Below are 98,433 nucleotides of genomic sequence, written 5' to 3' on the forward strand. Positions count from 1 at the left end.
CCCCCTCAAGATGAGATTTCCCATAGCGCAAGCTAGTAAGAACCCTGAAAGATGATCAGGTTGATAGGTCAGAGGTGGAAGCATGGTAACATGTGGAGCTGACTGATACTAATCGTTCGAGGACTTAACCAATTTTAAGGTGAACTCTGAGTTTACAAACTTCTTCTGCATTATCTAGTTTTGAGGGAATGAAAAAAATTAATTTTCCTCTTGAAAAATATGAAAAAGACATTATAATAAAATAGTGTCGAATATATGGTCTGGCAATTATGGCGAGAAGGTCACACCCGTTCCCATACCGAACACGGAAGTTAAGCTTCTCAGCGCCGATGGTAGTTGGGACACGCGTCCCTGTGAGAGTAGGACGTTGCCAGGCTGTAATTATATTATTCCGCAGTAGCTCAGTGGTAGAGCTATCGGCTGTTAACCGATCGGTCGTAGGTTCGAGTCCTACCTGCGGAGCCATATATGGAGAGCTGTCCGAGTGGCCGAAGGAGCACGATTGGAAATCGTGTAGGCGGGTAACCCTGTCTCAAGGGTTCAAATCCCTTGCTCTCCGCCATAACTTTTTAAACGATATGGCCCCTTGGTCAAGCGGTTAAGACACCTCCCTTTCACGGAGGTAACACGGGTTCGAGTCCCGTAGGGGTCACCAAAGTTTTTTACGCTAGTGAAGATAATTTTCATTAATTTGGAGGATTAGCTCAGCTGGGAGAGCATCTGCCTTACAAGCAGAGGGTCGGCGGTTCGATCCCGTCATCCTCCACCATATTTACATTATAATTGTCGCGGGGTGGAGCAACGAGCGTTGCTTCAATGAATAAACTGCGAGTTGTATCAATCGAGCCGCTTCTTGCATATGCTTACTGAGATTGATACAGTTCATGCAACTAAGTGCATGAACAAAATAATTATATTTATATTGTCGCGGGGTGGAGCAGTCTGGTAGCTCGTCGGGCTCATAACCCGAAGGTCGCAGGTTCAAATCCTGTCCCCGCAATTGGTCTGGTAGTTCAGTTGGTTAGAATGCCTGCCTGTCACGCAGGAGGTCGCGGGTTCGAGTCCCGTCCAGACCGCCACTTGTGGCTCAGTAGCTCAGTCGGTAGAGCAAAGGACTGAAAATCCTTGTGTCGGCGGTTCGATTCCGTCCTGAGCCACCTTTAGTTTTTTTGCTTGCACTAGATGCGAGTGTTATGAATAGTATGTGGAGGGGTAGCGAAGTGGCTAAACGCGGCGGACTGTAAATCCGCTCCCTCCGGGTTCGGCGGTTCGAATCCGTCCCCCTCCACCATTTATAGGGGTATAGTTTAAAGGTAGAACGAAGGTCTCCAAAACCTTTGGTGTGGGTTCGATTCCTACTACCCCTGCCAATTATACTGTGGCGATTGTGGCGAAGTGGTTAACGCATCGGATTGTGGTTCCGACATTCGTGGGTTCGATTCCCATCAGTCGCCCCATTATATTAAAATTCAAAATTAGTAAACATTGGGCTATAGCCAAGCGGTAAGGCATCGCACTTTGACTGCGACATGCGTTGGTTCAAATCCAGCTAGCCCAGCCAATTTGCGGAAGTAGTTCAGTGGTAGAACACCACCTTGCCAAGGTGGGGGTCGCGGGTTCGAATCCCGTCTTCCGCTCCAATTTTTATGGCGGCATAGCCAAGTGGTAAGGCAGAGGTCTGCAAAACCTTTACCACCGGTTCGAATCCGGTTGCCGCCTCCATAATATTTGCCAAGTATATATAAGACTAGGTAATTAGATTTCGCCGGGGTGGCGGAACTGGCAGACGCACAGGACTTAAAATCCTGCGGTAGGTGACTACCGTACCGGTTCGATTCCGGTCCTCGGCATTGCTTTATCAAAACATTTTATTACGCGCCGGTGTGGCGGAATTGGCAGACGCGCACGACTCAAAATCGTGTTCCGTGAGGAGTATCGGTTCGACCCCGATCACCGGTATCAAATGGTTTTAAAAAAAGTTGCTCATATAATTATGGGCAACTTTTTTTGATTAAGGTTATAGACCCTAATCGTTCCCTTGATTAAAGAAAAATGCAGTCAACGGTAACGAATAGATATGTCCGTTCTTCGGCCATTGTGAGGGACGTGAATATCCGCACCCCCCTTTGTAATCTTTTTCGACAAAATCTGCATTTTCCCCTTGACTATAGTAAAAATAGTGTGTAATATAATAAGGGTCAGTTGCTGATATAAATGATTCATCAACTGTTAAAAATGCGGGTGTAGTTTACTGGTAAAACCTCAGCCTTCCAAGCTGATGTAGTGGGTTCGATTCCCATCACCCGCTCCATACATATTAACTAACGCAGTTTATCGTTACATAAGAGAACGATGAATTGCGTTTTTTTATATAAAGAAAAAAGATGTCCTATGGACACCTGACTAATTGGAAGGTTGCTTCTCCTCCATGTATTTGAGTAAACATGTTCATCAATGACTCTGTTAGTCTCCTCGAGTTTTCAACATTGGTTGACGGCTGCAAATAGATTATCTGCAGGGCATTTTTGGTCGCTAACGTTACTGGTGCTCTATCAGAATCGACGAAGGGACTTCCAAAGGGCCCCAGATTATCTGATGATACAATCAGGCGATGCAAAGAGTTTTTTCGTCCATTCAACCCAGTATACTCTTCTCCCTCCGTTCCCAATCGAATGTTCACGGGTCCATTTAAATTATCCTGATCGTATATTCCAATAGGTACTTGATATTGTAAGGAGAAAAAATTATTTATATCAATTGCACTTTGAATAGATGAAAGATAATTTTGTTTTTGAACTCTTCTGTATAACGCTTCGACTGAGGGACGATATCGATTCGGGTCTTTCCCATACTTTTTAAAAACCGAACGCCATTCCTGAATGCCAGAGAGTTCGCTAACATTTTTATTTTCTAAATCAAAAAAAATAGACTCTTGGAAGAGCTGAAGCCGTCCTCTAATCATTTGCGGCGACTCACCGACATTGATATTTTTATATTCAATTACCCCCACTTTAAAACTAGGTATTAGCTGGGTTACTTCCTCAGATAGATTAATTTCCAACCATTCCACCTCCAAAAATCAATGGAAATAGTTTATCATAAAATGATGTGCAACTAATAATTTAACTACCAATATTTTAATAAATCATTTCTAAGGAAGGAGGGGCCAAATGGAAGTCAAGGATTTAAAAGAAGAACTGATTGCCTATAGTAAAGAAATAGGAATCGATAAAATTGGTTTCACAACAGCGGACATGTTTTCTGAATTAAAAAATCGCCTAATAAGGCAGCAGTTACTTAACTACCAATCAGGATTTGAAGAACCAGATATTGAGAAGCGAGTGAATCCTTCACTATTACTAGAGGAACCACGTTCGATCATTTCTATTGCGATTGCTTATCCTTCCAAGATGAATCACCGTGTCGAAAGTAAGAAGGGTGAGCGGAGAGGGATTTTCAGCAGGGCCTCATGGGGGCTTGATTATCATCATGCGCTTAATGATCGTCTTAAAAAGTTAGAGGATTTTATCATCAAAAAGGTACCTGATGCGAGGTTAAAATCGATGGTCGATACTGGAGAGCTCTCAGATCGAGCTGTAGCTGAACGTGCTGGAATTGGTTGGAGTGGGAAAAACTGCGCCATTATTACACCGGAGTTTGGGTCGTATGTGTATTTAGGCGAAATGATCACAAGTATACCTTTTGAACCTGATACTCCAATAGAAGATCAATGCGGGTCCTGTACAAAGTGCTTGGACGCTTGTCCCACAGGGGCCCTGGTCCAAGGTGGACAGATTAATGCACAGCGCTGTATTTCTTTTTTAACTCAAACAAAAACGTTTATTCCAGATGAGTATAGAGATAAAATTGGTAATCGCATCTATGGTTGTGATTCATGCCAGACTGCATGTCCTGTTAACAAAGGGAAGAACTATCATTTTCATGAGGAACTAGAACCACTTCCTGAAATTGCGAAACCTTTATTAAAGCCGATCCTAAAATTAAGTAATCGAGAGTTTAAAGCTAAATTCGGAAATGTTTCTGGTGCTTGGAGAGGGAAAAAGCCAATTCAACGGAATGCCATTATTGCCCTGGCACATTTTAAAGATGAATCAGCTATTCCAGATTTAGTAGACATTCTAGAGAAAGAGGGTAATCCCGTTTCAAGAGGAACAGCTGCTTGGGCCCTTGGGAAAATTGGCGGTGAGACAGCATTATCTGCATTAAAAAAGGCACAAGAACAAGAAACAAATCTTGAAGTACAAACAGAAATTGAAAAAGGACTACATTTTTATAGGTAAAAATGAGCGAACTAAAATGGTTCGCTCATTTTTTTGATTAAATTCTGCTGACTATCATATGTATGAATGAAAGGGGTGAAGAATATGCTTCATTTGATACAAGAGTTATTTGAAAAAAGAGCAAATCAATTTGTTAGCGATAAAGGAACTACTCCTAAAGTATTTTTTCCAAAGGCTGATATGAAGCAAAGCACCTTTGCAAAAAGATCCGCTGAAATTGTAAAAGTAAAAACTTCCGGTAAAATAATTGAAATAGATAAAGAAGATGAATTTCAAACAGTAAAATATCAAGCCCATTATCAATATTTAATCAAGCAAAAGGAATTACTGTATATGGAAGAAGAAGTGGAAGAAAGATTAGCTAAGTTTTATAAAAATGCTTTAGTGATGGACGAGGAAATCAGCCCTTATGGAGCGCAAGAAACCTATCAGTTTCCAACAGAATTGGATGTAAAGGATCAGGATGAACGATTAAGCTATCAGTATAACAGATTAAAGGCTGTGCAATATGCAGAAAGGTGGTGGAATAGCTACAATCCTGCATATAAAAAGTTTGAGAATGATTGCACCAATTTTATATCACAATGCCTTCATAGTGGCGGTGCACCTATGAGAGGCTATCCTAATCGGGCAGCAGGCTGGTGGCTCCAAAAGAGCAATTATAGCTATAGTTGGGCAGTGGCACACTCTCTAAAGGGATACTTCGCTAATTCGAAAATAGGTTTACGGGCCAGGGAAGTGAACAGTCCGGATCAATTATTATTGGGCGATATAATTTGTTACGATTTTGAAGGGGATGGACGGTTTAATCATAATACGATTGTGACAGGTAAGGACGCAAATGGTATGCCGTTAGTTAATGCCCATACGTATAATAGTCGGATGAGGTATTGGGCATATGAAGATTCATCTGCCTATACCCCGAATATAAAGTACAGATTTTTTTCAATCATCGATTAAGGATGCTTAATTATTGAAAGGGTCTATGATAATGGTATAATTGCATGTAGAGTTTTTACATGAGGTGATTTCCATGTCAATTAATGTTGTTTTATTTCAACCGCAGATCCCTTCCAATACAGGAAATATTGCAAGAACTTGTGCAGGGACAGATACAAATTTACACCTAATCCGTCCGTTAGGCTTTTCTACGGATGACAAAATGTTAAAAAGAGCAGGACTCGATTATTGGGAACACGTTAATATCTTCTACTATGATTCTCTTGATGATTTTTATGAGAAGAATGCAGGCGGTGAATTTTTTTATATTACAAAATTTGGGCAGAAGGCTTTTAGCAGTTTTGATTACAGTCATTCAGGCAAAGATTATTATTTTATCTTTGGGCGTGAAACAACAGGACTACCGAAAGATGTCATTGAAAATAATAAAGAAGTCAGCTTGAGGATTCCTATGAATGAAAATATTCGTTCTCTAAACCTGTCCAATACAGCCGCCATTCTTATCTATGAAGCGCTAAGACAGCAAAACTATGCGCATCTACAATAATCCGAGGGGGCCTAAAGGGCCTCCTTTTGTGTAATGGAAAGGAAGATTGTTATGAATGAAGTAATCCAAACAATATTAAACCACCGCTCTATTCGCCAATTTGAGGACAAGCAACTAACAGACGAACAAATTAAAACAATTGTTACTTGTGCTCAATCTGCATCCACGTCCAGCTTTATTCAGGCTTACTCTATAATAGGTGTGAAAGACAAAGAAATAAAGAAAAAATTAGCAGAGATTGCAGGTAATCAGGAATATGTTGAAAAAAATGGCCACTTTTTTGTCTTTTGTGCGGATTTATACCGCCATACCATTATTGGAGAGAATGAACAGGTAAATGTAGCCCCTTCGCTTGAAAGCACGGAAAAGTTTATGGTAGCCCTCATCGATGCATCTTTAGCCGCACAAAATGCAGTGATTGCCGCAGAATCGATGGGGTTAGGAATTTGTTACATAGGTGGAATTCGAAATAATTTAGATGAGGTAGCAAAGATTTTAAAAACACCAGAGCGGGTTATTCCTTTGTTTGGCCTAGCAGTTGGTTTTCCGACTAAACTAAATGAAAAAAAACCGAGGTTGTCATTTGAACATGTTTATCATGAAGACGAATATGAACAAGATACAGAGGCATACATTAGCCAGCTGCAGAATTATGATAACTTAATTTCTAATTACTATGAAGAGCGGACAGGCGGGAAAAGAAAAGACCGTTGGACAGAACAAATGGCAAGGATGCTTGATAGGAAGAGTAGAATGTATATGAAGGAATTTATTCAAAAAAATAAACTGGATCTTCACTAAAAAAGCTGCCAATTGGCAGCTTTTATTTGGTTGAACCTGGTTTGTCATTATAACCTGATGTGAAGATTGCCGCTAAAAATGCGACCATTACTAAACAAACGATGAAAGTGTTCATAATTATGTAATCCTCCTTCGTCATACATTTTTCTATCTTGTCTCACATATAGTTTTATTATAGCCTATCTTATAAAAATGAAAAGAGGAAGATTCTTTTTATTGTTACAAAAAAGATAGACGCTAACCACAATGGTTACGCATGTTCAAAAGCTTATCAGCATAGAGTATATTAATCGTCTCTGATAAACCTACGGGGGAGGGCCTTATGGATATTCTAAAAAAAATCGAGATGTATCGTGAGGAAGAAGAAAAGTTACGTTGGGAAGGGTCATTCGCAGATTATTTGCAATTGTTGAGAGAGAAGCCATGGGTTGCACAGTCGGCACATTCACGAGTTTATAATATGCTTAAGGATGCAGGAATTACTGAAGAAAAAGGGACGAAGAAGTACGAATTCTTTAGTAATCAATTATTTGGGTTAGAGGAATCACTTGAGAGGCTTGTTGAAGAGTACTTCCATCCAGCAGCCAAAAGACTAGATGTAAGAAAACGTATTTTATTATTAATGGGTCCTGTAAGCGGCGGGAAATCCACGCTTGTTACCATGCTAAAACGTGGACTTGAAGCATACTCCCTCACGGATCGAGGCTCTGTTTTTGCGATTAAAGGATGCCCGATGCATGAGGACCCACTTCATTTAATTCCACATCATTTGCGGAAGGATTTTTTTGATGAGTATGGCATCCGCATTGAAGGTAACCTTTCACCTCTGAACATGATGCGTCTTGAACAGGAATATGGTGGAAGGATCGAAGATGTATTGGTTGAAAGAATCTTCTTCTCTGAAGATAAGCGAACAGGGATCGGTACATTCAGCCCATCCGATCCGAAATCACAGGATATTGCCGATTTAACAGGTAGTATTGATTTTTCAACGATTGCGGAGTATGGTTCTGAATCAGATCCTCGTGCCTATCGATTTGATGGTGAACTTAATAAGGCTAACCGAGGAATGATGGAGTTCCAGGAGATGTTAAAGTGTGATGAAAAATTCTTGTGGCACTTACTGTCGCTCACCCAGGAGGGGAATTTTAAAGCAGGCCGCTTTGCCCTCATTAGTGCTGATGAGTTGATCGTTGCTCATACGAATGAAACGGAATACCGATCCTTTATCTCCAATAAGAAGAATGAAGCATTACATTCAAGGATTATTGTTATGCCGATACCTTATAACTTAAAGGTGTCCCAAGAAGAAAGAATATATGAAAAAATGATCAATGAAAGTGATGTTTCTGATGTTCACATTGCACCACATACATTAAAAGTAGCTGCAATGTTTACTATTCTTACTCGTTTAAAGGAACCGAAAAAAGGCGATATTGATTTACTTAAGAAAATGCGCCTATACGATGGGGAAAGTGTAGAAGGCTTTAATACTGCCGATGTGGATGAATTGAAGAAGGAATATCCTGATGAAGGTATGAGTGGTATCGACCCTCGTTACGTAATTAACAGAATTTCATCGACAATCATTCGTAAAGAAATACCATCAATTAACGCACTTGATGTATTAAGATCATTGAAAGATGGACTCGACCAGCATCCGTCCATCACCGCAGAGTTACGGGAACGTTATATGAATTATATTTCATTAGCCCGGAAAGAGTATGATAATATTGCCAAGAAAGAAGTCCAAAAGGCATTTGTATATTCGTATGAAGAATCAGCAAAAACCTTAATGGACAATTATCTTGATAATGTGGAAGCCTATTGCAATAAATCGAAACTGCGTGATCCGCTCACTGGCGAGGAGATCAATCCAGATGAGAAGTTAATGCGCTCCATTGAAGAACAAATTGGGATTTCTGAAAATGCGAAAAAGGCCTTTAGGGAGGAAGTCCTCATTAGGATTTCAGCCTTTGCTAGAAAAGGGAAACGATTCGATTATAATTCCCATGATCGTCTCCGTGAAGCCATTCAAAAGAAATTATTTGCTGATCTAAAAGACGTTGTGAAAATTACCACTTCATCCAAAACACCTGATGAACAGCAGTTAAAGAAAATCAATAATGTAGTTGCAAGATTAGTGGATGAACATGGCTATAATTCACAATCAGCGAATGAATTACTTCGTTATGTAGGAAGTCTATTAAATAGATAATAGGGTGGGGTTAAAATAGTAGGGACTGGCAGAAGGAAATCTGTCAGTCTATTTTTTTCCTTATTCAAATTCACGATAAAATCTGTAATGCTCTCACTCTAACACTTTGTCCAAATTCATAGGCGAAAGCACAATTGTCAAAATAATTTGTAAATTATTCTTTATTTCTGCATAGGATAAAGTAATCCATATTTATCTTATTTTTTCACTCTCGTTATCATATGTATTGGATGAAAATGTGTGCATTTTGGAACCTATTAAATTAATAAGGAGGGGTTTACATTGTCAACAAACAACCATCAATTTGTCATTTCAAGAGAAGATTGGTCCCTCCACCGTAAAGGCCACGATGACCAGCAAAGGCATCAGGAAAAAGTGCAGGAGGCAATTCGAAACAATCTTCCTGACTTAATTACTGAAGAAAGCATAATCATGTCTAACGGTCGAGATGTCGTAAAAATTCCAATTCGTTCATTGGACGAATATAAAATCCGTTATAATTATGACAAAAACAAACACGTGGGCCAAGGTGATGGTGACAGTCAAGTAGGTGATGTAGTAGCACGTGATGGTTCTAGCGGCCAGAAGGGACCTGGAAAAGGCCAAGGAGCTGGGGACCAAGCAGGTGAAGATTACTTTGAAGCGGAAGTATCATTAATGGAGCTGGAGGAAGCATTATTTAAACAATTGGAGCTTCCAAATTTGAAAAGAAAAGAAGAGCAAGAACATCTAGTTGAAAACATTGAATTCAATGATATTCGCAAAACAGGGCTGATGGGGAATATTGATAAGAAACGGACGATGATGTCAGCTTTTAAAAGAAATGCGATGACAGGAAAGCCAGCGTTCCACCCGATTTACAAGGACGATCTAAAATTTAAGACCTGGAATGAAGTAATTAAACCAGATTCTAAAGCAGTTGTGATTGCCATGATGGATACAAGTGGTTCGATGGGGATCTGGGAAAAGTATATGGCGCGCAGCTTTTTCTTCTGGATGACTCGATTTTTAAGAACTAAATATGAAACGGTGGAAATTGAATTTATTGCCCACCATACGGAGGCTAAAGTTGTTTCAGAGGAAGACTTCTTTTCAAAAGGGGAAAGTGGTGGAACGATTTGTTCGTCCGCATACCGGAAAGCACTTGAAATCATTGATGCCAAATATAATCCACGTAAGTTCAACATCTATCCATTCCATTTTTCAGACGGTGATAATCTTACTTCGGACAATGCTCGTTGCGTAAAGCTAGTTGAAGAATTAATGAAAGTGTCTAATATGTTTGGCTATGGTGAAGTAAATCAATATAACCGCCACTCAACATTAATGTCCGCCTATAAGAACATTAAAGATGATCAATTCCGCTACTATATTCTTAAGCAAAAAGCAGATGTCTTTCATGCGATGAAGAGTTTTTTCCAAGCAGAGGAATCGAAATTATTTGCCTAACAAAAACGACTGGTGTCAGGCACCAGTCGTTTTTATTGTTATTCAATTGATAGGATTCCGTCTTGACCTTGGGATGAGTGACCCTGTTTTATTACATTTAGTTTTGTTAAGTTAGTAAAGATAATAGGAGTAATTGTTGATGGTGCTGACTTTTTAATGAAATCTAAATCAAATTTTAGAATTTCCTGTCCTTTTGTAATCTTTTCTCCCTCTTTAATAAGCACTGTAAAACCTTCGCCCTTTAAATTCACAGTGTCCATGCCGACATGGATGAGAATTTCATATCCTTGCTTTGATTTGATACCAATCGCATGTTTCGTAGGAAATACGTTCATGACTTCACCGTCAACAGGGGAAACTACTGATCCCTTAGATGGTACGATTGCAAACCCATCGCCCATCATTTTTTGTGAGAAGACTTGATCAGGCACTTCGGTAATCGGGATAATATCCCCTTCGATTGGCATAACAAAATCTCTTTCTGATAGTGGAGTGAGTTCATTAGATTCCACTGCAGTATAAGCATTATTTTTGGTTGTATCAATTTTTTTCATTGCATTTGGATTATTACGAAGTTTTAAAATTTCATCTGCTACGAATTGTACATTCGTTCCAACAATTACTTGAATGCTTTGCTTTCCAACGATATTAATTCCTGGTACACCAGTCGATTTAATTTTTTGTTGGTCAACTGCATTCATGTCTTTTACTTCCATTCTTAGACGAGTTACACAATTGTCAACAGAGGTAACATTGGCATCTCCACCTAATCCTTCATAAATCTGTGCGGCCATAACAGTAAATTTACTTTCACCTGTTGAAATATTGATTTCAGAAGATTCTTCATCATCCTCTTCACGTCCAGGAGTCATCAAGTTGAATTTCGTGATGATGAATCTGAATAAGAAATAATAGATTACTGCAAACACTAAGCCTTGAACCATTAACATGTAAGGATGGTTTGCTAAAGGTAATCTAGAACTTAGAATAAAGTCAACTAGACCAGCACTAAAACCAAATCCAGCCGTCCAATGGAATGCAGCTGCAATGGCTAAGGAAATACCTGTTAATATTGCATGGACGAAATATAGCATTGGAGCAACAAACATAAAGGCAAACTCAATTGGTTCTGTTACACCTGTAAAGAATGCAGCGAAACCTGCTGCCAACATTAAAGAAGCCACTGCCTTTTTCTTCTTGTCCTTCGCAGTATGGTACATTGCTAAAGCTGCTGCTGGTAAACCAAACATCATGACAGGGAAGAATCCGGCTTGATACATACCAGTAACGCCTTTAGTTCCCTTCCCAGCCCAGAAATTACCGATATCATTAATTCCGGCTACGTCAAACCAGAATACAGAGTTTAAGGCATGGTGCAGACCAGTTGGGATCAATAAACGGTTAAAGAATCCATATAAACCTGCGCCAAAAGCTCCTAAATGAGCAATGCCTTTACCAAATGATACAAGTCCTGTAAAGATAACAGGCCATAAGAAGAATAGTACTGCAGAAACAGCAAGCATAGAAACAGCAGTCATGATTGGAACAAGGCGCTTACCAGAGAAAAATGCTAAAGCATCCGGTAATTTAACATGGCTAAATCGATTGTACATCGAAGAAGCAACAATACCTGAAAGAATACCAACAAAAGCATTTCCAATCTTTACAAATGCAGGATCTACCTCTTCTGGTTTAATCCCTTCGAGCAATGCCACTGAGCCTGGTGAAAGCAGGGTTGTCACAACTAAGTAGGCAACCAAACCACTTAACGCTGACGAACCATCTTTCTCTTTCGCCATCCCAAGTGCTACCCCAACAGCAAATAGGATGGGGATATTATCAATGATTGATGAACCAGCTTTAATTAGGAAGGCCGCTAGAGGACTATCCGCCCCCCAACCCGTAGGGTCGATCCAATAACCAATTCCCATCAAAATGGCTGCAGCCGGTAAAACAGCTACAGGTAACATCAATGAACGACCAATTCTTTGTAAATATTTCTTCATCACATTACCTCCTAATAGAATCTAAAAAAATAACTATAAAATAATTCATAAAAATAATATTGCGGGTGTAAGCGCTTTTCCGTTTCTAATATAACACTAAACGTTTATAGATGTCTATACCAATTCGCTAAATTTTATTAACAAACATATTCCTATGGGTTAGAACAATATTAGGTTGAAATGGTATTATATTCATATTTTTATTATAAAGTAAATTGGTATAGACAACTATATAATGGTGATGCTAAGATTTAGATATAACCTGAAAGGAAGTATCAAAGATGATTCCAAAAGATAATCATATTTTGCTAAAGGGTATACGGGTTTATTCACCAGAACAAATAATAGAAGATGGATATATTAAAATAAAGAATCAAAAAATCATTGAAATTGGTTCATCATCTGAGTTGTTGTCTAAGGAAAACTATAAGGTGATTGAACTTCCTGCCCAGTTTAGTGCAGTTCCTGGCTTTATCGACGTTCATATCCATGGTGCAGCCGGTGCCGACACAATGGATGCAACCAAGGAAGCACTGGATATAATGGCAGCAGCATTGCCTAAAGAAGGTACAACTAGCTTTTTAGCTACTACGATGACCCAGGAAGGGAAACAAATTGAGAATGCCTTAATAAATGCCGGGAATTACATTAAAGAGCAGCACGATCCAGGTAAATCTGAAATACTCGGTATTCATCTAGAAGGACCGTTTGTGAATAGTAAAATGGCTGGGGCACAGCCAATTCAACATATAATTGATCCTGATCTTGCTTTACTTGAAGAATGGCAAAAACTCTCTAATGAGACGATTAAACTTGTCACTTTAGCTCCAGAAAGACCGCATGGTTTAGAGATGATCCGATATTTAAAGAAGAAGGGGATTATTGCATCGATTGGTCATACAGATGCTACTTATGACGAGGTGAACGAAGCTATTGAAGCCGGAGCAAATCATGTCACTCATCTTTATAATCAAATGAGAGGGCTGCATCATCGTGAACCTGGAGTTGTGGGAGCGGCCTTTTTAAGAGAAGAATTAAAAGCTGAGATTATTGTCGATGGGGTGCATAGCCGTCCAGAAATGGTTAAACTTGCCTTTAAGCAAAAACGAAGTGATGGATTGATTTTAATCACTGATTCAATGCGGGCAAAATGTTTGAAAAATGGGAAGTATGATCTTGGCGGACAAGAGGTTTTTGTAAAGGATGGAAAAGCAGAACTTGAGGATGGAACTCTTGCAGGAAGTATTTTGAAATTGGGGCAGGCGGTAAAAAATATCATTTCATATGCGGACTGTTCACTTAAGGAAGCAATTGAAATGGCATCAGTAAACCCAGCTAAACAATTGAACCTTTATGATCGAAAAGGCAGTATTGCAGTTGGAAAAGATGCGGACATTGTTATTTTAGATGAGAATATGGAAGTTTATATGACATTATGCAGGGGAGCTCTTGCTTACAATAGGGAGGAAAATTCTAAATGAAGATTATTGAGGTTAAAGATTATCAACAAATGAGTAATAAAGCAGCTGAATATATAATAAAAAAGGTTATTCAGAATCCAAGTATTAAACTTGGTTTGGCTACAGGCGGTACTCCAGTTGGGACATATAAATGCTTAATCGACGACCATCAAAAAAAGGGGACTTCTTATCAAAAGGTAACCACTTTTAATTTAGATGAATACGTGGGGCTCCCGGGTGAAAATAAAAATAGCTACCGGTATTTTATGAACAACCAGCTTTTTGATTATATTGATATCAATAAAGCTAAGACAAATGTTCCAAGCGGTATTGCTGCAGATTTTCAAGAGGAGTGCCATCGATATGAGGATTTAATTAATCAGCATGGCGGTATTGATTTGCAAATCCTTGGGATTGGCAGTAATGGACATATTGGCTTTAATGAACCAGGAACTTCTTTTGCTTCCAAAACGCATATTGTAGAGTTAGCTTCTTCAACTATTCAAGCAAACGCAAGATTTTTTAATAAAATCGAAGAAGTTCCAACTAAAGCCATTACAATGGGAATTTCCACCATTATGAAAAGCAAAGAAATTCTGCTTCTCGTGTCAGGTGAGAAGAAAAGTGAAGCACTTTTTAGATTATTGAATGAGGAGATAAGTGAAAACTTTCCAGCATCTGTGTTGAAAAATCATCCATGTGTTACAATTATTGCAGATAAAGCGGCAATAGCAGATTTAAAGGTTACAACGTGACAGTTATAAGGAAAGGATGCAGCTGGAGGAAATGATTAATAAGAATTCTCCGATTCCAATTTATTACCAAATTGAAGAATATATTAAAGAACTAATTGAAAATGGTGAGTTGCGGCCTGGTGATGCACTCCCGCCAGAAAGAGAATATGCGGAAAAATATCAGATTAGCCGGATGACAGTAAGACAGGCATTTACACAGTTAGTGAATGAAGGATTGTTATATCGATTGCAAGGTAAAGGTACTTTTGTTGCAGAAAGAAAAATTGAACAGCCCCTTCAAGGATTAACCAGCTTCACAGAAGATATGAAGGCCAGAGGATTCGTGCCTGGAAACCAATTACTTCACTTTGAAATTATTCCTGCAACTAGACAAGTAGCAGGGCAGCTTTTAATTTCTGAACATGGTCCTGTATATGAAATCAAAAGAATTCGTCTGGCCGATAATGTCCCAATGGCTTTAGAAACAAACTATATTTCAGCAAACCTTATTAAAGGACTTACAGAAGGAATTGTAAATGATTCCCTGTATAAATACATTGAAGAGCAATTAGACTTAAAAATTGATAGTGCTTCACAGATCATCGAATCATCTGTTGCCAGTCAAAACGAAGCTGATTTACTAAAGATTAGCAAGGGTGCACCAGTTATGTTAATCCAAAGAAACACTTTTCTAAAGGACAATACCCCTGTTGAATTTGTTAAATCGGTATATCGTGCAGATCGCTATAAATTTATGATCCAAATGAAACGCTGAAGACATAGTAATGGAGGTTATTTAACGTGTTCAATCATTATTTTCAAAAGCTTCACGAATTATTAAGCTTAGTTGAAAAGGATGAAACTGATGGCCTCAAAACAGCTGCTAAAAAGATCGCAGAATGTATCCAAAACGATGGAATTGTTCATGTCTTTGGGTGCGGACATTCACATATCCTTGGAGAAGAACTTTTTTACCGTGCAGGTGGACTAGTGCCAATTAACCCTATTTTAATTGAGGACTTAATGCTTCATAAGGGGGCTGTTCGTTCATCTCAATTAGAAAAGGAAAATGACTTAGCAAAACAATTTCTAACTAGAGTGAAAATTCAACCTCAGGATGTGGTTATTGTTGCATCAACCTCTGGAAGGAACCCTGTGCCCATAGATGTAGCGGAGTTTGCTAAAAATAATGGTGCGTTTGTTATTGCAATCACATCATACAGTTATATAAAGGCAGTAACATCAAGACATAAAGATGGTAAATATTTGTATCATTCCGCTAACCTTGCTATTGATAATCATATTAAGGTGGGTGATGCACTAATGGAGCACGAGTCTATTGCTGTTAGCTTTGGTTCAGGGTCAACAGTCATTGGGACAGCAATCGTTAACGGAATCATGGTGGAAGCGATCAGCATAATGATCAGTAATAATTTTGAACCGCCAATTTTTAAAAGCGGCAATGCTGACGGTGCAGAAGAACATAATCGTGCGTTGATTAACAAGTATAAAGAACGAATTCCAATGTTGGAAAATTGAATGCAAAAAACGAAACCGACAGTTATACTGGTTGGTTTTTTTGTGGGAAATTAAAAATGCGTTTATTTTCCACCAATACTTTCTTTGAAAAACAAGAAAAATAAAGGGGTAACATGATTTTTTCAAAGGAGGTATTTCGATTGATAAAAAAATCTTTTGGGATAGTCTTAACAGCGGTTTTAACAATGGGACTTGCTGCTTGTAATAACAATGATAATAATGACTTAAATGATCAGAATACACATGTTGGGATGAACAATGATATAAGAAATAACACCCCATATAGGGATGTCCGTAATGGCAGAGATGATGGGATTGACCACAATGGTCCATTAACTGAGGATTACACCAACACTAATAACAGTCAATCGGATCTTGATGTAAATCTTTTCAATACTAAACGGAAAAACAAGAAAAATTATTACAAAAATGATGATGATATGATTTCTTCGTATCAGACATCCTTAAACAGTAACCAATATCCGCATACTAGAGCGGTATTAATCCGTGATGCAAAATATCAGTATATTACGATCGACCCTAAAAATTGGGGAATGATGCAAATCCAACCATATATCCAGCAGCAAACACCGACTGGACAGGCACCGTCAGTGACGCAAGCGCCTATTCACCAGCCAAAGCAAACAACACCAACACCGAAGCAAAACGCGCCAGCACCGGCGCCAAAACAGCCAGCTACTACACAAAAAAATAATGCACCAGCGCCAACCACTGGAAATGTTAGTCAATACGTTCAACAAGTAATTGACTTGACGAATGCACAACGCAGTAAGAATGGTCTTCCAGCATTAAAAGCTGACTCACAGCTTAATGGAGTGGCACAGAAAAAATCGCTGGATATGCAGCAGAAGAATTATTTCTCACATACAAGCCCAACATATGGATCTCCCTTTGACATGATGAGAGACTTTGGTGTGACCTATAAATCTGCGGGTGAAAATATTGCCCAAGGGCAACGTACACCACAGGAAGTAGTTACTGCCTGGATGAATAGTGAAGGCCATCGTAAGAATATCCTTAGTGCTAATTTTACTCATATTGGGGTAGGATATGAAGCGACTGGCAAACATTGGACGCAAATGTTTATCGGAAAATAAAAGAGTAAGTCAAGTAAACCGACAGTTATTTTCCTGTCGGTTTACTTTTAATTGGATTCGCTTTTTAAAATCGAGGAAATGGTTGGAAATTTAAAATGAAAAGTGGTCCCTGCTCCGACTTCACTCTCTGCCCAGACTGTTCCATCCATAGCACGGGCAATGCTGTAAACTACCATCATTCCTAAACCTGTTCCATTTTTTCCTTTTGTTGAATAAAACGGTTCTCCTAAACGCTCAAGTTGCTCATTCGTCATTCCTATTCCAGTATCTTTTACACTTATGGTTACATTATTTTTACTAAATTTCGTGGTAATGGTTAAATATCCACCATTTGGCATTGCTTCAATCGCATTTTTGATAACATTCACAAAACATTGACGAAACTTCTGTCCGTCGCCCTCAATAAAACCAATAACTGAGAAATCAGTAATAATTTCTACTGAATTTTGATTGGCCAAAGGCTGAAGAATATTAATTATTTGCCTCAATTCACTTTTTACATTTAGCTCCTCAAGCACTTCCAAGGAGGGCTTTGCAAAAGTTAAGTAATCTTGAATAACACGTTCTGCAGAAATTAATTCCTCTTTAACAATCGAGAGGTATTCTTTCCTTTTATGCCTTGAAAGATAATCATCTTGAAGGAGTTGGACAAACCCACTGGCAGCCGTTAGTGGATTCCGGATTTCGTGAGAGATAGCAGCTCCCATCTGTTCCACCGCTTTTAATTTTTCTGCTTTAATGAGCTCCTGCTGCATTTCGTTATTTCGTCTGACAAATTCAATCCCATATGAGATAATGCCAATTCCAAGAGAGGGAATAATTAGGAATGCAAACCAAGCATCCAGCCAATAGGTATGGGTATTTTCGAAACTCATCCCAATAACCGTTATCACACCAAGAACCACACCTAAACATACCGTAACGAAAATACGCCGTCCTGGAACTTGTCTTAAAAACCACGGATATAATCGCCAGAAAAATACTCCCAAGGGTGCATATAGTGCGGCCGTTTGAATTAGGCCCAAATCAAGCCCATAGAAGCCCCTTATAACTATAGTGGCAACTATAAGAATTGGTCCGATTCCGATATAAAGGGCCCCCAACACTAACGGAATAATTCTTAAATCATATCGGGCAGACGGAACAGGAGTGTAAGAGAATTGAATACACAGCCAAAGCATGGCAATACAAATGATAATTAGTGAGGATTTAGAAAGGGTAAATTTTTTTTTATTATCGAAAAAAATTAAACAGAGAAATAATAATATGATAAAAATTGAGAGGTTTAAAAAAAGATGTTTCGTTATGTCCATTAACGTCACCATCCAAAATAAGGCTGTTAGGGAAATTTTACATGTATTTTCCACATTATACAACAATATTTGCATAATTTAGAAAAAATAAAATAGTGTTTCTAAGGTGAAAATGGAAGGCTTGTTTGTTACAATCCTTCCAAACTTAATTGAGCAGACATAATAATAGAGGCCTCCCTTTAAAGGGAAGCCAAAGTTATCTTGTATCTCAAACGGTAACAAGTTTAGTTGCGAAATCTTTAGCTGCAAGTCTGGCGTTTTCTTGTCCTTGTTCAAGAATCTCGGGTACCTTTAGTGGATTAATATCAAAACCTTCTGTAATAACTGAATCAGCAACCTCAATCCCTAAGAATCGCAGTGCGATTTTTAAATACCGATCACCGGACTCCAATGCTTCCAATGGAGTCCCCGTGTACTGGCCGCCTCTTGTTTGGAGATGAATCGCTTTTTTATTCATTAAGAGCCCTTTTGGTCCGTTAACTGTATGGGCAAACGTTTTTCCTGCAATAAATAGATTATCGATATATGCTTTTAATATGGCGGGTGAGCTTAAATTCCACATAGGGGAGACAAAAACAAAGTAATCAAAACTAATAAATTCATTAGCGAGATTATGCATTAGTAGTATTTTTTCTCTTTCTATGTCTGATAGTTGTTCTAAGGAATACCCGTAACCAGCTAGTTTTCCTCTTGCAGATACCAAATCTGCATCCATTTGCGGGAAATCTAATGAAAATAGATCAACTCTCTTGATTTCTACCTCTGGCCGAACTTGGTGAAAGGACTCAAGAAAAGCCTCCCCAATTTTTAGCCCTTTTGATTTCTCTAGTCCCTTCGGATTCGCAGCGATATAAAGTAATTTTTCCATATTATACACAACCTAACTAACATATTTTTCACTAAATTTATTATAAAAAAAAAATCATTGTTCAATATTGAACATTAGGTGACGTTAATGAACATTACGTGTCAAGCTATTAATTATTCGGGTTTGTAGGAGGTAATTCTAATTATGAGGAGTCTAATAATTTGAAAAATTATTTATTTAAACGCTTACAAAATCTATTGACTGATTTTATCCTCGATGATAATATACATCTATACTAATTAATTAGTTCACTAAACTAATTAATAGAAAATATTAACAGCGCTATTTTTTATTTTTTAAAGGATTTTGAAAAGGGTTTCAAGATATTGAAGACTCAAGAGATTTAAACGGTTTTAAGGTTTGGGGTAAATTACAAAAAATAAAGGAAGTAAATGGAGGGGTAGAAATGAGTCAAGTAGCTAAAAAATCCGCTGTAGAAACAGTATCTGAAAATGGAATCAGAAAGTTTGGAATGAAAGACAAAATTGGATATATGTTTGGTGACTGGGGGAATGATTTCTTCTTTATTCTAGTTGCAGCATTCTTAATGGTTTTCTATACAGATGTCTTTCATATTAATCCTGCTGCAGTCGGTGGATTATTCTTTCTTGCCCGTTTGTGGGATGCAGTAGCCGACGTTTCATGGGGCCGTTTTATAGATACAAGAAAAGCAGGGAAAAACGGCAAATTCAAGCCTTGGATTTTTAGAATGTCTTTCCCGCTTGTTATTTCTGGTGTTTTGATGTTTGTACATATTCCAGGAATGTCAGATGGATTTTATCTTGCTTATGCTTACGTAACATATATTATTTGGGGAACACTATATAGTACAGTTAATATCCCTTACGGATCGATGGCGTCAGTTATCACAGGCGATCCTGTTGAACGTACTGCACTATCTAGCTGGAGAACATTAGGTGGAAATTTGGCTGGTTTAATTATTAACGTGGTTGGACCAATGATTTTATTTGTTAACAACCGACCAGATGCTAATCGCTTCTTATTAGCTGCATTACTTTTTGGTGGACTTGCACTAGCTTGTTACATGGCTTGTTATAAATTATCTGTTGAACGAATTGTAATGGATGAAACAAATAAACCACAGATGAACTTTGGACAAACAATGAAAGGTCTTGTTAAAAACAGACCATTAATTTGGTTCCTTATTGCTTCATTATTGTTCCTGGTTATCTTTATGTTAATTGGTGCAGTAAACGTGTATTTATTTAAGGACTACTTTGGAAATGCAAAAGCATTAAGTATGGTTGGTCTTTTTCAATCTATTGCAGTATTTGTAGGTATGCCCTTTGTTAAACCATTAGTTGCGAAATTTGGCAAAAAAGAAGTGGCTTCTGGTGGTTTATTACTTGCTGCTCTTGTATATGTTGCTCTATATTTCCTTCCTAACTTAACAGCAACACAATTTATTGGAATTTTAACGGTTGGAATGTTAGGTTATGGCCTTTTCAACCTTGTCATTTGGGCTTTCGTTACTGACGTTATTGATTATCATGAGTATTTAACTGGCCTACGTGAAGATGGAACCGTTTACTCGATCTATTCTATGGCACGTAAAGTTGGTCAAGCAGTTGCTGGCGGTGTTGGTGGGGCAGCAATCGCAGCAGTCGGTTATAATTCAAATCTTAAAGCACAAACAGCTGATACGCTTCAAGGAATTCATACAATTGGAACTCTAGTACCAGCAATTGGAATTGGTCTTGTGTTCCTAATCATAGTATTCTGTTATCCATTAAACAAAAAGCGTACGGCACAACTTGCGGCGGATTTAGCTGAAAAAAGAAAAGGAAAACATTGATTCCTATTGCATACGAGAGAAGATAGCTAAGATCTGCTTAGCTATCTTCTTTTTTTTTGTAATGATAAGAATGTATAAGTTTTTGAACATAGATTACTGTCTAGCTCCAGCGCATTAGTGCCTTTCATGATATATCCGCTTACAAATTAGTATTGACGGAATTTGTCGATGGTGTTATTCTAACGGTGCAGACAATTAATTAGTTTATTAAACAAATTAAATTAAATTAACACGCTTTGAAACCTCAAAATATCATCTATACATTCTTGGTAGTTTTGAAAAGGGTTCCAAGTAAACGCTTTTAAGTAAATAGGAAGGGAAGAGTGAAAGCAATGGAGAATAGTGTCTCAAAGAAACTTACCTTAAAAGAAAAATTTTCATATGGTTTAGGTGATGTTGGTAATGGATTTATGTTTGATATGGGGCAAATTTATTTGCTAAAATTTTATACCGATGTTTTAGGAATTTCTGCTTATTGGGGCGGGCTAGTATTTTTAATATCGAAGATTTTTGATGCATTTGCGGATTCTGCCGTTGGTGCATTCGTAGATAAGCGAAAAGTAGGTAAGAGAGGTAAGTTCCGTCCCTTCATCTTATTTGGATCGATTCCGCTTGCCATTATGACTGTTATTTCTTTTATGGCACCCGAGTTTTCAGACACTGGAAAAATAGCCTTTGCTTTTATTACTTATATGGCCTTTGGGTTGTCCTATTCTATTGTCAATATCCCTTACGGATCACTTGCAGCATCCATGACCCAAGATTCTGTGGATCGTGCCTCACTTGGCTCCTTTCGAGCAATTGGCAGCCAATTTGCACTGCTTATTTCGGGTATGGTCGTAATCCCAATTGTTCTATATTTTCCAAATGAAAGATTAGGATATATGGTAGGAATCGCTTCGATGGCGTTAGTAGGGGTAATCTTCCATTATATTTGCTACCGAAACACAACTGAAAATATTATTAGAGAGCCTCAAAAAGAAAAAGAAAAGGTTCCGATGTCAAAACTATTCAAACTATTACTTAGTAACAGACCGTTAATTGCCCTTTGTTTCGTTTGCTTGTTTATGGTTGCCGGAAGTAACCTGCGCACGGCAGTTCAGTTATATTACTTACAGTATAATTTAAATAATCCCGGTCTTATGTCTTTGCTTTCTTTTACTAGTATTGGAATCGCTGTCATTGGCTCATTTTTTATTCCAGCACTTGTTAAAAGATTAGGAAAAAAGAAAACATTCATAATCGGTCTTTTAATTGGAATTGCTGCGGATGTTGCAAACTTTCTGTTACCGGCAAACATACCGACTTTCCTAATATTGCTTACAATTGGAAGTTTGGGTCTTAGCTTTGCACTTGGTTTACCATGGGTAATGGTTGCAGATGCAGTGGACTATCACGAATGGAAAACAGGACAAAGGACAGAAGGGATTGTATATTCCAGTTACAGTTTCTTCCGTAAACTAGCGCAGGCACTTGCTGGATTTATTCCTGGTGTAGCACTTGGGTTAATTGGTTACGTTCCAAATGCAGAGCAAACTGCAAGCACACTCATTGGTATAAAAGGGTTAATGTTTCTTGTTCCAGCTGGACTAAACTTAATTGCAGCGATTATCTTAATTGTTCTGTATAATTTAACAGAAGACTTATATAAAAAGATTGTTAATGAACTTAAAAATAAACAAAAAGCTAATAATGGTTTAAAAAGCGCGTAATAATTACAAATAAAAATCCCCTTTTAGCAATTGCTAGAAGGGGATTTTTCACTGTAAAGTTAAATTGAGAGCGCGTTTTCAATTTCATTGTCTTTTAGATCATAGGGCAAATTTAGCATTGGGACATCTAGAAATTGTTTGATAGCAAGTGCACATGCTCCAAGAACACAAGATTTTTTTCCGATAGTAGAAATCATTAATTCACGATAATGACTAATTGAGGAATTTAGATTTTTGCTAATTTTATGGAGCGAGTCGGGATAAATTCGCAACAATTCACTATCAAGTACGAGCACGTCTGGGTTATACATGTTAATCATATTATTCAATCCAATAGACAGATAAAAAAGGAAATCTTCCATCAATTGGTGTACTTCTTCGTCGCCTTCATTAAGCCATTTTTGAATATGTTCGTAAGTCAGATCTTTAATCTGTCGTTTTTCAGATAAATACTCAAAAATACTCGATTCAGAAGCATATTTTTCCCAACAGCCCTTATTTCCACAATTGCAAGGTTTCCCCTCTGGTACTACAATCATATGACCTATTTCACCAGCAAATCCATCATGGCCACGGAAAAAGTCATTTTTCATCATCATGCCTAGGCCGATCCCCGAATAGAGGGTGGCACATAACAGGTTGTCTGTTTCATGGTGCACATAGACCCTTTCGGCGAAAGAACTTAGATTTGCATTATTTTCAATGTAAATTGCAATATTAATTTCTCTCTCTAAATCACTCTTAAGATTAACTTCATGCAAATCAAAACGTGGAACATAGTGGATTTCTTCGTCTTTTGTAACCAGACCATGTATGGCGACAACAATTCCGACAATACCATAGCGGCTGGAAGTGTAATTTGATTTGATCCTTTTGATTTGTTGAATTAGAATGGGGAGAATCTCCTCATATTTTGTAGTATTTAATTGGATAATACTTGAAGAAACGGGACAACCCAGAAGGTCTGATATTGTAAATGATATTTGACCATAATCAAGGTCAATACCAAGTGCATAGCCGGCATCTCCATTTAATGAGAGCATAATTGGTTTTCTTCCAACCGAATAATGCTCTAGGTGTGTTTCTATAATTAGCCCTTCTTCTAATAAGTCAGCAACTTGCGCTGAGATCGTTGCTCTTGTCAAATTAGTGGCTTTGGATAGATCTGCTCTTGAAATCATGCCTTCTTTCACAATTTCTCTAATGATTAAAGAGCGATTAATTTTCTTTATATATGCCGCATCACCGGTAACCATTAATATCCTCCATTTCGAGCATTACTTTGTGTATATTCTTATTATATCAGTTCTTTAATTAATTGGACGTTTATATTCTATTTATTCCTAAATAGTTAATTGACTAAACATATTAAACATGATAAATTATGTATGTAATTAATTTGTTTAATAAACAAATTAAAATAGAATTATCTGTTAGTTAATATTTATAGATTACTGTAAGGGGTTACAGCAAGCGTTTCTACGTATGAATTGTATTATAAGGAGATGGATTAGATGAAAAAATTTATGGATCAACACTTTTTGCTAAATTCCGAAGCTGCAGTAAAGTTGTATGAAAATGCCGCAGCAACTTCACCAATTTTTGATTTCCATTGTCACCTGGATCCGAAAGAAGTTTGGGAAAACAAGTCATATGAAAATATTACCCAAATTTGGCTTGGTGGAGACCATTACAAGTGGAGAACGATGCGCATGAATGGTGTTGGTGAACGCTATATTACAGGTGAAGCTAGTGATTGGGAAAAATTTGAAAAGTGGGCAGAGACTGTTCCTCATTTACTTGGAAATCCTGTTTATCATTGGACACACTTGGAATTAAAAATGTTTTTCGGAATTAATAAAGTATTAAGCCCAGAAACAGCTCGTGAAATTTGGGATGAATGTAATGAAAAATTACAGTCATCAGAATTCAGTGCGAGGGCTTTAATTGAGAGGTCAAATGTAAAGTTTATCGGAACGACCGATGATCCAATCTCCACACTAGAATACCATCAATTATTAAAAAATGATGACACCTTTGAAACGACGATTGCACCAACATTTCGACCAGATGGTGCGATGTTTATTGAACGCCCAACTTTTGCAAGCTGGATTCAAAAATTGGCGGATGTTTCCGGCATAAAAATAGATTCCTTAGATGGCCTTTTATCAGCTTTAAAACAGAGAGTCGAGTATTTTCATGAAAATGGAGGCCGTGCGTCTGATCATGACATCCAAAAGATGGAATATGTAGATGCAAGCAAACAAAAAGTAGAAGCGATCTTCAATAAACGTATAAGCGGTGAACAGCTTACAGATGAGGAATTGATCGCCTATCGGATTTTCCTATTAAAAGAACTTGGAAAAATGTATGCTGAAAAGCAGTGGGTTATGCAGCTTCACATGGGAGCGCTGCGAAACAATAACACCAGAATGAAAGAATTGCTTGGGACTGATGTGGGATTTGATTCAGTTGGAGAAGCTAATATGACTGAAGGCTTGTCGAGATTCCTTGATTCCTTAGATCAAGAAAACGCACTGCCAAGAACAGTATTATTTAACTTGAACCAAAAAGATAACGTAACATTAGCTGGCATGATGGGAAACTTCTATGAAGAAGGTGTTCCTGGTAAGGTTCAATTAGGTTCAGGATGGTGGTTTGTTGATCATATCGATGGTATGGAGAGACAAATGAAGGATTATGCAAATGTTGGATTACTCAGCCATTTTATCGGTATGCTAACAGACTCGCGCAGCTTCTTATCTTATGCTCGTCATGATTACTTTCGCCGAATTCTGTGTAATATCCTTGGCGATTGGGTGGAAAAAGGGTCGGTACCAAATGACATGAAGCATATGGAGCAAATGGTAAAGAATATCTGCTTTAATAATGCTGAAAGATATTTTTTAGAACGCTAAATAAGGCTTCACATTGACCACATTTATTTAACATGGTTGGAAAAACTATTGATGTGTATTATAAAGAATATTTAGTCAAAAAGCACTTTTTGTTTGTATTATTATCAGAAATATGTTTATCTAAATAGGATTATTAAATAAGAAAGAGGGATTGTATGTCTAAACAACAAATTGGTGTAATTGGTTTAGCCGTTATGGGTAAAAACCTTGCCCTAAATATCGAAAGCCGCGGTAATTCTGTCGCTGTTTTTAATCGTTCTTATGAAAAAACAGAAGAATTCTTAAAGAATGAGGCAGAAGGAAAAAACTTTGTAGGTGCTCGTACCGTTGAAGAATTCGTTAATTCTTTAGAAAAGCCTCGCAAAATTTTATTAATGGTTAAAGCAGGTACTGCAACAGATGCGACAATTGACTCCTTGAAGCCATATCTTGAAGAAGGCGATATCCTAATTGATGGTGGGAATACATTCTTCCAAGATACGATCAGACGTAATAAGGAACTAGAGACAGCAGGATTCCATTTCATCGGAACTGGCGTTTCAGGTGGAGAAGAAGGCGCATTAAAAGGTCCTTCTATCATGCCAGGCGGTAAAGAAGAAGCTTATAACCTTGTTAAACCTATCTTAGAAGCCATTTCTGCAAAAGTAGAGGGCGATCCTTGCTGTACGTATATTGGTCCGAATGGTGCGGGTCACTATGTGAAAATGGTTCATAACGGAATTGAGTATGGAGATATGCAGTTAATCTGTGAAGCTTATTTTATTTTGAAAAATGTCCTTGGTTTAGATGCAAAAGAGCTTCATGAGGTCTTTGCTGAATGGAATAAAGGCGAATTAGACAGCTACTTGATTGAAATTACGGCTGATATCTTTACAAAAGTGGATGAAGAAACTGGTAAACCAATGGTAGATTTAATCCTCGATACAGCTGGTCAAAAGGGCACTGGTAAATGGACAAGCCAAAATGCTTTAGACTTAGGTGTTCCACTTCCAATTATCACTGAATCTGTATTTGCCCGCTTTATTTCTGCAATGAAGGATGAGCGTGTTAAGGCAAGTCAGGTTCTTAATGGACCAGAAGTTAAGGCTTTTGAAGGCAATAAAGAAGAATTAATCGAAGCAGTTCGTAAGGCGTTATATATGAGTAAAATTGTTTCTTATGCACAAGGTTTTGCACAAATGCGTGCTGCATCAGAAGAATACGATTGGAATCTTCGTTACGGAGATATCGCAATGATTTTCCGCGGCGGCTGTATCATTCGTGCGCAATTCTTACAAAAAATCAAAGATGCCTATGATCGTGATCCTGAATTAAGAAACCTATTACTAGATCCTTATTTTAAAGAAATCGTTGAGAACTATCAGCAGCCATTACGTCAAGTTCTTGCTGTGGCGATCGAACGTGGAATCCCTGTCCCATCCTTTGCAAGTGCAATTGCTTATTATGACAGCTATCGTACAGAAACACTTCCAGCAAATCTATTACAAGCACAACGTGACTATTTTGGTGCACATACGTACCAACGTATTGATAAAGAAGGTATTTTCCATACAAACTGGATGGAATAATAACAACTAGTTACCGAAATGAATATATGGCCAAAAGGGCTGTCTCAAAAGTGATAAATCACTCTTGGGGCAGCCCTTTTTTTTTACATAGCACTTCCACTTTTCTTAGTGCCTGACACCATTCAATCCTTTTCGGAATTCAGAAGGAGTGATTCCATTGATCTTTTTAAATACCTTTGTAAAGTAGTTGACGTCGTTAAAGCCTACTAATAAAGCAATGTCTGTGATGGACAGACTTTCATTCTCCATAATTTTTATGGCTTCATTAATCCTGAGTTTATTGATGTACTCTGTTATCGATTTACCCGTCTCTTTTTTAAACTGTCTAGAGAGTTCGAAACTATTAGATTGAATGGCATCGGATATGGTATCCAGTCTTAAATCTTGATCTAAATTTAAACGAATATACTCAATTGCTTTTCGAATTAAACGATTGAAATTTTTTAAGGAGAGCTTTTTTACAGCATCACAATATTCATAGTACATTTGCATTTGAAGGTCCGAGAGCTGCTGAATGGAAGACGTCTTTTCAATTTGGATAGCAAATTTTTCTGAAATGCTGTCGATATATACAGGATGAAGACCGCCTCTTTCAGCTGAGATTCTTAACACTGTATTGTTTACGAAAGCTAAATTCTTTCTGGATCGTAAAGGGTCATTCGGAATGCGATCTGGGATTTTCTCAAAGAGAAACATACCTTCGTTTAATACTTTATCTAACTTTGCTCGATTTCCACTTTCTACAGCTGACATGAGATCATTTTGAGTACGATATCTTTCTTCGATAGTAGCAATAGATGGCCTAGCGTTTATTTTTACGGCATCGGAAATCATAGGGTATTCAGAGTGCAGCGAATAATTAATTTTACCGATCGTTATCCTTCGGGTGGTAGAATCATTCCGGTTAAAATTTGAGGAAAGATAAGCAAGAAATTCGGCGATGGTTTGTGCTTTGTATGTACTAATTAACGGAAGAGATAAATAAAATTGTTCCATTATATGGCTAAGTGAAATAGAGAATTTGTTAGTAAAGAGTATGTCATGAATCATTAGAGAAGTAGGTTCCTCAAACAAAAAAGGTCCCACCACAATACTCCCTATGTAAACCTCCTGTCTATACAGTTTTGCAGAGATAAAATTAATCTTGTATGAACTAGAATGGAATAGAACATCTGGTTCAGACGCTAAATCGTGTAGATTCAATAAACTATGAAAATTTCCAAAGTACTCTTTTAAAGGTTCAGGTACTTGATTGTGGCCGAATTCACTTATTATCTGTGATTTGAGATCGATAAAAATGGTATCAATATGGGAAAAACTGAACGCAAATTTGCATAATCTTTCATGTTCTCGATAGGACATGCTAACACTTCCTGATTGTCTTTAATTTTCTTATTTATTATAAACATTTTACTATTATTCGCAAAATTTTACGAGAATAGAAAAACGTTTTCATTTATGATTAGAGCATAAATCATCAAATCCTGATTTGTAGATGATAGCAAAAGGTCTGTTAACAACCTATAGAAATAAGGAGGAACAGTCTGACGTGAATAATGATTTATTGATTTCAGGTTTTTCGGATGAAATTTCGTCTGATTTTGATATTCAAATAGAAGTTGTAGCGAAGTTAGGTATGCGTTACATTTCATTGCGTGGTATTGATGGAAAAAATATAGGTGACTTTACTGTCGATGAAGTTAAAGAAAATGTTCAACCAAGGCTTCAAAAAGCTGGAATCGGTGTTTCTTCTATCGGCTCACCAATTGGTAAAGTCTTCATCAATGATGAAGAAGGATTTGCAAAGCAAAAGCTAATGTTGGACACGCTTTGCCAAATTGCTATTTTATTAGATTGTAAATACATTCGTATATTCAGTTTTTATATTCCAAAAGGTGAAGTCCCCGACCAATATAAAGAAGAAGTGATTAGGAAACTAAAAGAGTTTTCGGCGATTGCGGAAAAGCACAATGTTATTTTATTACATGAAAATGAAAAGGACATCTATGGAGATATTGCGAAAAGATGTTGTGAGATTTTAAAAGAAGTTGGTTCAGCACACTTTAAGGGGATTTTTGACTTTGCTAACTTTGTTCAGTGTGGTGAGGACACACAGGAGTGTTTCAATTTATTAAAGGATGAAATAGTTTATATCCATATTAAAGATGCAGTTACAACCGATCATGAAAACGTAGTATGTGGCACGGGTGAAGGTAAGATTCCTGAGATTCTATCCCAAGTAATAAACAATGGTTACAAAGGCTTTCTAACACTAGAACCACATCTAGTTCTCTTTGACTCCTTAAAAGATCTAGAGCTTGAGGATGCGGCGGAGGTTATTAAGGACAACAAAGGGCTGGATGGTGCAGGCGGCTACAAGCTTCAATATGAAGCACTTCTAGACATTCTTAAAAAAATCGAAAGCGAGGGAATTTAATTATGGCAGATGTAAGATTAGGGATTATTGGATTAGGTGCAGAAGGTGGTATGTACGCAAATTTCATTTCTGAAGGAAAAGTTAAAAACATGGTGATTGGTGCGATTTGTGATAATGATCCTGCTAAAAAACAAGTAGCGGAAGAGAGGTATCCTGGTGTTCCTTTCTACGATAATTATATCGATATGCTTGAAAGTGGTGATGTTGATGCAGTCGTTACAACTGTTCCACATTATCTACATCCTGAAATGGGAATTGAATCACTAAAAAGAAACATTCATGCATTAGTGGAAAAACCAGCTGGTGTTTATACAAAACAAGTGAAAGAGTTAAACGAATTTGCAGCCTCCAAGCCTGAACTTAAGTTTGCCATCTTCTTTAACCAGCGTACAAATCCACTTTATAAAAAAGTAAAAGAACTTATTGATAATGGTGAGATTGGCAGCATCCGCAATACCAACTGGATTATTACTACCTGGTGGAGACCTCAAGGGTACTACAATCAAAGTGAATGGAGAGCAACTTGGGGTGGAGAAGGCGGTGGTGTCCTTGTAAACCAAGCACCACACCAAATTGACTTGCTACAATGGATTTGCGGCATGCCGAAAAAGGTTTATGCAAAAGTAAATTATGGCTATCAAAGAGATATTGTGGTTGAGGACGATGTGACTGCAGTATTTGATTATGGTAATGGTGCTACTGGTGTATTCGTAACTCGTACACACGATGTAATGGGAACTGACCGTTTAGAAATCCTAGGAGATAAAGGAAAAATCGTGGTAGACGATAGTAAGAAAGTAACCATTAAGCGCCTGAAACAATCTGAGAATGAAATGAGCAATTCCATGGATATGTCAGATGTTATGAAGCTGTTTATGGGCGGCGGTGCAGGTGACATTTTCACTGAGGAAGTACTTGATTTTGGTAATGTTTGGGGCGAACAGCACATTGCTGTCTTAGAAGACTTTGCTTCTGCAATTGTAGAAGGTACCCCATTATTAGCTCCTGGCAGCGATGGAATTAATGGTGTTAGACTTGCAAATGCGATGCACCTGTCAAGCTGGTTAGGCAAGGAAATAGAAGTACCATTTGATGAAGATTTATTCCTAGAAGAATTAAATAAACGGATTGCTGAAGAAGGTAAATACCCGGTTAGAAAGTAATCGAACATTTGAAACGAACTCGTGTGCAAAATACGCTCCCGAGTTCGTTTCAATAAAGGGGAGGAGCAAATGCTAAAAGTAGCGGTAATTGGACTTGGAGATATTTCTAAAATTCATATTCCAGCTATACAAGCTAACCCAAATGCCGAGTTGGTGGCAGTTTGTGATATTAATGAATCATTAAAAGATACCGTACCAGGGGTAAATTTTTATACCGATTATAACGAGATGCTTGAAATAGAAAACCTTGATGTTGTCCATAATTGTCTTCCTCACTATCTACATTATCCTGTAACAAGAGATTGTGTAGATGCGGGAGTTCATGTTTTTCAAGAAAAGCCGTTGGGCTTGAACACTGAGGAAGGAAGGGCACTGGTAAAACTAGAGGAAGTCCATAGTGAAGTTAAAATCGGAGTCTGTTTACAAAACCGTTATAATGAGTCGTTTGAAATGCTTATGGAGATTGTCAAAGGCGGCAAATATGGCAAAGTCACAGGAGTTAAAGGGCTGGTAGCTTGGTATAGACCAAAAGCTTATTATGATGTGAAACCATGGCGTGGAAAAATGGCGTATGCCGGGGGCGGTTCCATGATCAATCAATCCCTTCATACACTGGATTTAATCCAGCTAGTCGGCGGAAAAATAGAATCAATAAGAGGTTCTGTGGACCAATTATTGGATTATGGGATTGAAGTGGAAGATACAGCTTCTGCACATATACTCTTCGAAAACGGTGCAAGAGGATTATTTTTTTCAACCAATGCCAATCCAGAGAACTCCAGTGTAGAGCTAGAAGTATATCTTGAAAAGGGTAAATTCATCATTAAAGACAGCATTCTCACAAGGATAAATGAAGAGGGAAATAAGGAAGAATTGATAGAAGATGCTAAGCTGCCTGGCTCGAAATTCTATTATGGTGCCAGCCATGCGAAAACAATCAATCAATTCTATAACTGTATTTTGCTGGGCACTCATGATTAGTTCATGCAAAGGATGCGCTTGTATCTATTCAAATGATTGATGCCATTCGACTATCTTCAGAGACAAAACAAAGTATTAAGATGGAGGGGTAACCATGAAAAAGGGTAAAATCGGCGTGCAAATGATGATGCTTAAAGGCAAAGTCGAAGAACTTGGTGCCTATGAAACAATGAAAAAAGTAAGTGAACTTGGCTATCACGCTGTAGAGGTATCACAGATCCCGATGACAGCTGAGAATGTCGCGGAATTAAGGAGAGCTAGTATCGACTTTGATATCAAAATAGCAGCTCTTTCAGCTGCACTAGAGCCCATGCTTCCTGGAGCGCCTGGTGAGACATTAACTAGTGATTTTGAAAAAATCGTAAATGATTGTAAGACGCTCGATTGTAATTTTTTACGAATCGGAATGCTGCCGTTAACTTGTATGGGTCACAAAGATAGAATCATGGATTTTATTGAAAAAGCAGAAGCGATGGCCCATAGATTAGCTGAACATGGAATTGAATTGTATTATCATACACATCATCTTGAATTCCAAAAATATGATGGTGAATATTTATTGGATATCATTAAAAACAACACAACTAAACTAGGTTTTGAGTTAGATGTTCACTGGATTCAAAGAGCAGGCGTAAACCCTGTTGAGTTTGTTAAACAATACGCTGGCCGCATTTCTTTAATTCACCTCAAAGATTACCGAATCGGACAAATGGATTTAAGTGAAGTAGACTTTAAAGATATGGCGAAATTCATGCATATCTTTACGAATACGATTGAATTTGCGGAACTTGGGGAAGGTAACCTTGATATCAAGGCAATTACTGAAGCAGGTCTAGAGAGTGGCGCACAATATTTCTTGGTGGAACAAGATGATACATATGGCCGCGATCCATTCGACTGTTTAGAAATTTCAGCAAAACATTTGAGAAAATTAGGATTTACTGAATGGTTTTAAATAAAATGGGTGTCAGGCACTAGAATGGTGTCAGGCACCTTTCTTTTATTTAACAAAAAAAACCAATTCACATTTTATTTTCGTGAATTGGTTCTGATTGGTTCAGATTATGGTTACTTTTTGCTTCTTCTATTTATGGGGAAAGCTTTCTTCGCTCAAAGTTAAACATAGCTCTGAAACTCCTAAAAAGTTTTGAAGGGCTAAAGCACAGGCTCCCATAATACATGCCTTTTTGCCAAATTCAGAGATATACAATTCAGAAAAATGGCTAATTGAGGAAGAAAGATGGGTTTTGAGTTTATTGGCGGTATCTGGAAATAAACGAAGTGCTTCACTATTGACCACTAGGATTTCAGGATTATAAAGGTTAATTAAATTATTTAACCCAATCGAAAGAAAATAAAGAAATTGATCTAACTCTTCATTGAAAGCAGAATCATGTTCTTTAATCCGATGCTGGATATCCTCAAAGTTGAAAGCCAAATCTTTTTGTTTCTCAGCCAATTTGATAAATAGGCTCATTTCAGAGGCGTATTGCTCCCAGCATCCTAAATTTCCGCAACTGCAGGGCAGGCCATTTGGAACGACAATCATGTGGCCAATCTCACCTGCATAGCCGTGGTATCCTTTGAATAATACACCATTGATAATGAATCCAATTCCAATTCCAGAATACAAACTAACCGATAATAAGTTGCTACTTTGATGGTGTTTGTACACTTTTTCCGCAATCGAGCATAAGTTGGCATTATTTTCGATGTAAACTTTGACTCCAATTTCATTCTCTAAGTCTTTTTTTAAGTTTTTGTTTTGCCAGCCATGTTGAGGGACATAATCAACCATTTCATTTTTATTTACAATTCCATGGATTCCAATCGCAATTCCAACAACACCGTAATAAGTAGGAGTGAACCTTTGTTTATAACTTTTAATTTGTTCAATTAATAAATCCAGAATGACATCATAAGCTGATACTTCTAGTTCAATTATTTCGGTCTGAACGGAAGTACCGATTAAATCTGATATGGTAAATGTAATTGAATTTTTATCCAAATCGATTCCGAGGACAAAACCTGCATCACGGTTAACAGAGAGCATGACTGGCCTTCTCCCTAAACTTTTGTGTTCCTGTTGTGTTTCAATAATTAATTTCTTTTCTAACAAATCTGATACCTGTACTGAGATTGTAGCTTTATTTAATCCCGTCATTTTTGCTAACTCTGCTCTAGATATCATTTTATGCTCAACAATTTTACTTAAGATTAACGATCTGTTCATATTTTTTATAAATGCTGCATCTCCTGTGAGCATAAAGAACCTCCTTAGTTTTTTAAAAGGAAAAACTCTCATATTTATTGACGTAAATTGTTCATAATGTTATTATACAGATAATTAGTTTGTTTGGTAAACAAATTAAATAAAAAATACCTTTTTTTATTTAATTTGTAAGGGATTACAAAGGGATTATCATTTATAAAATTTCATAAGTACATGGAATAGGATCGAAAGAGGAAAACTTAATAGGTATAAAAAAGGAGTGAAGCAACTATGGGTATCCTGCAAGAATTATTAAAAGATATTCCAGTTCCTAAAATGGCAAAGGTCAAAGTGAACTTTGATAACAAAAAAATTGATGACCTTGGTTCAACCCTGATGGCACAATTACAACGAGTAGAAATTCAGGAAAAGGTTAAGCCTGGGATGGAAATTGCCATTGCTGTTGGCAGCCGGGGGCTCGATCGCCTCGTTGAAATGACCGAAGTAACAGTAAGATTTTTAAAAGATTTGGGGGCCAAACCTTTCATAGTGCCAAGTATGGGGAGCCACGGGGGCGCGACAGCGGAGGGACAGCGCGAAGTTTTAGCACATCTTGGGGTAACCGAAGAAAGTGTCGGCTGTGAGATTCGCTCTTCAATGGAAGTAGTAAAAATTAGTGAGCTGCCGAATGGATTGCCTATTTATGTGGATAAATTTGCTTCAGAAGCAGATGGAATTGTGGTCATTAACCGTATCAAACCACACACAGCTTTTCGTGGTCCTGTTGAAAGTGGAATGATGAAGATGATCAGTATTGGGTTAGGAAAGCAAAAAGGGGCAGAAGCTTGCCATCAAATGGGATTTAAGTATATGGCAGAAAATGTTCCTGCCATGGCGAAGATCATCATGGAAAAGACCCCCTTCCTGTTTGGGGTTGCATCCGTTGAAAATGCATTTGATAAAGTAGCTATTATTCAAGTACTTACGCCAGAAGAGATTATAAATAAAGAACCTGAACTTCAAAAGCAAGCAAAAGAGTTATTGCCAAAGCTTTTCTTTGATCAATTGGATGTCCTTGTCATTGATGAAATTGGCAAAAACATTAGTGGAGATGGAATGGATCCTAATATTACCGGACGTTATCCAACTCCATATGCTTCTGGTGGACCGGATGTTAACAAAATGGTGGTCCTCGATGTAACCCATCAATCCGAGGGAAATGCAAATGGGGTAGGAACGGCAGACTTTACGACGCAACGGCTTGTAGATAAGATGGATAAAGAAGGAACCTATGCGAATGGTTTAACTTCAACCGTTGTTGCACCAACTAAAATTGCTACGACCTTACCAAATGATAAACAAGCATTCCAAGCAGCAATTAAAACATGTAACATTCTAGATTTTACGAACGTTAAATTAGTACGCATAAAAAATACATTAGTATTAAGTGAAATTGAAGTATCGGAGCCTTTACTAGATTACGTGAGGCAGCATCCTAATATGGAACAATGTTCTGATCTTTATGACATTCCTTTCAATGAAAGTGGAAATTTATTTTAATAGAAAAAGGGAGAGAGTAATCATGGCACAATTATTTGATTTAAGTGGCAAAGTTGCAGTTGCAATTGGTGGAAATGGTGTTTTGGGGTCAGCAATGGCAAAAGGCTTGGCTTCCCACGGCGCCAAAGTTGCAATTGTTGGACGTAATCTTGAAAAAGCAGAAGAAGTTGCCAAGGAAATTAATGAGAGTGGCGGGGAAGCCAAGGCATTTTCTGCAGATGTTAGTTCAAAAGATTCCTTAGAAAACGTTGCGAATGAAATTGAACAATGGTCCGGCGGATGGGACATTCTATTAAACGCCCCGGGTACAAATAGTGCTACACCCTTCTTTGAACTTGGTATGGACGAATGGGACAAAATTATGGATATAAATTTAAAAGGTATTGTGTTAACCTGTCAGATTTTTGCAAAGAAAATGATTGAGCAGGAAAGAAAAGGAAGTATTATTAATATCTCTTCTGTTTCTTCAACAACCCCATTATCAAGAGTTTTCACGTATTCCGTATCAAAAGCTGGCCTTAACAGCGTTACACAATTTTTAGCACGTGAATTTGCACCAAATGGGATTCGTGTCAATGCAATTATTCCAGGATTTTTCCCTGCGGAACAAAACCGAAAAATTTTAGATAAAGAGCGGATTGAATCAATCATGAGACATACTCCAATGAATCGTTTTGGTGAAGCGGAAGAGTTACAAGGTGCTGCGGTTTGGCTTGCTTCTGAAAAAGCGTCGAGTTTTGTAACAGGAACGCTTATACGAGTAGATGGCGGCTTTGGCAGCATGACAATATAAATCCAAGGTGAACATAATTCTAAAGTCCATTAAATAAATTAACAATGGCTGACTTAAATTAGATATGGGATTGGGGGAGAAACAGACCATGCTAACAGAGAAATACAAAAAATTAAAGTCTATTCTCCGAGATATGGAATCAGTGGTAGTTGCATTTTCAGGAGGAGTAGACAGTACTTTTTTATTAAAGGCTGCTGTGGATGCCTTAGGGGCTGAGCATGTACTCGCAGTAACTGCAGACTCTGAAAGCTACCCCTCTAGTGAACTAGAAGAGGCAAGAGTTCTTGCAAATCAAATTGGTGTCAGGCACCAAGTGATTGAAACCTCAGAACTTGCTATTCCAGGATATGCGGAAAACAATAGAAATCGATGCTATTTTTGTAAAAGCAGTTTATTTGATCATTTGATTCCAGTCATGGAAGAAAAGGGCTTTCAAAATGTGGTTTATGGTGTCATAGCAGATGATATGAATGAATTTCGACCAGGTATGCAGGCCGCTAAAGAGAAGGGGATACGCGGTCCACTCCTAGAAGCTAATCTGTTTAAACAAGAAATCAGAGAACTCTCGAGAGAATTTGATTTGCCAACTTGGGATAAACCATCATTAGCGTGTCTTTCATCAAGAATTGCCTATGGGGAATATATTACAAAAGAAAAGCTGACGAAGGTAGAAAAAGCCGAAGCTTATTTAAAGTCACTAGCTATCCATCAGGTACGGGTGCGAACACATCAGGAGATTGCAAGGATCGAAGTAGAACCTAATAATATGAAGAAGATTCTTGAAAATCATGACGCAATCGTGAAAGCACTACAAGGATATGGGTACAAATATATCACGTTAGATTTAATTGGATATCAGAGTGGAAGCATGAATAAGGTGCTGTCATAGAGCTTTCTTCTTTGCAAATGTGCTTTAGGAAAGTACTTTTAATAAAAAGGCTTTGGAATAATCCAGAGCCTTTTAATATAACGATTATAAAAATAGCAATAAATAATAATATTACTTATTGTTATATGAAAAGGAAGAGGAGAACATGTCAAGAGAAGTTGTAATGGGACTTGATATCGGAACAACAAGTGTTAAAGCATGCGTATTTGACCTCCAAGGTAAATTAGTCGCCGAAGCTGAGAGAATGAACACATTCCATTATCCAAAGCAAGGATGGGTCGAACAAAACCCTATTGAGATTGAGCAATCAGCTGTACAAGCAATACATGAGGCAATAGAGAAAGCCAAGATTGAGAAAAATGATTTGATTTCAATTGGATTTTCTTCCGCCATGCATTCCCTTATTTGTGTGGATGATAATGGCACTCCTATATCCCCAGCCTTAATTTGGGCGGATGGAAGAAGTTATCTACAAGCAGAATCAGTGATAGAAACAATGGGAAATGAGGTGTATTCAGACACAGGTACACCGGTTCATCCCATGACGCCATTTGTTAAGTTATTATGGATGAAAGAAACGAAATATGAACCTTACGTTCAAGCGAAATACTTTATGTCAATTAAGGAGTATTTACTTCATTGCTGGTATAATCAAAGGGTTATAGATTATTCAATGGCATCTGCGACAGGGTTATTTAATCCTGACACACATACGTGGAATCAAACATTATTATCTCTAACGGGTATTCATGAAAATCAGCTTTCTAGAATTGTCCCCCCAACCGAGATTTTAACAGGGATTAATCCTCTAAAAGCCGATGAAATGGGGATTGATTCTGACCTTCCTTTTGTCATCGGTGCTGCGGATGGCCAATTGGCTAACTTGGGAATTGGAGCGATTCTCCCTGGTGAAGTGGCGGTTTCAGTTGGGACTAGCGGGGCCATTCGGCAATTCACAAGTGGAGTTAAAATGAGCGAAAATCAAGAAACCTTTTGTTATTCTTTTACAAAGGATTTTTCTATCATTGGAGGTCCTACCAATAATGGCGGGAATGCACTACAATGGTTAAAAGACCTTTTGAATGATCCTAGAGACTTCGCTGATTTCCTTGCAGATGCAGAAAAGGTGCCGCTTGGTGCCGATGGAATCATCTTTCACCCCTATCTAAATGGCGAAAGAGCACCACTTTGGAATCAACGGGCAAAAGGGAATTTCTTTGGATTATCTGTTACGCATAAAAGAGAACATTTTATTCGAGCGGTTCTAGAGGGGATTACTTTTAACCTCTTTCAAATTGGCAAAACTTTAGAGAGTTTAGCAGGGAAACATCAAAAGATTTATGTTAATGGTGGTTTATCCAGATCTCCATTGTGGCTGCAAATGATGGCAGATGTATTCGAGGCGGAAATTTATGTGCCGGAGAGCCACCACAGCGCAGCATGGGGAGCAGCCTGGACAGCATTAGTGGCCATTGATAAAGTTCATTCCTTTGAAGAGATTAAAAGGAATATCCCAATGGGTAAGGCAATCGTTCCTAATAAAGAGAATAGTGAAAAATATAGACTTATTTATGAGAAATATGAAAAGCTGGCATGTGGAATGTCTAAACATTTTTGAGTTTATATAAATAGGTGGGGAAATGAATGCTTGAAGAAATTTTAGAGCAGGTTCAAAGAGGAACCCTAAGTGTCAAAGAAGCAAAAGAGCAACTAGCAACATTTGAGAATTTGGGTTTTGCTAAAGTTGACCATCATCGTAAGAAACGTCAAGGCTTCCCAGAGGTCGTATACGGTGAAGGGAAAACGACTGAACAAATTATTTCGATTATCCAAGTGTTAAGAGCTCGAAATAACCAAGTGCTCGTCACGCGTATTAACAAGGAAAAGGCAGAAATTGTCCAACGTTCTTGCCCTGAATTTATTTACAAAGAAGTAGCACAAATTCTTTTTTGGAAAGAGGACAAATTGTTTGAAGAAGAGTCACAAGGATATATTGCCGTAATTTGTGCAGGTACATCGGACTTACGTGTTGCCGAAGAAGCCGCGGTTACTGCCGAAGTATTAGGCAGCAAAGTACATCGTATCTATGATGTAGGTGTTGCTGGAATTCATCGCTTGCTAAGTCATGCTGAGGAAATTCAAAATGCCACAGTCTCTGTTGTTGTTGCGGGTATGGAAGGGGCACTTCCAAGTGTAGTTGGCGGACTCGTTTCACATCCGGTTATAGCTGTGCCAACGAGTGTGGGGTATGGAGCAAATTTTAATGGATTATCTGCCTTATTAACGATGTTGAATTCATGTGCATCAGGGATTAGTGTTGTGAATATTGATAATGGGTTTGGCGGGGGATATAACGCCGTATTAATTGATCAACTTGCACAAAAAGGGGCCGGGAAATAGTGAGAACACTTTATTTTGATTGTTTTTCAGGTATCAGCGGAGATATGGTCATTGGAGCTTTGATTGATGCGGGCGCAGATCCGAATCGTTTAGTAGAAGAATTAAAAAAACTTCATATTGATGATGAATATATGTTGAAATGGACAAAGTTAGTGAAAAATGGGATTACAAGTACTAAATTTGATGTGATGTTGAAGAATGTTCATTCTCATCACCATGCACATGATCACGATCACGAACTTGATCACGAACACATCCATGCCCATGATCACGAACACGAACATGATCACGAACACAGTCATGACCATGAACACGAACATGAACACAGTCACGTACATGACCATGAACACGAACATGGACACAGTCACGAACACATCCATGCACACGAGGATGAGCATCATCATGACCACCATAATCATAGCCATGGAAATGGCCAGCATTCTCATCATGATCATGAACACCGGGCTTATAAAGACATTGTTGCTTTAATTGAGGGGGCAGGTTTTGTTGAGCCTGTGAAAAATACAGCATTAAAAATCTTTAAAAGAATTGGTGAAGCGGAAGGACATATCCATGGAATTCCCTTGGAGAAGGTCCATTTTCACGAAGTTGGGGCAGTTGATTCGATTATTGACATTATCGGTGCAGCTATCTTAATTCATCAATTAGAAATAGATGTTATTAAATCCTCGCCCATTCCTGTGGGAACAGGTCGTATCCATATTGATCATGGTATTTATCCTGTACCTGCACCGGCCACTCTTGAAATTTTAAAAGGTGTACCAATTGAACAATCTGACATTCGCTTCGAGCTCACCACTCCAACGGGAGCAGCAATTGTGGCTGTCTTGGCAGAAGAATTTTGCCCGATACCATCCATGAAGGTTACATCCATTGGTTATGGTGCTGGAACGAAGACCTTTAAAAATCATCCCAATGTGCTTCGTGTCGTCATTGGAGAAGACTAAAAGGAAACTTTAAGCTAACGTCCTTTTTCTATATTTATTTTTCGTTACGAAAGGAAAGGAAATGATTTAATGGTCTCTCAACTTCCTCCCAGTAATGAGCATCTTGATAATCAAATGGTTAAAATGGAAGTCAATCTCGATGATATTCCTGGAGAATGGCTTGGCTATGTAATGGACATGCTGTTTGAGGCTGGCGCTAATGATGTTTTCTATACCCCGATATATATGAAAAAAAATAGACCAGGCGTATTACTTCAACTCCTTTGTTCAGAGAAACATATAAATACAATGAAAGAAATTCTTTTTAAGGAAACTACCACACTAGGAATACGCTACTATCCTTTAACCGTACACCGGTTAGAAAGAAAGTTTAGGAAAGTTACTACCATGTGGGGTCCTGTGACAGTAAAAGAAGGAATGTATAATGGACAAATTGTGCAATGTGCTCCGGAGTTTGAAGAATGTAAAAGCATTGCACGACTTCATGACATTCCCGTGAAAAAGGTTTACGAAATGGTTTGGAAGGCTTTGGGAAGAGAAGAATAAGCCCGAAGTCTCACCTCATATTAAGCAAGATTCGTAGCTAATAATAGATTTGGAGTATAAAAATGGCTGCCATTCAGAATAATGGCAGCCTCCTTTTTAAACCCATTTAATCTTTTCCACTATTTGTTGCTTAAACAACTGAATGATAAATTCATTATAAAAGTCTTTTCTAACGATTATTTGAAACCTATTATTCGGATGAATATAAAAATGGATATCAGTTAGGATGTTGTTTGTATCAAAATACTCACGAATTTCTTCGATTTTTTTCTTCCATTTGTTATCAACAAAAGTAAGGGTGAATTCAAAATCCTCGCCGTTAGGGGTTTCCTTTAGCTCGAGAAACTGTTCGTTATATTTATACTCTACTTTCATCATAACCCTCCTAAATGAGATATCTTAAATATATGTAAACCGTACAAATAATAATGGATAAAATCATTAATGGAAAAGCAATCAACATGAATTTTCCAAATGTAATCGGATAGCCTTCCTTTGCAGCAAGACCCGCCACAATCACATTGGCACTCGCACCAATTAATGTACCATTTCCACCTAGACATGCCCCTAAAGATAAACTCCACCAAAGAGGTTCTAAATTAGTAACGCCAAGTTCCCCCATATCTTTGATCATTGGAATCATGGTGGCAACAAACGGAATGTTATCAATAAAAGCTGAGGCAATCGCGCTAACCCAGAGAATTAATATTGATGTGGATGTAACATCCCCTCCAGTTAGGTGTACAGAGTAATCTGCTAATAACGAAATTACCCCTGTCTCTATCAATCCTGATACCAATACAAAAAGGCCGATAAAGAAGAATATAGTTGTCCATTCTACTTTTAAAAATGCTTTATCTAAATACTTTTCTCCAGTTAATAGAAGCAAGAGGAAAGCACCAGCTAACGCGACGGTAGCAGATTCAATATGAAAAAGTTGATGCAGGAAAAACCCCAAAATCGTTAGCGAGAGAGCAGTTAACGATTTAACTAGTAACTTGGTATCTGTTATTTCTTCCTTTTCATCTAGGTCCATTAAATTGGCCTTTAAGTCATCTGTTGTTCGAAGCTGTTTCCGATAAATAAATGCTAGGATCGCAATATTAACAAATAGAATAAAGAATGATATCGCTGTTAGATTATTAATAAAGGCCATAAAGGTAAGTTCTTTTACGGCGCTGCCGAGCATGATATTCGGAGGGTCGCCAATCAGTGTAGAGGTACCGCCTATATTCGAGGCAATTACTTCGGTTATTAAAAAGGGAATCGGATTAACCCGTAATTGTCTTGTGATACTGAAAGTAACCGGAACCATTAATAGTACCGTTGTAACATTATCTAAAAAGGCTGACCCCAAGGCAGTAATAGTCCCGAGCACCAACAATATTTTTAATGGATCACCTTTCACTTTTTTTGCTGACCAAATAGCAATGTATTTGAACAATCCAGTCTCAGAAGTGATCGCAACGATGATCATCATACCGGTCAATAATCCGAGTGTATTGAAGTCGATATGGTGAAGCGCCTTTTCCTGCCCGACAATTCCTAGTAATACCATCATAATTCCGCCGCACATGGCAATGATCGTGCGATGAATCTTTTCAGTGACGATAAAGGCATAGGTAATTAAAAATACACCAAGTGCGATTAATGCTTGAGTTGACATGTAAAAACCTCTTCTCCCAAGTTTTTAAATGGTCCATTTTAAAAAATGACAAAAAGGAGCCTGTGTGACAGACTCCCCCAAATAAAATCACCATTTATATTTTTAACTTTATTTTAATTAACTAAACTTTGAATGTAAAGAAAGTTTTAATTATTAAAGCCCTAATTTATTAATAAAATCAACAGTTTCCTGATGCTCGGGGTTAACTAACTGATAAAGACGTTTATCCCTCTTAACGAGTGATGTCCCAGCATCATTAACAATGGGTCTTGTGAAGGAAGTCCCTTTTAATACGCCCCATTGTCCATTTGTTTTTTTTAGTCTGAGATCAATAATTCCAAGACGATTTCCAAAAGCCCCTGCCATTACAACAGGTTTACCATTAATTTGCCCCGTTTCGATGTTAGTGTCAGGCGAATTTTTATACACAGAACTTGGAAAGACATTATGAGAATGCCCTGCCAAAATGGCATCGATTCCAGGGATTTTTGATAAATAATAAACAGCATTTTCCGACTCAGCGCTATATGTTCCGTAACTGATTCCTGTATGGGCAAGGGCGACAATGATATCTGCTCCTTTTGATTTCATGATTGGGATAAATTCTTTTGCCGTATCTACCATGGGTTTAGCCATAACTTTACCTTCAAGATTTGCCTTATCCCATTTCATGATTTGTGTCGGCATAAATGCTATTACCCCAATTTTTAAATGATGTTTTCTCCCAGTCTGATCAACCACTTTTCTTTTCAAAATAACATACGGAGTAAAGTATGGCTTTTTCTTTTTAACAGAGAAAACATTGGCATTAAGGACGGGCATCTTTGCGCCTTTCACGGCGGCATTTAAGAATTCTAACCCGTAATTAAATTCATGATTACCAATGGCAACGGCATCATAATGTAAATAATTAAAGGCACGATAAACCGGATGAAGTTTTCCCTTACGTATTCCTCGAATTCTCGCTAAATATTCTCCAAGAGGATTTCCCTTCAGATGATCTCCATCGTCAAATAATAAAGAATTTTGTCCTTCCTTCCTTGCCTTCTTGATCAGTGTCGCTGTTTTGACGAGGCCAATTCGGTTGTCTACTCTTGTTTGGTAATAGTCATAGTTGACTAAAGATGCGTGCAAATCAGTAGTTTCCAGGATACGTAAATCAACTACACCTGGCAGTGGATGTACAGTTGCAGCCTTAAACGATAAGGCAGGATGAGAGAACTCAAAAAGTGAGAGAATGATAAGGAAAATAAGCGTTTTTTTGTTCAATTAGAATACCTCCTTCATAATCTTGCATTAAAGGTTTTCTTAGTATTCGTTATCTAACTAGAATTATGATAAAGGGACCATAATATAAAATGGGATCAGGCTCACTTAATTGAAAATCATTTTCAATTATAATGGAAATAGAACATCTAAGAGGAACAATGTTAAGAGCTGCTAGTTAGAGTGTGAAATACAAAAAAGTCAGCCTGTATTCTAAATCAGGCTGGCTTTTTGTTAGTCATATGCCGTTTTTTATATTTGATGCCAAAAAACCACCAGTTCCAATCGCCAAGTAGTTTCATGAGAGCTGGAACTAGCACCATCCTCACTATGGTTGCATCTATAAAAATTGCTATAGCAATTCCTACACCTAGCTGCTTAACAGGCATGACGCCGGTAAAGGCAAATGCACCCGTGACGACAATCATAATGGCAGCCGCTGAAGTGATAATTTTACTAGTATAAGTCAAACCAGATATAGTCGCTTCACTATTATCTCCAGTTTTTAAGTAAAATTCTTGAATTCTTGAGATAAGGAACACTTCGTAATCCATCGATAGTCCAAAAACAAGAGTAAAAACAAATACAGGTAAAATTAATGCAATATCTACAGGTGTGACACCAAAATGCCCTTGCTGGAAAATCCAGACTAGGATCCCAAAGGTGCAGCTCAGGCTTAAGATATTCATTACAATTGCTTTCAATGGTATAAGAATGGAGCGGAATGCTGCCATTAAAATGACAAAAGTCGAAAGAACAATCAATAAAAGTCCGTCTGGTGCTTTTTGGTAGATTTCAGAAAAAATTTCTTGCTCGAATTTTATCGATCCGCCGAAGGAAGCGTTTAAACCTAGATCCTTATTTGACCAGTCACTTACCCATTGTCTTGCTTTAGCAGAATGTTCACCAGTTTTTAAATATACCTCTAAGAGCATTTTATTATCTCTTATAAAGTAGTCGATAATTGGAGATGCCATTGTTGTTTTCCCGGAGGTGAGTATTTGATAAAGCTGGTTTACATCCTTTATTCCAGTTGCTGAAAAGGGTGAATGAACGGTATTCACCAGTTCATCGTTTTCAATGTTTTTAATCACGTTATTCACTTTTTTTAGGTTATTCAAATCAAGAATGTTACCACTTGATTCAAGGATCACGATGACTTTTTTCTCATCTCGCTTTTCTTTAGCAACAAAATGGTCTTTATAGATCTCTAAGGCAGTTCTTGAAGGGTAATTTGGCGGCAGGGATTCTGTACCAGGGATCGCTAAAACCATTTGTTTAACAGGAATCAATCCTGCTAAAAGAATTGCAAGGGCTGCTACTGACATAAGAATAGGTCGTTTCATGACAAATTTAGCAAACTGGTGCCAAAAACTTTTCGTTTGCTTGTCCACAGCGGGTAAAATACTAAATTTATTAATTTTAGTTCCCAAAACACCTAGCAGCGCAGGAAGAAAGGTTAAGGCACATACCGCAGAAATGAACACAACAGTCATTCCACCAAGCGCAACATTCTGAAAAATATCGATTTTGATAAACCACAATGCAGATAGACCAATAAAAACACAAATTCCAGAAAAAATAATCGAACGACCGGCAGTAGAAACTGTTATCTCAAGAGCATCCTTTATAGACTTTGTTTTCACTTCTTCTTTATATCGATTAATAAATAACAAGGCAAAATCAATACTTAACGCTAACCCGATCATCGGAACAATATTTAAAATAAAGATTGTTAAATCAGCACGATAGCTAAAAAAGTAAACAGTTCCCATTGTACATAATATAGAAACTACGCCAATAACAATCGGGAGTGATGCCGCAATAAGACCTCCAAAAGCAAGAATAAGAACCACTAACGCAATTGGCAGACCGATCATTTCCGCTTTTGCTAAATCTTCTTGGCTTGCAGTATTAAGGTCTTGGACAATAATAGGTTCGCCAGTCATTGTGACCTTTTGGCCCTTTTTATTTACTAGTAGAGTCTTTAATTGGCTGATTTCTGCCCCAAGGTTTTCAGCTTTTTTGTTAAAAGTAAGAAGACCATAGGCATATTGTGTTTTCATCATTCCTTCTCGTTCCAAAGGGGAAATAATTTGCTGTGCAGCATCAAAGCCTGCTAAGTTTTCAAAATTGTTTAAAATAAATTGTCTGAAATCTTCATCACTAATGGCTTTGTCTTTTTCAAAAACAAGAATAATGGAGGATTTTGCATATCCAAAATCTTGCTCGAGAAGGTTGCGTGTTTTATTATATTCTCCGTTATATTCAAAACCATTTCCACTAAGAACGCTTGGCAGTTTTAATGCAAACAAACCTAATAGTAAAATAATGAGACTCCAACTTACCAGAACCCATTTTCGCTTTTCGTAAATAAGTTCACCTAATTTCTGCACAATATCGCCACCTCTCATCATAATTGTTCCCCATTAAAGACGCCGAAAATTCATGTTCCTCGCTTAGCCTCGTGTGAATAATTGAAATAATATTCATATTGTATTTTACAAATGTTAAATAAAAGTGATATTGTTTCATTTTTTTGTTACAATAAAAGTAAAATAATAAACGATAAGGTGATAATAGTGGATCGTGAAAAGTTAACTAAAGTTATTGAAGCAGCCAAGCTCTATTATCTGTTGGATTATAATCAAAACGAAATTGCCAAGAAACTAGGTGTTTCCCGTCCCACTGTGTCGCGTTTACTCCAACAGGCAAAAAGTGAGGGAATTGTCCAGATTAATATAATGGATCCGACGGAAGATGTTGAGAATCTTGCAGGACAACTTGAAAAAAAATTCAATCTGAAGAAGGCGGTTGTCACTTCAATTCCACAATATGAAGACCATATTATAAAAAATTATCTAGGTGAAAAAGCCGCCATTTATCTAGATCAAATTGTAAAGGATGATGACATAATTGGTGTAACATGGGGAACCACCCTCTACCATATTGCCATTGAATTAAAACAGAAATTTGTTAAAGGGGTAAAAGTTGTCCAACTAAAGGGTGGTGTCAGCCACGCTGAAACAAATACGTATGCATCAGAGATTTTATATCTTTTTGGAAAGGCATTTCATACTACACCACACAATCTTCCTCTTCCAGCGATAGTGGACCATGTCGTTGTAAAACAGGCAATGGAGGCTGATCGTCATATCCGAAAAATCCTTGACCTAGGTTGTCAGGCGAATATTGCTCTATTTACCATCGGAACAATTAAAACAGATTCCTTATTATTTCAATTAGGCTATTTTACAGAGAGTGACTTAGAGTCCCTATATGGAAAAGCTGTGGGTGATATTTGCTCCCGTTTCTTTGATGAAAACGGGGAAGTTTGTAACGAGAGTCTAAATGAAAGAACACTTGGAGTAAATTTAGATGATCTAAAGAAAAAGGATTATTCCATTCTTGTAGCAGGAGGACCCAATAAAATTGAGGGAATATTTGGGGCATTAAAAGGCGGGTATGCAAACGTGCTTGTTACGGACCAGTTTACAGCACAATTCTTGCTAGATAAAAACTAAATATAAACAGAAGGAAAAAAAAGTTTTTTACATTTGTTCATAAATGTATTTACAAATGTTCATATCGTTTGATATAGTTACATTGTGATAATTGACTTAAACATATATATATAATTTCATGATAAGGGAGACGAAGAATATGACACAGAATATAGTAGGAATGATTGACCATACATTATTAAAGGCTGATGCAACAAAAGAAGAAATTGTAAAGCTAGTGGAAGAAGCAAAGGAATATTTATTTGCGTCGGTGTGTGTGAACCCCACTTGGGTTCGAACAGCAGCTGATATGCTTGTTGACACTCCTGAAGTGAAAGTATGTACCGTCATTGGTTTTCCTCTTGGAGCAACTACTCCTGAAACTAAAGCATTTGAAACAAAAAATGCGATTGAAAATGGAGCAGATGAAATCGATATGGTAATTAATATTGGTGCTTTAAAAGATAAGCAAGATGACTTGGTGGAAAGAGATATCCTTGCTGTTGTCGAGGCTGCTAAAGGGAGAGCATTGGTGAAGGTTATCATCGAAACTTGCCTGTTAACAAAAGAAGAAAAAATTAGAGCATGCGAAATTTCTGTAAAAGCTGGGGCAGACTATGTAAAAACATCTACAGGTTTTTCAACAGGCGGAGCCACTGTCGAGGATATTCGCTTGATGCGTCAAACCGTGGGTCCAGAAATTGGTGTGAAAGCTTCAGGTGGGGTTCGCAGCCGTGAAGATGCACTCGCAATGGTTGAAGCAGGCGCGACTAGAATTGGTGCAAGTTCTGGCGTATCAATTAGTAAAGGTGAGCTATCCTTAAGCAATTACTAAATAATCAATTGTGAGGTTAATTCGATGAGAGACGTAATAATGGCTTTAATTGCCGGTTTAATAGTTGGTATGTTGTTTAAATTTTTAAAGCTTCCAATACCTGCTCCCCCAGTATTCTCAGCAGTTGTCGGTGTTTTCGGGGTGTACTTTGGCGGTGTGCTTCTTGAGTGGATTACTAAATTAGTTCAGCAATAAAATTCCTTGGCGGAGTGTGAACATGATGGAAAAGAAAGACTTAATTGCAGAAGCAAATAAAGCAAGAGAGCATGCTTATGTACCCTACTCTAATTTCAAAGTGGGTGCCGCTTTATTATCAAAGGATGGCCAAGTATTTCATGGCTGTAATATTGAAAATGCTGCTTATAGTATGACAAACTGTGCAGAGCGAACTGCTTTGTTTAAGGCCTATTCTGAAGGGATTACACAATTTGCTTCACTCGTTGTCGTGGCGGATACTGAAGGTCCGGTTTCTCCTTGTGGAGCTTGCCGTCAGGTTATTTCTGAACTTTGTGATGCAGAAATGGAAGTTGTGCTAACAAATTTAAAAGGTGAGGTTCAAAAAATCCTTGTAAAAGATCTACTCCCGGGAGCTTTTTCACCAAAGGATTTAAATAAATAAGTATTCGAGAAGTTTATCCAATGGAGATAAACTTCTTTTTTTAGTGCGAAAATTACCTTGAATTGGAAACATTAAAATAGACCATAATATACATAGCAAAAATAAAGGATGATTCCATGATTTATATCTATAATGACTATGGCGGAACTCATACAACTTCCTTAGCAGCGGCCTACCATTTAAAACAATTACCACAATCTGAACGAAAACTGACAAAAGAAGAGATTTTAAATGTGAAATATTTCAATAAATTAACAAAAGAAGATTTTGGAAAGATCATTTTTCATGGAATGGATGAAGATGGAAACTCTGTTTATACGATTGGACGAAAAAGAAACAAATATGTGGTCCCTGCATTAAAAGAGATGAGTTTATTGCTGCAAGAAAAATTTAAATTTGATGAAAAAATTGTCTTCTCCAATACTTCACCAACTGTTCCTTTTGCCATGACTATGGGCGGAATGTTCTCAAGGGGGTTAAAAATTGATTTTATTGGAGTACCCTTATTAGTTATAGGTGCTAAACAATGTTGTGATAATATATACAGGTTGGTGGAAAATACAAAAGAAATAGGGAAAACAACTTTTGCAGAAAACATCATTGTATTGGAGAATGAGATGTATAAATAGGTGAGGAGATTAAAGTGGAAAAGAAAATAGGTTTTATTGGGGCAGGAAAAATGGCGCAGGCCATGATCGAAGGAATGGTTAAATCTTTAACGATTCCAAAAGAGAATATTTTTGTTAGTGCTAACACAGAAGATACAACAAAAGTAATTAAACAAAAGTTTGATATATGCACAACATTAAATAATAGAGATGTTGCAAGGTTTGCTGACATCCTTATTATTGCGGTGAAACCAGGTCTATATGCAACTATCATCGAGGAAATCAAAAACGATATAAAACAAAATGTAATCATTGTAACGATTGCTGCTGGAATTACCTTAATGGATATTGAGAAGTCATTTGGTTTTCAGATAAAGACGATTAGAACAATGCCTAATACTCCATCTTTAGTTGGGGAGGGCATGAGTGTAATCTGTGCGAATGATTACCTTACTGAAAATGAAATTATTGAGGTAGAGCACTTGTTCCAGACCTTTGGAAAGACCGAAAGGCTAGAAGAGAAACTTATGGATGCCGTTCCAGCTATCAGCGGTTCCTCCCCGGCATATGTGTATATGCTTATTGAAGCTATGGCAGATGGTGGAGTAAGGCAAGGAATACCAAGGAATCAAGCATATCGACTAGCTGCTCAAGCTGTTCTTGGGGCTGCAAAAATGGTCCTTGAAACCGGAAAACATCCTGGTGAACTCAAAGATAATGTGTGTACACCAGGAGGGGCAACAATAGAAGCAGTTGTTACCTTAGAGGAAAAGCAATTTCGGGGATCAATTATGACTGCAATGGACAGTTGTACAAATAAAGTTAAAAACCTATTATAAATAATAAACTTAGGATCCATTTTTTGGGTCCTTTTTTGTGTTTAGATTTCAAGGAAATTCGACAAATTTTATTGTTTTTCGACTTTTTCTGTGTTTTTCGCGTGACACATGGAATTATTAATTATAAACTTTAAATACTTAAAATCTGTTGAAAATAAGGGAATAGTAATTGTATGAATCAAAAACAGGAAAGGTCTGTTTTCATACATACTTGAAGGCTCGTCAGTCAGGAAGTAGGTAGTTATGGATTTAAAAAATATAGATACAAAAGAAACCTTGTTCGTTTCGGTCATTGATGACGATGCGATTATTCGAACCATGTTAATAAGGATACTTAAGGGAATGGCTTTTTATCATTTTGAATTAGACATTGAAACATTTGAAGATGGACAACAATTCTTTGAATCAAAACGTTTAGAAGAAAAGGGCATACATTTTTTAATACTTGACGGTATTATGCCTGTTATGGATGGTATCGAAATCTTGCAGAAAGTAAAAAAAATAGAAGGTGGAAGAAATATCTATGTCCTTATGTTGACTGGGAGAAAAAGGGAAACGGACATTGAAAGGGCATTAATGCTAGGAGCGGATGATTATATCACGAAACCTTTTAGTATTAAAGAACTTCAAACTAGGATTGAAAGGTTAATCAAGAGGATGAAATTGCATGATGAAGAATGAGTTATTTTTCTTGACAATGCTAACGATAAACATTCTAGGGTTGTTATTGGTTTTATTAATATACTTAACGATAAGAAAAGCACTAGAAATTAAAAAACGGAAGGCAATTGAACAATATATAGAAAATAATCACACGAAACTTTTTACAATGCTTATGGAAGGCGGATACTCTAGGGGGCTGAGTCCGAAATCAGTTCTTGAACAGAAAGCCATCGAGGAACTTTTAAGCAGGTACAGCAAAATTTTAGAAGGTGAGGAGGAAAAGTCACGATTAACAGAACTTGCATCAATGTATCTATTAGAGAGGTATCGCAAGCAACTGAATAGTAAAAGGTGGAGTAAACGTATGAACACTCTCTATCATATTGAAGATTTCAAATTAACTCTCCTGAACGATGAAATCTACATGCTAACAAAGAAAAAAAAGATCTCCCACGCAGAACTTATTCATTCATTAAGAATCCTTGCATTATTTCAACATGTATTTTTATTTGACCTGTTAATAACCCGTTACCAGAATTTCTCTGAATTTGAATACCGTACGATATTAGTCCACCTCGAGCAGAAGCAATTTGAAAAGTTTATTCTTCATTTTCATAAGAGCAGTCAGCCGTTACAAAAAGCCATCTTAGAGGTAATTTCAATAAAAAAGGAAGTAAATTATCTTCCTTTCCTTGAGAATATCTTTTCAGTCTATAAAGGTGAAATCAGGCTCCGAGCCTTAAAGGCATTATCGAATGTGGGCAATGTGAAAAATACAGACCCCTACTTAGAACTACTCTATTCTAGTAAATGGGAAGAAAGAATGATTGCAGCCAAACTTATTGGTTCATTAAAAGAAGTAAGAGGGATATCAAGATTAATCGAGCTTTTGCATGATCAAATGTGGTGGGTTCGGTCCCAGGCCGGAGAGGCCATCTGCCAATTTCCAAATGGTCACCAGATCTTACAGGAAGTGTTAGAAACTTCGAAGGATGTATTTGCTAAGGATATGGCATGGGAATGGCTTCATAAAGGGGTATAGAAAATGGCAATTTTAGAGTGGGGAAATGTTGTAACGCTTTTTGCTTGGTTTATCGCTGTATATATGGTTATTGTCATTTCATTTTACTCTGTTATCTTGATGATCTCTTTTTTTCAGTTGCGGAAGGAATATCAACTTGACAGAGTTCAGGCATATGAGGATTATGCGGATGAATTTTATACCAAACCTGTTTCAATTATTGTTCCTGCTTACAATGAAGAAGCAGGTATTATTCAAAGTGTGCGTTCTTTATTAAGTGTAGATTATCCAACATATGAAGTGATTGTAGTGAACGATGGATCAACCGACCAAACACTTGCAAAAGTAATCGAGCACTATGATATGAAGGAAATAAAAAAAGTAGTAAGAAGGCAAGTGGATACAAAACCAATAGGCAGGATTTATCAATCAGCTATTTTATCGAATTTGTTTCTTATTGATAAGGAGAATGGGGGAAAGGCGGATGCCCTTAATGTGGGTCTTAACTTTTCCCATTACCCTTATTTTTGTTCGTTAGATGGCGATTCTGTTCTTGAACAGGATGCATTTTTAAAGGTGATGAAACCAATAATTGATTCAAATGAAGAAGTGATTGCCTCGGGTGGAAGTGTTCGAATTGCGAACGGATGCCAAATCAAAAATGGTCATATCCAAAAAATCGGTTTATCGAATAAACCTTTAGTTGTTATGCAAATCATCGAATATTTACGTGCCTTTTTAATGGGAAGAATTGGCTTGAGCCGGCACAATCTTCTATTAATTATCTCAGGAGCATTTGGAGTTTTTTCAAAGCAATGGGTGATTGCAGCGGGAGGTTATAAAACAGATACCGTCGGGGAAGATATGGAATTAGTTGTTAGAATCCATCGACTCTTAAGGGAAAAAAAAATAAAGAAAAAGATTGTCTATGTTCCAGATCCAGTATGTTGGACGGAGGTCCCTGAGGATGTGACCTTCCTTCGCAGGCAGAGGAGACGATGGCATAGGGGACTACTGGAAAGCTTATGGACACATAGGAAAATCACATTTAACCCTAAATACGGTTCAATTGGTTTGATTTCCTTCCCTTACTTTTGGATTGTCGAATTTTTCGGGCCAGTCATTGAGTGTTTAGGATACCTGTTTATGATCCTTTGTTTATTACTTGGGGGGATCTATATAGAATTTGCCATTTTGTTATTTCTTCTCTCCTGTATATATGGTTCTATTTTTTCAATGACATCGGTTCTATTGGAGGAATGGAGTCTAACAAAGTATCCAAAAGTATCAGATATCATGAAGTTATTTTTATATTCCTTAACAGAAACCATTTGGTATAGGCCGTTGACTGTGTTTTGGAGATGTGAGGGAATTTGGCAGATGATAATCGGTGATCGAAGTTGGGGAGAAATGAAAAGAAAAGGTGTTTCCGAATGAAAAAACCAATTAATTTAATCATGTATACCGTTCTTTTTTTAATTATTATCACCTGCCCCTTTTGGCTATGGCAAATTCAACCTGTGAAACAATTAAATGTGTTGATTGTTGATAAAACGGTACCGAATCCTTCGTATCGGGAACATAAAGGTTTGGTTTGGATATTAAATAATGCAAAATATTATAAGGATGGAAAAAAACCTTATTCATTTACGGAGGATTATAAAGGATTTGAACCAAAGGAAGGAAAGAAATATTCGATCACTTCATTACCCAAGGATTTAAAACCATACGATGTGATTTATTTAACGGATCAATATGGAGTATATAAAGAGGAGTTTTACGGACAAAATCCATCAGGAAGACACTCTACAAAAATTTACGGTGGACTTGAAACAGATGAAGTTAATCAAATAAAAAATGAACTTATTCAATCGAAAGGGAAAACATTAATAGCAGAATTTAATACGTTTGCAAGTCCTACATCAGAATCGTCGAAGGCTAAGATCTCGAATTTGCTTAATGTAGAATGGTCAGGCTGGATCGGTCGCTATTTTTCCAACCTTAATAGTACAGAGGTACCAGAATGGGTAAGAGACAATTATGAGAAGCAAAATAAAAAGTGGTCATTTACTGGAAAAGGATTTGTATTTGTCAGTAAAAACAATTATATCGTTGTAATTGGAGAAAAGGACGTTAAAAACAATGGTATTCTGTTTGAATTGACTAGAAACGGAAAAAAACATTTTACACAAAGGTTAGAAGGAAAGTACAGTTATTGGTTCGATATTATTGATGCCAGAGATGATAAGGAAATATTGGCAGACTATAAGCTGCCAATCACTAAGGAAGCAAAAGAAACATTGAAGGGATATGGGATTCCAACTTCTTTCCCAGCCGTGATTTATCATCAAAATGCTCGGTATTCTTCCTATTACTTTTCAGGGGATTTTGCAGATGAAGCTGATGTTCCAGGAATTTATCAAACCAAAGGTTTGGATGCTTGGAAGAAGAATGTTGGTTCTAATGGTTCTTTCTATTGGGGGACTTATGTGCCAATGATGAAGGATATTTTAAAGTATGGATTACACCAGGTAACTCAACAGGAAAAAGTAGACATTGTCGAACTGAATGGTATTAAATCAAACAGCAAAACTGGGAAATCTTATCTTCAGATTCAGAAGGATGGGAAATGGGAAGACCTTTTGATAAAGGGTGTAAACATGGGGATAGGAAAACCTGGTTATTTTCCTGGGGAGACGGCGATTACCAAAGATGAATACCTTCGATGGTTTAAAGAAATTGGTGAAATGAACGCAAATGCGATAAGAATTTACACACTCCACCCACCACAATTTTATGAAGCCTTTCATGAATATAACAAAATCGCAAAAAAGCCATTATTCTTATTCCATGGGACATGGGTTAATGAAGAGAATCTGATTCACACACAAGATGCCTTTGCCAAAGTAAATCTAGACGACGCGAAGCTGGAAATAAAAAATATGATAGATATAATCCATGGAAAAGCAAACATTCCAGACCGGCCAGGCCATGCGTCAGGTGAATATAAGTACGATATTTCGAAGTACATTCTGGGAATCATTGTTGGCACGGAATGGGATCCAGCCATGGTCACCAACACGAATGATAAGCATTCAAAAATTAGTCAATTTACAGGGAAATACTTTAAAACAGAAGGGGCTAATCCGTTTGAAATTTGGCTCGCTGGTTTAATGGATTATGCTGCTGATTATGAGGTGAAACACTACCAGTGGCAGCATTCAATGAGTTTTACGAACTGGGTTACAACAGATTTGTTGAAGCATCCCACTGAACCACTGGAGAATGAAGATATGGTTTCTGTGAATCCAAATCATATTAAGGCAACAAAACAGTTTTCTGCAGGAATATTTGCCTCCTATCATATCTATCCATATTATCCTGATTTTCTTAACAATGAAAAGTCATACCTTAATTATGTAGATGAAACGGGGAAGAAAAACAATTATGCTGGCTATTTAAATGAGCTGCGTGCTGTCCATCAAATGCCAGTGCTTGTTGCAGAATTTGGTGTTCCGTCTTCAAGAGGGTTAACACATAAAAATGCATATGGAATGAACCAAGGATTTCATTCAGAAGAAGAACAAGGAAATATAAATAAGCATTTATATGAATCAATTGTATCAGAAGGCTATATGGGGGGGCTTGTCTTCACTTGGCAGGATGAATGGTTTAAGCGAACATGGAATACCATGGATTTTGATAATCCCGACCGAAGGCCATTTTGGAATAACGTGCAAACAAATGAACAGCACTTTGGCTTATTAGAATTTGAACCTGGGAAAAAAGAAAAAGAAATCATTGTGGATGGAAATGCTAAGGATTGGGAATTATCGGGAGTCAAGAAGAGTTATCCTAGCAAAGATAAAAAGGACACTTTAAATGAAGTTCGGTTGACCTCTGACAATGGATATTTATATTTCCTGTTAAAATATAATCGACCAGTTGATTTTCGCAGACAAGGAACCTTCCTTCTGCTTGACTCTATTAAGCAACAGGGCCAAACCCAAATTCCATTAAACGATCATATATCAATCAAAACAGACTTTGGAGTTGATTTTTTAGTAAGTCTTACAGGACAAGAGACTTCAAGTATCATGGTCGATAGTTACTATGATACCTTTTATTATCAGTACGCCCATCTTCTGAAGATGATTGCTGAGGAACCGTATGCCAATCAAAAGAATAATGGTGTATTTCATCCCATCAGGCTTGCTCTTAATAAGGAATTAACAATTCCAACTACCAAAGAGGTAATTCCATTTTCGAGTTACGAGACAGGAAAACTAAAGTTTGGGAACGCCAATCCAAATAGTAAAGAATTCGACTCATTAACAGATGTTAGCATTAGTAATGATAGAAAAGTGATCGAAGGAAGGATTCCATGGCAGCTCTTGAATGTGAAAGACCCTAGTTTAAAGGAAGTAATGGGTGATGTCTGGGAAAGTGGTTTATCTGGCAGTGATGAAACAAGTGGAATTCGACTCGCATTAGTAACAACAGAACTAGGGAAGGTCACTCAAACATTACCTAAAACAACTAATAATCGGATTCACGAGTCAGATGCATATATATATAGCTGGAAGAAGTGGGAAGAACCATCATTTAATGAACGGTTGAAGAGATCCTATGGAATTATGAAAGAAACGTATCGAACAATGGACATATTGGGAAAGTAGTATTACGGAAAGGACAAGCTCTGTCCTTTCCTTTTGTTTTAATAATAAGGAAAATGTTGATTATTGTTACCTCTTACTGTTAACGCCGTCATCAAGCCGACGCATATGATCGTGAGTAGAGAATAAAAGAACTTCTCCAACCCGACAACCTGAATACCGCTTGTGATGACTAGACCATCTATTAAGAAGATGATGATCCCAATATTAACAGAAGTAAATTTAGTTAATAATTGGGCAAGCAAATCTGTCCCGCCTGTACTGGTTTCATAGCGAAGCATTAGACCTATTCCAATTCCGACAAGCAATCCGCCAATAATTGTACTTGGTAATATCCCTATTTCAATTTTACCATTAATAAAGGATAGAAAATCAATACAAAAGGAAGAGATGATAAGTCCATGGAGGCTGTAGTAGAAATAGCGCCTCTCAAAGAACCAGGCTAACACATATAAAGGCAGACTTAATACAATAATACTTAGTCCAGCCGGCCATCCGTAAAAATAATGAATGATTAGTCCTAATCCGATGACTCCTCCATCAAGTAAATGGTAGGGAACTAAAAATCCGTTTACTCCAAGGCTTAAGAGCAAACTCCCGAGCAGCATTGCTGCTAGTTTTTCTTTCATCAACCATCACCCCAAAACTTGTCCTCTATCATAAAAATATGAGCGTTGGGTACTTTTAGAAGTGATATCGCAAAAAAGAAACCAGAAAAATATTTCTGGTTTCTTTTTTAAAAGAAGATATTAAGGATGAAGTAGATAATACTTGCTAAAAGGATTGTGATTGGAAGTGTAATAACCCATGTTATTAACATGCGTTGGGCAGTACCCCATTTAACTCCTTTTAACCGATGAGAAGCACCTACACCTAAGATTCCTGATGAGATAACATGAGTTGTACTAACAGGTAAATGAATATAAGTAGCACCGAAGATAATTGCTGCCCCTGTTAAATCGGCTGCAACACCGTTGATAGGTCGAATCTTCATAATTTTACCACCAACAGTTTTGATAATCTTCCATCCGCCAATCGAGGTCCCTAGTCCCATTGCAATCGCACAAGAGAGTTGAACCCAAAAAGGAACTTCATCTGTATGAAGATAACCGTTAGCTAAAAGTGCCATGGTAATAATCCCCATTGATTTTTGTGCATCGTTTGTTCCGTGTGAATAGGATTGCAACGCGGCCGTTGCAATTTGAATTAAACGAAATGATCGATTCGTTTTAGTTAAATTAAAGTTCTTAAAAACGACTTTAAAAATACTGTAAACAATGTATCCAACGGTAAAAGCTAAAATAGGTGATAGAATTAACGCCTCAAGAATTTTAATAAAACCTTCAGCCTTTATTACATCAAACCCCTTCGCCGCAATGGCAGCTCCAGCAATGGATCCGATAATCGCATGTGAAGAACTGCTTGGAATTCCATAATACCAAGTAAGTAAATTCCAAATGATAGCAGAAAGTAGTGCTGCAAAAATAACAATCGATCCTGTATGACCACCTGTAAGTGAAAATGGGTCAACAATGTCCTTAGAGATAGTTTTGGCAACCCCAGTAAATGTCAATGCTCCAACAAAATTCATTATTGCTGCTAACATAATTGCTTGGCGTGGTTTAAGTGCTTTTGTGGATACAGATGTAGCGATTGCATTTGCAGTATCATGGAATCCATTAATAAAGTCAAATGCAAGGGCACCAATGACAATTAAAATTGTAAGAATTAATACAACGCTCATATGTTTGCTCCTTAGGCATTTTTCATGATAATGGTTTCAAGTGTATTGGCAACTGTTTGACAATAGTCGGCAATATCTTCAAGGTTTTCATAAATTTCTTTGTATTGGATAATTCGGATCGGGTCTTTTTCGACCGTAAATAAATTTTTAATCGACTGGCGTAAGATATTATCGCAGTTGGATTCAAAATCCTTTATCTTAATGGCATGTTCTCTTATTTGCTGTAACTTTTTATTGGAAAGTAGTTCAACGGCTTTGTCAATTTCATGGACACTACCTTGAATCGCATCCACAAATTTCTTCATGAATTCATCTGCATTTGTAATAGAGTACATTTCAAATAATGCTGCACAACCTTCAAGCCCATCAAGTACATCATCCATACTCATTGCTAGGTGAAGGATGTCTTCCCGTTCAATCGGAGTGATGAATGCATCATTCAATTCCTTAATTACTTCATGCACATATGTATCACCTTTTGTTTCAAGTTCCTTCATTTTCTCTGAGAAAATTTTTAAATCACTCACATTTTTCAATTTGTAATCAGTAAAGAAATTTGCACTTTCCTTTAAGTTTGCAGAAATATTACTAAGTAATGCTGAGAATTTATCTACTTTTTTAAATGCCATGTGATTACCCCCATTTTCAATTAAACAATCGTATACCGACCCAAGTAATTTTATCTGAAAAATGTCGAAAAATGAAACAAATTCTTTATAAATTTACAAAAACTTAACATTAGAATCTTTTGAATCGTTCAATTTATTGAAACAAATTTTATGTATGTTAACAAAATCTTTACATTATATGTTTTTAATTAGTTCTGAAATAAAGATATTTTTACTTTTGCCTAAATTTATGTATTTATGTACTTAGTTCCTGTGTTAAGAATTTATCTTTTTTTTCTTTTCTGAGTATATAAAAGAAAATAGGGTACTTTATTAATACAGGTAGCATGAAAATAAGTTACTTTTCCAACTGCCTGAGACAAATAATTGGTTACTAAAAAGGAGTGTACTGAATGAGTTTCATTTGGGCATTAATTATTGGTGGGATTATTGGATGGTTAGCCGGTCTTATCGTTGGAAGAGATATTCCGGGTGGCATTATTGGTAATATCATTGCAGGTTTTGTTGGGGCATGGCTTGGAACTGCGGTTTTAGGTGATTGGGGGCCGCATGTCGCTGATTTTGCAATAATTCCTGCAATTATTGGGTCAGCTGTTTTGGTCTTGCTAGTAAGTTTCATTCTGCGAGCCTTTAGAAGAACCGATAGATAATATTTCTTTACTTGAGAAGGCCTCCGAAATGCTCGGAGGCTTTTTTATGTTTTATAATGAAAAGATATCAATATTCTTAAAAATTAAAGGTAAATCCACAAATGGGGCATGACATACAATCTTTTCCTGAGTAAATGGATGAATGAATTCAATCTTTGCGGCATGCAGTGCTTGTCTATTCACAATTGGTTTTCCGCCATACAACGTATCTCCAACTAATGGATGCCCTAAATAACTTAAATGAACCCTGATTTGATGTGTTCTCCCAGTATCGAGCCAACATTTTATATATGAAAGTTGTTTCTCTTTGTCCACTTTTACTACCGTGTAATGGGTAAGGGCAGATTGACCCGTTGGAGAAATTCTCCTTTTAGTTGCATGATGGCGATCCCGTCCAATCGGTTCGTTAATAGAGCCTCTTTTTTGTTTAACTACCCCATGAACTAACGCAATGTAGGTTCTTTTAATATTTCTCTTAAAAAGCATCTGGTCCAGTATAGCCCCTGCTAGTGAATGTTTAGCAAGGAGAATGGCACCTGATGTATCTCGATCTAATCGGTGAACTTGACGGATGTTCCGATTTTCTCCTTTGGCTTGAAGATAAAATTGTACTGCATTAACCAGTGTATCTTGATCTGTTAGTGGGTTATTCGGATGGCTGTTCATGAATGGTGGTTTGTTAATAACCAAAACATGTTCGTCCTCAAAAATTATGTCTATATCTATAAATTTGGGCAAAATTTCTATACTTTCGTCCTCAAATAGTTTTAATTGCAATTTGGAACCCTTGATAAGAGGCGTAGTCCAGTTCGCGCGTTCTCCATTAATTTTCACCTTATCCTCCATTCTAAAGGTGTGGGTTAATTTTTTAGGGGCTTCCCAGACATTCCGAAAAATTTCCTCTATGGTTTTTCCATTCCATTCTAACGGGACCACTATTTGAAACCATTCTCCCATTCGCATTGTGTTTAGCATTTAATTCTCCTTAAGGTTATAATTACCACGGTCAATACTGACTTAGTTATGTTATTCTTATCATATACAATACGTCAGAAATAAGCGATGGCAAAGGTGGGTTTTAAGTGAAAATTGTATTTGCCTCGACGCCAAGTCAAGAAAAAGAAATTAACGGACTGGTGAGGTACATTTATTCGAATATATTTCCGCTCTACTTTACTGATGAGGAGATTTGTCGTTTTGAGCGATTAAAAGTTCTTCATACATCTGAAGAGTTTAATACATTAAAAGATGCCTTTCAGGTAATGACATGTATTCAAACATTAATCTCCATTCTAGAGTCCTCTCAACCTGATGAGCAGTATGCATCATTATTTAATAAGAATGTGGAGACATTAACGGAGTTTGGTTTACTGTTTCCATTCAAATATGAACATTTCGAAGAAGCAAAAAGTATAAGAATTCCCATGTTAAGTATCTATTCTAAAGCTGATAATGAGTTACTAATATAAGTTAAATAAAAGTCTGCACATGCAGGCTTTTATTTTTTTCTACTAAAAATTGTAGGATATGAGGTAATATAGAAAAAGAACTGAATAAATTTACTTCTGCGAAAATTGTCGTTTAATTTGATAAGATTTTTAAAGGAGTAACAGTGTTGAGATTAGAAACAATAACAGTAGACAAAATTTGGAGGGAATCGACATGAATTGGAAACAGACAGCAAAGAGTTGGATGGAATTTGACGGATTGGATACTGAATTGCAGAATCAATTAAATGAATTAATGAAGGATGAGAGGCAGTTAGAGGAAGCCTTTTATAAAAATTTAGAATTTGGTACTGGTGGTATGCGTGGAGAAATTGGGGTTGGTACCAACCGAATGAACCTTTATACTGTCCGCAAAGCATCAGCTGGCCTAGCAGCATACATAGAAAACCATGGAATGGAAGCAAAACAGCGCGGAGTAGTCATTGCTTATGATTCACGCCATAAATCTCCAGAATTTGCGCTGGAGGCTGCAAGAACTTTGGCCTCAAAGGGTATACAAACCTATGTCTTTGATGAATTAAGGCCTACTCCTGAATTATCATTTGCTCTAAGATATTTAAATGCTTATTCAGGCATTGTGGTTACTGCAAGCCATAACCCACCTGAATATAACGGCTATAAAGTGTATGGATCGGATGGAGGCCAACTGCCACTGGAAGCGGCAGATGAGGTAATCGCCAAGGTAAATGAGATTGAAAATGAATTACTCATTGAGGTTGAAAGTGAAGAAAAATTAAGAGCAGAAGGATTAATTAAAACGATTGGTTCGGAAATTGACCAAGCTTATACGGAGAAACTATTAACGATATCTGAGAATCCAACTCTTGCTCAGGAAACAGATATCAAAATCGTCTTTACGCCACTCCATGGAACCGCTAATAAGCCTGTCCGGGCTGCACTATCAGCATTGGGATATGAGAATGTAACGATCGTCAAAGAACAAGAACTTCCGGATCCAGAATTCTCAACGGTAAAAAGTCCTAATCCTGAAGAACATGCTGCCTTCGAATTAGCGATTCGTGATGGGAAAAGAATCGGTGCAGATCTTTTAATTGGAACAGACCCTGATGCAGATCGTTTAGGGATTGCTGTATTAAATCCTGAGGGAGAATATGTCGTTCTCACTGGTAACCAAACGGGTGCTTTGTTACTGGATTACATTATTACCCAGAAAAAGGAAAAAGGGACACTGCCAAAAAATGGAGTGGTTTTAAAAACAATTGTTACATCTGAAATTGGCCGGAAGATTGCTGAGGCTAATCAATTAGAAACAGTTGATGTGTTAACAGGTTTTAAATTTATCGCTGAAAAAATCAATCAATATGAGGCAGCTGGCGATCGTAAATTTTTATTTGGATATGAAGAGTCTTACGGATATTTAATTGGTGATTTTGCTCGTGATAAAGATGCGGTACAGGCTGCTCTCTTAGCAACGGAAGTTTGTGCTTTTTATAAGAAACAAGGCATGTCCCTCTATGAAGGATTGATGCAGGTATTTGAAAAGTATGGATATTACCAAGAAGGCTTACGCTCCCTAACCTTAAAAGGCAAGGAAGGCGCAGAGACAATTCAACAGTTATTGGCTTCTTTCCGTGCAGAGCCGATTACCAGCCTTGGAACATTAGCTGCAGCCACTGCGGAGGATTATTTAACAAGTACTCGTGTAACGAACAAAGGGAAAGAATCAATTGATTTACCAAAATCGAATGTTTTAAAGTATACATTTGAGGATGGTTCATGGGTTTGTTTACGTCCATCTGGTACAGAACCAAAGGTGAAGTTCTATTTTGGTGTCAATAGTAACAGCTTAGAAGAAAGCAAAGCAAAGCTAAAAACCATTGAAAATGATTTTATGGCGTTAGTTGACAATAAAATGAAAATGGTTCAGGAAATTTAATTAACAACAATATCCGATTGTGTAACTAAAATCATAAGACAGTTTTAAAACACGGCTTCCCACTTAGGGAAGCCGTGTTTTTTGGTGGTGGAATTCTTTAGTCCGGTTAGTAAAAAGTTTCTCAATTTCATTTGCATTCACTTGCTAAATTAGGAAAGACTATACATCGGTATCTCATTAGGGTCAGTTTCTACGGTTTCATTCGCATGGTCAATGTATCGCAGCAGGTTATACAGTTTTGTTTCAATTACCGTGTAATCACGTTCGAAATTGTAAGCATGCAGGAATTGTTCAATTCTTTTAGATAAAAATTGGTCTTTTGTTCGTACCATTAAAATCAGCAAATTATCCCACTCAGAACGATGGGTATAATACAACGCTCGATCATAATCCATTTTATTCATTTGTTTTTATCTCCTCCTTATTAGGAGTTGAGATTATTGTATGATATTTTGACGATAACTTTCACAGAAAATGTTGGACATTCACTATTTACGCCGTTTTCAACATTTACCTGCATAATTAAATCAGTGGAGGTCATATGGCTAAAATTATAATTTGTATCATCGTTTTTTTTACAATTCAGCAGGAAAATGTGACAAGCGCAAAAATTGTTAAAGGCAATAAACCTTATAGTTTTGAGATGTTAGAAGATGACCTTTCAAAACTAACCAAAAAATATAAAAAAAAGATAAAAGTCCAATCAATCGGTACATCCCACTTTGGCCGCGATATTTGGGCAATCAAGCTAGGTACGGGAAAGAAGAATGTGGTCTTAATTGGTTCGCATCATGGCAGAGAATGGATGACTAGCCTAATGCTAATGAAAATGCTTGAGTCTTATGCATCGACATATAATGAGAGAACCTTTTTTGGTTTCAAGTCCAATCAAATTTTGAATGATGTTTCCATCTGGTTTGTGCCTATGTTAAATCCTGATGGTGTTACCATCCAACAGAATGATATGAAAGGTTTTTCATCTAAACAACAGAAGCTTTTGGTCAAGATGAATGATGGCTCAAGAGATTTTCAGCGATGGAAGTCAAATGGCATGGGAATTGACCTGAACAGGCAATATCCGGCAGGATGGGAAAGTCTCAAACCAGAACCAGCATCGCCGTGGTATAAATTCTATAAAGGGAAAAAACCACTGGAATCAAAAGAAGTAAAATCCCTTACAAATTTTATTAAGGAAATCAACCCTACGATTGCCATTGCATATCACACGGCAGGAAGAGAAATTTATTGGAATTATAAAAATGGCGAAAATTTAAAACGGGATGAACGGATTGCCAAAAAAATATCGAAGGTAACCGGGTATAAATTAGCAGTCCCGGATCAAAACGCAACGGGTGGTGGGTTCACGGATTGGTTTATCACTACTTATCATAGGCCGGCGATGACAATCGAAATAAGTTACCTAGTTGGTGAAACCAATCCACCCCTATCAATTTTTCAAAAGGAATGGAAACGAAATCAATATGTAGGATTAAAAATTGCAAAAGAGGCTAAAAAAATATCAAATTAAAGCCATACTTGCCCATTGTTTTTTCTATCTTGTTTCATCATTCTCCTTTTTACTTCATACATTGTGGTAAGAGGAAAAGGGGGAATGGCTAATGAATGTGGAAGGACGTAATGCACTGGAATATGCGATCAGTGAAATTACTGAAATCGCAACCGGGTTTGGATTGGATTTTTATCCAATGCGCTATGAAATCTGCCCTGCTGAAATTATTTATACATTTGGGGCCTATGGTATGCCAACCCGATTTTCACATTGGAGCTTTGGAAAGCAATTTCACAAAATGAAACTTCATTATGATTTAGGCCTTAGTAAAATTTATGAATTGGTTATCAATTCCAATCCATGCTATGCTTTCTTACTTGACTCTAACACCCTTATACAAAATAAATTAATTGTTGCCCATGTTTTAGCACATTGTGACTTCTTTAAGAATAATGTTCGTTTTGAAAATACGAAGCGGGATATGGTCGAAAGTATGGCAGCTACGGCTGAAAGGATTCATCAATATGAAATTCAATACGGCAAAAAGGAGGTAGAAACTTTCCTTGACGCGGTATTGGCCATCGATGAACACATTGATCCATCATTGATGAGACCTAAATTATCCTGGTCAATTGGAGATGACGAATCAGACGATGAACATGAAATTCAAGCGGCAACGCCCTATGATGACCTATGGGGGTTAGATGAAAAGGATAACAAGGAAACAAATCAACCAAGAAAACGGAAATTTCCTCCGAAACCAGAGAAGGATTTATTATTATTTATTGAAACCTACAGTCGAGAATTAACAGATTGGCAGCGAGATATCTTGACAATGATGCGGGAGGAAATGCTTTACTTCTGGCCACAGCTTGAAACAAAAATCATGAACGAAGGATGGGCTTCTTTTTGGCATCAACGGATATTAAGAGAAATGGATCTAACAAGCGGTGAAGCCATCGAATTTGCTAAACTGAATGCTGGCGTGGTGCAGCCTTCCAAAACGGGAATCAATCCATATTACTTAGGAATCAAGATTTTTGAGGATATCGAAGAGCGGTACAATAATCCGACAGAAGAGATGATACGAAGGGGAGTAACGCCAGGGTCTGGAAGAGAAAAGATATTTGAAGTAAGAGAAGTGGAGTCTGATATTTCCTTCTTGCGAAATTACTTAAATAAGGACCTGGTCATGCGTGAAGATATGTATCTTTTCCAAAAACAAGGCAGGGACTACAAAATAGTTGATAAACAATGGGAACAGGTTCGCGATCAGCTTGTCAATATGCGAGTAAATGGCGGATTCCCGTATATTACGGTTAATGATGGAGACTATTTAAAGAATGGTGAACTTTATTTAAAGCATTGGTATGAAGGCGTAGAACTTGACGTTAAATATCTCGAAAAAGTACTTCCATACATCCAGCAGCTTTGGGGAAGACCTGTCCATATTGAATCGATGATCGAAGAAAGAAAAATGTTGTTCTCCTATGATGGTAAAGGGGTGCATCGCAAATATTTGTAATTTCTTGAGGCTATCTTGTACTATCAAGGTAGCCTATTTTTTATTTAGGATAATAGAAAACAGGAAGATCATTTCATGAATATATATTATTTATTTAAGTGAACACTATGTTAAAAAGGGGATAAAATTGATGAAACAAACGCTAAGCCCTAATGTGCTTTCTGTTTTAGAAGACAAAATTAAATTAATAAAATCACAAAAAGGAGCGATATACTTAGTCGGTCCGATTCGGCTTCCCGTTAATTTATATGGTGAAACGGTCGTTTTTAAGTGGTACTGCTGGCTGAATTGTGATGAAGTAACGGAGGATTTTGAAAGAATTATTGAAAAACTATCTTCGGCAAATTTAGCGGAGTTCCAACAATCTAGTGTTTTAGTATACGGAGATTTTGAATACGGAGACGATGCAATCATAAGATTCCATTCGATTTGCCATACAGGTGATATTTTCGGAAGCAAACGGTGTGATTGCGGTTTCCAATTAAAAAAGTCAATGAAGATGATCTCAGAACATGGTACAGGAGCGCTATTCTATTTAGCTAACCATGAAGGTAGAGGAATTGGTTTATTTAGCAAGGCAATGGCATATGTTCTTCAAGAAAATGGTTATGATACGGTTGAAGCGAATGAAGGTCTTGGTTTTGTAGATGATTCAAGAAATTATGGAGATGCGATTTTAGTTCTTAAAGCATTACGCTCAAAACCTGTAACCCTAATGACCAACAACCCGAAAAAATTAGAAGCCTTAAAAAGTTCTGGTTTAGAGGTCTCAGGCCGGCAGCCTTTGTGGGGAGATGTATCTGAGTATAACGAGAAGTACCTTCAGACAAAAATTAGACGTTCGGGTCATTTAAGAGATAAGGAGACTTGTCCAAATGACTAATCATGAGTTCTATATGGATTTGGCTATAAAAAATGCCAAAGCAATGAAAGGCCAAACCGACCCCAATCCACTTGTTGGAGCCGTTATAGTGAATGAAAACCGTGTAGTCGGTATCGGTGCTCATTTAAAAGCAGGAGAGCCACATGCAGAGATTCACGCACTACGTATGGCTGGTGAAGCGGCCAAGGGAGGTACCATTTATGTCACATTGGAACCGTGTTCCCATTATGGCAGGACAGGCCCTTGTGCTGTCGCAATCGTTGAAGCAGGATTAAAAAGAGTTGTGATCGCGACACTTGATCCTAATCCTGTTGTTGCAGGTAATGGTGTAAAAATACTTAAAGATGCTGGAATTGAAGTGATCATTGGAGTTCTACAAGAGGAATCCCATCGGATGAATGAAGTGTTCAATAAGTTTATTGTTGAGAAAAGGCCGTTTGTCACTTTGAAATCAGGGGTTACCTTAGATGGAAAAATTGCCACTTACGCATCAAACAGTAAATGGATTACTTCTGCAGAATCAAGAACCGATGTTCATCATCTTCGAAATGAAAATATGGCTATACTTGTAGGTGTAAATACGGTAATAGAAGATAACCCTGAATTAACAACGAGAATCCCAAATGGGAGAAATCCTATTCGAGTAATTCTGGATTCAACCTTAAAGATTCCTCTAGAGTCTAAAGTTGTCACCGATAACCTTGCAGAAACGTGGATTTTTACAAGCAAGAATTATGACAAGGCTAAGGAGGAAACATTAAAGTCTTTAGGGATAAAAGTTTTTGTCACTAATGGATTGGAAAAAGTTGATCCTAATGAAGTGGTCCAAATATTAGGTGAGAACTTGGTCTCCTCTGTATTAATTGAAGGAGGGGGTACCATAAATGCAGCTTTCCTAGAAAATAAATGTATTGATAAAGTAATCCTATACTTTGCACCTAAATTAATCGGTGGAAAGCAAGCACCTACTTTCCTTGAAGGAACTGGAATAGAGAAAATGGCTGATGCCATAGATTTAGTGGATACTTCAATCATTAAAATAGGAAAAGACTATAAATTTATTGGCTACCCAAGTTATTCAAAAGAGGGAATTATGTGATGAGATTTGGTTTTGATATTGACGATACATTAATCAATCTACGAGAACATGCTTTTAATATCTATAATAAAAGGTTGAATCAGAATGTTCCAATTGAAATTTTTCAAAACTTAAAAAGAGTTGAAATACATGAACCTTTTGGATTGACTGATCTACAAGGGAAAGAAATGTGGAATAATTCATTAGAAGAAATATATTATACATCATGCCCTGCCTTTCCTGATGCAGTTGAAACTTTACAACAACTGGAGAAGAACGGGCACGAAATATACTATATAACAGCAAGGCCTAAAGAACATGGTGAACGAACGAAGGAATGGATGAGAGAAAACGGCTTTCCTGTTAATGATGAAAGATTTTTTTACGGAATGCAGGATCATGAAAAGGTAGAAATCATTAAAAAGTTACATCTCGATTATTATTTTGATGATAAACCTGAAATATTAGATACCTTATTAAACGAATCCATAAAACTTTTTCTTCGCGATCAATCCTATAATCGTCATTTGAACTTACCACGAATTGTAAATTGGAGTGAACTTGAGGGAATCATTGCGGAAAAAGTAAAATAATTGAACTGAAAAATAATAAAGAAGGCAGCTGATTAAATAGCTGCCTTCTTTTACGAATATTAAATTGAAGCAAGTTCTTTTTCTAGGGCCTTCTCTACTGTTACATAATCATAGCCAAGATCTTTTGCCACTGCTTCATACGTAATTTCACCGTTAGCCACGTTAACCCCAAGATATAATGCAGCATTTTCAGAAATGGCTTTAAAAACACCTTTATTAGCGATCTGTAATGCATATGGTACCGTTACATTTGTAAGGGCCATTGTTGAAGTCCTAGGTACAGCCCCAGGCATATTTGCAACTGAATAGTGGACAACACCATGTTTGATAAATGTTGGATTATCATGTGTTGTTACATGATCGATTGTTTCAACGATACCACCTTGGTCAATGGCAACATCTACGATTACTGAACCAGGTTTCATTGATTTAACCATTTCTTCAGTAACCAGCTTAGGTGCCTTGGCACCAGGGATTAATACAGCACCGATAAGAAGATCAGCTTCAGCAACGGCTTCAGCAATATTGAAAGGATTAGACATTAATGTTTTGATTTGATTTCCAAAAATATCATCTAATTGACGAAGGCGATCTGCGCTTAAGTCAATGATTGTCACGTCTGCACCTAACCCGATAGCCATTTTTGCGGCATTGGTTCCTACAATTCCTCCGCCGACAATAGTAACTTTTCCGCGGTTAACACCTGGAACACCTGCAAGAAGAATGCCAAGGCCTCCATTATTCTTTTGTAAGAACTGCGCACCGATTTGAGCAGCCATACGACCAGCCACTTCACTCATTGGGGTAAGCAATGGAAGAGTACGGTTCATAGATACAGTTTCATAGGCAATCGCGATGACACCTTTATCTTTAAGAGCTTGAGCCAAATCTGGCTCTGCTGCTAAGTGTAAGTAAGTAAATAATATTAAACCTTGACGGAAGTACTTATATTCGCTTGAAAGAGGCTCTTTTACCTTCATAATCATATCAGATTTAGTCCATACTTGCTCAGCACTATCTATGATTTCAGCACCAGCTTTAGCGTAAGCTTCGTCAGTGAAACCGCTTCCAATTCCTGCGTCCTTTTCCACTAATACTTTATGGCCAGCATTTAAGAATGAAACAACACCCGCAGGAGTTAGTGCTACACGATTTTCATTATTTTTAATTTCTTTAGGTACCCCAATAAACATAATCTAATTTCCTCCCCTAGTTACATATAAGTGACTTGCTATGGCTAAAGTATAGAATGTTTCCTAGAGAATTTCTTTGTTTAGAAAAGAGAAAGATAATCATTCTTTTTGGGGATTTTCACAAACCGTTCAAATCCCCTGATATTTTTCCAGCTTTAAATCTATGAAGAGAATCATCTTTTGATTAGGATCTCTTAAATTTATATCCCCAATTTCCGTGATACGTTTAAGCCGATAGTTTAATGTATTAGCATGGACATTTAGTTCCTTAGCTGCATCATTTATGTTGTTATCTTTATTTAAGAAAACCTCCAATGTTTCGACCAAGTTGCTATTGTGTTTCTGATCGTATTCATGAAGCCTTTTTAAGGCATAATTTTCATAGGCATCAGTTTGTCTTTTTTCTAAAATAAGATCTACTATTTGATAGATGCCAAGCTTTTGATAGGTAAAAATATCCTTAGTCTCTAATGGGAACTTTTCTTTAATTGTTAAAACAGCTAATGTTTCTTTATAGGCCTTGCTTGTTTGTAGAAAATCCTCATAAATACTGCTATAGCTTGGTTTGATTTCTTTGATTCCATATCTCTCACTCATTTGAAGAACAAAGGATTTTGCAAATTGTTCCAGTTCATTGAAAGGGTTCTCAATAGTCGTGGTGGATACCATTAGAATGAGTTGATTGCAGTCTATTGTGTAAAGAATAATTTTTATTCTTTGATTGGTTTTTAACAGATATGATATCGATTGCTCTACTTTGTTCGTGATATTTTCCTGAAACTGAAAAACAAGAACCGCAAAAAAGGCGGGTGGTGTTAATTGTAGTGAGTGGAAATGATCGAAAATCTCCTCTTTTACTTTAAGATGACCTGTTAAAAGTTTCCAAAAGAACTCTTGTGAACGTTCTTCTTTTTTGTTCTTTCTCGTCTGAAGCTGTAATAGTTTATTTTTTGCGGAATCCGCGGCTTTCTTTAAAAGAATAAAATCCCCTTCTGTTAAAACCTTATCAATTTCAATTGCCCAAATAAATCCAATTACTTCGTCTTGTTTCCAAATCGAAATGGCGACTCTATTGTTAAGACCGATGTCACTTATATTTTTCACACGGATCGGTTCTTGGGTCTTTAGTAAAGCAGGAATTGTTCCTTCTTTCCATAATTGATTAATAACCTTTTCCGGCACCCTTCGTCCAATGATAGTAGAAATTCTCGCAGGATCCGTTCGTTCATCATGTGTACTATAGGCAAGTAGACGGTGATTTGCATCCTCAATTGTAATAGGGCACATTAGTACCTGACTAATGAGGTCAGCAAATTCATCTAAGCTTTCGAAGGCAGTCTTAAATGGATCAGGTAGTCTAGTATTCAGAACGATTACCCCCAGATTAATTATAAAAAATCCCTTTGTTTAATTTTACAAAAAAAATATGATAATTTCATGTATTTTTACAAAATAAATACTGTGCTATAATGTTAAAATGATTCCGAGTAATTCAAAAAGAGAAAATATTTTTATAATTATTCTTTTTGAAAGCGGTAACAATTAGGTAATAAGGAGGATTAAGTAATAAAAGACTTAAAAGTGAAGACTAAGATTGCTATAGTAAAAAAGCAAAGAAATTATTTCTATGGGATGAGAAAGTGCTAAAGTGTATTTATAAGGGGGATTTATATGAGTAAGAACACTCAGGGTAAAGAGCTTCATCGTGGTTTGGAAGAAAGGCATATCACCTTGATGTCTTTAGGGGCAGCCATCGGGGTGGGACTATTTCTTGGATCTGCAACCGCAATAAAAATGGCGGGGCCAGGTATTTTGGTTGGATACGCGGTTGCCGGACTAATTATGTTTTTTATCATGCGTGCATTGGGCGAAATGGCGATTCAAAAACCGGTTGCAGGTTCTTTTAGTAAATATGCTAGGGATTATTTAGGTCCACTTGCTGGGTATATCACAGGCTGGAATTATTGGTTTTTATGGGTTGTAACATGCATGGCTGAAATCACGGCAGTAGGAATTTACATGGAGTATTGGTACCCGGATGTTCCACGTTGGATCTGGGCGCTCTCAGCACTAGTGATCATGGCAGGGGTCAACTTTCTTGCTGTAAAAGCGTATGGTGAATTAGAATTTTGGTTTGCGCTTATTAAGATTGTTACGATTATTGCGATGATTGCCATTGGTCTTGGAATGATTTTCTTTGGAATTGGCAACGGGGGAATCGCTACCGGCATTAAGAATTTATGGGAACATGGCGGTCTTTTCCCGAACGGAATTAAGGGTGTTTTGCTATCATTACAAATGGTTATGTTTGCCTATTTAGGAATTGAAATGATTGGTGTTACAGCTGGGGAAGTTAAAAACCCTGAAAAGTCTCTTTCAAGAGCCATTGATTCGGTATTCTGGCGTATTCTTATTTTTTACGTAGGTGCATTATTCGTGATCATGTCCATCTATCCATGGGAGGAAATTGGTACAAAAGGCAGTCCGTTTGTACTTACTTTTGAACAAATTGGGATCCCGGGGGCAGCAGGTATTATAAACTTTGTCGTACTTACAGCAGCATTGTCATCGTGTAACAGTGGAATTTTTAGTACGGCACGGATGTTATTTAACCTAGCACAGCATGATGAGGCACCTAAGAATTTCGCGAAAGTAACTAAAAGTGGTGTTCCAGGTGTTGCAGTCATAGCTTCTGCAGGCGCATTACTAATTGGTGTTGTCTTAAATTATATTGTCCCAGCAAAAGTTTTTACTTGGGTAACGAGCATCGCAACCTTTGGAGCGATTTGGACTTGGGGAGTTATTCTTTTATCGCAAATTCGCTATCGTAAAACTTTAAAGCCGGCTGAGGAAAAGGTTTTAAAATATAAGATGCCATTGTTTCCGTTTACTTCTTATCTTTCATTAGCCTTCTTAGCTTTCGTCATTGGTCTCATGGCGTATAATCCAGATACTCGGATTGCACTAATTATTGGGCCTTTATTCTTAGTTTTCTTGGTCGCGGTTTACTATACAAAAGGATTCCATAAACGAAATTCAAACCAGGATAAGGTTGATGAACGAGTAAGCTAAAAATTATCATCGTTTACTATAAGAAAAAGCAGTGGGAGAGTTTGATCCCCACTGCTTTATTTATGGCAAATATTAATTCGTTGAATTTTCTTTTACAGCTGCCATGGCCCTTTTGGACGGCCAGAAGGCCCATTTTCCCATTAAAACGGTGATGGATGGAACAAGTAATGGTCGTACAATGAAGGTGTCCAATAAAACACCGATTGCAGTAATTGTTCCAAAGTGTACAAGGACTTGAATAGGTAAGGTTGTTAATATCGCAAATGTTCCAGCTAGAATTAAACCAGCAGAAGTGATAACTGAGCCAGATTCAGCGACACCTTCCTTAATGGCTTGAAGAAGTGGCAAATGCCTGCTTTTTTTCCATATACTCGAAATCATAAAGATATTATAATCTTCCCCTAATGCCACGATAAAAACAAAGGCATAAAGCGGAATAAATCCTTGGATCGCCTCAACTCCAAAAATATAATGAAGTAGTACCCAACCGAGTCCAAGTGCACTAAAGTATGATAATAGAACCGTTCCAATTAAATAAGCTGTGGATGTAATTGAACGAAGATAAACAAGCAATAATACAGCGATGATACTAATAACGATCGGAATAATGATGCTGCTATCATGATTGGTTGTCTGTTTGGTATCATACTGTTCAGCCGTTAGACCCCCAATCCAAACATGATCAGATGTTTTCACAATTCCAGCATTTTTTAAGCTGTTCTCTACTGTTTGGCGAAGGTCTGGAATATGACTCATTGCTTTATTTGAGTATGGGTTAACATTCATTTCAACATTATAGCTAATTATATTGCTATTTTTTACTCCCTGTTCCCCTTCAGAAACTATTTCAACGAAAGTTAGTTTCTCTAAATCTTCTTTTACAGCGTTTGGTTTCCCATCAGTTTGCACGATTACTTGAACAGGTGCTAGTTCACCTGGATTAAAGTGTTCTGAAATGATCTTGAACCCTTCTCTTGATGGCATATCCTTTGGAAAAGAAGATAAGGTATCGTAGGTATAGACAATTTTGGATGAAAAGAATGCAAAAATACCTAGAAATAATAACGTAATGACCATTAACTCAATTGGTTTTTTCACGATAAGTTTTCCTAGTCGTGCACCAAAACCCTCTTTATTATTTTGAGGCGGTAGTGTTTTTCCTTTCTTTTTGGCTCGTTCTTCTTGCATAGACCTAGTCAGCGGCATGAACGGATAAAAGGAGGCTCTGCCAATAATACTTAAGAGTGCCGGTATTAACGTTAGACTTGCGGCCATCATGATTAGTATAGATAAGCTAAATGGAATGGCGAAGCGGTGGATCGCACCGTATTCAGATAGTAATAACACTAGCAGTGAGAAAACAACCGTTAGCCCGCTCATTGCGATAGCACCAGATGCGCCTTTTAATGAGAGTTTCATAGCAGTTAGCTTATTGTTTTCTTCAAGTAAATTACTTCTAAATCTGGAAATGAGAAATAAACAATAATCAGTTCCTGCACCAAAAAGTAGTACCGTCATGATCGAAAGGGCCTGTGAGTCCATTTCAATCCATCCAGCCTTTGCAATTCCACCTAGAATGGGACTTATGACACCATAGGCAATCCCAACCCCTAATAATGGAATCAAAGCTAAAATTGGTGAACGATAAATTAATAGTAATAAGACGAGAACAATGGCGACTGTTCCAAATAGTAAGGAGAGGTCTCCTTGACTAAATAATGCTGTTGCATCTGTTGAAACGCCTGCAGGTCCAGTAATTCTTAATAGTAGTTGATCTTTATCCCCCATTTTTGCTTTATTTGGATTCTCCGGAAAAATAGAAACAGCTTTTTCTTTGAATGTTAATATGCCATCAGCAATTTGGTCCTTGTCTGCATCCTTTTTAAACGTAATAGGTAAAATTAAGGTAGTACCATCCTCTGAAAGCTGCTGTTTAAGTACAGGGAGTGGGAATTGATAAAAAGGTACAATAGAATCCTGTGAATCTACTGGATTTTTGTCTAATTCCTTGGAATACTTTTGAATACGTGAAAGATCACCTTCCGAAATTCCTGTTGATTTATACCAAGTTAACAGGGCCGGAGTACCTGAACTTGTCGGGAATTCTTTCTCTGCAACAATTTTCGCTTGTTGTGAAGGTGTGGTTGATTCTAGATTTTTTGCCATCTCATTCTTTTGAGAATTTGCTTGTGGCAAAGTGGTATTTAAAACGGCTGCCAGAATCAGCCATGTAATAAGAACGATCCATCTGCCTTTCTTTCCACTTACAGCATTACCATACTTCTTAAACCATTGTTTTTCCAAGTTGTTCACTCCTATCTTATTCCCTTATCATTTGATAAGTATTGGGCAAAAAAAATTAAATTACGCTCTAATTCCATTTATAAAAATTTCAACCATTAATTTGGTTTTTTCCTCGGCCTTTAGTTGCCGTTCCTCAGTAGAGAGTCTGGTAGTATTTTCTGGCTCTAAAATGGATTTAATAATATTTAATATCAAATAGGCTATTTCAGTGGTATTTGTATTCATCAATTCAGGTTTTTTAATCTCTCCCGTTGAAACCCCGTCATTTATCATTTTCTCAAAAGGCGATAAAAAGGCCTTGGCCCACGATTGAAAGAGGTGGCGTTGTTCGTTCGGATGCAGCTCATGTGAAATATCGTGAAACATTTGTCCCATATCCATTTCAAAATGCGCTGTCATATAGATTGCCATTTGAGTAAGTCTTTCTTGAAAGGTTGTAAACTGGGATAAGAGTGCATTTAAGTCAAGTTCAGTTTGATGAAGGGTTTGCTGCATCACAGCAACATACAGTGACTGCTTGTTCTTAAAATGATGATAAATAGCCGGCTGTGTCACACCGCAAATTTGAGCAATTTGTCTTGTAGATACGGCGCGATAACCTAGCTCCATGAATAAGCTCCGTGCAGTATGAATAATTAATTGGTACGTTTCCTTAGGATCTATTGCTTTCGCTTGTATGTTCATCTTGCTCATTTAAATTTGGTCCTTTCATAATGATTACCTTATCAGGTGATAAGTAAAATATATCGAAACTGGAGAAAGAAGTAAAGTGGCAAAAAAGAAGAATCCCGATGGATGATTGGAATTATTCTTATTTCACATACTAATATTGAAAATTAAATGAGGGATAGGTGTTGGTATTGAATAGAATTTTAAAAATTATCACTGCAACATTTTTTATTATTTCTTTAACCAATTTTCGCGCGCAAGCAGTAACAATGACTAGTTTGTCTGAACAAAATACGATGTCGGTGCTTTGGTTTCAAAAAGCTGGAGAGGCAAAAGGATTATATTATCAAGGCTATAACATTGGAAAAATGAGATTGGACGAAATCCTGAGGGAAAGAAGGGGCAGGAATACCTTGAAACCAGCAATTGTCCTTGATATCGATGAGACCATACTAGATAACAGTCCGCACCAAGCATGGTATGTGTTGGCCGGACGGAAAATACCTTTTAATTGGAATGAATGGTTTAAGCGGGCTGAAGCAAAACCACTGCCAGGTGCCATTGAATTTTTGCAGTATGCAAAATCGTTAGGAGTGGAGATTTTTTACATTTCCAACCGTTATGAATCACAAAAAGATGCTTCGATTAAGAATTTGCAAAGTGTGGGTGCGCCACAAGCGGATGTTGATCATGTATTATTAATTCAACCTGGTGAAGTTGGGAAAGAAACACGCCGCCATCAAGTGGCGAAAACACATGAAATTCTTTTATTATTTGGTGATAACCTCGGGGACTTTAGTGAATTTGATAAATTATCATTTACAAAAAGAAATGAGATGGTCGATAAGTATCGAGAAGAATTCGGGAAAAAGCTAATCCTCTTTCCCAACCCGATGTATGGAGATTGGGAAGGGGCTTTTTATAACTATAACTACAAGATATCGGATGAAGAAAAAAACAAACTTAGAAGAAAATTATTAGAAACTTACCGCTAGAAATGAAAAGACGCCAAAAAAAAATGGCGTCTTTTGTTGTACATTGTAAAATATCGAAAAGTACTAAAAGAGCAGCTAACTCCTTACATTTTTAAGAATGTTAATGGCAAAGACAATGATTCCTAATACCATCAATGTACCTCCAGTAGCCACTGCAGGCGCAGCACTTTCGGTCCCAGATACTAAAAATGAGAGTCCTATCATCATAATAGGCAAAGAAATATTATGAATCCAGAAGTGAACCTTTGCGAGTGTTGTTTCTGCAGCACTTGGAAAACCAACGTAGATGAGACCAGCAACAGCCATAGTCAGCCAACCTAATAGGTTAATATGGGCATGAACAGGGGTGAAGTCAAAACTTTCCTTCATAGACATATACATACCCATGCAAACCCCAATGACAAAATACACCACAGAAATTTTAATTAACCTTATTGCCATTTTTCAGCCTCCTTTTTACGTTAGAAGTATGACTACAGTAGTAAATATGTAGGATTTTTCTGAAAAAGAACTTTGATTTAAGAGGACAAAATAAGAATTTAATAAAAAAAAGCTGCACACTTTGCAGCTTTTTGGTAGAGAATTAAAAAATCGCTTTAATACCAACTAAGACAAGCCCTATTAAGAATCCACAGACCGCACCATTTACTCGGATCCATTGAAGGTCTTTTCCAACGTTTGTTTCAACCATTTTAATAAGTGTTTTATCATCCAGTTTTTCTAAATTTTCTTTGACAAGTATGCCAATTTTTGAATGATTTTTATCAACAAAACTAGAAATATGGTTCTTAATCCAGGCTTCAATCGCAAGAATTTTTTCTGGATCTGATTTGATCCCATCTAAGCCATTTTTAACAATTGGTAGGAGAAAGTCATCATAAAAGTTGGGTTTATCAATAAAATCATAAGCTCTTTGTTCTATCTGAGCTAATAAGCCAGTAATTTGTTCTTGGAGACTCCATTTATCAACCAGTTGTGTTTTAAGATTATTAAGTTCATCGTAGACCTTCTGATCATTTTTTAACGATTGCAGTTTATGGTCAATATGAATCATTAATGTTTGGCGATTTTGATTTAGCGGGTCTTTGAAGCTAGCTACCCCTTTTAAAATAAGGCTTTGGATTATACTCCCTAATTTCTCTTCGTTAACCAAATTACTAAACGATTTTAAGGCGAATTGCATAAATCCATCCGCTTTAATATTTTCGACAGCATCGACCGCAAGCCCGCCGAGTTTATACTTTGTACTATCCTTTCTTGCCCATTCATCAACTTCTTTAAGTAAGTAATCAAGAGCTTTTTCATCATAATTTCTGATCTTAACTTGGTCTATTAGCAAAGGAAGAAAATTCTTACTATCGATTTCGTGGATTCTATCTTTTATTTCTTCTTCTAGCAGTGGAGCAAATCTTGATATATCAAAAATTTTTAGCAAATGTTTAGCCATCGTGATGAAATTCTTTTGGACTGCTGGAGAAGGTAATTCATTATCAATGATGTCAAATATTTTATCAGTAAAATTAATGGTCTCAATTTTTCTACGGATGCTCTCTTTGGTGAGCCAATCATTTTCTAACATGGAAATGATTCCAGCGATAATTCTATTCCGATTTTTTGGCAGCAGGGCTGTATGTGGTATTGGAATACCTAGTGGATGCCTGAATAATGCTGTTACGGCAAACCAATCGGCAAGTCCACCTACTAGACCCGCTTCAAATCCCCCCTGCAGGATAATTCCCCAGATTGACTCTTTTATTGGAATTGTGGCTAGAAAGCCGATCCCCATCACAGCAAGGAAAATGGTTGCTAAATGCTGTGTTTTTTTATTCTTACTTTTTACCATCTTTGAAACCCCTCATTTTTGAGAAATATTATTGTCTATTGCTATTATCTCAATTTTACTAAAAAAAAAGCAAAAAAAATTACTTATTATTGGATTATTTGCTAAATCTTATGACGGAAACACTTAATGCTTTTTTAATATAATAAAATATTGTAAAATGAACAAGGTTTCAAAAATAGCAAATTAGGGAGTAATGGAAATGAAAAAGTTCTTGTTATTTGTGTCAGCGATTATGATGGCTATTGGCTTATCTGCCTGCTCAAGCAATGATGAAGCAAAAACAGACAAGAAGGAAACTACGGAAGAAACTGCATCTAAAGTAGATGTTAAAAAGGAATTAGTCAGATTTTATATGGATCTTGGTAATAAAATTAACGCAAAAGATGCTGATTTAAATGCTTATGTTGCAAAGGCAACTAAGGAAGATGCAACACCTGAGGAATTACCGAATGCTGAAGATCGAGCTAAAGCAAGTGAATCGGCAGCTTCGGTTGCAGCCGAATTAAATACTTATCAAATTCCTGCATCATTAAAAGATAAAAAAGCAGATCTTGATGCGGCGATTAAGGATTTTGCGGCTTCATATCAAGCTAAAGCAGATGAATTAAAAAAGAAAACCCCTAATTTTGATGCAGCTACTGCTACCTTCACACAGGGGGAGGAAAAACTTGGTAAAGTATTTGAAAGTGAAAAATTACTTCCGCCAGGCCTCGACAAACAAGTGAATTAATATCCAATCCAAACTCATAGATAAAAAACAAGCCACAAATGCTGGCTTGTTTTTTATTGTCTTAATATCGAATTAATTTACCGCTAAGCTTGGGAGTTCGTGGTATGTAACCATAATTTCATCTAGATAGTTATCCATAGTTAAGGATGTTTCAGTATCTTCAAAGAACCAAACATCATTGTCTTCAACAAAGAAGGTAATCCCATTAATTTCTTTAGAATATCCAACATGAACAGGGGATTCCGCTGAAAAAGCAAGGGTAAATCCTTTATGCTTTATTCCAAACCCAGCGTATTGTGGGAACATCCGAATACAAAATGGTTTGTTAAATTCGAATTCATTTGTAAACCATGTGGCAGCTCTTTCATCAATAGATATGAACATCTAAAAGCACCAACCTTTTCCTATTAAGTATTGATCCAATAAGGAAAGAAATGGATGTCTTGGTTTAAGCTGGTATCGTCTGTTTCCATTTCCCTATAATGAAAGATTATAACTTTTATATAGTTTTGCATGTGATTTTATTCACGGACGGGTCTTCGATATTAAGATTTTTTAAAATGTTCATTTATTTTTCTTAAAACGTTCACTTGTGTGCAAAGAATCACAACTTTTTTTTCAAAAAAGGTTTTAATAACTAATAAATAGTACTTTAATGGAGGAATATAGGGATAAAAGTGTGGATGCGGGGGATATGTATTAAGGGTTTGGAAAATTTAAATCATTGTTCACTTCAATCAAGTGTTGCTGATATTGTAACATATTTATAGTGAAAATAATGATAAGATAAGGGCAAGAACGAAGGGGGGACCTCAGATGGTACAAGAAATCGATAAGCTAACAGATAATGTTAATGACATAAAAAGTTTATTCCGTACCTTAAATGAAACATTAGAAAGTATTGAAAGACGGTTATCCCGGCTTGAAAAAATGGATAGCATTGAACACCGTGTAGAAGTAAATCAAATCGACCTTTCTGATATCAAAGAATCGCTTCAACGCATCGAAGAAACACATAGTAACGAAATTCAACATATCAACCGACGACTAGATTCTCATTTAGTTAAAATTGCTAAAATAGAAGAGGAAATGATTATATTTAAATCTAGATAATCATTGCAGGAAGCGGGTTAAAGGATCAGATTGATAAAAATCTGGTCCTCATTGTTTTTAGTTAGAAAACGTTTGCTAGGTCTAAGGTCCTGTGGAATCATATAAAAAACCAGACGGGTAAAAATCCGTCTGGTTAGAATGTTTTAAGAAAGCACTTCTGAATTGGATATTGAAACTTGTTGACTAACATTCTCGTCATTACTGGCGTTTTTCGTGACCTCAATATAACGAATATGATGCTCTTCCATGTCAAGAATTTTAAAGGAATAAGTGTCATGAAGGAGGACATCGCCCTCTTTGGCTTCGTAATTTTCGGTTAGAATCCAGCCGCCAATTGTATCCACATCTTCATCATCAATTTCTACTCCCAAAAGGTCATTAACCTCACTAACTAAAACTTTAGAGTCAATAATATAATGGTGCTCTTTAATTTTGCGTACCTCTGGAATTTCGTCCATATCGAATTCATCACGAATTTCCCCAACAATTTCTTCGAGGATATCTTCAACGGTGACAAGTCCCGAAGTACCACCATATTCGTCCATTAATATTGCCATGTGAACGCGGTCTTTTTGCATTTTTACTAATAGGTCATGGATTGGAATCGTCTCTATTACTCTAATAATTGGTCGAGTATAGTTTTCTAGTGTCCGCTCTGATAGTTTTTCATTGCCAATTATATCTGTCATTACTTCTTTTATATTGATAAGCCCGATTATATGGTCCTTATCCCCATCAATGATGGGATATCGTGTAAATTTTTCCTCGCGTAATACCTGAAGAAAGGTTTCAAGTGTATCTTCTTTAGATAAGGATACGATTTCTGTTCTTGGAACCATAACTTCTTTGGCAATACGGTTATCAAATTCAAAAATTTTATTTACATACTTAAACTCAGATTGGTTAATTTCACCACTTTTGTAGCTTTCAGAAAGGATAATTCGAAGTTCTTCTTCTGTATGTGCAATTTCATTTTCTGATACAGGCTTAAGACCGAAAAATTTAGTCGTAATTCGTGCAGAGCCATTAAGCAGCCAAATAACGGGATACATTACCTTGTAAAATAGTACAAGCGGACGTGCCACCAACAAAGTAATCCATTCTGCCTTCTGAATTGCTAATGTTTTAGGAGCAAGTTCCCCTACAACTACATGTAAAAAGGTAATTGCAGCAAATGCAAAGCCAACAGATAATACTTGGTTAAAGCTTGCTGGAATATTCAGACTTTCGAATATTGGATGGAGAATCTTTTCAAAAGTTGATTCACCTAGCCAACCTAAACCAAGGGCTGTGATGGTTATTCCCAGCTGACAGGCCGAAAGGTATTCATCCAGATTAGATATTACTCTTTTAGATGTCACTGCACTCGAATTTCCCTCTTCAATTAACTGATCAATTCTTGAGCTCCTAATTCGGATAATTGCAAATTCTGAAGCAACAAAAAAAGCAGTTAACGCAATTAAAATGGCTATAATAACCAAGTTAAATATGTCCAAATAAGTTCCCTTATCCTGTTTTTAGACAGGTAAGGAGTCACCTCCCAGTTTGATAAAAAAATTGGCTCTTATTTCCTTGAATTAATTTCTAGTTTTCTCCTAATCTCGTCTAATGGTCATCATACCACCTCGACAATTTAATAAATTAACAATAATTATAAAGAATTTGAACTATACAGTCAAACGTTCTGGTTAGTATATTAGTTGATAACTATATTTTATGGAGAAACATAGTGAATATGAACAATAAAGACGAAATATTACAAAAATTTAGACAAAAAACAAACAGATCCTACTCAAGAGCAGCATCTGTTTGTTTTTCATCTGAATCTGCTTTAAAAACCTCAATGTACAAGATATGGTGTCCTTCAATCTCTTGAATTTGAAATACAAAATCTTCATGTTCAATGGAGTCACCTTTATGTACATCAAATTTTTGTGTTAAAAACCAGCCGCCAATCGTATCGACATCTTCCTCATCCAGTGTGGTACCGAGAAGGTCGTTTACTTCACTAATTAAAACTTTACCATCTAAAATAAAATGTCCATCATTTTTTTTCTGGATAAGAGGAAGCTCATCCAAGTCAAATTCATCGCGTATTTCACCAACAATTTCTTCGAGTATGTCTTCAACCGTGACAATACCTGCTGTCCCGCCATATTCATCCGATAAAACAGCCATATGGGAACGATTTTTTTGCAGTTTGAGCAGAAGTTCCTGAATCGGTATGGTTTCAATGACATGAATGACGGGTTTTAGATAGGGAAGCAACGGTCGGTCTCCAGTGCATTTTTGCTGGATACAATCTGTTAAGACTTCTTTTATGTTAATAACCCCTAAAATATTATCCTTGTCACCATCAATAAGTGGATATCTTGTATACTTTTCTTCCTTAACGATTTCAATAATTTCTTCCATGGATGCATCTTTTGAAAGTGTTACGAGTTCAGTTCTGGGAACCATAATTTCTTTAGCAACCCGATTATCAAATTCGAATATTCGGTCCATATATCGATATTCAGATTGGTTTATTTCACCACTTTCATAACTTTGTGAGAGAATTAACCTTAATTCTTCCTCAGAAAGGACAATATCGTGCTCGGATGCGGGCTGTACCCCGAAAAGTCCAGTAACAAACCGCGCCGACCTATTTAGTATCCAAATAAACGGGTACATCAATTTATGAAACAAAATTAACGGTCGAGAAAAAAACAAGAGAATTTCTTCTGCTTTCTGAATCGCAATCGTTTTGGGTGATAATTCACCAATGACGACATGGAAAAAAGTGATGACAATGAAAGCAAGGATAAACGAAATAATGTGTTTAAGTGATAAAGGGATGTGAATTAGGTCAAAAACTGGATCTAACAGTTCCCGAATAGTAGGCTCACCGAGCCAGCCTAAAATAAGGGAGATAATTGTAATGCCCACCTGGGTGGCGGATAAATAACCATCCAAATTTGAAATTACCTTCTTAGCTGCTTCTGCTTTTGGATTACCTTCCGATAATAATTGATCAATTCTTGTGGATCGAACCTTTACCATCGCAAATTCTGAAGCAACAAAAAGGGCGGTAAAGGCTATTAGGATAACAATAATCAATACATTCATCCAAATCATCTATCACCTTACAGGTGTAAGGTATGCCACCTCACTTCCGTTGGTCTCTAAACATTATTTCAAAAAAAAAATCTATTAGCAAATCGAACAGAAAAAATGCTGCCAATTCGGCAACATCCATGAAACTGATAGTCAGTTTTTTATTTAAATAAGAACTCGTTTGTTCCAGTCCCGGGCAAGCATACTGTAAATAAAAAGGTCATGAAAGCGGCCGTATAATTGTTCGCCTTCTCTAATGATACCTTCTTTTATAAAACCAAGTCTTTCAGGTATGGCACGGCTTTTTTTGTTTTTGATACCACAGCGGATTTCAACACGATTTAAACCTAATTGGAAAAATGCATAGTTAAGCAGGAACTGAACGGATCGAGTCATTATTCCATGACCTTCTGCTTTTTTTGAAAGGTAATATCCGATACTTGTCATTCGGTTGTGCCAATCTATTTGTTGTAAACTAATTGAGCCTACCAACTCACCTTTATAGACGATCCCCACATTAAATCCACTATTTTCTGCAAATTGATTTAGCCATATCGGAATAATGGATTCAAACTGATACGGGGATTTCATGCTATCCACCCATGGCAGCCATTCACGCAGATGTTCACGGTTTTCCTCCACCATTTGATAAAGACTTGATGCGTGATGTTGTTGAAATAGCTGGAGTTCAATATCATTATCAACCCTTAATGTAAACATTAGTCAAATCTCCCGATAAAAAATTTTTAGTTCATCATATGCAAAGCAGGTTGTTATCGGGAAGACTTAATATTAAGAAATAAAAAAATCCCTGCTTTATATAAAGTGGGATTGGTTATTCTAGCTATAAAATTACTTGTATATAAGATTAGGTTAGGGCTGCAACCGGTAAGAGAATCGAGAATGTAGTTTTATCTGGAGATGAATCACATTCTAAATTTCCCTTATGTTTTTCAATAATTTCCTTGCAAACAAACAAGCCGAGACCTGTACCTAGTTTTTTCGTCGTAAAAAATGGTTCGAAAATGGATTTTCTAAGTTCAGCAGGAATCACAGGCCCATTGTTGGAAATATTAATTTTGATGAACTGATGTTGTAGACTGCTATTGATCTCGATTGTAGGATTCGGATTCTCAGCATGATTCAAAACATCAATCGCATTAAAGATGATATTAATTAATACCTGTCTAATTTCATCTGCATACCCATTAAGAGTAATATCTTCACTGAGTTCTTTTCTTATTTTTACTTTTCCATCAAGTATGCTTGGATATAGGAAGTTTAAGACTTCCTCCACTAATGTATTTAAATTGAAGTTATCCTTTTCTTTACCAATTAACTCCTTTTTTGACAGAAGGAGAAATTGTGATATACGAAAATTAAGTTGATCCAATTCACTTGAAATGATATCTAAATATTTCATCTCCGGATGATCAGCTTTCAGTAATTGGATAAATCCTTGAACAGATGTCAAGGGGTTTCTAAACTCATGAATAAAGCTTGAGGTCATTTGCCCAAGCAATGTTAATCGATCCTGATGTGTAGAATCAATGTGCATTGTTTTTTCTTCAATAATTTTGTTTTTTGCTTCTGAGTAATGGGAAACAGCATAGTATAAAAATTTATCAAAACAAAAATTTACATTGTTTAATGCTTCCTGCATGGCTGCCCATGGAATCCCAGTAATGCTTAAATGGCTGTATAGAACTGTTCTGCCAAGATTAACATTATAAACAAAATCACCAAGGTTAATATCAGCCAAAACTCTTTCTTCCGATACTTCAATAGCAAGTTTTTCAATTATGTCTAAAAGGTCTTTTTCCGTCATTTTATGCATATTAAGTAAAACATCGAGCAGAGCCTCGCCGTTTTCGTGAATTTTTAACTTAAAAGGATCCGTATTAGTGGTAACAATGGCATTTTCCCAATCTTGAATTAATTTCTGTTTATTTTGATTGAAAAAATCAATTAAATCTGTTTGGTTTTCCGTGAACATGCCGTCTTCCCCCTATGTTATTGACAAAAAACTCCTTACTGTACTTATTCGAGACATAAATAGAAATACCTCCTTTATTTTAAAATAAAAGTCTTGAATTTTATTCATATAGTCTTAATTGCTGATTCGACTAGGTAATAATAACGATAAGAAAGTATATTTTCCTTGTAAATGTGAATAAAGAAGAGTATATTTTTTTCTATGGAAACAATTGAATACTTCCACAGGGGGAGCTGCTATTCTTGCGGCTGAGAGTGAACGGTTAAGTTCTGACCCTATGAACCTGTTAGTTAACACTAGCGTAGGGATGTGGTTTGCCGATTATGAAAGCAATGCAGACAATCCTTATCGTCGTGCATTGCTTTTTTTGTTCTTTATTTTATTGCACATCTTGTAATAGGAAGACTTCTAACGAGTCCAAAAAGATAATTGGGGGAGACGTTGTGAATCAAAAAAGAAGCAACACATTATTTATCGCTGAGGTGGCAGTTTTTTCTGCTTTAGCTTATTTATTGGATTTTCTAGCCGGAATTCTATCTTTAAAGATATGGCCACAGGGAGGTTCGGTGTCAATTGCCATGGTACCTATCTTTTTAATTGCTTATCGTTGGGGGATAAAAGGGGGCTTGTTAACAGGATTTTTACTAGGTTTATTGCAGGTTATCCTTGGATTCGCTCAAGTATACACATTCTTACAAGGATTTATTGATTATTTTCTTGCCTTTTCAGTTGTAGGGTTAGCGGGTGTCTTTACTGGTCTGGTGAAGGAGGCGATATCCAAAAATGAAAAAGGTAAGTGGATGACATATGTTATTATCGGTGCATTCTTAGGAAGTGCCTTAAGATACATCTGCCATGTTATTTCTGGCATCGTGTTCTTCGGTGAATATGCGCCAAAGGGGCAGCCGGTGGCCATTTACTCACTCCTATATAATGGAACATTCATGCTGCCAAGCTTCATCATCAGTGCAATCATTATCATCATTGTAATGAGTGCGGTACCAAAGAGATTATTTTCAAAATAACATTTATTAGTAATACGAATGGAAAAGGGCTTCAAGCTCTTTTCTATTTTTTTTATAAAGCGATTGTCGTTGATTCATGAAAATTCTTCAAACTTTTGACAAATTTATTAAGCTTTTTATCTCAAAAAAAGTGTTAAAATACAAGAAAGATAATCATTCTCAATTAGTGGAGATAGGGTGATATACATGTTTGGTTCATTAAAAGTAGGAGATAAAGGGAAAATTATTGATATTTCTCTTGTAGGTCACCTGGTACAAAGACGATTACTTGACTTAGGGATTACTGAAGGCTCTGAAGTGTGTGTAAAGTGTGTCATGCCATTTGGCGGTCCAATTATGATTGAATCTTGCGGACAATGTGTGGGTATTCGCCGTAGAGAAGCAGTTCGAATGAAAGTGGAGAGAATATAATGGACATCGCACTTATTGGAAATCCTAATACTGGGAAAACTTCATTATTTAATAATCTTACAGGTTCCTATGAGTATGTTGGTAATTGGAGCGGTGTCACCGTTGAAAAAAAAGTTGGTGTTTTTAAAAATAATATTGGTCATTTGACTGATTTACCTGGTGTGTATACACTTAATCCCTTATCGAAGGATGAAGGGGTAGTTACATCCTTCTTTCTTAATGAATCAGTGGACCGCCTGCTAAATATATTAGATGCTTCACAATTAGAACGAAATTTACATCTAACCTTGCAATTGCTTGAGTTTGAAAAACCAGCATTTATTGGACTTAATATGGTCGATGTAGCAAATAAACGAGGAATTCAAATTGATACATCTAAACTTTCTGAGCTTCTCGGAGTACCGGTTGTTCCTGTTGTGGCGAGAAATGGAAAGGGCTGTGATAAATTAGTTGATGTCATATCGACTCAATCAATCCAGCCTGCTAAAAAGAATCTTGTTTACTATGGTAAAGAGGTAGAAGCTGCAATTGTTGCTTTGACGGCTGAGATTCATGGCAAAACCAACCTTTCTGGACGATTTCTAGCTATTCAATATTTTGAAGGTAATGAATATGTTAGAAACTATGTAAATATTATTGTTGGCGAGAAAAAGCTTAATGATCTAATTGTTAACTTGGAGTCAACCTTACAAACACTTTATAATGTAAAATCATTAGCAAACTATATTTATCAAAAAAGAAGAGAAGCAATAGAAAAAATCGTTGTCGAAGTGGCCGTAAAAAGTAACTTTGACATTCCGCTTTCTGAGAAAATTGATATGATCGTTACCAATCGCTTTTTAGGAATGCCTATTTTCTTACTGCTTATGTATGTCATGTTTATGCTGACTTTTGATTGGCTCGGAACACCATTATCTGATGCTTTGGACGGATTTTTAACAGGGCCCATTACGGCAGAATTTGAGTCGGTTTTAACCGCCATTCATGCTTCAAATTTTATTCATGCATTAATTATTGATGGTTTAGTTGCTGGGGTAGGCGGCGTACTCGTATTTGTGCCGCAAATTTTTATCCTATTTTTCTTTATTTCTTTATTAGAAGATTCCGGGTACATGGCCCGTGTTGCATTGGTAATGGACCGAATTATGGAGTCAGTTGGGTTAAATGGGAAGGCATTTATCCCTATGATGATTGGCTTCGGTTGTAATGTACCAGGAATAATGGCTGCCAGAACCATAGAGACACCACGGGAAAGGCTGGTTACCATATTGCTTACCCCGTTAATGTCCTGTTCAGCACGATTACCCGTGTATGCGTTATTTGTTGGAGCTTTTTTTGCGCGAAATAAGGCTTTAGTTGTGCTAAGCCTATATGTCCTTGGGATTGTAGTTGCATTGGTCCTAGCTAAAATCTTTTCGTCTACATTACTAAAGTCGGAAACTTCATTATTTGTTATAGAACTCCCCCCTTACCGTCTTCCCCAGTTTCAATCACTGTGGAGGAGTACTTGGGATAAAGGAAAAGGGTTTGTTAGAAAAGCTGGAACATTTATTTTTGCGGGTTCTGTCTTTATCTGGTTATTATCTTATGCTGGCCCCAATGGTTTAAAGGTTGACATGGATGATAGTTATTTAGCCGCGATTGGGAATATGATTGCCCCAATTTTTGATCCAATTGGATTTGGAACATGGCAGGCATCCGCCTCGTTAATTACAGGGTTCTTGGCAAAAGAGGCCATTATATCTACCATGAATATTATTTATTTTGTTCCGAATGATGCAAGTTTGCAAGGGTTATTGGCGAACTATTATACTCCGCTTGCTGCCTATAGTTTCATGGTTTTCATTTTGTTATACATCCCATGCCTTGCGACAGTAGCAACGATCTATAAAGAAACAAATTCAAAAAAATGGACAGCTTTTTCTATGATTTATGCATTTGCAATTGCTTATGTGCTTTCTTTGATCATCTATCAAGGCGGCAAATTGTTAGGACTTGTTTAATTCTAGAAAGAGGTGGAGCAAATGATTGCCAATATATTAATTGGAGCAGCTATTTTTGGATATGCATCATGGGCTTTAGTTAGGTTTATTAATAAATCAAAAAAGGGAAAATGCGGGGCATGCGATTTGAAAAATTCATGTTCTAGCAATTGCGAAATACCACCTAAATCCCTATAAATAATTGAAACTGTTATCTAAAAAGATAGCAGTTTTTTGATGTTAGGATTTGAAGATATAAACAAACTAGTGTAAAATTACACTAGTTGTAATTGAAGGAAGGGCTTAACTTGACCAGAGATGAAATTATAATGCAGGTTTCTGAAAAGCTTCGCCTTATACGGACGGAAGTTGGCTATACACAGGATAAAATGGCAGACATTATTGGTGTTTCTAAGAAAACACTTGTTCAAATTGAGAAAGGTAGAGTTTTAGCCAATTGGTCTACTGTCGTTTCGATTTGTGCACTTTTTCGTGAAACTGAGACAGTCCAATTTTTATTTGGGAATGAGCCGCTGGAGGTGTTAGAAACGGTTGCCCGCGAAGGGATAGATATTCGGAAGTCAAAAACGCTTGGCGGCCGGATTTGGTGGAGAGTTGTATCGAAAAAGAACGGGTATATTCTTCAACAAAATATTCTCAGTAAACATTTTCGGATTTTGGATGAAGAAAATTATCGGATCTTTAGCAGTATTGATGAAAAGGTATCAAAACACCGTTTTAAAGAATTAACGAAAAATGAATAAACGACTGAAAAAAGATGGGAATTCGCCATCTTTTTTCTTTTTTTTGGAATACTAAATATTGTCATAAAAACTTTCCCTATTTACGAAAATTAACCAATGATAGATTACTGATAAAGGATGTTTTTCAATTGGTATTAAAAGAGAAAATTAGGACTATCTTTAATAACTTGAAAAAGTGGCACTTGCTCCAAATTATGGTGCTTTCCATGTTAATCATTATCTTAAGTTTTTTTGGACTACTTTATTATTTTTCTAAGGATGCAGATATATCAGGACTTAAGAACGAACTGCCACAAGCTACCGTGTTTTATGATGTGAATGGGGATATAGCTAGTAAAGTGTCGGCGAATAAAAATGAAGGTGTCTCTATTAAGCAGGTTCCTAACTCAATGAAAGATGCGATTGTTGCGATTGAGGATCGTCGATTTTATCAGCATAGCGGTGTGGATTTGATTGGGACATCAAGGGCGCTCGTCCGTGACTTAAAAGCTAGAGGAATGGTTGAAGGAGGCAGTACGATAACGCAACAATTAACTAAGAATACACTTCTCACTTCACAAAAAACCTTAAATAGGAAAATGGAGGAAGTTTTTTTAGCACTACAGATTGAGCGGGAATATTCAAAGCTAGAAATTTTGCAAATGTATTTAAATCAAATTTATTTTGGTAATGGTGCATGGGGGATTAAAAAGGCTGCGAGCAAATATTTTGCCAAAGAGGTTAAAGACCTTTCAATCAGTGAATCCGCATTACTTGCAGGACTAATTAAAGCACCATCTTCCCTGAATCCTTATGAGCATATGGAAAAGGCGACTGAAAGGCGAAATCTAGTATTAGTACAAATGAAGAAACAAGGATATATTTCCGATTCTCAGTATGAAAAAGCCATACATGAAGAAGTAATTTTGAATGATAAAGGCGGTGACCCGTTCCGAGGCAAGTTTCCATACTATGTTGATCAGGTTTTAGAAGAGGCTATAAACTTATATGGATTATCACAGGATGAATTACTAACAGGCGGCTATCAAATCTTTACAGAGCTTGAACCTGAAATGCAAACAGCCATGGAAGAGACTTATCAAAATGATTCTTTATTCCAAGAAGGAATAGATATCCTTGTTCAAAGCGGTGGTATCCTCTTAGACCCCAAGACAGGTGGGATTAAGGCAATTGTTGGCGGCAGGGGAAAACATACGTTTAGAGGTTATAATCGAGCTTCGCAGTTAAAGGCTCAGCCTGGTTCCTCCTTTAAGCCATTAGCGGTTTATACACCTGCATTGGAGGAAGGTTGGAAGATGACTGATATGTTAAAAGATGAACCAATGACATTTGGGAGTTATCAACCAAGTAATTACGATGATCAATATTCCGGTCAGGTGCCCATGTATGAAGCTGTAAAAGAATCTAAAAACGTTTCCGCGGTTTGGCTATTAAATGAACTTGGGGTTGAAAAAGGATTAGATTCCATTCAGCGGTTCGGAATTTCATTGGACAAAAATGACCGTAATTTATCCCTTGCCTTAGGTGGTTTACACAAAGGTGTCTCTCCTTTGAACATGGCTGAAGCTTTTTCTGTCTTTCCCAATAACGGAGTGAGAATGAAGGCCCATGCGATTAAAAAAATTATTGATGCTGACGGAAAGGTTGTGGCTGTTTGGAAGGCAAAAAAGGAAAGAGTCACAACCAAGGCCGTAACCGATAATATGACGACCATGCTCCTTGGTGTAGTAGAACAAGGTACTGGTAAGGCTGCACAAATACCTGGCAGAGAAACGGCAGGAAAAACTGGTTCAACTCAGGTTCCAATAGAAGGGATAAACGGCCTGAAGGATCAATGGTTTGTTGGGTATACCCCGCAGCTGGTTGGGGCGATCTGGGTTGGCTATGATAAAACAGACAAAGATCATTATATCACGCCTGTCAGTAATAAAGGTTCAGCAGTTGTTTTTCGGGAAGTTATGACGAAAGCCTTAGCGAATGCGCCTGCTGAAAGCTTTAATGTCCCGCATATCTCCACATTGATTGAAAAGAAAAAGCAGGAAGATGCTGCTAAGAATCGGTTTAATTTTCAAGAGAATTTTACTAACGAGGTTCAGAAATGGGAGGAGAAATGGAATAAACAAAAGGAAAAATGGAGAAAAAAATGGAATGATAAGGGAGGGCATTAATATTCCTCTAGGTAAAGAAAACTATTTGAGACAATTCAGAAAAATGGGAATTGACAATTAAAAGAACTGGTGATAACCTACAAAGGAAGAAAAAAGGAAAGGGAGGGTTACAAAGATGACTAATTTCAATCATGTTTCTTTAACAATTAAATATTTGAATGTAACCTGTCCTGAAGAATTTTCCTGTTAATTTATCAATGTGAAGAAATTGATTAATGACAAAAACACAGGTTACGTTTTCTTTAATACGTGACGTGTGTTTTTTTGTCCCTTTTTTTAAAAAGGAGGCATACTGCACTGTTGCGGTATGTCTTTTTTTATAGTTCAAAACAAATTTGAGGGAGGAAATATGGATGAGGTATTTGGCAGGGTCTTGGAAGGGAAATACAGCAGGAGCAATAGAGGGCGGATAGTATAACATAAGGGGGAAGTTAGGTATGTTTGCGGTTTTAAAAAAATTAAGTTGGTTCTTTAAAGAAAATTGGCAGCGATATGTCATTGCAGTTACACTATTAATTTTAGTGGGTATATTGGATGTGATTCCGCCTAAATTAATCGGATTGGCAATTGATGATATTCATGTGGGCAGTATAAGTCATAAGAAAATAATACAATATCTTGGTATTCTATTGGCAATCATGGTTTCATCTTATGCAATAACCTATATCTGGATGTACCGACTGTTTGGAGGAGCCTTCCTTGTAGAAAGGAAACTTAGGTCCCGGTTTGTTACTCACTTACTAAAAATGACTCCGATATTCTATGAAAAAAATCGGACTGGAGATTTAATGGCGCGTGCGACCAATGATTTAAAGGCCATTTCAATCACAGCAGGTTTTGGGATTCTGACACTTGTAGATTCAAGTGTATGGATGCTGACATTACTGTTAACAATGGGAATTTTAATTAGTTGGAAGTTAACACTGGCGGCAATTATTCCGTTGCCAATTATGGCGATTTTAATGCAAATGTATGGAAAAAGAATTCATACTCGCTTCATGGAAGCCCAAGATGCGTTTGGTGAACTGAATGACCGTGTACTTGAATCAGTCGCAGGAGTTAGAGTTATCCGTGCATTTGTTCAAGAAACCGCAGATAGCAAGCGCTTTCATCAACTTACGGAGGATGTCTATCACAAGAATATTAACGTTGCAAAAATTGATGCATTATTCGACCCAACGATTAAGGTGCTTGTTGGTATTAGTTATCTAATTGGCCTCGGGTATGGTGCCTATTTAGTATTCCATCAATCAATTACATTGGGCAATCTTGTGTCGTTTAATGTGTATCTAGGGATGATGATCTGGCCCATGTTCGCAATTGGCGAGTTAATCAATGTGATGCAGAGGGGGAATGCTTCACTTGACCGCGTTAATGAAACACTTAGCTATGAGGAGGAAGTGGTCAATCCTCTAGACCCTGTTTCCATACAACGTGCTGATCGAATTGATTATCGAAAGGTAACTTTCCGTTATCCCTCTTCTAAGAATGATAACCTAAACCAAGTTGATGTTATGCTGTTACACGGGCAGACATTGGGTATTGTTGGGAAAACAGGCTCAGGAAAGACCACCTTTATTAAGCAGTTATTAAGACAATATCCACTAGGCGATGGAGAGGTAACCATATCCGAGGTATCATTAGAGGAGCAAACCATAAATCAAGTTCGCGACTGGATTGGTTATGTGCCTCAGGATCATGTACTGTTTTCTCGCAGTGTGAAAGACAATATCCTTTTTGGCAGGAAAGATGCAAGCGAGGAAGAATTAGAAGAGGCCATTGATTTAGCGGCATTTCGAAAAGATCTTGCCCTTCTTCCAGAAGGATTAAGTACGCTCGTTGGAGAAAAGGGTGTGGCTTTATCAGGAGGGCAAAAACAACGGATCTCCATAGCGCGCGCGCTGATCAAAAATCCAGAAATCCTCATCCTCGATGATTCCTTATCGGCAGTTGATGCCAAAACAGAAAAGCGAATCATTGATAATATTAGAAAGGCAAGAAATGACAAGACCACCATCATTACCACACATCGAATGTCCGCTGTCCAACATGCCGATCATATTATTGTTTTAGACGATGGTAAAATTATAGAAGAGGGGACACATGAACAGCTTCTTGAACATGATGGGTGGTATAAAGAACAATTTATCCGCCAGCAGATTGCAGGGAAGATAGAGGAAGAGGTGCAATCATGACAACAGGGAAACGATTAGCTAAATACGCATTTGCGTATAAAAAAATTATTTTCGCAGCATTGGTCATGCTGACCATTTCTGTCGTAACCGATCTCGCTGGCCCGTTTATTGCTAAAAATATCATTGATCAGCATATTTTAGGAATTGAATCTGTTTGGTATGAAACATCAAGCGGCGAAAAAGCAGTAAATTATGACGGGAAATTTTATAAAAGAGCTAAGTATGTATCTAGTAGTGAACAAAGGGGAAAGCAAATCCAAATTTTGCAAGTCGGATCCAAGTTTGTTTTCATCGACAAAAAGCTTGAATTTGATGGAAAGCGGACCTTAAAGGCCGGAACATTGGAGATAAAAAATGGGGTTAGAAAGGAAGAATATCATGCTAAAAAACTTAGTCTTTCTGAAATCCTAGCATTTTATCAGCCTGAGATTCTCCCAATCGTTCAACTTTTAACCATTTATTTTGGACTCTTGGTTGTTTCAGCTGTTTTTCAGTACGGTGAACGTTTCTTATTGCAAAAATCTGCCAACCGTATTATTCAAAAAATGCGTGAAGATGTGTATGGTCAGATTCAACGCCTGCCAATAAATTATTTTGATAACCTGCCTGCTGGGAAAGTAGTAGCAAGAATTACGAATGATACAGAGGCAATCCGTGAGTTATATGTTACGGTTCTTGCCACCTTTTTTACAAGTTCCATTTATATTACAGGCATTTATGTGGCTTTGTTTATTTTAAATGGAAAGCTTGCAGCCATTTGTTTATTGTTATTACCAATTCTTTATGTATGGATGTTGATTTACCGGAAGTATGCTTCAAAATATAACCGTGTGATTCGGTCGAGGAACAGCGAAATAAATGCGATGATTAATGAGTCAATCCAAGGGATGAGTATCATCCAAGCGTTTAGTCGTGAAAAAGAAACAAAAGCGGATTTTGAGAAACTTAACCATGAACATTTTACGTACCAAAATAAACTATTAAGTCTCAATTCATTAACCTCGCACAACCTGGTCGGTGTCTTAAGAAACCTTATTTTTGTAGCATTTATTTGGTATTTCGGTGGTCAGGCACTCAATACTTCTACAATCCTTTCACTAGGGATGCTCTACGCTTTTGTTGATTATATCAACCGGCTTTTCCAACCGGTTCAGGGGATTGTCAATCAATTGGCCAATCTAGAACTTGCTCTAGTGGCGGGAGAACGTGTATTTAAATTGATGGATGAACCAGGTGAAAATGTAAGTGGTGAGAGAATTGCCCGTTTTAAAGGAAATGTATCTTTTGATCATGTATCATTTGGTTATAAAGACGGGGAATACGTTTTAAAGAATATTGATTTTGAAGCGAATCATGGTGAAACAGTTGCTCTTGTTGGTCACACGGGATCTGGAAAAAGTTCCATTATGAATTTACTTTTCCGTTTTTATGATTGTCAAATGGGGAAAATTACCATTGATGGAAAAGATATTGCAACGATCCCCCGTCAATCTATTCGTAACCATATGGGTATTGTTTTGCAGGATCCCTATTTATTTACAGGAACAATAGCTTCAAATGTAAGTCTTAATGATCCGGCGATAACCAAAGAAAAAGTAGAGAAAGCATTAAAAGATGTAGGGGCTGACAAGGTATTCAAGAACTTAGAAAATGGTTATGATCAGCCAGTCCTAGAGAAAGGGAGTACCCTCTCAAGTGGGCAGAGACAGATTATTTCCTTTGCACGAGCGCTGGCTTTCGATCCAGCTATACTTATGCTTGATGAAGCTACCTCAAGTATTGATACAGAAACGGAGACTGTGATTCAAGAGGCCATGGAAGTTCTGAAAAAAGGGAGGACCACCTTTATTATTGCCCACCGATTATCAACAATCCGTAACGCTGACCAGATCATTGTTTTAGATCGTGGGATGATTGTTGAAAAGGGAACACATGACGAATTAATGAAGAAGAAAGGTAAATATTATCAAATGTATCAACTCCAACAGGGTGGTACAAATTTGGCTGGATAGAATTCGCCCCTTAACATGACATGTTAAGGGGCGTTTTTAATAGGTTAGACCTACTCGTGAACCGATAAATTCATTGCTAAATAGCTGATCATAGGCAAAGTCCGCTGTATCGTAAATAGAGATGGACGAAGGATCATCAGGAAGAAAGTCTTTTTCATATCTGTAATATCCTAATCTCTCTCCAATAGGCAAATAAGTCGGGCAAACAATTGTCCAATCCAGCCCTGAGTCTTTTAATAATAAAAAGGCCCGTAAATGTTCTTCCGCATCACGTGTGCTTTTCCGCTTTGATTCAGACGATTGAAATCGATATAAATGGGGGGCAGACCGAGCCTGGAGAATTCCAGCCGTTCCAATGGTAATAATTCGGTGTATTCCGAGCGCTTTCATATGTTTAATGATAAAGGGCATCGATTCAGACAGTACCGTGGTACCTGCTGTATTTAGAGAACTAATCACTACATCCGATCCTGTTAAGCTACCTGCAATATCCGTTTCATTTAGTACATTACCTTCTTTAACAAGAAGGCCATCTTTTTTAATGTTTAGTTTACTGCTGTCTCTCACCAGTACTCGGACGGAATGTTGATTGGTTAAAGCATTTTCTAAAATAATCGAACCCACTCTGCCTGTTGCTCCGAAAAGGCAAATGTTCACAAAAAGTTCACCTCTTAGTTAATAAAGTGTAATATTCATCACTTGCGGCACCCTCCGCTTATGATATTTTAAAGATGTTTTAGCATTTACTTATATAGGGGTGGGAAGTATATGTCAGAGTATTCGGTAGTGCTATTGATCGGTAGTTTTTTAATCCTTTCTTATTATATCGGATATACAATTATTAAACATTAAATTAACTGCAGATAAGTGTCTGAAGTTCAGACTGGCGATAAATTCGAATTAAATCGGATTTATCGCCAGTCTTTTTTTATGATTATTAAAATAATGGATCAAAAGAGGTAAGTTTATTTGAAGGTAAGGGTGCTAGCTCCAAGAAGTATTCCTCGGTCTGAAGGAAAAGCGGTACGCATTGTGGATGAGCGAATAGTTGAAGTAATTAAATGAAATATTTAAATTTTTAAAAATTTTTTGGTTTTTGTATAACGGAAAATCACTATGTCGTTATCGGTGTGTTATAATAAAGAAATAAAATAGACGATGTCTCATCTCACAAGGTTTCCTTGGAGCATACATACAAAAAAAACAGGAGGAGTCAATATGAAATCCAGTATGACTGAACAGGAAGTTCATCAAAAATATTACAAGCAAATTTTTGAAACACTCGAACAAGAGCCTTATGCCCAGTTTCTCGGTATGAAATTAATTGAGATGGGAGAGGGGACTGCAACGGCTGAGTTAGATGTAAATGACCATATGTTGAATTCACACGGCACGGTTCATGGTGCTATCATCTTTTCTTTAGCAGACTATGTATTTGCAGCAGCCAGTAATTCTTATGGGAAAACTTCTGTTGGATTGTCAACAAATGTTAATTTTATGTCTCCTGGCCGGAGAGGATCCCGTCTAAGGGCTATAGCCGAAGAAGAAAAGCGAAACAACCGTACGGCATGGTATAAAATCCGTGTAGAAAGTGATGGAGAACTTTTAGCTACGATGGAAGCATTGGTTTATCGTAAAAGCCACTATTTTGTTCCAATAGAAGAGAATGAAAGTAATTAATTCCACATTCGATTCCTTTTTATGGTTTTTTGCTCGTAAGAGAAAAATTTTGACCTTTCCTATACCTTTATCTAGGCCATTTCTGGACTTTTCCATGTCCAGTTGGCCATCTTTTTCAAATTCATGGCAGCAAAAGTAAGCATCGCTTGCATGGACAATTTTTTTAGGCCTCTTAAGGTTGTCCAACGCATACCA

General features: G+C 37.1%; 85 protein-coding genes, 16 tRNA genes, 2 rRNA genes, 2 pseudogenes and 1 riboswitch. Of the genes and pseudogenes, 75 read left to right on the forward strand and 30 right to left on the reverse strand.

Annotated features, from left to right (window positions below):
- The 18 genes from ACE198_RS19005 to ACE198_RS19090 form a co-directional block, all read left to right on the forward strand.
- Positions 1 to 132: ribosomal RNA gene (locus ACE198_RS19005) — 23S ribosomal RNA — on the forward strand; the annotation flags it as partial.
- Between the two features lie 127 nt (positions 133 to 259).
- Positions 260 to 376, forward strand: a 5S ribosomal RNA gene (gene rrf, locus ACE198_RS19010).
- 14 nt (positions 377 to 390) lie between these two features.
- Positions 391 to 465: transfer RNA gene (locus ACE198_RS19015), tRNA-Asn, on the forward strand.
- Positions 466 to 470: 5 nt separating this feature from the next.
- Positions 471 to 562: transfer RNA gene (locus ACE198_RS19020), tRNA-Ser, on the forward strand.
- Positions 563 to 580: 18 nt separating this feature from the next.
- Positions 581 to 655, forward strand: a tRNA-Glu gene (locus tag ACE198_RS19025).
- Between the two features lie 38 nt (positions 656 to 693).
- A tRNA-Val gene (locus tag ACE198_RS19030) sits at positions 694 to 769 on the forward strand.
- Positions 770 to 926: 157 nt separating this feature from the next.
- Positions 927 to 1,000, forward strand: a tRNA-Met gene (locus ACE198_RS19035).
- Between the two features lie 2 nt (positions 1,001 to 1,002).
- A tRNA-Asp gene (locus ACE198_RS19040) sits at positions 1,003 to 1,079 on the forward strand.
- A 5-nt stretch (positions 1,080 to 1,084) separates the two neighbouring features.
- Positions 1,085 to 1,157, forward strand: a tRNA-Phe gene (locus tag ACE198_RS19045).
- 49 nt (positions 1,158 to 1,206) lie between these two features.
- Positions 1,207 to 1,291: transfer RNA gene (locus tag ACE198_RS19050), tRNA-Tyr, on the forward strand.
- A gap of 5 nt (positions 1,292 to 1,296) precedes the next feature.
- A tRNA-Trp gene (locus ACE198_RS19055) sits at positions 1,297 to 1,370 on the forward strand.
- 11 nt (positions 1,371 to 1,381) lie between these two features.
- A tRNA-His gene (locus ACE198_RS19060) sits at positions 1,382 to 1,457 on the forward strand.
- A gap of 29 nt (positions 1,458 to 1,486) precedes the next feature.
- A tRNA-Gln gene (locus tag ACE198_RS19065) sits at positions 1,487 to 1,561 on the forward strand.
- A gap of 4 nt (positions 1,562 to 1,565) precedes the next feature.
- Positions 1,566 to 1,640: transfer RNA gene (locus ACE198_RS19070), tRNA-Gly, on the forward strand.
- Between the two features lie 8 nt (positions 1,641 to 1,648).
- Positions 1,649 to 1,722 (forward strand) — tRNA-Cys (locus ACE198_RS19075).
- Positions 1,723 to 1,764: 42 nt separating this feature from the next.
- A tRNA-Leu gene (locus tag ACE198_RS19080) sits at positions 1,765 to 1,850 on the forward strand.
- A 27-nt stretch (positions 1,851 to 1,877) separates the two neighbouring features.
- Positions 1,878 to 1,959, forward strand: a tRNA-Leu gene (locus ACE198_RS19085).
- Between the two features lie 278 nt (positions 1,960 to 2,237).
- Positions 2,238 to 2,311 (forward strand) — tRNA-Gly (locus ACE198_RS19090).
- A 78-nt stretch (positions 2,312 to 2,389) separates the two neighbouring features.
- Here the strand turns inward: ACE198_RS19090 and ACE198_RS19095 are convergent.
- Positions 2,390 to 3,061, reverse strand: coding sequence for a B3/B4 domain-containing protein (locus tag ACE198_RS19095; RefSeq protein ID WP_251456707.1), 672 nt, complete (start codon positions 3,059 to 3,061; stop codon positions 2,390 to 2,392).
- Between the two features lie 109 nt (positions 3,062 to 3,170).
- Here ACE198_RS19095 and queG point away from each other — a divergent pair, with 109 nt between their 5' ends.
- From queG to yhbH, 6 genes are all read left to right on the forward strand, one after another.
- Positions 3,171 to 4,301 (forward strand): tRNA epoxyqueuosine(34) reductase QueG, encoded by a 1,131-nt coding sequence (gene queG / locus ACE198_RS19100; RefSeq protein ID WP_375376693.1) that lies wholly within the window; start codon positions 3,171 to 3,173, stop codon positions 4,299 to 4,301.
- Between the two features lie 84 nt (positions 4,302 to 4,385).
- Positions 4,386 to 5,261, forward strand: a complete 876-nt coding sequence (locus ACE198_RS19105) for an amidase domain-containing protein (RefSeq protein WP_251456703.1) — start codon at positions 4,386 to 4,388, stop codon at positions 5,259 to 5,261.
- Positions 5,262 to 5,334: 73 nt separating this feature from the next.
- Positions 5,335 to 5,808 carry a tRNA (uridine(34)/cytosine(34)/5-carboxymethylaminomethyluridine(34)-2'-O)-methyltransferase TrmL gene (trmL, locus tag ACE198_RS19110; RefSeq protein WP_098571986.1) on the forward strand — a complete coding sequence of 158 codons (474 nt, stop codon included), beginning with the start codon at positions 5,335 to 5,337 and terminating at the stop codon, positions 5,806 to 5,808.
- 51 nt (positions 5,809 to 5,859) lie between these two features.
- On the forward strand, positions 5,860 to 6,609 hold the full coding sequence (nfsA, locus tag ACE198_RS19115) for an oxygen-insensitive NADPH nitroreductase (RefSeq protein WP_375376694.1): 750 nt from the start codon (positions 5,860 to 5,862) through the stop codon (positions 6,607 to 6,609).
- Positions 6,610 to 6,931: 322 nt separating this feature from the next.
- Entirely contained in the window at positions 6,932 to 8,827 is a 1,896-nt protein-coding gene (locus tag ACE198_RS19120) for a PrkA family serine protein kinase (protein WP_098571987.1), read from the forward strand.
- Between the two features lie 282 nt (positions 8,828 to 9,109).
- Complete coding sequence (gene yhbH / locus ACE198_RS19125; protein ID WP_026565896.1) at positions 9,110 to 10,276, forward strand: sporulation protein YhbH; 1,167 nt, start codon at positions 9,110 to 9,112, stop codon at positions 10,274 to 10,276.
- Between the two features lie 38 nt (positions 10,277 to 10,314).
- On the opposite strand, the gene ACE198_RS19130 is transcribed toward yhbH, so the two are convergent.
- Together ACE198_RS19130 and nagE are read right to left on the reverse strand one after the other, a co-directional pair.
- The gene (locus ACE198_RS19130) at positions 10,315 to 10,830 is read right to left on the reverse strand and encodes a PTS sugar transporter subunit IIA (protein ID WP_375376743.1); all 516 of its coding nucleotides are present in this window, start codon (positions 10,828 to 10,830) and stop codon (positions 10,315 to 10,317) included.
- A 15-nt stretch (positions 10,831 to 10,845) separates the two neighbouring features.
- Positions 10,846 to 12,282, reverse strand: a pseudogene (gene nagE / locus ACE198_RS19135) (N-acetylglucosamine-specific PTS transporter subunit IIBC); the annotation flags it as partial.
- A 281-nt stretch (positions 12,283 to 12,563) separates the two neighbouring features.
- Here nagE and nagA point away from each other — a divergent pair.
- The 5 genes from nagA (at position 12,564) to ACE198_RS19160 (ending at position 17,133) form a co-directional block, all read left to right on the forward strand.
- A complete protein-coding gene (gene nagA, locus ACE198_RS19140) occupies positions 12,564 to 13,763 on the forward strand; it encodes an N-acetylglucosamine-6-phosphate deacetylase (RefSeq protein WP_375376695.1) in 1,200 nt (399 codons plus the stop codon).
- A complete protein-coding gene (gene nagB, locus ACE198_RS19145) occupies positions 13,760 to 14,497 on the forward strand; it encodes a glucosamine-6-phosphate deaminase (protein WP_375376696.1) in 738 nt (245 codons plus the stop codon). The genes nagA and nagB overlap by 4 nt, the downstream gene beginning before the upstream one ends.
- 31 nt (positions 14,498 to 14,528) lie before the next feature.
- A complete protein-coding gene (locus tag ACE198_RS19150; RefSeq protein ID WP_251456695.1) occupies positions 14,529 to 15,251 on the forward strand; it encodes a GntR family transcriptional regulator in 723 nt (240 codons plus the stop codon).
- A gap of 26 nt (positions 15,252 to 15,277) precedes the next feature.
- The gene (locus tag ACE198_RS19155; protein WP_375376697.1) at positions 15,278 to 16,015 is read left to right on the forward strand and encodes an SIS domain-containing protein; all 738 of its coding nucleotides are present in this window, start codon (positions 15,278 to 15,280) and stop codon (positions 16,013 to 16,015) included.
- Between the two features lie 140 nt (positions 16,016 to 16,155).
- Complete coding sequence (locus ACE198_RS19160) at positions 16,156 to 17,133, forward strand: CAP domain-containing protein (RefSeq protein WP_375376698.1); 978 nt, start codon at positions 16,156 to 16,158, stop codon at positions 17,131 to 17,133.
- A 47-nt stretch (positions 17,134 to 17,180) separates the two neighbouring features.
- Here the strand turns inward: ACE198_RS19160 and ACE198_RS19165 are convergent, their stop codons facing one another.
- Both ACE198_RS19165 and ACE198_RS19170 read right to left on the reverse strand, forming a co-directional pair.
- A complete protein-coding gene (locus ACE198_RS19165) occupies positions 17,181 to 18,446 on the reverse strand; it encodes an ATP-binding protein (protein ID WP_375376699.1) in 1,266 nt (421 codons plus the stop codon).
- Positions 18,447 to 18,654: 208 nt separating this feature from the next.
- Positions 18,655 to 19,314 carry an FMN-dependent NADH-azoreductase gene (locus ACE198_RS19170; RefSeq protein ID WP_375376700.1) on the reverse strand — a complete coding sequence of 220 codons (660 nt, stop codon included), beginning with the start codon at positions 19,312 to 19,314 and terminating at the stop codon, positions 18,655 to 18,657.
- Between the two features lie 406 nt (positions 19,315 to 19,720).
- Between ACE198_RS19170 and ACE198_RS19175 the strand changes: the two genes are divergently transcribed.
- Together ACE198_RS19175 and ACE198_RS19180 are read left to right on the forward strand one after the other, a co-directional pair.
- A complete protein-coding gene (locus ACE198_RS19175) occupies positions 19,721 to 21,130 on the forward strand; it encodes an MFS transporter (protein ID WP_375376701.1) in 1,410 nt (469 codons plus the stop codon).
- 332 nt (positions 21,131 to 21,462) lie between these two features.
- Positions 21,463 to 22,842, forward strand: coding sequence for a glycoside-pentoside-hexuronide (GPH):cation symporter (locus tag ACE198_RS19180; protein ID WP_098572201.1), 1,380 nt, complete (start codon positions 21,463 to 21,465; stop codon positions 22,840 to 22,842).
- 59 nt (positions 22,843 to 22,901) lie between these two features.
- Here ACE198_RS19180 and ACE198_RS19185 read toward each other — a convergent pair whose 3' ends face one another.
- Entirely contained in the window at positions 22,902 to 24,098 is a 1,197-nt protein-coding gene (locus tag ACE198_RS19185; protein ID WP_375376702.1) for an ROK family transcriptional regulator, read from the reverse strand.
- A 258-nt stretch (positions 24,099 to 24,356) separates the two neighbouring features.
- Here ACE198_RS19185 and uxaC point away from each other — a divergent pair, with 258 nt between their 5' ends.
- Together uxaC and gndA are read left to right on the forward strand one after the other, a co-directional pair.
- Positions 24,357 to 25,760: a glucuronate isomerase gene (gene uxaC, locus ACE198_RS19190; RefSeq protein WP_375376703.1), complete on the forward strand. Its 1,404-nt coding sequence runs from the start codon at positions 24,357 to 24,359 to the stop codon at positions 25,758 to 25,760.
- 155 nt (positions 25,761 to 25,915) lie between these two features.
- On the forward strand, positions 25,916 to 27,328 hold the full coding sequence (gene gndA, locus ACE198_RS19195) for an NADP-dependent phosphogluconate dehydrogenase (RefSeq protein WP_098572089.1): 1,413 nt from the start codon (positions 25,916 to 25,918) through the stop codon (positions 27,326 to 27,328).
- Positions 27,329 to 27,433: 105 nt separating this feature from the next.
- Here the strand turns inward: gndA and ACE198_RS19200 are convergent, their stop codons facing one another.
- Positions 27,434 to 28,690 carry a helix-turn-helix domain-containing protein gene (locus ACE198_RS19200; protein WP_375376704.1) on the reverse strand — a complete coding sequence of 419 codons (1,257 nt, stop codon included), beginning with the start codon at positions 28,688 to 28,690 and terminating at the stop codon, positions 27,434 to 27,436.
- 187 nt (positions 28,691 to 28,877) lie between these two features.
- Here ACE198_RS19200 and ACE198_RS19205 point away from each other — a divergent pair, with 187 nt between their 5' ends.
- The 4 genes from ACE198_RS19205 (at position 28,878) to ACE198_RS19220 (ending at position 32,864) form a co-directional block, all read left to right on the forward strand.
- Positions 28,878 to 29,765: a sugar phosphate isomerase/epimerase family protein gene (locus tag ACE198_RS19205; RefSeq protein ID WP_375376705.1), complete on the forward strand. Its 888-nt coding sequence runs from the start codon at positions 28,878 to 28,880 to the stop codon at positions 29,763 to 29,765.
- A 2-nt stretch (positions 29,766 to 29,767) separates the two neighbouring features.
- Positions 29,768 to 30,928, forward strand: coding sequence for a Gfo/Idh/MocA family protein (locus tag ACE198_RS19210; RefSeq protein ID WP_375376706.1), 1,161 nt, complete (start codon positions 29,768 to 29,770; stop codon positions 30,926 to 30,928).
- A 69-nt stretch (positions 30,929 to 30,997) separates the two neighbouring features.
- A complete protein-coding gene (locus ACE198_RS19215) occupies positions 30,998 to 31,909 on the forward strand; it encodes a Gfo/Idh/MocA family protein (RefSeq protein ID WP_375376707.1) in 912 nt (303 codons plus the stop codon).
- Positions 31,910 to 32,003: 94 nt separating this feature from the next.
- A complete protein-coding gene (locus tag ACE198_RS19220; RefSeq protein WP_375376708.1) occupies positions 32,004 to 32,864 on the forward strand; it encodes a sugar phosphate isomerase/epimerase family protein in 861 nt (286 codons plus the stop codon).
- A gap of 129 nt (positions 32,865 to 32,993) precedes the next feature.
- On the opposite strand, the gene ACE198_RS19225 is transcribed toward ACE198_RS19220, so the two are convergent.
- Positions 32,994 to 34,175 (reverse strand): ROK family transcriptional regulator, encoded by a 1,182-nt coding sequence (locus tag ACE198_RS19225; protein WP_375376709.1) that lies wholly within the window; start codon positions 34,173 to 34,175, stop codon positions 32,994 to 32,996.
- A 237-nt stretch (positions 34,176 to 34,412) separates the two neighbouring features.
- Between ACE198_RS19225 and ACE198_RS19230 the strand changes: the two genes are divergently transcribed.
- From ACE198_RS19230 to larC, 6 genes and pseudogenes are all read left to right on the forward strand, one after another.
- A complete protein-coding gene (locus tag ACE198_RS19230; RefSeq protein ID WP_375376710.1) occupies positions 34,413 to 35,681 on the forward strand; it encodes a nickel pincer cofactor-dependent isomerase, group 22 in 1,269 nt (422 codons plus the stop codon).
- A 22-nt stretch (positions 35,682 to 35,703) separates the two neighbouring features.
- Positions 35,704 to 36,474, forward strand: a complete 771-nt coding sequence (locus ACE198_RS19235) for an SDR family oxidoreductase (RefSeq protein ID WP_375376711.1) — start codon at positions 35,704 to 35,706, stop codon at positions 36,472 to 36,474.
- A gap of 88 nt (positions 36,475 to 36,562) precedes the next feature.
- On the forward strand, positions 36,563 to 37,363 hold the full coding sequence (gene larE / locus ACE198_RS19240; RefSeq protein ID WP_375376712.1) for an ATP-dependent sacrificial sulfur transferase LarE: 801 nt from the start codon (positions 36,563 to 36,565) through the stop codon (positions 37,361 to 37,363).
- Positions 37,364 to 37,508: 145 nt separating this feature from the next.
- Positions 37,509 to 38,981, forward strand: a complete 1,473-nt coding sequence (locus tag ACE198_RS19245; RefSeq protein ID WP_375376713.1) for a gluconokinase — start codon at positions 37,509 to 37,511, stop codon at positions 38,979 to 38,981.
- Between the two features lie 26 nt (positions 38,982 to 39,007).
- The gene (gene larB, locus ACE198_RS19250; RefSeq protein WP_375376714.1) at positions 39,008 to 39,763 is read left to right on the forward strand and encodes a nickel pincer cofactor biosynthesis protein LarB; all 756 of its coding nucleotides are present in this window, start codon (positions 39,008 to 39,010) and stop codon (positions 39,761 to 39,763) included.
- A 44-nt stretch (positions 39,764 to 39,807) separates the two neighbouring features.
- Positions 39,808 to 41,277 (forward strand): annotated as a pseudogene (gene larC, locus ACE198_RS19255) (nickel pincer cofactor biosynthesis protein LarC).
- A 96-nt stretch (positions 41,278 to 41,373) separates the two neighbouring features.
- On the opposite strand, the gene ACE198_RS19260 reads toward larC, so the two are convergent.
- The 4 genes from ACE198_RS19260 to ACE198_RS19275 all read right to left on the reverse strand — a co-directional run bounded on the left by ACE198_RS19260 (position 41,374) and on the right by ACE198_RS19275 (position 46,605).
- Complete coding sequence (locus ACE198_RS19260) at positions 41,374 to 41,652, reverse strand: hypothetical protein (protein ID WP_375376715.1); 279 nt, start codon at positions 41,650 to 41,652, stop codon at positions 41,374 to 41,376.
- Between the two features lie 10 nt (positions 41,653 to 41,662).
- The gene (locus tag ACE198_RS19265) at positions 41,663 to 42,943 is read right to left on the reverse strand and encodes an ArsB/NhaD family transporter (RefSeq protein WP_375376716.1); all 1,281 of its coding nucleotides are present in this window, start codon (positions 42,941 to 42,943) and stop codon (positions 41,663 to 41,665) included.
- Positions 42,944 to 43,096: 153 nt separating this feature from the next.
- Positions 43,097 to 44,212, reverse strand: coding sequence for a metallophosphoesterase (locus ACE198_RS19270; RefSeq protein WP_375376717.1), 1,116 nt, complete (start codon positions 44,210 to 44,212; stop codon positions 43,097 to 43,099).
- 215 nt (positions 44,213 to 44,427) lie between these two features.
- On the reverse strand, positions 44,428 to 46,605 hold the full coding sequence (locus ACE198_RS19275; RefSeq protein WP_375376718.1) for an MMPL family transporter: 2,178 nt from the start codon (positions 46,603 to 46,605) through the stop codon (positions 44,428 to 44,430).
- A 186-nt stretch (positions 46,606 to 46,791) separates the two neighbouring features.
- Here ACE198_RS19275 and ACE198_RS19280 point away from each other — a divergent pair, with 186 nt between their 5' ends.
- From ACE198_RS19280 to ACE198_RS19325, 10 genes are all read left to right on the forward strand, one after another.
- Positions 46,792 to 47,733: a DNA-binding transcriptional repressor DeoR gene (locus ACE198_RS19280; protein WP_251456653.1), complete on the forward strand. Its 942-nt coding sequence runs from the start codon at positions 46,792 to 46,794 to the stop codon at positions 47,731 to 47,733.
- Positions 47,734 to 47,872: 139 nt separating this feature from the next.
- Positions 47,873 to 48,547 carry a deoxyribose-phosphate aldolase gene (deoC, locus tag ACE198_RS19285; protein ID WP_251456651.1) on the forward strand — a complete coding sequence of 225 codons (675 nt, stop codon included), beginning with the start codon at positions 47,873 to 47,875 and terminating at the stop codon, positions 48,545 to 48,547.
- Positions 48,548 to 48,571: 24 nt separating this feature from the next.
- Positions 48,572 to 48,742 carry a XapX domain-containing protein gene (locus ACE198_RS19290; RefSeq protein WP_098572109.1) on the forward strand — a complete coding sequence of 57 codons (171 nt, stop codon included), beginning with the start codon at positions 48,572 to 48,574 and terminating at the stop codon, positions 48,740 to 48,742.
- A gap of 25 nt (positions 48,743 to 48,767) precedes the next feature.
- Positions 48,768 to 49,166, forward strand: coding sequence for a cytidine deaminase (locus ACE198_RS19295; protein ID WP_251456761.1), 399 nt, complete (start codon positions 48,768 to 48,770; stop codon positions 49,164 to 49,166).
- 116 nt (positions 49,167 to 49,282) lie between these two features.
- Positions 49,283 to 49,795 (forward strand): DUF3189 family protein, encoded by a 513-nt coding sequence (locus tag ACE198_RS19300; protein ID WP_251456649.1) that lies wholly within the window; start codon positions 49,283 to 49,285, stop codon positions 49,793 to 49,795.
- Positions 49,796 to 49,809: 14 nt separating this feature from the next.
- A complete protein-coding gene (gene proC, locus ACE198_RS19305) occupies positions 49,810 to 50,613 on the forward strand; it encodes a pyrroline-5-carboxylate reductase (RefSeq protein ID WP_375376719.1) in 804 nt (267 codons plus the stop codon).
- A 243-nt stretch (positions 50,614 to 50,856) separates the two neighbouring features.
- Positions 50,857 to 51,294: a response regulator gene (locus ACE198_RS19310; RefSeq protein ID WP_251456645.1), complete on the forward strand. Its 438-nt coding sequence runs from the start codon at positions 50,857 to 50,859 to the stop codon at positions 51,292 to 51,294.
- On the forward strand, positions 51,281 to 52,318 hold the full coding sequence (locus ACE198_RS19315) for a HEAT repeat domain-containing protein (RefSeq protein WP_251456643.1): 1,038 nt from the start codon (positions 51,281 to 51,283) through the stop codon (positions 52,316 to 52,318). The genes ACE198_RS19310 and ACE198_RS19315 overlap by 14 nt, the downstream gene beginning before the upstream one ends.
- Before the next feature lie 3 nt (positions 52,319 to 52,321).
- Complete coding sequence (locus ACE198_RS19320; RefSeq protein ID WP_251456641.1) at positions 52,322 to 53,734, forward strand: glycosyltransferase family 2 protein; 1,413 nt, start codon at positions 52,322 to 52,324, stop codon at positions 53,732 to 53,734.
- Complete coding sequence (locus ACE198_RS19325; RefSeq protein ID WP_375376720.1) at positions 53,731 to 56,976, forward strand: hypothetical protein; 3,246 nt, start codon at positions 53,731 to 53,733, stop codon at positions 56,974 to 56,976. The genes ACE198_RS19320 and ACE198_RS19325 overlap by 4 nt, the downstream gene beginning before the upstream one ends.
- A gap of 38 nt (positions 56,977 to 57,014) precedes the next feature.
- Here the strand turns inward: ACE198_RS19325 and ACE198_RS19330 are convergent, their stop codons facing one another.
- The 3 genes from ACE198_RS19330 to ACE198_RS19340 form a co-directional block, all read right to left on the reverse strand.
- On the reverse strand, positions 57,015 to 57,602 hold the full coding sequence (locus ACE198_RS19330; protein WP_375376721.1) for a YitT family protein: 588 nt from the start codon (positions 57,600 to 57,602) through the stop codon (positions 57,015 to 57,017).
- A gap of 107 nt (positions 57,603 to 57,709) precedes the next feature.
- Positions 57,710 to 58,717 carry an inorganic phosphate transporter gene (locus tag ACE198_RS19335; RefSeq protein WP_375376722.1) on the reverse strand — a complete coding sequence of 336 codons (1,008 nt, stop codon included), beginning with the start codon at positions 58,715 to 58,717 and terminating at the stop codon, positions 57,710 to 57,712.
- An 11-nt stretch (positions 58,718 to 58,728) separates the two neighbouring features.
- Positions 58,729 to 59,346 carry a DUF47 domain-containing protein gene (locus ACE198_RS19340; protein ID WP_375376723.1) on the reverse strand — a complete coding sequence of 206 codons (618 nt, stop codon included), beginning with the start codon at positions 59,344 to 59,346 and terminating at the stop codon, positions 58,729 to 58,731.
- 392 nt (positions 59,347 to 59,738) lie between these two features.
- Between ACE198_RS19340 and ACE198_RS19345 the strand changes: the two genes are divergently transcribed.
- Complete coding sequence (locus ACE198_RS19345; RefSeq protein WP_098572117.1) at positions 59,739 to 59,996, forward strand: GlsB/YeaQ/YmgE family stress response membrane protein; 258 nt, start codon at positions 59,739 to 59,741, stop codon at positions 59,994 to 59,996.
- Between the two features lie 51 nt (positions 59,997 to 60,047).
- Here ACE198_RS19345 and ACE198_RS19350 read toward each other — a convergent pair whose 3' ends face one another.
- Positions 60,048 to 60,971: an RluA family pseudouridine synthase gene (locus ACE198_RS19350; RefSeq protein WP_375376724.1), complete on the reverse strand. Its 924-nt coding sequence runs from the start codon at positions 60,969 to 60,971 to the stop codon at positions 60,048 to 60,050.
- 107 nt (positions 60,972 to 61,078) lie between these two features.
- Here ACE198_RS19350 and ACE198_RS19355 point away from each other — a divergent pair, with 107 nt between their 5' ends.
- Positions 61,079 to 61,465, forward strand: coding sequence for a YhcU family protein (locus tag ACE198_RS19355; RefSeq protein WP_251456631.1), 387 nt, complete (start codon positions 61,079 to 61,081; stop codon positions 61,463 to 61,465).
- A gap of 193 nt (positions 61,466 to 61,658) precedes the next feature.
- Complete coding sequence (locus ACE198_RS19360) at positions 61,659 to 63,401, forward strand: phospho-sugar mutase (protein WP_375376725.1); 1,743 nt, start codon at positions 61,659 to 61,661, stop codon at positions 63,399 to 63,401.
- A 149-nt stretch (positions 63,402 to 63,550) separates the two neighbouring features.
- Here the strand turns inward: ACE198_RS19360 and ACE198_RS19365 are convergent, their stop codons facing one another.
- Positions 63,551 to 63,805: a YhdB family protein gene (locus ACE198_RS19365; protein ID WP_144554770.1), complete on the reverse strand. Its 255-nt coding sequence runs from the start codon at positions 63,803 to 63,805 to the stop codon at positions 63,551 to 63,553.
- Positions 63,806 to 63,942: 137 nt separating this feature from the next.
- Between ACE198_RS19365 and ACE198_RS19370 the strand changes: the two genes are divergently transcribed.
- The 5 genes from ACE198_RS19370 to ACE198_RS19390 all read left to right on the forward strand — a co-directional run bounded on the left by ACE198_RS19370 (position 63,943) and on the right by ACE198_RS19390 (position 68,990).
- A complete protein-coding gene (locus ACE198_RS19370) occupies positions 63,943 to 64,929 on the forward strand; it encodes a M14 family zinc carboxypeptidase (protein WP_375376726.1) in 987 nt (328 codons plus the stop codon).
- Between the two features lie 91 nt (positions 64,930 to 65,020).
- Positions 65,021 to 66,436 (forward strand): SpoVR family protein, encoded by a 1,416-nt coding sequence (locus ACE198_RS19375; protein WP_375376727.1) that lies wholly within the window; start codon positions 65,021 to 65,023, stop codon positions 66,434 to 66,436.
- A gap of 130 nt (positions 66,437 to 66,566) precedes the next feature.
- Positions 66,567 to 67,319: a GTP cyclohydrolase II gene (locus tag ACE198_RS19380; protein ID WP_375376728.1), complete on the forward strand. Its 753-nt coding sequence runs from the start codon at positions 66,567 to 66,569 to the stop codon at positions 67,317 to 67,319.
- Complete coding sequence (gene ribD / locus ACE198_RS19385) at positions 67,312 to 68,418, forward strand: bifunctional diaminohydroxyphosphoribosylaminopyrimidine deaminase/5-amino-6-(5-phosphoribosylamino)uracil reductase RibD (RefSeq protein WP_375376729.1); 1,107 nt, start codon at positions 67,312 to 67,314, stop codon at positions 68,416 to 68,418. The genes ACE198_RS19380 and ribD overlap by 8 nt, the downstream gene beginning before the upstream one ends.
- A complete protein-coding gene (locus tag ACE198_RS19390) occupies positions 68,418 to 68,990 on the forward strand; it encodes a 5' nucleotidase, NT5C type (protein WP_375376744.1) in 573 nt (190 codons plus the stop codon). The genes ribD and ACE198_RS19390 overlap by 1 nt, the downstream gene beginning before the upstream one ends.
- Before the next feature lie 59 nt (positions 68,991 to 69,049).
- On the opposite strand, the gene ald is transcribed toward ACE198_RS19390, so the two are convergent.
- Both ald and ACE198_RS19400 read right to left on the reverse strand, forming a co-directional pair.
- Positions 69,050 to 70,183 (reverse strand): alanine dehydrogenase, encoded by a 1,134-nt coding sequence (gene ald, locus ACE198_RS19395; protein ID WP_098572126.1) that lies wholly within the window; start codon positions 70,181 to 70,183, stop codon positions 69,050 to 69,052.
- Positions 70,184 to 70,312: 129 nt separating this feature from the next.
- Positions 70,313 to 71,470 carry a PucR family transcriptional regulator gene (locus tag ACE198_RS19400; RefSeq protein ID WP_251456622.1) on the reverse strand — a complete coding sequence of 386 codons (1,158 nt, stop codon included), beginning with the start codon at positions 71,468 to 71,470 and terminating at the stop codon, positions 70,313 to 70,315.
- Positions 71,471 to 71,854: 384 nt separating this feature from the next.
- Between ACE198_RS19400 and alaP the strand changes: the two genes are divergently transcribed.
- A complete protein-coding gene (alaP, locus tag ACE198_RS19405; protein ID WP_251456620.1) occupies positions 71,855 to 73,255 on the forward strand; it encodes an alanine permease AlaP in 1,401 nt (466 codons plus the stop codon).
- A gap of 72 nt (positions 73,256 to 73,327) precedes the next feature.
- Here the strand turns inward: alaP and ACE198_RS19410 are convergent, their stop codons facing one another.
- The gene (locus ACE198_RS19410; RefSeq protein ID WP_375376730.1) at positions 73,328 to 75,559 is read right to left on the reverse strand and encodes an MMPL family transporter; all 2,232 of its coding nucleotides are present in this window, start codon (positions 75,557 to 75,559) and stop codon (positions 73,328 to 73,330) included.
- A 60-nt stretch (positions 75,560 to 75,619) separates the two neighbouring features.
- Positions 75,620 to 76,252, reverse strand: coding sequence for a TetR/AcrR family transcriptional regulator (locus ACE198_RS19415; RefSeq protein WP_375376731.1), 633 nt, complete (start codon positions 76,250 to 76,252; stop codon positions 75,620 to 75,622).
- Positions 76,253 to 76,419: 167 nt separating this feature from the next.
- On the opposite strand from ACE198_RS19415, the gene ACE198_RS19420 reads away from it, so the two are divergent.
- A complete protein-coding gene (locus ACE198_RS19420) occupies positions 76,420 to 77,223 on the forward strand; it encodes a 5'-nucleotidase, lipoprotein e(P4) family (protein ID WP_375376732.1) in 804 nt (267 codons plus the stop codon).
- Between the two features lie 75 nt (positions 77,224 to 77,298).
- On the opposite strand, the gene ACE198_RS19425 is transcribed toward ACE198_RS19420, so the two are convergent.
- Positions 77,299 to 77,664 (reverse strand): cytochrome-c oxidase, encoded by a 366-nt coding sequence (locus tag ACE198_RS19425; RefSeq protein ID WP_098572131.1) that lies wholly within the window; start codon positions 77,662 to 77,664, stop codon positions 77,299 to 77,301.
- Positions 77,665 to 77,806: 142 nt separating this feature from the next.
- Positions 77,807 to 79,066, reverse strand: coding sequence for a DUF445 domain-containing protein (locus tag ACE198_RS19430; RefSeq protein WP_375376733.1), 1,260 nt, complete (start codon positions 79,064 to 79,066; stop codon positions 77,807 to 77,809).
- 199 nt (positions 79,067 to 79,265) lie between these two features.
- Between ACE198_RS19430 and ACE198_RS19435 the strand changes: the two genes are divergently transcribed.
- Positions 79,266 to 79,796 (forward strand): hypothetical protein, encoded by a 531-nt coding sequence (locus ACE198_RS19435; RefSeq protein WP_375376734.1) that lies wholly within the window; start codon positions 79,266 to 79,268, stop codon positions 79,794 to 79,796.
- Between the two features lie 72 nt (positions 79,797 to 79,868).
- On the opposite strand, the gene ACE198_RS19440 is transcribed toward ACE198_RS19435, so the two are convergent.
- Positions 79,869 to 80,180, reverse strand: a complete 312-nt coding sequence (locus tag ACE198_RS19440; RefSeq protein WP_375376735.1) for a HesB/YadR/YfhF family protein — start codon at positions 80,178 to 80,180, stop codon at positions 79,869 to 79,871.
- Positions 80,181 to 80,612: 432 nt separating this feature from the next.
- Here ACE198_RS19440 and ACE198_RS19445 point away from each other — a divergent pair, with 432 nt between their 5' ends.
- Positions 80,613 to 80,909, forward strand: coding sequence for a hypothetical protein (locus ACE198_RS19445; RefSeq protein WP_098572135.1), 297 nt, complete (start codon positions 80,613 to 80,615; stop codon positions 80,907 to 80,909).
- 143 nt (positions 80,910 to 81,052) lie between these two features.
- On the opposite strand, the gene ACE198_RS19450 is transcribed toward ACE198_RS19445, so the two are convergent.
- The 4 genes from ACE198_RS19450 to ACE198_RS19465 form a co-directional block, all read right to left on the reverse strand.
- Positions 81,053 to 82,405 (reverse strand): hemolysin family protein, encoded by a 1,353-nt coding sequence (locus ACE198_RS19450; protein WP_375376736.1) that lies wholly within the window; start codon positions 82,403 to 82,405, stop codon positions 81,053 to 81,055.
- A gap of 292 nt (positions 82,406 to 82,697) precedes the next feature.
- Positions 82,698 to 84,026, reverse strand: a complete 1,329-nt coding sequence (locus tag ACE198_RS19455; RefSeq protein ID WP_375376737.1) for a hemolysin family protein — start codon at positions 84,024 to 84,026, stop codon at positions 82,698 to 82,700.
- Positions 84,027 to 84,170: 144 nt separating this feature from the next.
- Positions 84,171 to 84,725, reverse strand: a complete 555-nt coding sequence (locus tag ACE198_RS19460) for a GNAT family N-acetyltransferase (RefSeq protein ID WP_098572138.1) — start codon at positions 84,723 to 84,725, stop codon at positions 84,171 to 84,173.
- A gap of 148 nt (positions 84,726 to 84,873) precedes the next feature.
- The gene (locus tag ACE198_RS19465) at positions 84,874 to 86,001 is read right to left on the reverse strand and encodes a histidine kinase N-terminal domain-containing protein (protein WP_098572139.1); all 1,128 of its coding nucleotides are present in this window, start codon (positions 85,999 to 86,001) and stop codon (positions 84,874 to 84,876) included.
- A 216-nt stretch (positions 86,002 to 86,217) separates the two neighbouring features.
- Positions 86,218 to 86,326: riboswitch (TPP riboswitch) on the forward strand.
- Between the two features lie 118 nt (positions 86,327 to 86,444).
- Between ACE198_RS19465 and thiT the strand changes: the two genes are divergently transcribed.
- The 8 genes from thiT (at position 86,445) to ACE198_RS19505 (ending at position 96,558) form a co-directional block, all read left to right on the forward strand.
- Complete coding sequence (thiT, locus tag ACE198_RS19470; RefSeq protein ID WP_251456600.1) at positions 86,445 to 87,026, forward strand: energy-coupled thiamine transporter ThiT; 582 nt, start codon at positions 86,445 to 86,447, stop codon at positions 87,024 to 87,026.
- 186 nt (positions 87,027 to 87,212) lie between these two features.
- The gene (locus ACE198_RS19475) at positions 87,213 to 87,437 is read left to right on the forward strand and encodes a FeoA family protein (RefSeq protein ID WP_098572141.1); all 225 of its coding nucleotides are present in this window, start codon (positions 87,213 to 87,215) and stop codon (positions 87,435 to 87,437) included.
- The gene (feoB, locus tag ACE198_RS19480) at positions 87,437 to 89,440 is read left to right on the forward strand and encodes a ferrous iron transport protein B (RefSeq protein WP_375376738.1); all 2,004 of its coding nucleotides are present in this window, start codon (positions 87,437 to 87,439) and stop codon (positions 89,438 to 89,440) included. The genes ACE198_RS19475 and feoB overlap by 1 nt, the downstream gene beginning before the upstream one ends.
- Before the next feature lie 21 nt (positions 89,441 to 89,461).
- Positions 89,462 to 89,617 (forward strand): FeoB-associated Cys-rich membrane protein, encoded by a 156-nt coding sequence (locus tag ACE198_RS19485; RefSeq protein WP_098572143.1) that lies wholly within the window; start codon positions 89,462 to 89,464, stop codon positions 89,615 to 89,617.
- A 110-nt stretch (positions 89,618 to 89,727) separates the two neighbouring features.
- Positions 89,728 to 90,183, forward strand: a complete 456-nt coding sequence (locus tag ACE198_RS19490) for a helix-turn-helix transcriptional regulator (RefSeq protein ID WP_098572144.1) — start codon at positions 89,728 to 89,730, stop codon at positions 90,181 to 90,183.
- A 194-nt stretch (positions 90,184 to 90,377) separates the two neighbouring features.
- Positions 90,378 to 92,351, forward strand: a complete 1,974-nt coding sequence (locus tag ACE198_RS19495; protein WP_375376745.1) for a transglycosylase domain-containing protein — start codon at positions 90,378 to 90,380, stop codon at positions 92,349 to 92,351.
- A gap of 437 nt (positions 92,352 to 92,788) precedes the next feature.
- Positions 92,789 to 94,546 carry an ABC transporter ATP-binding protein gene (locus ACE198_RS19500; protein ID WP_375376739.1) on the forward strand — a complete coding sequence of 586 codons (1,758 nt, stop codon included), beginning with the start codon at positions 92,789 to 92,791 and terminating at the stop codon, positions 94,544 to 94,546.
- Positions 94,543 to 96,558: an ABC transporter ATP-binding protein gene (locus ACE198_RS19505; protein ID WP_375376740.1), complete on the forward strand. Its 2,016-nt coding sequence runs from the start codon at positions 94,543 to 94,545 to the stop codon at positions 96,556 to 96,558. Before ACE198_RS19500 ends, ACE198_RS19505 begins: the two co-directional genes overlap by 4 nt.
- Before the next feature lie 36 nt (positions 96,559 to 96,594).
- On the opposite strand, the gene ACE198_RS19510 is transcribed toward ACE198_RS19505, so the two are convergent.
- Positions 96,595 to 97,215: an NAD(P)-dependent oxidoreductase gene (locus ACE198_RS19510; RefSeq protein WP_251456592.1), complete on the reverse strand. Its 621-nt coding sequence runs from the start codon at positions 97,213 to 97,215 to the stop codon at positions 96,595 to 96,597.
- 312 nt (positions 97,216 to 97,527) lie between these two features.
- On the opposite strand from ACE198_RS19510, the gene ACE198_RS19515 reads away from it, so the two are divergent.
- Both ACE198_RS19515 and ACE198_RS19520 read left to right on the forward strand, forming a co-directional pair.
- Positions 97,528 to 97,623 (forward strand): acyl-CoA synthetase family protein, encoded by a 96-nt coding sequence (locus ACE198_RS19515; protein WP_375376741.1) that lies wholly within the window; start codon positions 97,528 to 97,530, stop codon positions 97,621 to 97,623.
- 153 nt (positions 97,624 to 97,776) lie between these two features.
- Positions 97,777 to 98,238 carry a PaaI family thioesterase gene (locus ACE198_RS19520; RefSeq protein ID WP_375376742.1) on the forward strand — a complete coding sequence of 154 codons (462 nt, stop codon included), beginning with the start codon at positions 97,777 to 97,779 and terminating at the stop codon, positions 98,236 to 98,238.
- Between the two features lie 71 nt (positions 98,239 to 98,309).
- Here the strand turns inward: ACE198_RS19520 and ACE198_RS19525 are convergent.
- Positions 98,310 to 98,433, reverse strand: a 124-nt coding sequence (locus tag ACE198_RS19525; RefSeq protein ID WP_375376746.1) for a transposase, incomplete at its 5' end; no start/stop codon positions are given.

The sequence above is a fragment of the Neobacillus sp. KR4-4 genome, from assembly GCF_042136325.1.
Classification (GTDB): Bacteria; Bacillota; Bacilli; order Bacillales; family Cytobacillaceae; genus Neobacillus.

Bases quoted from the DNA above. Each gene is read 5' to 3' on its own strand.
- queG (WP_375376693.1), top strand. From the start codon at position 3,171: ATGGAAGTCAAGGATTTAAAAGAAGAACTGATTGCCTATAGTAAAGAA.
- ACE198_RS19105 (WP_251456703.1), top strand. From the start codon at position 4,386: ATGCTTCATTTGATACAAGAGTTATTTGAAAAAAGAGCAAATCAATTT.
- trmL (WP_098571986.1), top strand. From the start codon at position 5,335: ATGTCAATTAATGTTGTTTTATTTCAACCGCAGATCCCTTCCAATACA.
- nfsA (WP_375376694.1), top strand. From the start codon at position 5,860: ATGAATGAAGTAATCCAAACAATATTAAACCACCGCTCTATTCGCCAA.
- ACE198_RS19120 (WP_098571987.1), top strand. From the start codon at position 6,932: ATGGATATTCTAAAAAAAATCGAGATGTATCGTGAGGAAGAAGAAAAG.
- ACE198_RS19130 (WP_375376743.1), bottom strand. From the start codon at position 10,830: ATGAAAAAAATTGATACAACCAAAAATAATGCTTATACTGCAGTGGAA.
- nagA (WP_375376695.1), top strand. From the start codon at position 12,564: ATGATTCCAAAAGATAATCATATTTTGCTAAAGGGTATACGGGTTTAT.
- nagB (WP_375376696.1), top strand. From the start codon at position 13,760: ATGAAGATTATTGAGGTTAAAGATTATCAACAAATGAGTAATAAAGCA.
- ACE198_RS19150 (WP_251456695.1), top strand. From the start codon at position 14,529: ATGATTAATAAGAATTCTCCGATTCCAATTTATTACCAAATTGAAGAA.
- ACE198_RS19165 (WP_375376699.1), bottom strand. From the start codon at position 18,446: ATGGACATAACGAAACATCTTTTTTTAAACCTCTCAATTTTTATCATA.
- ACE198_RS19170 (WP_375376700.1), bottom strand. From the start codon at position 19,314: ATGGAAAAATTACTTTATATCGCTGCGAATCCGAAGGGACTAGAGAAA.
- ACE198_RS19175 (WP_375376701.1), top strand. From the start codon at position 19,721: ATGAGTCAAGTAGCTAAAAAATCCGCTGTAGAAACAGTATCTGAAAAT.
- ACE198_RS19180 (WP_098572201.1), top strand. From the start codon at position 21,463: ATGGAGAATAGTGTCTCAAAGAAACTTACCTTAAAAGAAAAATTTTCA.
- ACE198_RS19185 (WP_375376702.1), bottom strand. From the start codon at position 24,098: ATGGTTACCGGTGATGCGGCATATATAAAGAAAATTAATCGCTCTTTA.
- uxaC (WP_375376703.1), top strand. From the start codon at position 24,357: ATGAAAAAATTTATGGATCAACACTTTTTGCTAAATTCCGAAGCTGCA.
- gndA (WP_098572089.1), top strand. From the start codon at position 25,916: ATGTCTAAACAACAAATTGGTGTAATTGGTTTAGCCGTTATGGGTAAA.
- ACE198_RS19200 (WP_375376704.1), bottom strand. From the start codon at position 28,690: ATGTCCTATCGAGAACATGAAAGATTATGCAAATTTGCGTTCAGTTTT.
- ACE198_RS19210 (WP_375376706.1), top strand. From the start codon at position 29,768: ATGGCAGATGTAAGATTAGGGATTATTGGATTAGGTGCAGAAGGTGGT.
- ACE198_RS19215 (WP_375376707.1), top strand. From the start codon at position 30,998: ATGCTAAAAGTAGCGGTAATTGGACTTGGAGATATTTCTAAAATTCAT.
- ACE198_RS19220 (WP_375376708.1), top strand. From the start codon at position 32,004: ATGAAAAAGGGTAAAATCGGCGTGCAAATGATGATGCTTAAAGGCAAA.
- ACE198_RS19225 (WP_375376709.1), bottom strand. From the start codon at position 34,175: ATGCTCACAGGAGATGCAGCATTTATAAAAAATATGAACAGATCGTTA.
- ACE198_RS19230 (WP_375376710.1), top strand. From the start codon at position 34,413: ATGGGTATCCTGCAAGAATTATTAAAAGATATTCCAGTTCCTAAAATG.
- ACE198_RS19235 (WP_375376711.1), top strand. From the start codon at position 35,704: ATGGCACAATTATTTGATTTAAGTGGCAAAGTTGCAGTTGCAATTGGT.
- larE (WP_375376712.1), top strand. From the start codon at position 36,563: ATGCTAACAGAGAAATACAAAAAATTAAAGTCTATTCTCCGAGATATG.
- ACE198_RS19245 (WP_375376713.1), top strand. From the start codon at position 37,509: ATGTCAAGAGAAGTTGTAATGGGACTTGATATCGGAACAACAAGTGTT.
- larB (WP_375376714.1), top strand. From the start codon at position 39,008: ATGCTTGAAGAAATTTTAGAGCAGGTTCAAAGAGGAACCCTAAGTGTC.
- ACE198_RS19260 (WP_375376715.1), bottom strand. From the start codon at position 41,652: ATGAAAGTAGAGTATAAATATAACGAACAGTTTCTCGAGCTAAAGGAA.
- ACE198_RS19265 (WP_375376716.1), bottom strand. From the start codon at position 42,943: ATGTCAACTCAAGCATTAATCGCACTTGGTGTATTTTTAATTACCTAT.
- deoC (WP_251456651.1), top strand. From the start codon at position 47,873: ATGACACAGAATATAGTAGGAATGATTGACCATACATTATTAAAGGCT.
- ACE198_RS19290 (WP_098572109.1), top strand. From the start codon at position 48,572: ATGAGAGACGTAATAATGGCTTTAATTGCCGGTTTAATAGTTGGTATG.
- ACE198_RS19295 (WP_251456761.1), top strand. From the start codon at position 48,768: ATGGAAAAGAAAGACTTAATTGCAGAAGCAAATAAAGCAAGAGAGCAT.
- ACE198_RS19300 (WP_251456649.1), top strand. From the start codon at position 49,283: ATGATTTATATCTATAATGACTATGGCGGAACTCATACAACTTCCTTA.
- ACE198_RS19310 (WP_251456645.1), top strand. From the start codon at position 50,857: ATGGATTTAAAAAATATAGATACAAAAGAAACCTTGTTCGTTTCGGTC.
- ACE198_RS19315 (WP_251456643.1), top strand. From the start codon at position 51,281: ATGATGAAGAATGAGTTATTTTTCTTGACAATGCTAACGATAAACATT.
- ACE198_RS19320 (WP_251456641.1), top strand. From the start codon at position 52,322: ATGGCAATTTTAGAGTGGGGAAATGTTGTAACGCTTTTTGCTTGGTTT.
- ACE198_RS19325 (WP_375376720.1), top strand. From the start codon at position 53,731: ATGAAAAAACCAATTAATTTAATCATGTATACCGTTCTTTTTTTAATT.
- ACE198_RS19330 (WP_375376721.1), bottom strand. From the start codon at position 57,602: ATGAAAGAAAAACTAGCAGCAATGCTGCTCGGGAGTTTGCTCTTAAGC.
- ACE198_RS19335 (WP_375376722.1), bottom strand. From the start codon at position 58,717: ATGAGCGTTGTATTAATTCTTACAATTTTAATTGTCATTGGTGCCCTT.
- ACE198_RS19340 (WP_375376723.1), bottom strand. From the start codon at position 59,346: ATGGCATTTAAAAAAGTAGATAAATTCTCAGCATTACTTAGTAATATT.
- ACE198_RS19345 (WP_098572117.1), top strand. From the start codon at position 59,739: ATGAGTTTCATTTGGGCATTAATTATTGGTGGGATTATTGGATGGTTA.
- ACE198_RS19350 (WP_375376724.1), bottom strand. From the start codon at position 60,971: ATGCTAAACACAATGCGAATGGGAGAATGGTTTCAAATAGTGGTCCCG.
- ACE198_RS19360 (WP_375376725.1), top strand. From the start codon at position 61,659: ATGAATTGGAAACAGACAGCAAAGAGTTGGATGGAATTTGACGGATTG.
- ACE198_RS19365 (WP_144554770.1), bottom strand. From the start codon at position 63,805: ATGAATAAAATGGATTATGATCGAGCGTTGTATTATACCCATCGTTCT.
- ACE198_RS19370 (WP_375376726.1), top strand. From the start codon at position 63,943: ATGGCTAAAATTATAATTTGTATCATCGTTTTTTTTACAATTCAGCAG.
- ACE198_RS19375 (WP_375376727.1), top strand. From the start codon at position 65,021: ATGAATGTGGAAGGACGTAATGCACTGGAATATGCGATCAGTGAAATT.
- ACE198_RS19380 (WP_375376728.1), top strand. From the start codon at position 66,567: ATGAAACAAACGCTAAGCCCTAATGTGCTTTCTGTTTTAGAAGACAAA.
- ribD (WP_375376729.1), top strand. From the start codon at position 67,312: ATGACTAATCATGAGTTCTATATGGATTTGGCTATAAAAAATGCCAAA.
- ACE198_RS19390 (WP_375376744.1), top strand. From the start codon at position 68,418: ATGAGATTTGGTTTTGATATTGACGATACATTAATCAATCTACGAGAA.
- ald (WP_098572126.1), bottom strand. From the start codon at position 70,183: ATGTTTATTGGGGTACCTAAAGAAATTAAAAATAATGAAAATCGTGTA.
- ACE198_RS19400 (WP_251456622.1), bottom strand. From the start codon at position 71,470: ATGTGCCCTATTACAATTGAGGATGCAAATCACCGTCTACTTGCCTAT.
- alaP (WP_251456620.1), top strand. From the start codon at position 71,855: ATGAGTAAGAACACTCAGGGTAAAGAGCTTCATCGTGGTTTGGAAGAA.
- ACE198_RS19415 (WP_375376731.1), bottom strand. From the start codon at position 76,252: ATGAGCAAGATGAACATACAAGCGAAAGCAATAGATCCTAAGGAAACG.
- ACE198_RS19425 (WP_098572131.1), bottom strand. From the start codon at position 77,664: ATGGCAATAAGGTTAATTAAAATTTCTGTGGTGTATTTTGTCATTGGG.
- ACE198_RS19430 (WP_375376733.1), bottom strand. From the start codon at position 79,066: ATGGTAAAAAGTAAGAATAAAAAAACACAGCATTTAGCAACCATTTTC.
- ACE198_RS19435 (WP_375376734.1), top strand. From the start codon at position 79,266: ATGAAAAAGTTCTTGTTATTTGTGTCAGCGATTATGATGGCTATTGGC.
- ACE198_RS19440 (WP_375376735.1), bottom strand. From the start codon at position 80,180: ATGTTCATATCTATTGATGAAAGAGCTGCCACATGGTTTACAAATGAA.
- ACE198_RS19445 (WP_098572135.1), top strand. From the start codon at position 80,613: ATGGTACAAGAAATCGATAAGCTAACAGATAATGTTAATGACATAAAA.
- ACE198_RS19455 (WP_375376737.1), bottom strand. From the start codon at position 84,026: ATGATTTGGATGAATGTATTGATTATTGTTATCCTAATAGCCTTTACC.
- ACE198_RS19460 (WP_098572138.1), bottom strand. From the start codon at position 84,725: ATGTTTACATTAAGGGTTGATAATGATATTGAACTCCAGCTATTTCAA.
- ACE198_RS19465 (WP_098572139.1), bottom strand. From the start codon at position 86,001: ATGTTCACGGAAAACCAAACAGATTTAATTGATTTTTTCAATCAAAAT.
- ACE198_RS19475 (WP_098572141.1), top strand. From the start codon at position 87,213: ATGTTTGGTTCATTAAAAGTAGGAGATAAAGGGAAAATTATTGATATT.
- feoB (WP_375376738.1), top strand. From the start codon at position 87,437: ATGGACATCGCACTTATTGGAAATCCTAATACTGGGAAAACTTCATTA.
- ACE198_RS19485 (WP_098572143.1), top strand. From the start codon at position 89,462: ATGATTGCCAATATATTAATTGGAGCAGCTATTTTTGGATATGCATCA.
- ACE198_RS19495 (WP_375376745.1), top strand. From the start codon at position 90,378: ATGGTGCTTTCCATGTTAATCATTATCTTAAGTTTTTTTGGACTACTT.
- ACE198_RS19500 (WP_375376739.1), top strand. From the start codon at position 92,789: ATGTTTGCGGTTTTAAAAAAATTAAGTTGGTTCTTTAAAGAAAATTGG.
- ACE198_RS19505 (WP_375376740.1), top strand. From the start codon at position 94,543: ATGACAACAGGGAAACGATTAGCTAAATACGCATTTGCGTATAAAAAA.
- ACE198_RS19520 (WP_375376742.1), top strand. From the start codon at position 97,777: ATGAAATCCAGTATGACTGAACAGGAAGTTCATCAAAAATATTACAAG.